This is a genomic window from Paraburkholderia sp. HC6.4b (genome assembly GCF_014200875.1).
Classification (GTDB): Bacteria; Pseudomonadota; Gammaproteobacteria; order Burkholderiales; family Burkholderiaceae; genus Paraburkholderia; species Paraburkholderia tuberum.
This window is the reverse complement of record NZ_JACHDC010000013.1, coordinates 57,672-173,014: the sequence shown is the minus strand read 5'-3', so window position 1 is coordinate 173,014 and position 115,343 is coordinate 57,672. Positions and strand designations below refer to the sequence as shown.

103 protein-coding genes and 2 pseudogenes (2 of these 105 cut by a window edge) are annotated in these 115,343 nt (G+C 61.9%); 65 read left to right on the top strand and 40 right to left on the bottom strand.

All coding sequences use genetic code 11. The annotated features are described in order from the left end of the window. A protein-coding gene (locus tag HDG34_RS20700) for an RND family transporter (protein ID WP_184061950.1) crosses the window boundary here: on the top strand, window positions 1–1,346 show its 3' portion. 1,138 nt of this gene lie to the left of the window's left edge; the window shows 1,346 of its 2,484 coding nt (coding positions 1,139–2,484); the start codon falls outside the window, past its left edge; it ends in the stop codon at window positions 1,344–1,346. A gap of 128 nt (window positions 1,347–1,474) precedes the next feature. On the opposite strand, the gene HDG34_RS20695 is transcribed toward HDG34_RS20700, so the two are convergent. After that, complete coding sequence (locus HDG34_RS20695; RefSeq protein ID WP_184061949.1) at window positions 1,475–2,257, bottom strand: glucose 1-dehydrogenase; 783 nt, start codon at window positions 2,255–2,257, stop codon at window positions 1,475–1,477. Between the two features lie 31 nt (window positions 2,258–2,288). Next, window positions 2,289–3,299 carry an NAD(P)-dependent alcohol dehydrogenase gene (locus HDG34_RS20690; protein ID WP_184061948.1) on the bottom strand — a complete coding sequence of 337 codons (1,011 nt, stop codon included), beginning with the start codon at window positions 3,297–3,299 and terminating at the stop codon, window positions 2,289–2,291. Between the two features lie 137 nt (window positions 3,300–3,436). On the opposite strand from HDG34_RS20690, the gene HDG34_RS20685 reads away from it, so the two are divergent. The 15 genes from HDG34_RS20685 to HDG34_RS20615 all read left to right on the top strand — a co-directional run bounded on the left by HDG34_RS20685 (window position 3,437) and on the right by HDG34_RS20615 (window position 18,631). Further along, window positions 3,437–4,186 carry an electron transfer flavoprotein subunit beta/FixA family protein gene (locus HDG34_RS20685; protein ID WP_018425503.1) on the top strand — a complete coding sequence of 250 codons (750 nt, stop codon included), beginning with the start codon at window positions 3,437–3,439 and terminating at the stop codon, window positions 4,184–4,186. A 2-nt stretch (window positions 4,187–4,188) separates the two neighbouring features. Further along, window positions 4,189–5,121, top strand: a complete 933-nt coding sequence (locus HDG34_RS20680) for an electron transfer flavoprotein subunit alpha/FixB family protein (protein WP_184061947.1) — start codon at window positions 4,189–4,191, stop codon at window positions 5,119–5,121. A gap of 140 nt (window positions 5,122–5,261) precedes the next feature. Then, window positions 5,262–6,620 (top strand): SRPBCC family protein, encoded by a 1,359-nt coding sequence (locus HDG34_RS20675; RefSeq protein ID WP_184061946.1) that lies wholly within the window; start codon window positions 5,262–5,264, stop codon window positions 6,618–6,620. Next, window positions 6,620–8,329: an FAD-binding protein gene (locus HDG34_RS20670; RefSeq protein WP_184061945.1), complete on the top strand. Its 1,710-nt coding sequence runs from the start codon at window positions 6,620–6,622 to the stop codon at window positions 8,327–8,329. Before HDG34_RS20675 ends, HDG34_RS20670 begins: the two co-directional genes overlap by 1 nt. Window positions 8,330–8,345: 16 nt before the next feature. After that, window positions 8,346–9,332 (top strand): thiamine pyrophosphate-dependent dehydrogenase E1 component subunit alpha, encoded by a 987-nt coding sequence (locus tag HDG34_RS20665; RefSeq protein ID WP_184061944.1) that lies wholly within the window; start codon window positions 8,346–8,348, stop codon window positions 9,330–9,332. After that, entirely contained in the window at window positions 9,329–10,321 is a 993-nt protein-coding gene (locus HDG34_RS20660) for an alpha-ketoacid dehydrogenase subunit beta (RefSeq protein ID WP_184061943.1), read from the top strand. Before HDG34_RS20665 ends, HDG34_RS20660 begins: the two co-directional genes overlap by 4 nt. A gap of 43 nt (window positions 10,322–10,364) precedes the next feature. After that, window positions 10,365–10,595: a biotin/lipoyl-containing protein gene (locus tag HDG34_RS20655; protein WP_018425497.1), complete on the top strand. Its 231-nt coding sequence runs from the start codon at window positions 10,365–10,367 to the stop codon at window positions 10,593–10,595. 51 nt (window positions 10,596–10,646) lie between these two features. Next, entirely contained in the window at window positions 10,647–11,462 is an 816-nt protein-coding gene (locus HDG34_RS20650) for a 2-oxo acid dehydrogenase subunit E2 (protein ID WP_184061942.1), read from the top strand. A 33-nt stretch (window positions 11,463–11,495) separates the two neighbouring features. After that, window positions 11,496–13,028, top strand: coding sequence for a class I adenylate-forming enzyme family protein (locus tag HDG34_RS20645; RefSeq protein WP_184061941.1), 1,533 nt, complete (start codon window positions 11,496–11,498; stop codon window positions 13,026–13,028). A 32-nt stretch (window positions 13,029–13,060) separates the two neighbouring features. Continuing rightward, window positions 13,061–13,954: a crotonase/enoyl-CoA hydratase family protein gene (locus tag HDG34_RS20640; protein ID WP_090808822.1), complete on the top strand. Its 894-nt coding sequence runs from the start codon at window positions 13,061–13,063 to the stop codon at window positions 13,952–13,954. A gap of 48 nt (window positions 13,955–14,002) precedes the next feature. Next, window positions 14,003–14,782, top strand: coding sequence for an enoyl-CoA hydratase/isomerase family protein (locus HDG34_RS20635; RefSeq protein ID WP_184061940.1), 780 nt, complete (start codon window positions 14,003–14,005; stop codon window positions 14,780–14,782). Window positions 14,783–14,859: 77 nt separating this feature from the next. Next, on the top strand, window positions 14,860–16,062 hold the full coding sequence (locus HDG34_RS20630; RefSeq protein WP_184061939.1) for an acyl-CoA dehydrogenase family protein: 1,203 nt from the start codon (window positions 14,860–14,862) through the stop codon (window positions 16,060–16,062). Between the two features lie 2 nt (window positions 16,063–16,064). Continuing rightward, on the top strand, window positions 16,065–17,207 hold the full coding sequence (locus tag HDG34_RS20625) for an acyl-CoA dehydrogenase family protein (RefSeq protein WP_184061938.1): 1,143 nt from the start codon (window positions 16,065–16,067) through the stop codon (window positions 17,205–17,207). A 15-nt stretch (window positions 17,208–17,222) separates the two neighbouring features. Further along, window positions 17,223–18,056, top strand: a complete 834-nt coding sequence (locus HDG34_RS20620) for an SDR family oxidoreductase (RefSeq protein ID WP_184061937.1) — start codon at window positions 17,223–17,225, stop codon at window positions 18,054–18,056. Beyond that, a complete protein-coding gene (locus tag HDG34_RS20615) occupies window positions 18,053–18,631 on the top strand; it encodes a nuclear transport factor 2 family protein (RefSeq protein ID WP_184061936.1) in 579 nt (192 codons plus the stop codon). The genes HDG34_RS20620 and HDG34_RS20615 overlap by 4 nt, the downstream gene beginning before the upstream one ends. Window positions 18,632–18,769: 138 nt before the next feature. Here HDG34_RS20615 and HDG34_RS20610 read toward each other — a convergent pair whose 3' ends face one another. The 3 genes from HDG34_RS20610 to HDG34_RS20600 form a co-directional block, all read right to left on the bottom strand. Beyond that, complete coding sequence (locus tag HDG34_RS20610; protein ID WP_184050275.1) at window positions 18,770–19,090, bottom strand: 2Fe-2S iron-sulfur cluster-binding protein; 321 nt, start codon at window positions 19,088–19,090, stop codon at window positions 18,770–18,772. Between the two features lie 30 nt (window positions 19,091–19,120). After that, window positions 19,121–20,374 (bottom strand): NAD(P)/FAD-dependent oxidoreductase, encoded by a 1,254-nt coding sequence (locus HDG34_RS20605; RefSeq protein WP_184061935.1) that lies wholly within the window; start codon window positions 20,372–20,374, stop codon window positions 19,121–19,123. Window positions 20,375–20,474: 100 nt separating this feature from the next. Then, window positions 20,475–21,299: a TetR/AcrR family transcriptional regulator gene (locus HDG34_RS20600; protein WP_260321265.1), complete on the bottom strand. Its 825-nt coding sequence runs from the start codon at window positions 21,297–21,299 to the stop codon at window positions 20,475–20,477. Between the two features lie 70 nt (window positions 21,300–21,369). Between HDG34_RS20600 and HDG34_RS20595 the strand changes: the two genes are divergently transcribed. The 6 genes from HDG34_RS20595 to HDG34_RS20570 all read left to right on the top strand — a co-directional run bounded on the left by HDG34_RS20595 (window position 21,370) and on the right by HDG34_RS20570 (window position 28,005). Continuing rightward, the gene (locus tag HDG34_RS20595) at window positions 21,370–22,614 is read left to right on the top strand and encodes a cytochrome P450 (RefSeq protein WP_184061934.1); all 1,245 of its coding nucleotides are present in this window, start codon (window positions 21,370–21,372) and stop codon (window positions 22,612–22,614) included. A 68-nt stretch (window positions 22,615–22,682) separates the two neighbouring features. Next, window positions 22,683–24,284, top strand: a complete 1,602-nt coding sequence (locus tag HDG34_RS20590; RefSeq protein ID WP_184061933.1) for a GMC family oxidoreductase — start codon at window positions 22,683–22,685, stop codon at window positions 24,282–24,284. Next, window positions 24,281–25,051 (top strand): enoyl-CoA hydratase/isomerase family protein, encoded by a 771-nt coding sequence (locus tag HDG34_RS20585; protein WP_184061932.1) that lies wholly within the window; start codon window positions 24,281–24,283, stop codon window positions 25,049–25,051. The genes HDG34_RS20590 and HDG34_RS20585 overlap by 4 nt, the downstream gene beginning before the upstream one ends. A 37-nt stretch (window positions 25,052–25,088) precedes the next feature. Further along, window positions 25,089–26,255 carry a serine hydrolase gene (locus HDG34_RS20580; protein ID WP_184061931.1) on the top strand — a complete coding sequence of 389 codons (1,167 nt, stop codon included), beginning with the start codon at window positions 25,089–25,091 and terminating at the stop codon, window positions 26,253–26,255. 8 nt (window positions 26,256–26,263) lie between these two features. After that, on the top strand, window positions 26,264–27,121 hold the full coding sequence (locus tag HDG34_RS20575) for a MaoC family dehydratase N-terminal domain-containing protein (RefSeq protein WP_184062009.1): 858 nt from the start codon (window positions 26,264–26,266) through the stop codon (window positions 27,119–27,121). 62 nt (window positions 27,122–27,183) lie between these two features. After that, entirely contained in the window at window positions 27,184–28,005 is an 822-nt protein-coding gene (locus HDG34_RS20570; RefSeq protein WP_184061930.1) for a CoA ester lyase, read from the top strand. A 74-nt stretch (window positions 28,006–28,079) separates the two neighbouring features. On the opposite strand, the gene HDG34_RS20565 is transcribed toward HDG34_RS20570, so the two are convergent. Further along, window positions 28,080–28,985 carry an SDR family NAD(P)-dependent oxidoreductase gene (locus tag HDG34_RS20565; RefSeq protein WP_184061929.1) on the bottom strand — a complete coding sequence of 302 codons (906 nt, stop codon included), beginning with the start codon at window positions 28,983–28,985 and terminating at the stop codon, window positions 28,080–28,082. Between the two features lie 152 nt (window positions 28,986–29,137). Here HDG34_RS20565 and HDG34_RS20560 point away from each other — a divergent pair, with 152 nt between their 5' ends. Continuing rightward, window positions 29,138–30,340 (top strand): cytochrome P450, encoded by a 1,203-nt coding sequence (locus tag HDG34_RS20560; protein ID WP_184061928.1) that lies wholly within the window; start codon window positions 29,138–29,140, stop codon window positions 30,338–30,340. A 33-nt stretch (window positions 30,341–30,373) separates the two neighbouring features. Further along, a complete protein-coding gene (locus tag HDG34_RS20555) occupies window positions 30,374–30,544 on the top strand; it encodes a rubredoxin (protein WP_090808851.1) in 171 nt (56 codons plus the stop codon). Window positions 30,545–30,593: 49 nt separating this feature from the next. On the opposite strand, the gene HDG34_RS20550 is transcribed toward HDG34_RS20555, so the two are convergent. From HDG34_RS20550 to HDG34_RS20530, 5 genes are all read right to left on the bottom strand, one after another. Then, on the bottom strand, window positions 30,594–31,790 hold the full coding sequence (locus HDG34_RS20550) for an acetyl-CoA C-acetyltransferase (protein ID WP_184061927.1): 1,197 nt from the start codon (window positions 31,788–31,790) through the stop codon (window positions 30,594–30,596). Between the two features lie 49 nt (window positions 31,791–31,839). After that, window positions 31,840–33,132, bottom strand: a complete 1,293-nt coding sequence (locus tag HDG34_RS20545; RefSeq protein ID WP_184062008.1) for an acetyl-CoA hydrolase/transferase family protein — start codon at window positions 33,130–33,132, stop codon at window positions 31,840–31,842. A gap of 13 nt (window positions 33,133–33,145) precedes the next feature. After that, window positions 33,146–34,333, bottom strand: coding sequence for a CaiB/BaiF CoA-transferase family protein (locus HDG34_RS20540; RefSeq protein ID WP_184061926.1), 1,188 nt, complete (start codon window positions 34,331–34,333; stop codon window positions 33,146–33,148). Then, complete coding sequence (locus HDG34_RS20535; protein WP_184061925.1) at window positions 34,330–35,316, bottom strand: nitronate monooxygenase family protein; 987 nt, start codon at window positions 35,314–35,316, stop codon at window positions 34,330–34,332. The genes HDG34_RS20540 and HDG34_RS20535 overlap by 4 nt, the downstream gene beginning before the upstream one ends. A gap of 106 nt (window positions 35,317–35,422) precedes the next feature. Continuing rightward, a complete protein-coding gene (locus HDG34_RS20530) occupies window positions 35,423–36,199 on the bottom strand; it encodes an enoyl-CoA hydratase (protein ID WP_184061924.1) in 777 nt (258 codons plus the stop codon). Between the two features lie 218 nt (window positions 36,200–36,417). Here HDG34_RS20530 and HDG34_RS20525 point away from each other — a divergent pair, with 218 nt between their 5' ends. Both HDG34_RS20525 and HDG34_RS20520 read left to right on the top strand, forming a co-directional pair. Beyond that, on the top strand, window positions 36,418–37,212 hold the full coding sequence (locus HDG34_RS20525) for a crotonase/enoyl-CoA hydratase family protein (RefSeq protein ID WP_184062007.1): 795 nt from the start codon (window positions 36,418–36,420) through the stop codon (window positions 37,210–37,212). Between the two features lie 48 nt (window positions 37,213–37,260). Then, entirely contained in the window at window positions 37,261–38,502 is a 1,242-nt protein-coding gene (locus tag HDG34_RS20520) for a CaiB/BaiF CoA-transferase family protein (protein ID WP_184050308.1), read from the top strand. 388 nt (window positions 38,503–38,890) lie between these two features. On the opposite strand, the gene HDG34_RS20515 is transcribed toward HDG34_RS20520, so the two are convergent. Beyond that, window positions 38,891–39,655 carry an SDR family NAD(P)-dependent oxidoreductase gene (locus HDG34_RS20515; protein WP_018425469.1) on the bottom strand — a complete coding sequence of 255 codons (765 nt, stop codon included), beginning with the start codon at window positions 39,653–39,655 and terminating at the stop codon, window positions 38,891–38,893. 248 nt (window positions 39,656–39,903) lie between these two features. Here HDG34_RS20515 and HDG34_RS20510 point away from each other — a divergent pair, with 248 nt between their 5' ends. After that, entirely contained in the window at window positions 39,904–40,698 is a 795-nt protein-coding gene (locus HDG34_RS20510; protein ID WP_184061923.1) for an IclR family transcriptional regulator, read from the top strand. Between the two features lie 109 nt (window positions 40,699–40,807). On the opposite strand, the gene HDG34_RS20505 is transcribed toward HDG34_RS20510, so the two are convergent. After that, complete coding sequence (locus HDG34_RS20505; protein ID WP_260321264.1) at window positions 40,808–42,229, bottom strand: MFS transporter; 1,422 nt, start codon at window positions 42,227–42,229, stop codon at window positions 40,808–40,810. 235 nt (window positions 42,230–42,464) lie between these two features. Between HDG34_RS20505 and HDG34_RS20500 the strand changes: the two genes are divergently transcribed. The 3 genes from HDG34_RS20500 to HDG34_RS20490 all read left to right on the top strand — a co-directional run bounded on the left by HDG34_RS20500 (window position 42,465) and on the right by HDG34_RS20490 (window position 45,290). Next, window positions 42,465–43,661, top strand: coding sequence for an amidohydrolase family protein (locus tag HDG34_RS20500; protein WP_184061922.1), 1,197 nt, complete (start codon window positions 42,465–42,467; stop codon window positions 43,659–43,661). Between the two features lie 75 nt (window positions 43,662–43,736). Continuing rightward, the gene (locus HDG34_RS20495) at window positions 43,737–44,531 is read left to right on the top strand and encodes an enoyl-CoA hydratase/isomerase family protein (protein WP_090808869.1); all 795 of its coding nucleotides are present in this window, start codon (window positions 43,737–43,739) and stop codon (window positions 44,529–44,531) included. A 63-nt stretch (window positions 44,532–44,594) separates the two neighbouring features. Continuing rightward, window positions 44,595–45,290, top strand: coding sequence for an SDR family NAD(P)-dependent oxidoreductase (locus tag HDG34_RS20490; RefSeq protein WP_184061921.1), 696 nt, complete (start codon window positions 44,595–44,597; stop codon window positions 45,288–45,290). A 62-nt stretch (window positions 45,291–45,352) separates the two neighbouring features. Here the strand turns inward: HDG34_RS20490 and HDG34_RS20485 are convergent, their stop codons facing one another. Further along, window positions 45,353–46,504, bottom strand: coding sequence for an NADH:flavin oxidoreductase (locus tag HDG34_RS20485; protein ID WP_184061920.1), 1,152 nt, complete (start codon window positions 46,502–46,504; stop codon window positions 45,353–45,355). Between HDG34_RS20485 and HDG34_RS20480 the strand changes: the two genes are divergently transcribed. Beyond that, window positions 46,504–47,079 (top strand): PaaI family thioesterase, encoded by a 576-nt coding sequence (locus HDG34_RS20480; RefSeq protein ID WP_260321263.1) that lies wholly within the window; start codon window positions 46,504–46,506, stop codon window positions 47,077–47,079. The genes HDG34_RS20485 and HDG34_RS20480 overlap by 1 nt on opposite strands. A gap of 33 nt (window positions 47,080–47,112) precedes the next feature. Here the strand turns inward: HDG34_RS20480 and HDG34_RS20475 are convergent, their stop codons facing one another. The 6 genes from HDG34_RS20475 to HDG34_RS20450 form a co-directional block, all read right to left on the bottom strand. Beyond that, window positions 47,113–47,811, bottom strand: coding sequence for a TetR/AcrR family transcriptional regulator (locus tag HDG34_RS20475; RefSeq protein ID WP_260321262.1), 699 nt, complete (start codon window positions 47,809–47,811; stop codon window positions 47,113–47,115). A gap of 113 nt (window positions 47,812–47,924) precedes the next feature. Then, complete coding sequence (locus tag HDG34_RS20470; RefSeq protein WP_184061919.1) at window positions 47,925–49,289, bottom strand: hypothetical protein; 1,365 nt, start codon at window positions 49,287–49,289, stop codon at window positions 47,925–47,927. A 30-nt stretch (window positions 49,290–49,319) separates the two neighbouring features. Then, window positions 49,320–50,171 carry an oxidoreductase gene (locus tag HDG34_RS20465; protein WP_184061918.1) on the bottom strand — a complete coding sequence of 284 codons (852 nt, stop codon included), beginning with the start codon at window positions 50,169–50,171 and terminating at the stop codon, window positions 49,320–49,322. Between the two features lie 36 nt (window positions 50,172–50,207). Further along, window positions 50,208–51,593, bottom strand: a complete 1,386-nt coding sequence (locus HDG34_RS20460; protein WP_184061917.1) for a hypothetical protein — start codon at window positions 51,591–51,593, stop codon at window positions 50,208–50,210. Continuing rightward, on the bottom strand, window positions 51,593–53,053 hold the full coding sequence (locus HDG34_RS20455) for an acyl-CoA reductase (RefSeq protein WP_184061916.1): 1,461 nt from the start codon (window positions 53,051–53,053) through the stop codon (window positions 51,593–51,595). The genes HDG34_RS20460 and HDG34_RS20455 overlap by 1 nt, the downstream gene beginning before the upstream one ends. 76 nt (window positions 53,054–53,129) lie before the next feature. Beyond that, entirely contained in the window at window positions 53,130–53,627 is a 498-nt protein-coding gene (locus tag HDG34_RS20450; protein WP_184061915.1) for a MarR family winged helix-turn-helix transcriptional regulator, read from the bottom strand. A 112-nt stretch (window positions 53,628–53,739) separates the two neighbouring features. Here HDG34_RS20450 and HDG34_RS20445 point away from each other — a divergent pair, with 112 nt between their 5' ends. The 11 genes and pseudogenes from HDG34_RS20445 to HDG34_RS39335 form a co-directional block, all read left to right on the top strand. Continuing rightward, window positions 53,740–54,879: a phosphotransferase gene (locus HDG34_RS20445; RefSeq protein ID WP_260321261.1), complete on the top strand. Its 1,140-nt coding sequence runs from the start codon at window positions 53,740–53,742 to the stop codon at window positions 54,877–54,879. Between the two features lie 22 nt (window positions 54,880–54,901). Further along, complete coding sequence (locus HDG34_RS20440; protein WP_260321260.1) at window positions 54,902–55,849, top strand: SDR family NAD(P)-dependent oxidoreductase; 948 nt, start codon at window positions 54,902–54,904, stop codon at window positions 55,847–55,849. Between the two features lie 229 nt (window positions 55,850–56,078). After that, a complete protein-coding gene (locus HDG34_RS20435; RefSeq protein ID WP_184061914.1) occupies window positions 56,079–56,888 on the top strand; it encodes an ArsR family transcriptional regulator in 810 nt (269 codons plus the stop codon). A gap of 419 nt (window positions 56,889–57,307) precedes the next feature. Next, on the top strand, window positions 57,308–58,246 hold the full coding sequence (locus tag HDG34_RS20430) for an alcohol dehydrogenase catalytic domain-containing protein (RefSeq protein ID WP_311734814.1): 939 nt from the start codon (window positions 57,308–57,310) through the stop codon (window positions 58,244–58,246). Beyond that, window positions 58,234–59,400 (top strand): DUF1214 domain-containing protein, encoded by a 1,167-nt coding sequence (locus HDG34_RS20425; protein WP_184061912.1) that lies wholly within the window; start codon window positions 58,234–58,236, stop codon window positions 59,398–59,400. The genes HDG34_RS20430 and HDG34_RS20425 overlap by 13 nt, the downstream gene beginning before the upstream one ends. Window positions 59,401–59,549: 149 nt before the next feature. Next, a complete protein-coding gene (locus HDG34_RS20420; RefSeq protein WP_260321259.1) occupies window positions 59,550–60,599 on the top strand; it encodes a sulfotransferase in 1,050 nt (349 codons plus the stop codon). Beyond that, window positions 60,599–61,108, top strand: coding sequence for a VOC family protein (locus tag HDG34_RS20415; protein WP_184061911.1), 510 nt, complete (start codon window positions 60,599–60,601; stop codon window positions 61,106–61,108). Before HDG34_RS20420 ends, HDG34_RS20415 begins: the two co-directional genes overlap by 1 nt. Further along, window positions 61,105–61,878: a 3'(2'),5'-bisphosphate nucleotidase CysQ gene (locus tag HDG34_RS20410; RefSeq protein WP_184050338.1), complete on the top strand. Its 774-nt coding sequence runs from the start codon at window positions 61,105–61,107 to the stop codon at window positions 61,876–61,878. The genes HDG34_RS20415 and HDG34_RS20410 overlap by 4 nt, the downstream gene beginning before the upstream one ends. 23 nt (window positions 61,879–61,901) lie before the next feature. Beyond that, the gene (gene cysD, locus HDG34_RS20405) at window positions 61,902–62,804 is read left to right on the top strand and encodes a sulfate adenylyltransferase subunit CysD (protein WP_184061910.1); all 903 of its coding nucleotides are present in this window, start codon (window positions 61,902–61,904) and stop codon (window positions 62,802–62,804) included. After that, on the top strand, window positions 62,804–64,729 hold the full coding sequence (gene cysN / locus HDG34_RS20400) for a sulfate adenylyltransferase subunit CysN (RefSeq protein ID WP_184061909.1): 1,926 nt from the start codon (window positions 62,804–62,806) through the stop codon (window positions 64,727–64,729). Before cysD ends, cysN begins: the two co-directional genes overlap by 1 nt. Before the next feature lie 113 nt (window positions 64,730–64,842). Continuing rightward, window positions 64,843–64,965 (top strand): annotated as a pseudogene (locus HDG34_RS39335) (pantoate--beta-alanine ligase); the annotation flags it as partial. 96 nt (window positions 64,966–65,061) lie between these two features. Here HDG34_RS39335 and HDG34_RS20395 read toward each other — a convergent pair. Beyond that, window positions 65,062–65,406 (bottom strand): BON domain-containing protein, encoded by a 345-nt coding sequence (locus HDG34_RS20395; RefSeq protein ID WP_090808886.1) that lies wholly within the window; start codon window positions 65,404–65,406, stop codon window positions 65,062–65,064. A gap of 493 nt (window positions 65,407–65,899) precedes the next feature. Between HDG34_RS20395 and HDG34_RS20390 the strand changes: the two genes are divergently transcribed. Continuing rightward, window positions 65,900–67,456 carry a methyl-accepting chemotaxis protein gene (locus tag HDG34_RS20390; RefSeq protein ID WP_184062001.1) on the top strand — a complete coding sequence of 519 codons (1,557 nt, stop codon included), beginning with the start codon at window positions 65,900–65,902 and terminating at the stop codon, window positions 67,454–67,456. Window positions 67,457–67,522: 66 nt separating this feature from the next. Beyond that, the gene (locus HDG34_RS20385; protein WP_409259458.1) at window positions 67,523–68,629 is read left to right on the top strand and encodes a lactonase family protein; all 1,107 of its coding nucleotides are present in this window, start codon (window positions 67,523–67,525) and stop codon (window positions 68,627–68,629) included. Window positions 68,630–68,985: 356 nt separating this feature from the next. On the opposite strand, the gene HDG34_RS20380 is transcribed toward HDG34_RS20385, so the two are convergent. From HDG34_RS20380 to HDG34_RS20370, 3 genes are read right to left on the bottom strand one after another with little or no spacing between them, the layout of a single operon-like run. Beyond that, window positions 68,986–70,494: an efflux transporter outer membrane subunit gene (locus HDG34_RS20380; protein ID WP_184061907.1), complete on the bottom strand. Its 1,509-nt coding sequence runs from the start codon at window positions 70,492–70,494 to the stop codon at window positions 68,986–68,988. A 29-nt stretch (window positions 70,495–70,523) separates the two neighbouring features. Then, window positions 70,524–71,663 carry an efflux RND transporter periplasmic adaptor subunit gene (locus HDG34_RS20375; protein ID WP_184061906.1) on the bottom strand — a complete coding sequence of 380 codons (1,140 nt, stop codon included), beginning with the start codon at window positions 71,661–71,663 and terminating at the stop codon, window positions 70,524–70,526. 18 nt (window positions 71,664–71,681) lie between these two features. After that, entirely contained in the window at window positions 71,682–74,831 is a 3,150-nt protein-coding gene (locus tag HDG34_RS20370) for an efflux RND transporter permease subunit (protein WP_184061905.1), read from the bottom strand. A gap of 87 nt (window positions 74,832–74,918) precedes the next feature. On the opposite strand from HDG34_RS20370, the gene HDG34_RS20365 reads away from it, so the two are divergent. From HDG34_RS20365 to HDG34_RS20340, 6 genes are all read left to right on the top strand, one after another. Continuing rightward, window positions 74,919–75,578 (top strand): TetR/AcrR family transcriptional regulator, encoded by a 660-nt coding sequence (locus HDG34_RS20365; RefSeq protein WP_311734812.1) that lies wholly within the window; start codon window positions 74,919–74,921, stop codon window positions 75,576–75,578. Between the two features lie 324 nt (window positions 75,579–75,902). Then, on the top strand, window positions 75,903–76,991 hold the full coding sequence (pdhA, locus tag HDG34_RS20360; protein ID WP_184061904.1) for a pyruvate dehydrogenase (acetyl-transferring) E1 component subunit alpha: 1,089 nt from the start codon (window positions 75,903–75,905) through the stop codon (window positions 76,989–76,991). Then, window positions 76,984–77,961, top strand: coding sequence for an alpha-ketoacid dehydrogenase subunit beta (locus HDG34_RS20355; RefSeq protein WP_184061903.1), 978 nt, complete (start codon window positions 76,984–76,986; stop codon window positions 77,959–77,961). Before pdhA ends, HDG34_RS20355 begins: the two co-directional genes overlap by 8 nt. A gap of 7 nt (window positions 77,962–77,968) precedes the next feature. Beyond that, the gene (locus HDG34_RS20350) at window positions 77,969–79,084 is read left to right on the top strand and encodes a dihydrolipoamide acetyltransferase family protein (protein WP_090808903.1); all 1,116 of its coding nucleotides are present in this window, start codon (window positions 77,969–77,971) and stop codon (window positions 79,082–79,084) included. Between the two features lie 377 nt (window positions 79,085–79,461). Continuing rightward, complete coding sequence (locus HDG34_RS20345) at window positions 79,462–79,665, top strand: cold-shock protein (protein ID WP_012428559.1); 204 nt, start codon at window positions 79,462–79,464, stop codon at window positions 79,663–79,665. 276 nt (window positions 79,666–79,941) lie between these two features. Beyond that, window positions 79,942–80,166: a hypothetical protein gene (locus tag HDG34_RS20340; RefSeq protein ID WP_184061902.1), complete on the top strand. Its 225-nt coding sequence runs from the start codon at window positions 79,942–79,944 to the stop codon at window positions 80,164–80,166. A gap of 481 nt (window positions 80,167–80,647) precedes the next feature. Here the strand turns inward: HDG34_RS20340 and HDG34_RS20335 are convergent, their stop codons facing one another. After that, entirely contained in the window at window positions 80,648–80,938 is a 291-nt protein-coding gene (locus tag HDG34_RS20335; RefSeq protein WP_184061901.1) for a hypothetical protein, read from the bottom strand. 537 nt (window positions 80,939–81,475) lie between these two features. Between HDG34_RS20335 and HDG34_RS39330 the strand changes: the two genes are divergently transcribed. The 3 genes from HDG34_RS39330 to HDG34_RS20320 all read left to right on the top strand — a co-directional run bounded on the left by HDG34_RS39330 (window position 81,476) and on the right by HDG34_RS20320 (window position 83,334). Continuing rightward, entirely contained in the window at window positions 81,476–81,763 is a 288-nt protein-coding gene (locus HDG34_RS39330) for a hypothetical protein (protein WP_260321258.1), read from the top strand. Between the two features lie 873 nt (window positions 81,764–82,636). Continuing rightward, on the top strand, window positions 82,637–83,056 hold the full coding sequence (locus HDG34_RS39325) for a hypothetical protein (RefSeq protein WP_260321257.1): 420 nt from the start codon (window positions 82,637–82,639) through the stop codon (window positions 83,054–83,056). A 62-nt stretch (window positions 83,057–83,118) separates the two neighbouring features. Next, window positions 83,119–83,334, top strand: a complete 216-nt coding sequence (locus tag HDG34_RS20320; protein ID WP_018424494.1) for a hypothetical protein — start codon at window positions 83,119–83,121, stop codon at window positions 83,332–83,334. Window positions 83,335–83,669: 335 nt separating this feature from the next. Here HDG34_RS20320 and HDG34_RS20315 read toward each other — a convergent pair. Then, window positions 83,670–83,857, bottom strand: a pseudogene (locus HDG34_RS20315) (IS3 family transposase); the annotation flags it as partial. Between the two features lie 174 nt (window positions 83,858–84,031). Between HDG34_RS20315 and HDG34_RS20310 the strand changes: the two are divergent. Beyond that, window positions 84,032–85,153 (top strand): sensor histidine kinase KdpD, encoded by a 1,122-nt coding sequence (locus HDG34_RS20310; RefSeq protein ID WP_184061898.1) that lies wholly within the window; start codon window positions 84,032–84,034, stop codon window positions 85,151–85,153. A 419-nt stretch (window positions 85,154–85,572) separates the two neighbouring features. Here the strand turns inward: HDG34_RS20310 and HDG34_RS20305 are convergent, their stop codons facing one another. Together HDG34_RS20305 and HDG34_RS20300 are read right to left on the bottom strand one after the other, a co-directional pair. After that, a complete protein-coding gene (locus tag HDG34_RS20305) occupies window positions 85,573–85,836 on the bottom strand; it encodes a hypothetical protein (RefSeq protein ID WP_184052165.1) in 264 nt (87 codons plus the stop codon). Between the two features lie 383 nt (window positions 85,837–86,219). Then, window positions 86,220–86,657 carry a response regulator gene (locus HDG34_RS20300; protein WP_184061897.1) on the bottom strand — a complete coding sequence of 146 codons (438 nt, stop codon included), beginning with the start codon at window positions 86,655–86,657 and terminating at the stop codon, window positions 86,220–86,222. A 1,294-nt stretch (window positions 86,658–87,951) separates the two neighbouring features. On the opposite strand from HDG34_RS20300, the gene HDG34_RS20295 reads away from it, so the two are divergent. Then, on the top strand, window positions 87,952–89,454 hold the full coding sequence (locus tag HDG34_RS20295; RefSeq protein WP_184061896.1) for a Na+/H+ antiporter NhaC family protein: 1,503 nt from the start codon (window positions 87,952–87,954) through the stop codon (window positions 89,452–89,454). A 130-nt stretch (window positions 89,455–89,584) separates the two neighbouring features. Then, complete coding sequence (locus tag HDG34_RS20290) at window positions 89,585–90,058, top strand: carboxypeptidase regulatory-like domain-containing protein (protein ID WP_184061895.1); 474 nt, start codon at window positions 89,585–89,587, stop codon at window positions 90,056–90,058. 111 nt (window positions 90,059–90,169) lie between these two features. On the opposite strand, the gene HDG34_RS20285 is transcribed toward HDG34_RS20290, so the two are convergent. From HDG34_RS20285 to HDG34_RS20260, 6 genes are all read right to left on the bottom strand, one after another. After that, on the bottom strand, window positions 90,170–92,470 hold the full coding sequence (locus tag HDG34_RS20285) for a molybdopterin cofactor-binding domain-containing protein (protein ID WP_184061894.1): 2,301 nt from the start codon (window positions 92,468–92,470) through the stop codon (window positions 90,170–90,172). Then, the gene (locus tag HDG34_RS20280) at window positions 92,467–92,949 is read right to left on the bottom strand and encodes a (2Fe-2S)-binding protein (protein WP_184061893.1); all 483 of its coding nucleotides are present in this window, start codon (window positions 92,947–92,949) and stop codon (window positions 92,467–92,469) included. Before HDG34_RS20280 ends, HDG34_RS20285 begins: the two co-directional genes overlap by 4 nt. Then, entirely contained in the window at window positions 92,946–94,253 is a 1,308-nt protein-coding gene (locus HDG34_RS20275; RefSeq protein ID WP_184061892.1) for a cytochrome c, read from the bottom strand. Before HDG34_RS20275 ends, HDG34_RS20280 begins: the two co-directional genes overlap by 4 nt. Before the next feature lie 188 nt (window positions 94,254–94,441). Then, entirely contained in the window at window positions 94,442–96,031 is a 1,590-nt protein-coding gene (locus HDG34_RS20270) for an aspartate:alanine exchanger family transporter (RefSeq protein WP_184061891.1), read from the bottom strand. Between the two features lie 195 nt (window positions 96,032–96,226). Then, complete coding sequence (locus HDG34_RS20265) at window positions 96,227–97,330, bottom strand: glucose PTS transporter subunit IIA (RefSeq protein WP_184061890.1); 1,104 nt, start codon at window positions 97,328–97,330, stop codon at window positions 96,227–96,229. Between the two features lie 519 nt (window positions 97,331–97,849). Then, a complete protein-coding gene (locus HDG34_RS20260; protein ID WP_184061889.1) occupies window positions 97,850–98,068 on the bottom strand; it encodes a hypothetical protein in 219 nt (72 codons plus the stop codon). A 171-nt stretch (window positions 98,069–98,239) separates the two neighbouring features. Between HDG34_RS20260 and HDG34_RS20255 the strand changes: the two genes are divergently transcribed. Next, window positions 98,240–99,478 carry an MFS transporter gene (locus HDG34_RS20255; protein WP_184061888.1) on the top strand — a complete coding sequence of 413 codons (1,239 nt, stop codon included), beginning with the start codon at window positions 98,240–98,242 and terminating at the stop codon, window positions 99,476–99,478. 77 nt (window positions 99,479–99,555) lie between these two features. On the opposite strand, the gene HDG34_RS20250 is transcribed toward HDG34_RS20255, so the two are convergent. The 3 genes from HDG34_RS20250 to HDG34_RS20240 form a co-directional block, all read right to left on the bottom strand. Next, window positions 99,556–99,894: a ribbon-helix-helix domain-containing protein gene (locus HDG34_RS20250; protein ID WP_184061887.1), complete on the bottom strand. Its 339-nt coding sequence runs from the start codon at window positions 99,892–99,894 to the stop codon at window positions 99,556–99,558. A 131-nt stretch (window positions 99,895–100,025) separates the two neighbouring features. Beyond that, window positions 100,026–100,604, bottom strand: coding sequence for a DJ-1/PfpI family protein (locus HDG34_RS20245; protein ID WP_184061886.1), 579 nt, complete (start codon window positions 100,602–100,604; stop codon window positions 100,026–100,028). A gap of 254 nt (window positions 100,605–100,858) precedes the next feature. After that, window positions 100,859–101,344 carry a MarR family winged helix-turn-helix transcriptional regulator gene (locus HDG34_RS20240; protein ID WP_090808939.1) on the bottom strand — a complete coding sequence of 162 codons (486 nt, stop codon included), beginning with the start codon at window positions 101,342–101,344 and terminating at the stop codon, window positions 100,859–100,861. Window positions 101,345–101,566: 222 nt separating this feature from the next. Here HDG34_RS20240 and mhpT point away from each other — a divergent pair, with 222 nt between their 5' ends. Next, window positions 101,567–102,796, top strand: a complete 1,230-nt coding sequence (gene mhpT / locus HDG34_RS20235; RefSeq protein WP_184061885.1) for a 3-(3-hydroxy-phenyl)propionate transporter MhpT — start codon at window positions 101,567–101,569, stop codon at window positions 102,794–102,796. A 58-nt stretch (window positions 102,797–102,854) separates the two neighbouring features. Here the strand turns inward: mhpT and HDG34_RS20230 are convergent, their stop codons facing one another. Together HDG34_RS20230 and HDG34_RS20225 are read right to left on the bottom strand one after the other, a co-directional pair. Next, window positions 102,855–103,754 carry an amidohydrolase family protein gene (locus tag HDG34_RS20230; RefSeq protein WP_184061884.1) on the bottom strand — a complete coding sequence of 300 codons (900 nt, stop codon included), beginning with the start codon at window positions 103,752–103,754 and terminating at the stop codon, window positions 102,855–102,857. A gap of 33 nt (window positions 103,755–103,787) precedes the next feature. Continuing rightward, the gene (locus HDG34_RS20225; RefSeq protein WP_311734808.1) at window positions 103,788–104,201 is read right to left on the bottom strand and encodes a MarR family transcriptional regulator; all 414 of its coding nucleotides are present in this window, start codon (window positions 104,199–104,201) and stop codon (window positions 103,788–103,790) included. 205 nt (window positions 104,202–104,406) lie between these two features. Between HDG34_RS20225 and HDG34_RS20220 the strand changes: the two genes are divergently transcribed. The 4 genes from HDG34_RS20220 to HDG34_RS20205 all read left to right on the top strand — a co-directional run bounded on the left by HDG34_RS20220 (window position 104,407) and on the right by HDG34_RS20205 (window position 110,479). Further along, entirely contained in the window at window positions 104,407–105,234 is an 828-nt protein-coding gene (locus HDG34_RS20220; RefSeq protein ID WP_090810398.1) for a p-hydroxycinnamoyl CoA hydratase/lyase, read from the top strand. Between the two features lie 38 nt (window positions 105,235–105,272). Further along, the gene (locus tag HDG34_RS20215; RefSeq protein ID WP_184061882.1) at window positions 105,273–106,724 is read left to right on the top strand and encodes an aldehyde dehydrogenase; all 1,452 of its coding nucleotides are present in this window, start codon (window positions 105,273–105,275) and stop codon (window positions 106,722–106,724) included. A 72-nt stretch (window positions 106,725–106,796) separates the two neighbouring features. Continuing rightward, window positions 106,797–108,677, top strand: a complete 1,881-nt coding sequence (locus HDG34_RS20210; RefSeq protein WP_184061881.1) for a feruloyl-CoA synthase — start codon at window positions 106,797–106,799, stop codon at window positions 108,675–108,677. A 17-nt stretch (window positions 108,678–108,694) separates the two neighbouring features. After that, window positions 108,695–110,479 carry an acyl-CoA dehydrogenase family protein gene (locus tag HDG34_RS20205; protein WP_184061880.1) on the top strand — a complete coding sequence of 595 codons (1,785 nt, stop codon included), beginning with the start codon at window positions 108,695–108,697 and terminating at the stop codon, window positions 110,477–110,479. A gap of 27 nt (window positions 110,480–110,506) precedes the next feature. On the opposite strand, the gene ppk2 is transcribed toward HDG34_RS20205, so the two are convergent. Further along, entirely contained in the window at window positions 110,507–111,322 is an 816-nt protein-coding gene (gene ppk2 / locus HDG34_RS20200) for a polyphosphate kinase 2 (RefSeq protein ID WP_184061879.1), read from the bottom strand. Window positions 111,323–111,553: 231 nt separating this feature from the next. On the opposite strand from ppk2, the gene HDG34_RS20195 reads away from it, so the two are divergent. The 3 genes from HDG34_RS20195 to HDG34_RS20185 all read left to right on the top strand — a co-directional run. Beyond that, window positions 111,554–112,234, top strand: coding sequence for a hypothetical protein (locus HDG34_RS20195; RefSeq protein WP_184052127.1), 681 nt, complete (start codon window positions 111,554–111,556; stop codon window positions 112,232–112,234). Window positions 112,235–112,517: 283 nt separating this feature from the next. After that, on the top strand, window positions 112,518–113,105 hold the full coding sequence (locus HDG34_RS20190) for a YSC84-related protein (protein ID WP_409259456.1): 588 nt from the start codon (window positions 112,518–112,520) through the stop codon (window positions 113,103–113,105). Between the two features lie 942 nt (window positions 113,106–114,047). Beyond that, window positions 114,048–115,343 carry the 5' portion of a PAS domain-containing sensor histidine kinase gene (locus tag HDG34_RS20185; RefSeq protein ID WP_184061878.1) on the top strand. The gene runs 165 nt beyond the window's last position, so 1,296 of the gene's 1,461 nt are visible here — the first part of the coding sequence; its start codon is at window positions 114,048–114,050; the stop codon falls past the right edge of the window.

Genomic DNA, 115,343 nt, shown 5'->3' with positions numbered 1-115,343 from the left:
TTGGCGTGGGCGTGCTGGTCTTCACCAACCTGCTGCTGCTGCCGGTACTACTGTCATACATTGGTGTGAGTCCGTCGGCTGCACGACGCAGCGTGCGTGGCGAGCAGAACGACGCGCGCGGCACCTCGTCGGCGGGCGCGTTGTGGAATCTGCTCGATCGCTTCACCGAGCGCCGCTGGGCTGTCGGTGCGATCGTTTGTGCGGCGGCGCTCACGGTGTTCGGCTGGTCGATCAGTCAGCACCTGCAGATCGGCGACCTCGATTCGGGCGCGCCGGAACTCAGGCCGGAGTCGCGTTATAACCTCGATAACGCGTACACCAACGCGCACTACGGTCTGTCGAGCGACCTGTTCGTCGTGATCGGCAAGTCGTCGCACGGCACCTGCGACGCCAACAACTTCCCGCTGGTGCTCGAGGCCGACCGGCTCGAAACCGCACTGCGGGGCGTGCCGGGGGTGCAGACCACCACCTCGGTCGGCGGTCTCGCGCGCTGGATGACGTCCGGGTTCTACGAGGGCTACCCGAAGTGGTACACGATCGACCGCGTGCCTTCGATCGTGAACAAGACGGTGTGGCAGATCCTGCTCGATCATCCTGATCTGCTGAGCCAGACCTGCGGCACAGCACCGGTCATCGCCTATCTGACCGATCACAAAGCGGCGACGCTGTCGCGCGTGATGGAGGCTGCAGAGGCATTCGCGAAAACCCATAGCGACGCCGATCATCAGTTCCTGATGGTCGCCGGGTCGGCGGGCATCGACGCGGTGACGAACGTCGTTGTCGCCAAGGCGAACCGCACGATGCTGTTGATGGTGTATGCAGCGGTGATCCTGCTGTGCTTCATCACGTTCCGCAGCTGGCGCGCGGTCGTGGTGGCGGTCGTGCCGCTCGGGATCACGTCGGTGCTGTGCGAGGCGCTGATGGTCAAGCTCGGCATCGGCGTGAAGGTGGCAACGCTGCCGGTGATCGCGCTGGGCGTGGGCATCGGCGTCGACTATGCGCTCTATCTGCTGAGTGTGCAGCTCGCGTATCAGCGCGCTGGGCAGCCGCTGCGTGTAGCCTATCGGCACGCGGTGCAGTTCACCGGGAAGGTCGTGGCGCTGGTCGGCGTGACGTTGGCTGCCGGCGTCATAACGTGGGCGTTCTCGCCGATCAAGTTCCAGGCCGATATGGGCATCCTGCTCACGTTCATGTTCCTGTGGAACATGATCGGCGCGCTGATCCTCATTCCGGCGCTGTCGCATTTCCTGCTGCAAGGCATTTCGCGTAAAGCAGTGGCGAAGGGCGGCGCCGCCGGTTCCACGAAGGTCGAGGCCTGTAGCGGTGAGGCAACGCTGCGGTCGTGACTGCGGAACGGGTGCCGCTCTTCGCGCGGCACCCTGGCAGGACAAAAGAATTGGCCCGCTATCTACGGAGATAGCGGGCCGGGTTGCCTGCAGGTCATGCGGCGCGTTGGGGCGAGCCACTCGTTGCGCTACACCACGGACATCGAGAAGCTCAGGATCTCCGAGACCCCGCCGTCGACCATCAGCATTTGCCCATTCATGTAGGAGCTCGCTTCGGAGGCGAGAAAAACCGCGACGCCGCCGAGTTCCTCGGGGTTCCCCCAGCGTCCCACCGAGATATGCGAACGCACGATTTCCTTCATCTGCGGGTTGGACGTGACGGGCTCGGCCATTTCGGTGAGAAAGTAGCCGGGGCAGATGCCGTTGCAACGAATGCCGTGTCGGCCCAGTTCCGCGCCGAGCGATTTCGTCAGTCCGGCAATCGCGTGCTTGCTGGCCACGTATGCCTGCAGCTTCTCGCGACCGAGCACCGACACATAAGACCCGACGTTGATGATGCGTCCGTGTCCGCGTTCGATCATCTGGCGCGCAACTTCCTGCGCGAGCACGTAGGCGGCCGTGACGTTGGTATCCATCGTTCTTTGCCACATGTCGAGGTTCGACTGCAGAAAATCACTCCACTCGCAAATGCCGGCATTGTTGAGCAGGACGTCGATGCGTCCGTGGCGTGCAAGGACGTTGCGAACGCCGTTTCTGATTGCGCCCTGATCGGTGAGGTCGAACGGTTCGATATCGACGTCGCCGCCCGCTTTACGAATCGATTCCGCAGCGGTTTCGAGGCTCGCGCGCGAACGCGCGCACAGTATCACCGTCGCACCCGCTGCCGCCAGCGCGTTAGCCATGGCGAAACCGAGGCCGCGCGACGCGCCGGTGACGAGCGCAATCTGTCCTTCCAGTGAAAAGAGTTTCATAGTCTGACTCCGTGGATCATGCGAAGGCTGGTTACCGGTGGCGAATGACGATCTTGCCGAAATGCTGCTGGCTTTCGAGGTGCCGCAGCGCATCCGGTACGCGCGCAAAGTCATAAACCGAGTCGATGACGGGCTTGAGCTTGTGCAGTCCGATCGCGCGGTTCATCGCTTCGAAATCCTGACGGGAGCCGACGCGGATCGGCGCGATCGACAGCCCGCGCGTGAAGAATCCTTCGCCGGGAGAAGGGGCGCCGGTCAGCAGTCCGACCACGCTGATGCGCCCGCTGTCGCGAGTGGCGGCAATGGACTTGCCGAAGGTTTGGGCGCCGCCCACCTCGACGACCAGATCGACCCCAAAGCCATCGGTCAGGCGCAGCACGGCGTCATCCCAATTCGGCGTGTCGCGGTAGTTGATCGTGGCGTCGGCGCCGAGTTCGGCAAGCCGTTTGAGCTTCGCTTCGCTCGACGAAGTCGCGATCACGCGCGCGCCGAACAGACGGGCGAGCTGCAGAGCGAACAGCGATACCCCGCCAGAGCCCTGTACGAGCACGGTTTGGCCCGGCAGCAGCGGCGCATGCTGGCACAGCGCGTTCCATGCGGTGAGCGCGGCGCAAGGCAGCGTTGCGGCCTCCTCGTCGGAAAGATGATCCGGAACGCTAACCAGTTCTTCCTCGCTCAGCACCGCCTTGTCGCGCAGCATGCCTTCGACGATAGCGCCGCGGCCCAGCGTATCCGCGTGTTGCGGGCGGGTGCCGCCGTGCCAGTTCTGCGCGAAATTGGCCATCACCCGGTCGCCGGGTCGGAAGCGCCGCACGCCTGGGCCGACGGCAAGCACGACGCCCGCGCCGTCCGAGGCCGGAATGAAGTTGGGCGCCATCCAGTCGCGATACGCACCGTTGATCAGCAGCAACTCGCGGAAATTCAACGAACTCGCATTGACCTGTACCAGGACCTGATGAGCGCCGGGCGGCGCCGGATCGGGTTCCTCGCGTAGTGCCAGACCCGCAATACCTTCAAACCGTTCACATCGATAGAGCTTCATTGGTCGTCTCCATGGTGTCGAACGAGGGCGTCGAATTGAGCGACAAGCGACGTTCTCCTCATTCTTCTCGTTGACAGCTACAAAAAGATGAGTTCAGAATATAGAACATTGTTCAACAAAGCGTTCGGAGCGTCAAATTGAAAATACTGGTCGCGGTGAAGCGCGTGATCGACTACAACGTGAAACCTCGGGTGAAGTCCGATGGTTCGGGCGTCGATCTGGCCAACGTGAAAATGGCCATGAACCCGTTCGATGAGATCGCGGTGGAGGAGGCGGTGCGCCTCAAGGAAGCGGGCGTGGCGAGTGAAGTCGTCGTGGTGTCGGCGGGAACCACGCAATCGCAGGAGGTACTGCGCACGGCGCTCGCGATGGGGGCTGATCGCGCAGTGCTGGTGGAAAGCGACGCGGATCTGCAGCCGCTCGCGGTCGCCAAGCTGCTGGCCGCCGTGGCCGCGCGGGAAACTCCGCAACTGGTGCTGCTCGGCAAGCAGGCCATCGACAACGACGCGGGACAAACCGGCCAGAAGCTCGCCGCGTTGCTCGGTTGGCCGCAAGCCACGTTCGCGTTCAAGACGGAAGTGGACGGTCAACAACTACTCGTCACGCGTGAGATCGATGGCGGACTCGAACGTGTCGCGCTCGATCTGCCGGCGGTGGTCACGACGGACTTGCGTCTGAACAGTCCGCGCTACGTGACGCTGCCCAACATCATGAAAGCGAAGAAGAAGCCGCTGGAGACGCTGAGCCCCGACGCGCTGGGGGTCGACGTTGCACCTCGTCTGAAGGTTCTCGAAGTGACCGAGCCGCCGGCGCGTAAGGGCGGCGTGATGGTTCCCGATGTTGCAGCGCTGATTGAAAAGCTTCGTAACGAAGCGAAGGTGATCTGATCATGACTATTCTCGTTATCGCCGAACACGACAACGCAAGCCTCAAGCGCGCCACGCTCAACGCCGTCACGGCGGCGGGCGCTGCGGGCGGCGAGATTCATGTACTGGTCGCAGGCCACGGCGCGTCGGCGGTGGTAGAGCAGGCCGCGAACGTTGCCGGCGTCGCCGAAGTGCTCGTCGCGGATGCACCCGAATACGCGCATGGGCTGCCGGAAAATCTGGCCGCACTCGTCGTTTCGCTGGCTAGCGGTTATACGCACGTGATCGCGGCCTCCACGGCCGTGGGCAAGAACTTCATGCCGCGGGTAGCCGCGCTGCTCGACAGCGCGCAGATTTCCGACGTGATCGCTTTCAAGGCCCCCGATGTGTTCGTGCGTCCGATCTACGCCGGCAATGCACTCGCCACGGTCCAATCGTCCGACGCAATCAAGGTCGTCACGATTCGTCCGACCGCCTTCGATGCGGCCGCTACCGGTTCGGCCGCCGCGCCGTCGCGCGCAGTCGCATCCGCAGCGGCTTTCGACAAGGCACGTTTCGTCGGCCAGGAACTGACGAAATCGAGCCGGCCGGAGCTTGCGGCAGCCAACATCGTGGTGTCGGGCGGCCGAGGCATGCAGAACGGCGACAACTTCAAACTGCTCGACGCGCTCGCGGACAAGCTTGGCGCCGCGGTCGGCGCGTCGCGCGCCGCGGTCGACGCCGGCTTCGTGCCGAACGACTATCAGGTCGGCCAGACCGGCAAGATCGTCGCGCCTCAGTTGTATATCGCGGTGGGTATCTCGGGCGCGATTCAGCACCTCGCCGGTATGAAGGACTCGAAAGTCATCGTCGCGATCAACAAGGACAGCGAGGCGCCGATCTTTCAGGTGGCCGACTACGGTCTGAGCGCCGACCTCTTCGACGCTGTCCCGGCAATGACCGCGGCGCTCGATTGACGTTCGCCCGGATTGACACCGACCAGAACGCTGTTCAAGATAATTGAACAGCTAGTTGCAATATGGCAGTCGACTGCGCGGCCGCCACATAAAAAGCCGGAACCGGTGCCTACGCCGGCCATATGACGAAGGAGATAACAATGGGTAACACCAGTCCCGATTCGTGTGAGCACACTGTCCGCCTCGATTTTGTCCCGAAGGACAGTTACCTGTCGAAGCAGTTTCTCGAGCGCGAGAACGAGCGCCTCTGGCCGCGAATCTGGCAGGTCGCCTGCCGTCTGGAAGAGATTCCCAACGTGGGCGACTTTGTGACCTTCGACGTGGCCGGCGAATCGATCATCGTGGTACGAACCGCGGGAGATCAGATCAAGGCCTTCTTCAACGTCTGCCAGCACCGTGGCCGGCGCCTGACTAATGGCTGTGGCAAGGCCGCGAAATTTCACTGCGCCTATCACGGCTGGCAGTGGAATCTGGATGGCAGTCTTGCGCGTGTGCTCGACAGGCAAGATTGGGAAGGTTGCCCGGACATGGCTGACGGGGACCTTCGTCTCACGGACGTGCTGGTCGATACGTGGGGCGGGTTCGTGTTCATCAATATGGATCCGGACGCAGAGCCGCTCGCGAAATTTCTCGACCCGGTGCCGGAGATCACGAACTGCTTCGAGTTCGAAAAGATGCGCTACCGCTGGTACAAGTCGATTCGTCTGCCGTGCAACTGGAAGGTTGCACTCGAAGCGTTCAACGAGGGTTATCACGTAGCGGCAACCCATCCGCAACTGCTCGACGTCGCCGGCGATGACGTGACGCGCAGTTTCTCCTATGGCCGCCATGGGATGTTTGGTTATTCGACGGCTACGCGGTTGATCGGCGCGCCCTCGCCGCGAACCGGCAAGCCGATGCCGGAAGACGTACGCCAGGGGCTCGTGAACTTTTTCCGGGTAATGGAAGAGACTCTGAAGGCGATCAATACCGCGCGCGATTACGAAGCCGCGAAGCGCCTGATGACCGAAATGTCGCCGTCGGGTAACCAGTTCGAAGTCCTTGGGAAGGCGATGGAATTTCAGCGCGAGGCGGCCATCGCCGAGGGTGCGGGCTGGCCCGAGATCTCTTTCGAGCAACTGGGTCGCGCGGGAGCGGACTGGCACGTCTTTCCGAATCTGGTGTTCCTGCCGTACCCGGACGGCGCGTTGTTCTATCGCGCGCGGCCGGATGGCGACAATCCGGATTCGTGTATCTACGACATCTGGTCGCTGCAGCGCTTCGCGCCTGGGGCGGAGCCGCCGTTGAAGCGCGAGTTCTATTACGGCGTGGACGACTGGAAGGAGAACGCGCAGGAGAACTTCGGCCTGATCCTGTGGCAGGACTTCCAGAACATGACCAACGTTCAGCAGGGCATGAAGTCGCGCGGCTTCAAGGGTTTGCGCACCAATCCGCTGCAGGAATCGTCGGTTTCGAACTTCCATCGCGCGCTGCGCGAATTCATCGCGCGGGATGAGTGATGTCGACGAACTGGGACGCAACCTACGACTTCGTGGTGGTCGGCAGCGGCGGGGGTTCGATGTGTGCGGCGCTTGCCTGCAAGTCGGTCGGCAAAGAAGCACTGATCATCGAGAAGCAGGCGAAGGTCGGCGGCTCGACCGGATATTCGGGCGGGGTCTGGTGGCTTCCGAACAATCATGTGATGAAGCGTCACGGCGTCAGCGATTCCTATGAACGCGCGCGCCAGTACTTCGATGCGGCGGTTACTTATCAAGGGCCGGGGACTTCTGACGCGCGACGCGAGGCTTACTTGCGCACCGGCCCGAAGATGGCCGAGTTTCTCGAGCAGCAGGGGATGCAGTTCGTGTACGCGGACGGCTGGTCCGATTACTACGACACGCTGCCCGGCGGCGAGCCGCGTGGCCGGTCGCTGCTGGCCAGGTTGTTCGACGTGAAGGAACTGGGCGAATGGGCGCCGCGTCTGTCGCGCTACAAGGGCCCGTCGATGCCGGCCAACTCGGACGAGTATCCGCAACTGTTTCTGATGAAGCGGACGTGGGGCGGCAAGCGCAAGGCGATGCAACTGGGTGGCCGGATGCTCTATCAGAAGATTACCGGCAAGGAGCTCGTGGCCAACGGCGCGGCGATTCAGGGGCGCATGCTGCAGATGGCGCTGCGCGCGAACGTGCCGATCTGGACGGACACGCCGGTGCGCGAGTTCATCGTCGAGGATGGACGCGTGACCGGCATCGTCGCGGTACGCAGCGGCCGCGAGTTGCGCGTGCGCGCTCGCGAAGGCGTCCTGCTGAATACCGGCGGCTTTTCACACAATGCAGAAATGCGCCGCAGGTACCAGCCGCAGCCGTCGTCCGCGGACTGGACCAATGCGAATCCGGGCGATACCGGTGAAATCCTGCAAGCCGCGATTGCGCTCGGCGGCGCAGTGGACTGCATGGAGGAAGCGTGGTGGGTCGTGACGTCGCTCGGTCCCAACGAGGAACTGCCCGAAGGTGCACGCGCACCGGATGGCTCGCCGCTGCCGTTCATGCATCACCTCGACCTGTCGCTGCCGTTTTCGATCATGGTCGATCGGGACGGCGAGCGCTTTTGCGACGAAGCGGGAGCGTACATGGAAATCGGTCAACGCATGTACCAGCGCCACAAGCAGACGGGTAAGGCCGTTCCCGCATGGGTCGTCATGGACAGCCGGCAGCGTAAGTACTACCCGTGGGGCACGGCGATGCCGGGCCAGATTCCGCAGAAGTGGCTCGACAGTGGATACATGATCAAGGCTGACACGCTCGAAGAACTGGCCGCGAAATGCAGCATCGACCGTGCTGGGCTGCTCGGGACCGTCAAGCGCTTCAACGGCTTCTGCGAAACGGGCGTCGACGAAGATTACGGTCGCGGCTCGCGCGCATTCGATCGCTGTCATGGAGACCCGACCATCAAACCGAACCCCAATCTCGGGCCGATCGAGGACGGGCCGTTCTACGCCGTGCGCATGTATCCAGGGGATGTGGGCACGGCAGGCGGTCTCGTGACCGACGAATACGGGCGCGTGCTGAAGGACGATGGTTCGCAAATCCCTGGGCTGTACGCCACCGGCAACTGCACGGCATCCGTGGTTGGCCGGTGTTATCCGGGCGCCGGCAGCAGCATCGGCGCATCGTTCGTGTTCGGTTACATCGCGGCGCTGCATGCGAGCGGCGCGCAAAAGATCTGGTGACACAGGAGAGTGACGAATGAATGCCTATCAGCCGCCCAGCAGCGAAGTCCTGGTCGACATCTACAGGCGCATGGCTCTCATCAAGCAGAACGATGAGCGCTTTCGTGCCGTTATCAAGGCCGGCAAGCTGGTGATGCCGTACTACTCGCCGCGCGGCCAGGAAGTGATTCCGTCGGCGATGTCGGTGTGTCTCAGCGACGACGACTACATCTGCACGATCTACCGCGGCGTCCACGACATGATCGCCAAAGGTGTGCCGCTCAAGGAACTCTGGGCCGAGCTCGGAGGGCGAGTGACGGGGACCTGCAAAGGCAAGGGCGGCCCGATGCACGTCACGCATCCCGCGTCGGGCGTCATGGTGACGACCGGCATTGTCGGCAGTTCGATGCCGATCGCAAATGGGCTTGCGCTCGCCGCGCAGATTCGTGGTGAATCGCGCGTGGCCGTGGCCTACTTCGGTGACGGCGCATCAAACATTGGCGCCTTCCACGAGTCGCTGAACATGGCGTCCGTGTGGAAGTTGCCGGTGATTTTCGTCTGCCAGAACAACGGCTATGCCGAGCACACCAAATACGCGTATGGCACGTCCGCGCCGAACATCGCCCAGCGCGCCGTCGCGTACCAGATGCCGGGCATCACGGTGAACGGCAACGATCCGATTCAGATGCACAAGGCGGCGCACGAAGCGGTCGAACGCGCGCGCAACGGCGGCGGCCCGACGCTGATCGAAGCGAACACGTTCCGCTTTCAGGGGCACGTGTTCGGCGACCCCGACGCCTATATGGACAAGCACGAAAAGGCCGCCTGGCTCGCGAAGGATCCGGTGCCGCTGTTCCGTCAGTGGCTCATCGATGCGAAGCATGCGACCGAGGAGCAACTGGTTGCGATGGAAGCCGAACACGAGGCGCAGATCGACGCTGCGGTCGAATTCACGCTGTCGAGCGAATATCCCGATGTCGCGGAGCTTCGGCGCGACATCTTCAAGGACGAGGTGCTTGCATGAGCCAGCAGCCAACCAACATCAACACCATCCAGGCGGTCAACTTCGCGCTCGACGACGCGATGGCCGCCGACGCCAACGTAATCGTGCTGGGTGAAGACGTTGCCGACGGCCAGGAGGGCGGCATTGTCGGCGTAACGAAGGGACTGTCGTCGAAATACGGCACGTCGCGGGTGCGTTCGACGCCGATTTCGGAGCAGGCCATCATCGGTGCGGCAATCGGCGCTTCGATGGTCGGGATGCGTCCTGTGGCGGAAATCATGCTGATGAACTTCACGACCGTCGCGATGGACATGATCGTGAATCACGCCGCGAAGCTGCGGTTCATGTCGGGCGGACAGACCCATGTGCCGATCGTCATCCGCACCATGACGGGTGCGGGCTTCGGCACGGGTGGTCAGCACGCCGACTACCTCGAGGCCTGGTTTGCGCACGTTGCCGGCATCAAGGTCGTCACACCGTCGAATCCTGCCGATGCGTATGGCCTGATGCTGTCCTGCATCCGCGATGACGACCCTTGCCTTTTCATCGAGAACATGCCGACCTACTGGAATCCGGGCAGTGCGCCGGAGCGCGGCGTGGCGATTCCGCTTGGCAAAGCCAACGTGATTCGCGCGGGTACCGACGTGACGGTGATCAGCTACAGCCGCCGCGTGCAGGAAGCCATGGCTGCAGCCGAAGCGCTGGCGAAAGATGGTGTCGCCTGCGAAGTGATCGATTTGCGCACTGTCTCTCCGTTGGATACCGAAACTATCCTGACTTCGGTTGCAAAAACCGGGCGCGCCGTTGTCGTGCACGAAGCCGTCAAACCGTTCGGCGTGGGTGCGGAAATCGCATCCCGTATCTACGAAGCCCTCTTTCGCGAGCTCAAGGCGCCCGTGCAGCGCGTAGGCGCGCAATTCTGCCCCGTGCCGTTCTCGAAGCCGCTCGAAGACGCGTTCGTACCGGGCGTGGCCGAAATCGAATCGGCGGTTCGCGCGACGCTGAAATGACCAGCACGAACACCCGGAATTCCATCATCAATAGAGCAAGGTCATGACCACACAAGTGCTGCTTCCCAAACTGGGCTTTTCCATGAACGAAGGCACGCTAGCCGAATGGCTGGCGGACGACGGCGCAACCGTGAGCGAAGGGCAGATTCTCTATGCGCTCGAAAGCGACAAATCGATTCAGGAGGTCGAGTCGCCCGCGTCGGGCACGCTGCGCATCGTTGCCCAGGTTGGCGAAGTGTATCCCGTCGGCACGGTGCTGGCGGAAATCGTCTGATTGGCCGTAGGCCGTCACGCTGTCCAACAGTCGTTCGAAGAGGCATCCGCGATGAGTGTCGAATCCGTTGCTACGCGACCGCAGTCCGATGTGAATACCGGCCCCGGCGAGGCTGCAGTCCCCGCTTTCGGCGCGAATCTGCCGCCTTGGCCGCAGGTCGATTTCGCCGAATTCGGCGAGGTGGAAGTCAAGCCGGTGTCGCGCATCCAGAAGCTCACAGGAGCCTTCCTGTCGCGCAACTGGCTGACGATCCCGCATGTGACCCACCACGACGACGCTGATATTACGTCGCTCGAAAGTTATCGCAAGGCCCGTAACGAGGCGGGCACGGCGGTTAAGCTGACGCCGCTCGTCTTCCTTATCAAAGCCGTGGTGCGGGCTTTGCAGGAGTTCCCGCAATTCAACGCGTCGCTCGACGGTGACGGCAAAAACATCGTTCTGAAGAAGTACTTCCACATCGGGGTCGCCGTGGACACGCGCTTCGGATTGCTGGTGCCGGTGCTGCGCGATTGCGACAGGAAGAGCGTCGAAGAACTCTCGGCGGAACTTGCGGCAATTTCGCAGAAGGCGCGCGAAAAGGGTTTGTCGATGGCAGAGATGTCGGGCGGTTGCTTTTCGATCAGTTCGCTCGGCGGCTTTGGCGGTACTGGTTTTACGCCTATCGTCAATGCGCCGGAGGTGGCGATTCTCGGCGTGACTAAAACCCGGCTGGTAGCCGCGCCGGCGGACGACGGCGGCGTCAGCTGGCGCAAGATGCTGCCCCTGTCGCTCAGCTACGACCATCGAGTGATCAACGGAGCCGACGCGGCGCGGTTCGCCGCATTCATTGGAACCGTGTTGGCCGATCCGCAGACGCTCGCTGGCTAACAGTCGATCTGACAAAACAACGACAGGATTGAGATGAGAACCCTTGGCGAGATGATCGAGCGAAACGCTCGCTTGCATGCCGACCACACGGCGCTCGTGTACGCCGACCGACGTCTGACGCACAGTCAGTTGGCGGAGCGTGCACGCCGCTTGTCGGGAGCGCTATATGAGCGCGGCCTGCGGCGTCAGGACCGGGTTGCGATCCTCGCGATGAATTGCGCGGAGTACTACGAGAGCTACCGTGCATGCGAGTGGGCCGGCTTCATTCTGGCAACCGTCAATTTCAGGCTGGCCCCCGCGGAGATTCTTTATATTCTTAAGGACGCGGCCCCTAAGGCGCTCGTATTCGAGGCTCAGTATGCCGATGTCGTGAACGGACTGCGTTCGCAACTGCCCGAAATCGAGCAGTACATCTGCATTGGCGACGCGCCGGAATGGGCCGTTTCATTCGAGGCGGTGATGGAAGCCGGCCCAGTGGAAGGGCCGCCGATCCGTTCGAAACCGGAAGACTACGCGTACCTGATGTACACGAGCGGCACCACGGGGCGTCCCAAGGGCGTCGTGCGCACGCACCATGCCATGTGCGTCACCGCCGAAAGCTGCGCGCTGGTGACGGAGTTTTCGGGCAATACCCGCGTGCTACAGACGACGCCGGCGTTCCACGTCGGTGGAATTGGCTTCGTTAATTCGGTGGCCTGGATGGGCGGCACGACGGTCGTGCATCGCGTCTTCGAGCCGAAGCAAATGCTCGAGACGATCGCCGAAGAACGCATCACCTTCACGTTCATGGTTGCCGCGATGCTTCAGGCGGTCCTCGATGTGCCCGAACTGTCGAGCTATGACGTGTCCAGCATCGAAAACATCGTCACGGCGGCAGCCCCGGTGCCTGCACCGCTGCTGTCGCGCGGCATTCAGGTGCTCGGCCCGGTGTTTTCGGTCCAGTACGGCATGACCGAGAGCAACGCCTGCTGGTTGCCTGCGCACGAGGTCAAGCCCAAAGGGTCCCCTGAACAGGTACGGCGTCTCGCATCGGTAGGGCGCCCGTGCCCCGGCATCGACCTGCGCATCGTCGACGATCAAGGCAACGATCTGCCGCAAGGCCAGACCGGCGAGGTCTGGCTGCGCTCGCAGACGCAGTTGAGTGGCTACTGGAACAACAGCGTGGCGACGGTGGAAGCACTGCGCGATGGCTGGTATCGCTCGGGCGACATGGGCTACCAGGACGAGGACGGCTACATTTTCCTCGTCGACCGCAAGAAGGACATGATCATTTCCGGCGGCGAGAACATCTACAGCCGTGAAGTCGAAGATGCGCTGCTCCAGCATCCGGCAGTCATCGACGTGGCGGTGATCGGCGCGCCGCACGAGAAGTGGGGAGAGTGCGTCAAGGCGATCGTCGTGTTGCGCCGTGGCGAGCAAGCGGGCGAAGCCGAATTGATCGAGTTCTGTCGCGGCTTGATCGCGAGCTACAAATGTCCGAAAGCCATTGCATTCGTCGACGAATTGCCGAGGCTGCCGACGGGCAAGATCAGCAAGGTCAGTCTGCGCGCGCAGTTTGCCCGGTGAACGGCAATCGCCTCAATTGGAGGGAATCGACCATGGCCAAATGGCTGAAAACATCGGAGTGCGTGAAGTTTGAAGTGGCGCAACGCGTTGCGCGCATCACGCTGAGTCGTCCGGACAAGCGCAACGCCATCAACAATCCGCTTCTGCAGGAACTCAAGGCGGCGTTGCTCGAAGCCGACGACCTCAAATCGGTGAACGTGATCGTGCTGTCGGGAGCTGGCCGCGACTTCTGCGCAGGCTACGATCTGGTGACGACGTATTCGGATCGGGCCGCGGACGCCGCTGATCCGGGTGACTATCGTGGAACGATTCGCAGCTTCGACGACGACTGCTGGTCGATGGAGCGGCAGTCGGAGACGGTCAATCTGATGGCCGATATCCACAAGCCGATCATCGCGCAGGTGCATGGCAACTGTCTTGCGGGCGGCACGGATCTCGCGCTGGCGTGCGACATGGTGATCGCCGCCGACAACGCAAGGATCGGCTTTCCCGCCACGCGCGCGAACGGCTCGCCGCCTGCGCATATGTGGTTCTATCACGTCGGCCCGCAGTGGGCGAAGCGTCTGCTGCTGTCTGGCGACTCGCTGACGGGCCGCGATGCCGCGAAGATCGGGCTCGTGATGGATGCGGTGCCGGCAGAGCAGCTCGAAGCGGAGGTGGGCGAGTTGGCACGCCGTCTGTCGTTTGTCGATGCCGATCTGCTTGCGGCCAACAAGCGCATTGTCAACATCGGGCTGGAGCTGGCCGGTTCGCGCACGCTTCAGCGGCTCGCGGTGGAAAACGACTCACGGGCTCACCAGAGCCTGGGGCCGCGCCGCGCGCAGTTCAAGGCGGACATGGAAGCGGTTGGCCTGAAGGAAGCGCTCAAGCGCCGCGACGAGCCGTTCGGCGACGGGATGATCCGCCTGCATGCTCGCGGCAGTTGACCAGACCGTCGAACGGACGAACCAAACTCAGACGAAGATCCGACCATCATGGATGTTGAACTCACTTTGAACGGCGCGGTTGCGACGCTGTGTCTGAACCGCCCCGAGAAGCTCAACGCGCTGACGCCGGAAATGCTTGATCTGATTCTCGGCCACCTCGATCGCATCGACAAGGATCCGGAGATTCGCGCGGTGATTCTCACTGGCGCAGGCCGCGCATTTTGCGCCGGTGCCGACATCAAGGGCAGCGGCGCCGCGCCACCGCAGATGAGCGTGGCGCACGCGCGCGCATCGATGGCGGTGTATCAGAAGATCGCGCTTCGGTTGTACAACCTGAACAAGCCAGTGGTCGCGGCGGTACGCGGGGTTGCCGTGGGAATTGCCTGGAGCTTTGCGCTGTGCGCGGACCAGCTCATCGTTTCCGATACGGCGCAGTTCATTCCCGCTTTCCTGATGCGCGCCACCTTACCTGAAGGCGGCATGGTGTATCTGCTTGCGCGTCATTGCGGCGAGTTTCGCGCCAAGGAAATCATGTATCTGAATCGCCGGCTGAGCGGCAAGGAAGCACTCGATATGGGTCTTGCCAGCCATCTCGTCGAGGACGGCGAGCTCGACCCGGCCGCCGAAAAGCTGGCTGGCGAGCTGGCGGCTGGCCCGACTTTCTCGCTCGGGCTGACCAAGCAGTTGTTCAGGTTGAACCCCGGTGGCATGGAAGAGTTTCTTGCGCAGGAACTGAACGCGGTGGCGCTCGCGGTGAACTCCGAGGACGCCGCGGAGGGCCGGCTCGCCGCGAGAGAAAAACGCGCCCCGGCTTTCAGAGGCCGCTAGGCGGAGCACCCGCACAAGCGCGGCGCAGTGGCGCGACAGAGCAGACAACGAGGGCGCAAGAGATTCAGGAGTCAGGCATGCATTTCGGTTATAGCGAGGAAGACGAAACATTTCGTCGGGAAGTCAGAACGTTTTTCAGTGAGCATGCGCCGGCCGACATTTCACGCCGCTGGCGTGTCGGCGTGCATCCGCCTGCGCGCGATGACATCCGCAGATGGCAGCGCATTCTGTACGAGCGCGGCTGGGGTGCGCCCCATTGGCCCGTCGAACATGGCGGCACCGGCTGGAGCGCGCTTCGCAAGCATATCTTCATGGAAGAGCTGTACAACGCCGATGCCATGGACTATGGGTGGCAGTCGACGCAGATGGTGGCGCCCGTCATCATCGCGTTCGGTTCGGACTGGCAGAGGGAGCGTTTTCTCGGGCCTATTCTGCGCGGCGACGAGTTCTGGTGCCAGGGCTTTTCGGAGCCGAACGCGGGCTCGGATCTGGCTGGACTGAAGACCACGGCCGTGCTCGACGGTGACGAGTACGTGATCAACGGCCAGAAGATCTGGACCAGCGACGCGACGATTGCCGATTGGGGCTTCTTCCTCGTCAAGACCGATACGAGCGTCAAGCCGCAACGAGGCATTTCCTTCCTGCTGGTCAACATGGACACACCAGGCATCACCGTGCGTCCGATCGTTTCGATCGAGGGCGGCAAGGGCCTGAATGAAGTGTTCCTCGAAAACGTGCGTGTGCCGAAGTCGCATCTCGTGGGCGAGGCCGGCATGGGATGGACCTATGCGAAGTACCTCCTCGAGAAGGAGCGCACGGCGAGCGCGTTCCTGTACTTCAATAAACGCGAGCTGCAACGCGCGAAAGACATCGCGGGGCAGGAGCGGGAGGACGGCGTGCGGCTCATCGATACACCCGGGTTCGCGCGCAAGGTCGCGGAGGTCGAAGCTGACCTCATGGCGCTCGAATGGTCGGTGCTCCGCATCCTTGCGGAAGAGAAGAGCGAGCGCAATCTCGATGCGGTCGTCTCTGCGCTGAAGATCAGCGGGTCGGAGATGCAACAGCGCGTGACGCAACTGCAAATGGACGCACTCGGTCCCCGCGCGATGCGTTTCGACGACCACGGCGAGCCGCAGGGTGATCTGGCGGTCGACGAAAATTGGCCGGATTACATGGGCGGCCGCACGTCGGGCTATCTGATCGCGCGCGCCTCCACGATCTATGGCGGCGCGCGCGAAGTGCAGAAGAACATCATTGCCAAGCTGGCTTTTGGACTGTAGCCATGGACTTCAACTTCTCCGAAGAACAATTGATGCTGAAGGACGGCGCAGAGCGCTACGTTCAGCAGGAGTATGGATTCGAGGCGCGCACGCGCATTGCATCGGGGCAAGAGGGTTTCAGCCGCGAACATTGGCGCGCCTATGCCGAACTTGGCTGGCTCGGGCTGACGATGCCGGAAGACGTCGGCGGTCTCGGGTGCTCGTTCGTTGAAACGGCGATCGTGATGGAGGCGCTCGGCCGCGGTATGGCGCTCGAGCCGGTCGTGCAGACGGCGCTGCTTTGCGCCACGATCATCGAACGAGGCGATGCGCGGCGCCGGCGTGAGACGCTGCTGCCCGCCGTCATCGACGGCACGCTGCTGCTGTCGCTCGCGGACAGCGAAGCGGGAAGCCGGTACAAGCTGGGATGCCACGCGCAAACGCACGCGCTCAAGAGCGCCTCGGGTTACCTGATCAGCGGCGCGAAGACGCTGGTGATCGCCGGCGCGTCGGCGGACCAGCTGCTCGTGACCGCGCGAGTCGAAGGCGCGTCGCAAGGCGTGGGCGTTTTTCTTGTCGATCGCCGGGCCGCGGGCGTAACGTGCCGGTCGTACCGCTTGCTCGATGGATCGCGTGCCGCGGATATCGATCTGCACAACGTCGAGCTCAGTGAAGCTGCATTGATCGTCGGACCTGAACACTCGCTGCAGGTGCTCACGCAGGCAACGGAACTCGCCAGTCTCGCGAGCGTGGCCGAGAGCCTTGGCATGATGGAAGCCGTGATGGCGATCACCTCGGAGTACATCAAGGGACGCTCGCAGTTCGGCCAGCCGATCGGCAAGTTCCAGGCGTTGCAGCATCGCATGGCTGAGATGTTCGTCGCCACGCAGGAAGCGCGCTCGATGCTGTACTGCGGGATCGCGCACCTGAACGGCCCGGCGGCCGAACGCAGCCGCGTCATCTCGGCGGCCAAAGCCGTTGCCGCGCGCGCCAATCGCTTCGTTTGCGCGCAGGGCATCCAGTTGCACGGAGGCATGGGGCTCACCGAGGAATATCCGGTAGGGCACTACTTCCGCAAGATGACGATGATGGAGAAGATGTTCGGCGATATCGACTTTCATCTCGACCGCGTTGCAGCAGGCGGCCGGACACCGGTAACGGCCTGAGACAGGGAGCAGATCATGCAACGCGTGAAGCAAAAGATTGCCATCGTGACCGGGGCCGCATCCGGTATCGGCGCTGCCTGTGCCGCCAGGCTCGCGCAGGAGGGCGCCTTGGTCGTCGTGGCGGACCTGAATCTCGAAGGCGCGCAGGAACAGGTTCGTCGTATTAACGAAGCGGGGGGCCACGCGGTCCCGGCGCAGGTCGATATCGGCGACGAAAGTTCGATCGATGCATTGTTCGATCTGACGCTCGAGACTTGGGGCGGGCTCGATATCCTGCATAACAACGCCGCGGCCACATCGCTTTCCAGTACGGTCGATGCGGCAGTCGAGGCACTCGACGTCGGCGTCTGGGACGACACGATGCGCATCAATCTTCGCGGCACCATGCTGGCCTCGCGGTGCGCGCTGCCGCTGATGCGCGCACGAGGCGGCGGTTCGATTATCAATACCTCTTCCGGTGCCGCTCAGGCGGGCGCGCTGGGGTACAGCGCGTACGGTGTCTGCAAGGCCGGTATCGAGGCGCTGACGCGCTACGTCGCCGCGCAGCACGGCAAGGAGGGGATACGCTGCAACGCGATCGCTCCCGGCCTGATCGTCACACCGGTGACCCAGGCGTACTACGCGGGGGAGACCGGAGAGATGATGCTGAGCCACCATCTCACGCCTCGCCTCGGGCAGCCCGAAGACATTGCACACGCGGTGGTGTACCTCGCTTCGGATGAGGCGGCGTTCGTCACGGGCCAGGTGTTCAACGTCGATGGCGGACTTCTTTCACACCAGCCTTACTATGCCGACGAAATCCGCGCGCGCCCGGCCGCCATGGCCAACGCTACGAAGGGGAAGGCATGACGACGGATTCAGCGCTGCTCGCGCGTATCGACCGCATTGAGGCCCAGCTCGCCATCCAGCAATTGCCCGTCCGATACGCGCTCGCGGTCGATGCGCGCGATCTGGACAGCCTGGTGCAACTGTTCGCCGAAGACGTCGATTGCGGCCGATGGGGCGTAGGGCGCGGGGCATTGAAGACGTTCTACGGGTCCGAGCATATTCTGCGCGGCTTTTATCGCAGCATTCACCAGATCTGCGGCCACGTCGTCGATTTCATCGATGCCGACCATGCGACGGGAAGCGTCTATTGTCGCGCGGAGCACGAGGACAACGGAGCGTGGGTGGTGATGGCGATCTGCTACTTCGATCACTATGTGCGGCGCGACGGGCAATGGTGCTTCGAGCGTCGCGACGAACAGCATTGGTATTCGACGGACTGGCTCGCTCGGCCCGGTGCGCCGCGCTTGCAGAACTGGCCCGGCAAGTATGAAGGCGATAGGTATCAGCCGCGTCTTCCGCAAGGATTTCCGACGTGGGCGGCGTTCTGGAGCAACAGCGAACAACACGCGATCGACGCGTTGACGAAAGCGCCGTAAGCGCGGTCTCGTCTTCGGCTCCTGGCCCCGCCACGTAGCCATTCGTGGGACGGTCGAGGAATGCAAGGAGTGAGGTCCGCGCAAACTTTCGCATCGTGGTAATCAGCGTCGTGCGGCAGGCCTCTGTGCCCATTGCGCTTACGCCGTCAGATCGGGCAGACGCACCACCAGCCCGTCCAGTTCCGGCGTCATGAAGATCTGGCATGTCAGACGGCTGTTTTCGCGCACGTCCATCGCGCAGGTGAGCATGTCGACTTCATAGGATTCCGCCGCTGGCATGTGGCTGCTCCAGGCGTCGTCGACATACGCGTGACAGGTTGCGCAGCTGCAGCTGCCGCCGCAATCGCCGAGAATGCCTGGGATCTGATTGTTCACCGCTGTTTGCATGACTGAATCGCCAACGTTGGCGCTTACGGCGGCCTCGCTGCCGTCCGGCTGGATGAATCGAATGAGCGGCATGGCTTCTGAACCTCTGAAAAATGAATTGGACTAGGGAAGCAGACTTTTCAACGGGATCGATTCGTTGGCGAGATCGGCGGCGCGGACCGGAATTTTCTCGGCAACGAAACGCTTGGCCAGCACGAATTCGGGTATACGGCTGACCGTATCGGCCGCGAGCATGACGCCGTCCTTGAGATAAAACGCCGAGAAAGAGCGGGCTTTGGGATCGCCGCGCAGGACAAACTCGTCGTAGCCGAGCGACAAGCCGACCATCTTGAGCTTCAGATCGTATTGGTCGGACCAGAACCACGGCACGCTGTTGTAGACACGCTCCTTGCCGCACAACGACGCAGCGGCGGTGCGGGCCTGCTCCAGCGCGTTAGGGACCGACTCGAGACGCAGGCGGCGTCCAAGGGAAGGGTTGGGGTGGTTGGTGCAATCCCCGACCGCAAAAATGTCGGGGTCGGACGTGCGCGTGTGTTCGTCGACCATGATGCCGTTGTCGACAGCAAGGCCGGCCGCTTGCGCGAGTTCGGTGGCGGGCTCCAGTCCCACGCCGACGATGACGAGATCCGCGGCGACGCGCGTGCCGTCCGCGCAGCACACGGCGGCAACGGCGTCGCCGGATGCGTCGAGTTCGAACCCACTCACGATCGCGTTGGTACGGATGTCGACTCCGGCTTCGCGGTGAACTTCCTCGTAGAACCTGGAAAGCTCGGGAGCCGTGACGCGCGCGAGGACGCGCGGCAACGCTTCGAGCACGGTGACGCGCAAGCCGCGCTTCACGGCTACCGCGGCCACTTCCAGCCCGATATATCCACCGCCGATGATCACGAGGCGCGAGCCGGCATGAAACTGGTTTCGAATCCGCGCGACGTGATCGAGCGTGCGAAGGTAGTGAAAATTCTGCAGCTTCTCGGTCGCTTCGATACCCGGCAACGCGAGGCGCCGCGCGCGGCCGCCGGTGGCCAGAACCAGTTTCGTATAGCTGATTTCGCTGCCGTTGGACAGCGTGACCCGTTTCGCGTCACGGTCGATGTGCTGCGCGCGCGTGTTCGGGATGAACTCGACACGCGCTTTGTCGTACGTCGACAGCGGTTTCAGGTACAACTGCTCGGCGGTCGATTCGCCCGACAGGAATGCCTTGGAGAGCGGCGGCCGTTGGTAGGGCAAATGCGGTTCCTCTCCCACCATCACGATGCGTCCCGTCCATCCCTGTTCGCGGATCGCGGTCGCGCATTCTCCTGCTGCATGACCCGCCCCGACGATCAGTGCGATGTTCTCTGCGTCTCCAGCTGTCATGAGGCTAACTCCATCTCGCACGGCCGCAGGCTCGCTGCGGCCACAGTAAGTCTGAATAATGTTCTAAATTGTGAACGACGGTCGCTGCGACTGTCAATGCTCATGAACGCCGTTGGGCCGAGGCGGAGCTGACCATCGCCTCGATGCCGCCAACCGCGAAACGAATCAGATAGGTGCGCATGCGCTCGATATGTGCTGTCGTAAGTGCCTTGGCTCCGGAGCGCGCTTCCTGCGCGTAAAGCTCGTTGAGCACGAGATGAAACACGGACTCGACGAAATGCTGCACCAGTTCGACGGTCTCCCGCGTGACGCGGGGAAGTGCCTTGGCGAAGGCGTCGCGGTAGCGCGCGGCCGCAGGCGCGTATTGGTCATAAAACGGCGCCGTGAGATCGGGGCGCTCCAGAAGACAGCCAATCTGGGTTAGCAGGCGCAAGTAATTTCGCCACCCCGGATCGCCGCTCTTCAGATGCGCGAAGGCCGGTGCGGAAAGTGCGGTCACGATTGCTTCCACGTCGGGACGCTGGCCTTGCAGCGGTGCCAGTTCGGCCTCGAGCGATTCGATGACCTGCCGGCTGATCACCGCGGCGCGACGGCCGATCGCCTGCTGAAACAGCGCGTCTTTGCTGCCGAAGTGGTACCGCGCGAGGCTCAGCTCCATGCCACAGCTCTGCATGATGTCGCGAATCGACGTGCCGAAGTAGCCGTGCATCGCGAACAGCCGCTCGGCCGTATCGAGAATGCGCTCTGGCGTCGTGCTGCGCGCCGTGGCACGCGGCTCATTGTTGGTAGTCGCCCCTCTGCTGGCGGCGTGCGTGGTGCTGGACGGCATGGTTTCCCTTTGATGGCGGGCGCGAGCCAGAAAGCGCGCAACGTCCCCATCCGCGAATGATAAATCGATCTTGCACACTTGTGCAAAATAGAACATAGTTCAACTATTGGTACCTCACGCGAAAGCAGAGGTGCCTGCAAACAAACGATTAACGGAGACAGGAACCATGGCCGGCGCGCTGCGACTTGAGGACTTCGACGATCCTAAGTTCAACCCCTTTTTCGAGGATTCACTCGCTTACGGTGCCGATGCGGACCCTTATCCACGCATTGCGGAACTGCGGGAAAAGGCTGCGGTTCAGGAAGGCGACTACCGTGTGCTGATGGGCGGCGCGGCGGACCTGACCATGTCCGATGTCGCGCACTATTCCGTATTCGGATACGACGAAGTCTCGAAGGTGCTTGGCGACCCGGCAACGTTTTCAAACAAATCTTACGAGCGCAATCTCGGCATCAGCTTCGGGCGCAGTATCTCGACGATGGATGCGCCCGAGCACCCGCGCTACCGCCGCATCTTCCAGAAGGCCTTTTTGCCGCACACCGTCGCGGCATGGGGCGATACGCTGGTCGACCCAGTGGTGAGCGAGCTGATGTCGAAGTTCATGGATCGCGGACAGGCGGATCTCGTCAACGAGTTCACGCTTCACTACCCGTTCAACATCATCTATCGGCAACTGGCATTGCCGCCGGAAGACGTAAAGATCTTTCACAAGCTCGCCATCGCACAGACGCTGGTTTCGATCGATGTCGAGCATGGCGTGGAGGCATCGACGAAGCTGGGCACCTATTTCGCGCGGCTCGTCGACGAGCGCCGCAGTAATCCCGGCGACGATCTGGTGAGCTCGCTGGCCACCGCGGAGGTGGACGGCGAGCGGCTACCGGACGAGGTTGTCATTTCGTTTCTTCGCCAGCTGGTGAATGCGGGCGGCGACACGACCTATCGCGCGACCAGCGTACTGTTGCTTGCGTTGCTGCGCGATCCGGTACAGCTCGAAGCGGTGCGCCAGGATCGCACGCTGGTCGCGGCGGCGATCGAAGAGGCTCTGCGCTGGGACGGCCCCGTGCTGATGCAGTCGCGTATGGCGACGTGTGATGTCACGCTCGGCGGTGTCGAGATTCCTGCCGGCGCATTTCTCGACGTGGTGGCGGGCAGCGCCAATCGCGACCCCAGCCGTTTCGCCGATCCGGACAGGTTCGACATCTATCGCAAGGCGGCTCACCGGCACTTTGCATTCGCCTATGGCCCGCACGTGTGCATCGGCCAGCACCTGGCGCGCGTGGAAATGACGCGCGCGCTCAACGCGATTCTCGATCGCCTGCCCAATCTTCGGCTCGATCCGGCCGCGCCAGCTCCACCGATCAACGGGATCATGATGCGCGTTCCGCATTCGATTCCCGTCATCTTCGGCTAACAGGAACAACGCCGGCCTCGCGTGCTATGGGGCTGGCCGACAAGGCACGGACGGTGGAGAACGCATAGATGACCGAGTTTGACTTTATCGTGATTGGCGCGGGTGCGGCGGGTTGCGTGCTAGCCAATCGTCTTTCGGAGAGCGGGCACCATACCGTGCTACTCATCGAGGCAGGTCCGGAAGATCGCAATCCGTTGATCCGGATGCCAAAGGGCTTTGGCAAGCTGCTGGGCGACCCAGCTCACGCCTGGTTCATTCCGGTGCAGCCCGATCACGGCAACGGGCATCGCAACGAAATCTGGCTTCGCGGCAAGATGCTCGGCGGTTCCAGCAGCATCAACGGCATGGTGTATATGCGAGGTCATCCCGAGGACTACGACGGATGGGCCGAACTGGGTGTCGAGGGCTGGAGCTGGCAGAACCTGGCGCCTTGCTTCCGGCGTATCGAAGATCACGCGCTCGGCGCCGATGAGCTGCGCGGAGAGGGCGGCCCGCTGAAACTGTCACCGTACGCGCAGCGCAATCGAATTGGCGAGGCCGTACTCGAAGCGTGCCGGTCGCTCGGCGTGCGGCGCTTGGAAGATATCAACAGGCTCGATCATGAGGGCGTGGCCTATCTGATCTATACGATACGCAACGGTCGTCGGCAAAGCTCGGCCGAAGCCTTTCTGAAGCCTGCGAGGGCGCGCAAGAACCTAACAGTCGCTACCGGCACGCAAGCCGCGCGAATCGTGTTTGACGGCACGCGCGCCGTCGGCGTGCAGGGCGAAAGCGCGGGGCAGCAGATCGCTTACCGTGCGCGTCGCGAGGTCGTGCTCTCGGCGGGCGCGATCGAGTCGCCGCGACTTTTGCAGTTGTCGGGCGTTGGCGATCCCGGCCATCTGCAATCGCTTGGCATTCCTGTCGTGGCGGCGAGTCCGGGGGTCGGACGGAACCTGCGCGAGCACTATCTATATATGCTGCAGGCCCGTTTGCGGCACTGGCGTGATTCGCAGAACCGGCAGTTCAGCGGCATGCGCTTATGGCGCAACGCGATGCAGTATCTGCTGTTTCGCCGTGGCGTGATGTCGCTCGGCTCGTACCAGGTGGGCGGCTTCGTCAAGACCGCGGCTGATGCGATGCGTCCCGACGTTCAACTGATGATGGCGCCGTACTCGATGGATTTCGGCGCGGCCGGTTACGCGTTCGAGTCGTTCCCAGGCATGCAGCTCTTCAGCTACCCGCTGCGCCCGCGCAGCGAAGGGCACGTCAGGATCCAGTCCGCGGACCCCCGCGTGCCGCCCGAAGTCGTCGCGAACTACCTTGCCGATCCGTACGACCGGCAGATGGCTGTCAACGCATTCCGGTTCATGCGCAGCGTGCTGGCCGCCGAGCCGCTTGCCAGCCTGCTGGCAGGAGAGACACGCCCAGGTCCCGCCGTCCAGACCGATGACGAGATTCTCGACCTCTACCGGCGTGAAGGCCAATCCGGCTATCACGCTTGCGGCACCTGCAAGATGGGATCGGACACGCTTGCCGTGCTCGATTCGCGGCTGCGCGTGCGCGGTGTCGAACGCCTGCGCGTGATGGATCTCTCCATAACACCCACGATGATCTCCGGCAACACGAATGGCCCCATGATGGCGATGGCATGGCGCGCCGCCGGCCTGATCCTGGAGGACGCGCGATGAGCCGCCTTGAAGACTACAGCGGGCGCTTTACGAACATCGACTTCGAGCGACGCGACGGTGTTTTGCAAGTGCGCCTGCATACCGATGGCGGCCCGCTCAAGTGGGGCGCGCTCGATCGCAGCATTCACAGCCAGCTAGGCGAGGCGTTCTACCAGATCGCACGCGACCTCGATAATCGCGTAGTCATCCTGACCGGCACCGGCGATTCGTTCTGCGACGCGATGAATGACGCCGAGTTGCCGGCGGAGCCGCTTGTGCAAGTCTGGCCGCGCCTGCAGCGCGAGGGGCAGGACCTGCTGATGCAACTGCTGGACATTCCGGTTCCGGTTATCGGCGCGATCAACGGGCCGGCACTCATTCATGCCGAGTTGCTCGTGCTGTCGGATATCGTGCTGGCCTCCAGTCGCGCCGAAATCTCGGACCAGGCGCACTTCGTTCACGGCGTCGTGCCGGCGGACGGCGTGCAGATCGTCTGGCCGATGCTGATTGGCCACAACCGCGCCCGCTACTTTCTTCTCAGCGGCGAGCGCATCACGGCGCAGCGCGCGTGGGAGCTTGGCGTCGTCGGCGAAGTCGTCGCGCACGACACCTTGCTCGAACGTGCGTGGCAAATGGCGCACGAACTCGCGGCGAAGCCGATCGAAACGCTGCGATACACGCGCGCGGTCTTCACGCAGCCGTTCAAGCGCCGCATGGTCGACGAACTGGGCTACGGGCTCGCGCTAGAAGGACTGGCCGGCATTACCGCGCAGTCCGGCAAGAGGTAGCCCGTCAACGCGAATGTTCACGAATGGGAGACACGATATGACCTTGGTAGTGCAAGCATCAACGGAGCGCAACGCGATCGTTCAGCAGGCGCTCGACCGCGCCACGCGGGAAGGCGGTGAGATCGGCGTGCAGGTGGCGGCCTATCTGAACGGCAAGCTGATGATCGACGCATGGAGCGGCGTGGCCGATCCGTCCACCGGCCGTCTGGTCGACGGCGAAACGCTGTTCAATGTGTATTCGGTGACGAAGGCGGTTGCAGCAACCGCGTTGCATATCCTGGCCGACCGCGGGCTCATCGAATACGACGCGCCGGTGACACGCTACTGGCCGGAGTACGGTGCCCACGGCAAGCAGAAAACGACAGTGCGCGATGTGCTGACTCATCGCGCGTGTGTGCCGCAAATGCCCGAAGGCGTCACGCCGGAGCTGATGTGTGACTGGCAGTGGATGACCAGCGCCATTGCCAACCTTGAGCCGCTTGCGGAGCCGGGGACGAAGACGCTGTACCTCTCGATGACGTTCGGCTGGATCGTTGGCGAACTGGTGCGGCGCGCCGATCCGAAGAAGCGCTCGCTGGGCCGTTTTGTCCGGGAGGAGATTGCGATGCCACTCGGCATCGACGATCTGTGGATCGGCATTCCCGAAGAAGTCGAACCGCGCATCGCACGTCTCACCGATGCAATGGTGCCGGTTCCCGCGGAATACCTGCCGCCGCTGTTCCTGCGCTCGATGCCGCAACAGGTCGCATTGGCGCCGCCAGTGTTCGAGCGCCCGGACGTGCGGCGCGCGGAAGTGGCGGGCGTTGGCGGGATCTTCAACGCGCGCAGCGAGGCGCGCTTCTGGGCAATGCTGGCATGCGGCGGCGAGTTGGACGGCGTGAGGATACTCTCGAAGGAGCTCGTCGCCACGCTGAACACGCCACGCGCCAATAGCGAGGAGCCCGACCCGGTGATGTTCGGCTTTCCGATTCCAATCACGATCGGTGGCTTCTGGTTCGGCGGCAACCATCCGCCGGTGACGGCGGCACGTTCACCGCGCGCTTTGTGCCATCCGGGGCAGGGCAATTCGATCGGCTGGGCGGACCCGGATACCGGGCTCGCCGTCGCGATCTGCCATAACAAGCTGTTCAACCCAACCACGCCGGAAGAAGATCCGCTGCTTCCGATCGCTGCGGCGATTCGCGACGCACTGGATCTGAAGTGATTGGCACGATGCGTATGGATATCGAGTATTTGCAGCAATGGACTGGGCGCACTGAGGAAGTGCGGGACCAGGTCACCTCCACGCCGATGGCGGCCCTCAGCGCCATGCTTGACCACGATGACGCGCTTTCAGCACGTGGCGATGACTTGCCGCCGTTGTGGCACTGGCTTTATTTTCTGCCGGTTCATCGCCAGTCGATGGTGGGGGCGGACGGTCATCCGAAACGCGGCGGCTTTCTGCCGCCGGTCGATTTGCCTCGCCGCATGTGGGCGGGCAGTCAACTCGAGTTTCTACGGCCGCTGAAAGCGGGTAGCGCGATCACGCGTCTTTCATGCATCGAGAGTGTTGCGCACAAGCATGGACGTACCGGCGATCTCGTGTTCGTGAAGGTCAAGCACGAGGTCAGCGACGCTGCTGGCCTTGCCATCGTCGAACGCCAGGATATCGTGTATCGCGATCATCCGGCTGCCAGCGAAAAGCCTGCAGCATTACAGGCCGCGCCCATCGGCGCTCAATGGGCACGCGAGATCAATCCCGATCCTGTGCTGCTGTTTCGCTACTCGGCGCTTACGTTGAATGGTCATCGCATTCACTACGATCGGCCTTACGCGATCGGCGCAGAGGGATACGAGGGACTCGTCGTGCATGGCCCGCTGCTCGCTACGCTACTGATGGACTCGCTCGGATCGGAGTTGCCGGGCGCGCGCGTCGGAGCGTTTTCGTTCCGCGCGATCAAACCGGTGGTGGACACTTCGCCTTTCTATGTTTGCGGAAAGCAACACGAATCGGACCAAAGCAAGGTGAGCTTGTGGATCGCCGGCAGCGACGGATCGTTGCGCATGGAAGCCACGGCTATTCTGGTCTGATCGTCGAGCCGGTCCGCTGGCGGGGTCGCCATAGCCGGACCGGACGCTGAATGGGAGACTTTATGCGTTCGTTTCTTTTTGTGCCGGGCAGCAAGCCCGAACGATTCGCCAAGGCGCTCGCGGCAGGCGCCGATGCGGTGATCGTGGACCTCGAGGACGCTGTTGCAGATGCGGACAAAACGTCGGCGCGTGCACGTGTTGCCGGTGCGGTACGAACATTTTCGGCATCGGCGGTTCGCGTACTGTTGCGCATCAATGGAGCGGGTACGCAGTGGTTCCAGCAGGACCTCTCGCTCGCAGCGTTCGATGGTATCGATGGCGTGGTGTTGCCAAAGGCTGAGAATCCGGCTGCTTTGACCGCTGTCGCGGCGGCAACGGCGAAACCCATATTGCCGATCATCGAATCTGCCGAGGGCGTCTGGAACGCACTGGACGTGGCGCGCACGCCCGGCGTCGAGCGACTCATATTCGGCTCGGTTGACTTCGAACTCGATCTGGATTGTGACGGTTCATGGGACGCGCTGCTGCTCGCGCGTTCGCGTATCGTGCTGGCCTCCCGCGTAGCGGGCATTCAGTCTCCCGTGGATGGCGTTAGCGTGGCAATCGATGACGAACGACAACTCGCGCACGACTCGTCGAAGGCGCGATCGCTGGGCTTTGGCGGGAAGCTGTGCATTCATCCGCGCCAGGTTGCAGCGGTCAATGCGGCGTTCGGCCCGAGTGCGAATGAAATTGCCAAGGCGCGGCGAATCGTCGACGCGTATGAGCGGGCAGAAGGCGGGGCGGTGTCAGTAGATGGACGGATGGTGGACTTGCCGGTATTGCTCAAGGCAAGACGCATCGTCGGCTTGTCGGAAAGCGTGCGAGGTTCAGAGGAAGGGTGAGTGGTGTGACGGGTGAGCGCCGCACCGCCCGCGCCACCACCGCATCATGTGGCACGGGCGTGACACGGTATCGCTTACACCGGATCCCAGGGCGTGAGCGCCATGGACGGCACGTTCGGGAAGAAGCTCGATTCGAACGCCGGCATGACCTGCTCGGCAATCGCTTCAGGCGTCCAGCCGCCGTCGCGATGCAGCGAGCGGATCATGCGGATCTGGTTGAAGAAGTAGATCTCGTTGGCGCGCACGCCGAAGATCTGACCCGAAACCTTTGCGGCCTGGTCGGACGCAAGGTAGACCGCGAGCGGCGCGATCTTGCGCGATTCCATGCGCTTGAGAATTTCGACGCGTGCTTTTTGCTCAGTCGTCTCCGAGGGGATCGAGGCCGTCATTGCGGTCCATGCCCACGGCGCGATGCAGTTCGAGCGCACGTTGAATTTCGCCATGTCGAGGGCAATCGACTTCGACAGACCGACGACCCCCATTTTGGCGGCGGAGTAGTTGGCCTGTCCGATGTTGCCGATCAGACCCGAGGTGGAGGTCATGTGAACGAAGCTGCCGCCGTTTTGTGCCTTGAAATGCGGAGCCGCCGCGCGTGCCACGAAAAACGACCCGTTCAGATGCACGTCGACTACGGCCTTCCACTCGTCGAGGCTCATGTTGAAGAACATGCGGTCACGCACGATGCCGGCGTTGTTGACCACACAGTCGATGCGGCCGAACGTGTCCAGCGCGGCCTGCACGATCTTCTGCGCGGAATCCCATTCGGCGACGCTATCCGTCGAGGCAAGCGCTTGCCCGCCGGCCTCCTTGATTTCTTCGACGACGCGCTCTGCGGCGAACTGGCCGGATTCGGCGTTGCGACCCAGGTCGTTGACGATGACCTTTGCGCCGTTCGCCGCGAATTGCAACGCAAAATCGCGCCCGATGCCGGCACCCGCACCCGTTACCACTACCACCTTGTCCTTGACGAAATCGCTCACTCTTGTCTCCGTTCGATAGGCGTTGATGTAAAAAAGCTCGCTTCGGTATAATATCAAAACTGAACGGCGTTGCATAATATGAACGCTGGCACGTTGATGCAAAGTGTGACGACTCATCCATTCGAAGACGACCAAATGATAGGAGACGCGAGATGAACCCTACGAAAGACTGGACCGTGCCGGACCATGTTCCGCGAGAACTCGTGGTCGATTTCGACTATATGAATCCGCCAGGCGTGCAAGACGATGTTCATATGGCGTGGAAGACGCTGCACACCGGGCCCGATATCGTCTGGTCCCCGTACCATGGCGGCCACTGGATCGCCACGCGCGGCGAAGACATCGAGGCGATGCAGAAGGACCACACCCATTTTTCGCATCGCAGTGTCAACATCCCGCCGCTCAACGAAACGCAGCTCGTGCCGCTCGAGCTTGACCCGCCCGAACATACCGCGTACCGCAACCTGATCACGCCCGCTTTCCTGCCGCAAGCTATCTCCTCGCTGGAAAGCGACGTGCGCAGCCTCGCAATCGAGCTGATGGAAGAAATCGCTCCACGCGGCGAATGCGAGTTCGTCTCGGAGTTCGCGAAGATCCTGCCGATCGTGATTTTCCTGCGTCTTGCCGATCTTCCGTTGAGCGATCGAGGACAATTGCTCGAATGGGCGGAATGGGCCGTGCGCGGCAACTTCGAGCAGCGCAACGAATCCCAGCACCGGCTGATTGGCTATATCTCCACCTGGGTGGAGAAGCGCAAGGCAGAGGCGGGCGGCGATCTCGTCAGCCTCATCGCCAACGCGCAGATCGACGGCAAGCCGATCAGCCCCGAGCGGATGTTCGGGATGTTTATCGTCGTGCTGTTTGGCGGCCTCGATACCGTCGCGTCGATGATGGGTTTCATCGCGCGCTTTCTGGCGGAGAATCCGGCGCACCGGAGGCAACTGATCGAGAATCCCGATCTGATGGTGTCGTCGGTCGATGAGATGATTCGTCGCTTTGGCGTGGCGAACACCGCGCGGCTCATCACGCAGGACATGGAATACAAGGGCATCCAGTTCAGGAAGGGTGACCAGATTCAATTGCCGAACTCCCTGTTTGGCCTCGACGAGCGCAAGTTCAGCGATCCGCTCGCCGTCGATCTGACGCGCAAGCCGGTGCTGCACGCCGCGTTCGGCAACGGCCCGCATCGCTGCCCGGGGTCGTTCCTTGCGCGTACGGAGATCAAGGTTTTTCTCCAGGAGTGGCTCAAACGCATTCCCGATTTTCGCATTCGCGAGGGCGACAAGCCGCGATGCGGCTCGGGCTCCGTCAACGGCATGCTCTATCTGCCGCTCGTCTGGGACGTAGCGCCCTGAAGTATCCCCACCCTCAACGACTCATCGACGATCATGAAAAAGTGGCAATGCATTTTTTGCGGTTTTTACTACGACGAAGCAGCGGGACTTCCCGCGGAGGGCATCGCGCCTGGCACTCGCTGGGAAGACATCCCGGATGACTGGGCATGCCCCGAGTGCGGTGCGACCAAGGCCGACTTCGTGATGTTCGAAGTGGAGGCCTGAGCGTGCGGGCGCGCGCACGGCGCAAGGCCGTGCGCTTCATCGCTCAGGATCAGGCGCGCTCGAACACGGCGGCAATACCCTGGCCACCGCCGATGCACATGGTCTCGAGTGCATAACGTCCTTTCCGGCGCGTCAACTCGTGCAACAGCGTTGTCATGATGCGCACGCCCGTTGCGCCAATCGGATGGCCCAGCGATATGCCAGAGCCGTTCACGTTGAGCCGGTCGGTATCGTGCCAATTCCAGCCTTTGAGGACTGCCAGCACCTGACACGCGAATGCTTCGTTTACTTCGACAAGATCCATCTGCTCGAGCGTAAGCCCGATGCGCGTCATCAGCTTCTGCACTGCGGGCACGGGCCCAATGCCCATGCGTGATGGCTCGCATCCGGCCGCGGCCCAGCCGGTCAGCCAGGCCATGGGTTCGAGTCCGAGCGCTTCGAGGCGGTCTTCCGCGACGACGAGGCAAGCGGCAGCGGCATCGTTTTGCTGGCTGGAGTTGCCTGCGGTGACTGTGCCGCCCGGCATCAACGCGCGAAGCTTGCCGAGGCTTTCCATGCTGGCGTCGGCGCGGAATCCTTCATCTTTGGAAAACAGAAGCGGCTGGCCTTTTTTCTGAGGAACGCTGACCGCCACGACCTCTTCGGCCATATGGCCGGACTCCCATGCGGCGGCCGCGCGCTGATGGCTGCGCAGCGCGAACTCGTCGGCGGCCTCGCGGCTGATGCCATAGTCGGTGGCCAGATTTTCCGCGGTCTCGATCATGCCGCAGATAAAGCCGAAGCGCGATTCCGGCTGTGAGCGCTCGCGGCCCCGCGCGAGCCGGTCGTGAAACTGGACGGAGCCCGACCGTGCGCCCCAGCGCATGTCCGTGCTGTAGTACTCGATATTGCTCATGCTTTCCACGCCGCCGGCCAACACCACGTCGGCGGCGCCGGTCTGCACCATCATCGCGGCGGTGACGAGCGCCTGCAGGCCGCCGCCGCAACGTCGATCAAGCTGCATGCCCGGCACCTCCACGGGCAGGCCCGCCTGCAGCGCAATCCAGCGGCCCACGCAAGGTGTTTCGCTGTTCGCGTACGCTTGCGCGAAGACGACGTCGTCAATGCGAGCGGGTTCGAGTCCTGCGCGCCGGATCGTTTCATTCGCGACGAGCGCGCCGAGATCTTCGACGCAAACGCCGCGCAGGCTACCGCCAAAGGTGCCGACGGGCGTTCGTACAGGGGAGACAATTGCCGCGCGTTTCATCGGACGTTTCCTCGCAAGGTTTGAAGTTCTGATTCGGGTGCGGTTGCAATCAGCCGACGAGCGTCGCGCTTCCTAAGCGATTGGAAGGCGGGACGCCCGCCATCTGATCGAGCGCGCTGCGATGGTCCGGATGGGCGATTGCCAGCATGCGTTCGCGCCTTTGGCGCAGCGTCAGGCCGCGCAGATCGGCCACGCCGTATTCGGTCACCACGATGGCGGCGTCGCTGCGCGGCGTGCTGACCGGTCCGTTCAACGACGCGACGATGCGGGTCGCGCCCTTGCCCGCTGTGGAAGGCAATGCGATGACAGGAACGCCGCCACGCGAGCGCCGCGCGCCGCGCAGGAAATCCAGTGCGCCGCCCACCGCGCCCACATACACGCCACCGGCAATTTCGGCGTTGATCTGGCCACTCAGATCGACCTCGACCGCCGAGTTGATGGCGACGAACCGGTCGATGCTTGCGAGCACGTTCGGATCGTGCGTGTAGCGGGTCGAACGAAACTGCACGGCGTCGTTTCGATGCGCGAACTCGTGTATGCGGCGCCCCCCCATCATCACGCCAGCAATGGTCTGGCCCGTGTCGATGGTCTTGCGCGCATTGTTGATCACGCCGCTTTCCATCAGATCGGCGACTTTGTCCCCGATCGTGCCGGAATGGATGCCAAGGTCTCGCCGATCGCCGAGGCAAGCGAGGATCGCTTCTGGAATCGCGCCGAGGCCGAGTTGAATGGTGGCGCCGTCTTCGATCAAACCGGCCGTGTGCCGTGCAATCGCCAGATCCGTCGGGCTGACGGCGCTGGACGAACTGTCGGGCAAAGCGCGCGACGTCGGGACCATGAAGTCGAGGTCGTCGTCGCGAAGATATCGCTCGCCGTAAGTCCAGGGTGCCTGTTCGTTGACTTCCGCAATGATGACGCGCGCGCGCTCGAGCGCCGGGATCAGATACTCATGCGCGACGGACAAGCTGTAGCGGCCGTGCGCGTCGGGTGGCGCCAACTGCAGTAGCAGGACGTCGATCGATAGCTGACCCGACTCCATCATCTCTGGCAACTGCGAATAATGGCAGGGCAGGATATCAAGCGCGCCAGCCTTGGCCAGTGCGCGGTTGGAGCCGCTCCCGCAGTACGAAACGAAATCGATGCAGTCCGCGTGCTCAGGCCGGCACGTGTCGTAGTTGCCGGCGCCGAGAAAGACCCGGAACGCGCCGATGCTGTGCCGCTGCTGAAGTAGAGTGCGCGTGAGCGCAAGGGGCTCTGCGTTCGATTGGCCCCATGCGACGGTATCGCCGGGGCGGATGATGGACGCGAAATCGACGGCGTCCGCCTCTAGCTGTAAGGGCATGGTGTTGTTTGCGTCAGGTGGTGGGTTGCGCAAGGGCCTGGGCTTCATCGTGCTGCCCACGTACTGCGCCTGTCGCGACGAGTTCTGCAATCCTTTCTTCGCTGTAGCCGATGCTCCGCAGCACGAGTTCTGTGTGCTCGCCAAGGTGTGGAACGGCGAGCGGTGGCGACCCAGGCTCCAAACGGAAGTGAATCGGGTTTGCAACGTGGTTGCGTCCGGACGGATCCCTCTGGACCATCCCGCGCTCGTGCGCATGCGGATGGTCGAGCGCTTCGGCGAGCGAGAGCACCGGCGCCACACTGAGGTTTCGGCCTTCGAACCAGCAGAGCCATTCATCGAGTGTGCGAGTCAGGAAGATTTGCATCAGGAACGCCCGGACGCGTATCTGGCCTTCACCGGCTGGGCCGATCGCGTCGGCGACGAGATCCGGACGGCCGAGTGGTGTCAGCAGGTTGGTTGCAAAGCTGTGTTCCCGGCCGCCAAGGCAGAGCCACTTCGAATCGGCGGTCTCATAGGTGTCGAGCAACGCGAGCCCGCTGTCGCCTTCAGTCGGCCCTCGCAATTGGCTGTCCGGCGCGTTGAGCAAGCGGCCGCTCAGATACGGCTGCGAGGTGAGCGCCGCATCGAAAAGCGCCATGTCGATGTAGTCGCCGCGCCCCGTTTCCCGCGCGCGCAGCAGCGCCATCAACACGGCGGACAACGCCGTCAATGAACCGGCCAGCGCAGCGAGCGACGGCCCCGTGGCAATTGGGATTCCCCGGCCATCGCGCGGCAGCGTGCCTGCAAGCGATTGAACTACCGGATCGTGTGCGGGCAATTGAGAGAGCGGGCCGGTTTGGCCGAATGCGGTAATCGCACAATAAACGATTCCCGGGTTCGTCCGGCTGATCGTGTCGTAGTCGATGCCAAGCCGAGCGGCCACGCCCGGCCTCGACGATTCGATCACGACGTCGGCCTCGTTCATCAGCTTGAGCGCGACCTCGCGTGCGTCCGGATGTTTCAGATCGAGCGCGATACTGCGCTTGCCGCGGTTGATCGCGGCGAAGAACGCGCCGTCGGCGCCGGGTGCGCCGCGGGTGGGGTCGCCGGTGACCGGTTCGATCTTGACGACGTGCGCGCCGTGATCGGCGAGGTTGGCGGCGAGGAACGGACCCGGCATGAATTGCGACAGGTCCACGACGCGAAGGCCGGTCAGTTTCATGCCAGAGCAGCGGCGAAGCCGAGCTGGCGTTGCGCAATCGCGGCGGCTTCCTTCACGATGCGACCGATCAATTCCGCACAGGTCGGCAAGTCGTGAATGAGGCCGGTCACGATACCGGCGGGGAAGGCGCCGCCTTCCACTTCTCCTGTCACGAATGCGTCCATCCAGCGCTGTGCTCCGGTCAGCGCGTAGAGGTCCGAGCGCGTCACGTTGCCGGCGCGCTCGAGTTCGAGCGCGGCGAGACTCACGCTGTTCCTGACCACCCGGCTTGAATCGCCGATCGAGCGGCCAACCAGCACCGTATCGCGCTCGCTCGCTTCCAGCAGCCGTTGCTTGATCGCAGGGTGGACGGGGGACTCCTGCGTAAGCATGAATCGGGTTCCCATGTTGATGCCGTCCGCGCCGAGCGCGAGAGCCGCCATCAGCCCGCGCCCATCGGCAAAGCCGCCGGACGCGAGAATTGGCACCTTCAGCTTGTCGGCGGCAGCGGGAATCAGGATCAGTCCAGGGATGTCGTCTTCGCCAGGGTGCCCCGCGCATTCGAACCCGTCGATGCTGACGGCGTCAGCGCCGAGCGATTCGGCCTTCACCGCGTGGCGAACCGTCACGCACTTGTGCACGACCTTGACGCCGTGCGCCTTGAACTCGGCGATGTATTTCGCCGGATTGCTGCCTGCTGTCTCGACGACCTGGACGCCTTGAGACACGATCGTGCGCACATACGCGTCATAGTCGAGACCGACATTGGCGCCGAGAACGGTCAGGTTGACTCCAAAGGGCTTGTCGGTGAGCGAACGCACCCTGTCGATTTCGCGCGCGAGTGCATCGGCGCTTGCATGGGTGTGCGCGGAGATGAAGCCGAGACCGCCCGCATTGGCCACGGCCGCCGCCAGTTCGGCTCGCGCCACCCAGCGCATGCCGCCTTGAATGATGGGATATTGAATGCCGAGTAATTCAGTAATGCGATTGACATACGGTTTCATCGCGCGCCTGTAGCCTGGATAGGAAGTATGGGTGCCAGAGAATGCGCGTGACGCGCGTAACCTGGCGGGCTTTGTTCGCCACGACAGCGTGGCGCTTTTTAGCCATTCAACAATCGCGAAACTGGGGTTTGCGCTTTTCGGCGAAGGCTGTCATGCCTTCCTTTCGATCTTCTGTGGCGAAGGTCGAATACGCCATACGCCGCTCGAACAGGATGCCTTCTGCCAGGCTCGATTCGTAGGCGCGGTTGACGCACTCCTTGGCCATCGCTACGACGGGTTGCGAGTATCGCGCGATCTCGTCGGCCGTTTTCAGCGCTTCCTCGACGAGCGTGTCGGCGGGCACGATGCGGCTCACGAGGCCGCATCGTTCGGCTTCAATGGCGTCCATCCTGCGGCCGGTGAGGATCATTTCCATCGCCTTCGATTTGCCGAGCGCGCGCGTAAGGCGCTGCGTGCCGCCAGCGCCGGGAATGGTCGCGAGCGTGATTTCGGGCAGGGCGAAACGGGCGTTGTCGGCGGCGAGAATGAAGTCGCACATCATGGCCAGTTCGCAGCCTCCGCCTAACGCAAGACCCGCGACCGCGGCGATGACCGGCTTGCGGCAACGCGACGTGCGTTCCCAGTTCGACGTGATGAACTGATTCTTGTACACGTCCATGTACGTCCATTCGTTCATCATCTTGATGTCGGCGCCGGCGGCGAACGCCTTTTCGCTACCGGTCATCACGATGGCGCCGATGGCGGGGTCGGTTTCGAGGTCGTCGAGTGCCGCCGTCAGCTCGTCCATCAGCTGGTTGTTCAGTGCGTTGTAGGCTTGCGGACGGTGCAGCTTGATCAAGCCGGATTTCCCGTGCGTTTCGACGATGATCGTCTCGTAGGCCATGGTTCTTCCTTGAACGAATGAGGGTGAACACCTAGACCCGGATGGGGCCTGCTCGCCGATGATTTGCGTGTCTGTGGTGCGCCGCACGGCAGCGTCGGAGCGTATCGTGCGTTGCCAATTTTGTGAACGACGTTTATGATTCTGAATGTGTGACCCAGCTTTGTCAATTGAGCGCGAGGTCAGAATTGCTAACGGAAAACACCGCGAGGAGACACTGCATGACCACTCGTCACGAGGACGGACAGATTCGCGTTGAGCAGCGTGGGAACCTGCTCTTGATGGGCATTGACCGGCCGGAAAAGCGCAATGGTTTCACGCCGAAAATGTTCACCGAGCTTGCGATGGCTTACACGCAGCTCGAGAAGAGCGGCGATATTTTTTGCGGGCTGGTATACGCCGAAGGCGATCACTTTACGGCAGGGCTCGACATGCCAAAGGTCGCGCCGTTGCGCCGCGAAGGGAAACCGCTGCTTCCTGAAGGCGAGGTCGATCCGTTCAACTTGCGCGCGCCGCTGCGTACCAAGCCGGTCGTCATTGCGCTGAAGGGAATCTGCTTCACGGTCGCGGTCGAATTGATGCTCGCATCGGAAGTGGCTGTTGCGGCCGACAACTGCCGTTTCTCCCAGCTTGAAGTCAAGCGGGGGATCATGGCAGGTTGTGGTGCGACGTTTCGCATGGTGCAGCGAGCCGGCTGGGGCAACGCAATGAAGGTACTGCTTACCGGCGACGAATTCACCGCAGACGAGGCACGGCACATGAACTTCGTGCAGGATGTCGTGCCTGCGGGGCAGGAGTTCGACCGGGCGCTCGGGATCGCCGAGCGAATCGCGGCGCAGGCACCGCTAGCCGTGCAGGCCACGATGCAGAACGCGCGCGTTTCGCTGGGACAAGGCTGGCAGGATGCTTACGCGACGATTCAGTCGACCCAGCAGTTTCTCTACAACACTGAAGACGCGAAGGAAGGCGTTCAGTCCTTCATCGAAAAACGTACGGCGAAGTTCGTCGGACGCTGATGCAAGGCTTCCGGCGCAGCCGGTGTGAATTCAAGGGGACCGTTTGCTATGACAAAAGGCGCATTGGCGGGTGTTCGCGTACTCGACCTGAGCCGCATTCTCGCGGGGCCTTGGGGGGCTCAGATGCTGGCGGATCTCGGCGCGGAGGTCATCAAGGTCGAGCGTCCGGGCAAGGGCGACGATTCGCGGCAATTCGGCCCCCCGTTCCTGATGGATCGGGAGGGAAAGGTCACGCGCGAGTCGACGTTTTTTATCAGCGCGAACCGAGGCAAGAAGTCGATCACGTGCGATATCTCCACGGCCGAAGGCCAGGCGCTGATCCGCTCGTTGGCGGCGCACTGCGACGTGTTGATCGAGAACTATAAGGTTGGCGACCTCAAGCGTTACGGGCTCGACTACGACAGCCTCAAGCTGGTCAATCCGCGCCTGATCTACTGTTCGATAACCGGGTTCGGCCAGACCGGACCGTATAGCCCGCGCCCCGGCTACGACTCGATTTTCCAGGCGATGGGTGGCCTGATGAGCGTGACCGGAAACGGCGACGACGTGCCGGGCGGCGGGCCAATGAAAACCGGGCCCAGTCTTGCGGACATCCTGTGTGGTCAGTACGCCGCTTCGGCGATCATCGCAGCGCTTTATCATCGCGACGCGGCGCAAGGCGGTACCGGGCAGGGGCAGTACATCGACCTGGCGTTGCTGGACGCGATGATTGCTGCCACATCGCACTATGCAAGCCAGTATCTCGTTTCAGGCCAGATTCCCATCCGGCGCGGTACCGAGGGCAACGGCGGTATGCCGTCCCGCATGTTCCGCTGCGCCGATCGCGACATCATGATCGTGGCGGGCAACAACGAGCAATACGCGCGGATGTGTAACGTTCTGGGGCACCCCGAGCTAGTCAGCGATCCACGATTCAGCGAGATTGCGCTGCGCGTGAAGAATCGTCGCGCGCTGGGCGAAGTGTTCGAGCCGCTGATCCTTCAATGGCAGAGCGATGAACTGCTCGCAGCGCTCGACGCCGCCGGGGTGCCGGCCGGACCGATCAACAATCTGGAGCAGGTGTTCGCAGATCCGCATGTGCAGGCACGCGCGATGTGCGTCGAAGTTGCGCACCCGCTCACGGATAAGGCGGTTCGGATGGTCGCCAACCCGGTCAAGATGTCGGGCACGCCTATCGATTCGTACGGGGCGCCGCCGATGCTCGGACAACATACGGACGACGTGCTGCGTGATGTGCTGAGTATGTCGCAGTCGGATATCGATATCCTGCGCGAAAAGAAAATTCTATAGAAAGGACATCAACGGCGAGTTCGGCAAGATCAACGTGGTGCTCGTGTTCGGCCGACGCGAAGAAGGTGATCGAGGAGATGGTGAAAAGTTGCAGCTAAGGGGGAGTCGTGACGACTGAGAGAAGCAACAGCCGTATCGTATGTACAGACCACGTAGAAGTCGGGGACGCGATCGAGTCCCAAAGGTAACGGCGAAAAAACGCCTTGGCTCGGTGTCCCGCAGCCAAGGCCAAACTCCACACGCTCTCGCGAAGTGTGTGAGAGGAGAAACACCTGATCGCTCTTCAAGCTTCGTGGTACGCGCCCGGCGGGAAGCTCACTGCTCGGATCGAGGCTCGCGATAATGCAACTGGACGTTTCATATATTGCACCGTGTTCAAAAAGACGCACTAGAGCATTGACTGTCCGCCGTCCACACTGATAGTCTGCCCGGTTATGAAATTAGCGTCGTCACTACATAGAAATGCAACTGTTCGTCCAATATCGCGCTGAGGATCGCCGAAGCGGCCAAGCGCAATTTCAGAGAGATAGCGAGTGCGTTCCTGAGGATTGGCTTCGAGGTAGGCTTCGGCGGCAGGCGTGAGCGCTGCCGGGCAAATGACGTTGACGGTAATGCCGTAGACGCCCCATTCGCGCGCGGCAACACGCGAGAGCCCACGAATGCCCTCCTTGGTTGCGGCGTACGCGCCGAATCCCTTGAGGCCTTCGATACCGGTACGCGAGCCGAAGTTGATGATGGCGCCGCGGCCCTGCGACTTCATCCGCGGCAATGCGGCCTGCATGAAGTACAGCGTGCCGTACAAGCCCGATTCGAGCGTGTTGCTCCAGTCATCGTCGGTAACGGACTCGAGCGGCACCCCCGGGCTGCTGCTTTGGGCATTGTTGATGAGTGCGTCCACACGTCCGAATCGCTCGACGGCAAGTTCGACCGTCCGCACGGCGTCGGCGCGATTGCGCGTATCGCCGGGCACGACCAGCACTTGCGAACCGAGGGCGCTCAATTCCTCAGCAGCCCGCGTGAGTTTGGCCTCCGTGCGACCAGTGAGGACCAGACTCGCCCCCTCGGTGGCAAGCGCAAGGGCGATGCCGAGTCCAACGCCTTGGCCGCCTCCGGTCACGATGGCGACCTTTTCTGCCAGTTTTTTCGTGTACATGAGTGAATCCAGAAGTGAAGGGTGATGTTGCTGTTCGACGCCCGAGCGTATTGCGTAAATGGTCTGGAAGATGATGCTTCCACATTTCAGTTTTTCGAACGATGTTCAAATATATCTCAAGCGGTGTGAGGGAGCGCCCTGGCGTATTCCCGAATTCGGGTGATGTAAAAGTGTGCCAGATTGTGATCGATGTAAAACTATGTGAATAGTTCCCGTATAATCTATACAGTCAATTCATGGGGAAAATCATGTTGAAAGAGACCTCAGCGCCGGCGGACCGGGACGTCAGCGGGCCGCGCTCGCTGACCCGACTCCTCGGAATTTTCGATGTGCTGGCGAAGTCTCCGGACGGGATGTCGCTAGCTGAACTGAATGTCGCTCTCGAGTCACCTAAGAGCAGCCTGCTCAACCTGCTGAGACCTCTGGTGGCGGAAGGGTACTTGATGCACGACGTAGGCCGCTATCGCCTGGGACCGTCGATCTTCCGGTTGTCGGCAGGCGTGATGGCCGCGTGGAATTTTTCGAAGATACTGCGCCCGTTCCTGGTGGATCTCTCGAAGAGCACCAATGAAACCGTGTATGTCGGTGTCCTTGACGTCGAACACAAAGAGATCACCTATGTCGACGTGATCGAGAGCGAGCAATCGGTGCGCTATTCAATGCACATCGGTTTGCGTCGCCCGCTCTATTGCACGGCTGCGGGCCGCGTGCTGCTCGCCCATGCACCGGACGCTTTCCTTAACGACTACATGAAGACGGTCAAATTCGAGCGCCGCACCCCGCAAACGATCGCAACGAAGAAGGCGTTGCGTGACGAACTCGACCACATCCTCGAAAGCGGCCTGTCGGTGAGTCGCGGTGAACTACTGCCGGATTCGGCCGGCGTGTCGTCGCCGATCTTCGGACCGAATGGCAATGTCATCGCGGCGATGGCAATTGGTGCGCCGCTCGAACGCTTCGACCGCGAACGTCACCGGCTCGAAGAGAACATGATCAGAGTCGCCCAGCGGGCGTCTGCGTTGGGTGAGGCAGAAGAGGAGTGACTCGCCAGTCGATCGGCGGCGCAGTGAAGCGGGTGCTTCAATGCGCCGCGGTCGCGGTGCGGTCGAAGAAGCGTCGTACCCGCGCGCAACGGATCGGTCGCAACGACCGTCAGTGTGTACGACGCTTCGGCAGCATGGAGGCGACCAGCAGTCCGGCGATCGAACTGCAGGCGATGTAGACGAATACCGAAACATAGCCACTATCGGCCGGAAACGATGCACCGTCGTGTCCCGCCGTCGCGCTGCGCAGCAGCGCAAATACCGCCTGGGCACCTACCGCGAAGAAACACGAGAAGAAAACGTAGAGCATGCCCGTTGCCTCGCCTGTCTGATGTGCAGGCGTCGCTTCCACGATCTGGTTGTACAGCGCCGTGCTTGCGAAGGCGAGGCCGAACGAGCACAGCACCGCACCCGGAACGAAGAGCAGCAGGCTGCGATGAAGCACGATCAGCGAGGCCCAGCCCAAGGCCAGTATGAGCATGCCAATCAAGGCAGCGGGCCGGGCCTTGTAGCGGGCCGCAACCCGGCCGCTCCATGGGCTCGCGACCAGCGCGACGATGTTGACGCTGAACATCAGTAATCCGGCCGCCGTCGCGCTCAACCCAAATCCGGAGTGCGTGCCGGCAGGTTGCTGGGCGAGCAGCGAGAAGACCTGTCCTAGTTGCATGGCGCCTGCCGCGAGGAATGCCATGCATGCATTGGCCAACATGACTTCGCGCCTCTTCAGCAGACGCACATTGATGAGCGGATGACGCGCCCCGTGTTGATGGCGTGCCCAGAGTCCGAGCACGATCATCCCGCCAGCGATCAAGCCCCACAGCCGCGGATCGCCGAGCCCCCACGTGCGGATTTGCTGCACCGCGAAGAGGATGGCGCAAAGCGCCGGAGCGAACGCGAGACCTCGAACGTAGTCGATCCGTACGCCGGGATTCGGTGGCGACGGCGGTGCCCACGCGCGTACCGCCGCGACGGCCACGACGCAAAGCGCGACTTTGAACCAGAAGCCGCCCTGCCACGAGTAGTGATCCACGACAACGCCCGCGCAGATGTAGATCAGCCCCGCCGACACCATGCCTGCCGCGCTGATCAACCCCACCGCGGCAGGCAGCCTGGCGGGTGGCAGATTCTCACGAACCAGACCGATGGAGAGTGGCGTAATGCCTGCCGCGATTGATTGCATCGCACACCCCGCGACGAGCATGCCGACATCGGTCGCGCATGCGGCCACGACTGCGCCCGCCGCAGCGATCGATATCACCACGAGCAGGATGCGGCGGTAGCCCAACAGGTCGCCGAGTCGCCCGCTCACCGCGGCAAAGACGGCCGAGCCGAGCCAGTACGCGGTGACGGTCCAGCTCACGGTGTTCGACGCAGGAAAAGCCTTGTAGAGCGTGACCAGCACGGTGTAGATGACGGTGATGCCGGACGAGGCCGCTACCGCGGCAAGCAGGATCGCCATCGTGAACCCGCGCGGTGGACCCACCACGGGTTGCGCTCGGTGTGCCGGCTGGGAGAGTACTTCGGCTTGCATAAACGTCTCCGGTTGTGTGTCTTCGTTTCGATTATACTTATATACGAACGGCGTTCGTATTGATGTTTTTGGAGAGTTCGATGCCGACCGCAAGGATCGCGAGGCCACCGCCCGATATCAAATCGATATCGACGTTTTCGAGTTCGATATGAGAGTTTTTAGGTCCATGGCTTGACCCGATACTTCTCTCAAGGGCGCACGTTCTGAAGCGCTCCCCACAATCAGGAGCGAGACCATGCAAACGTATCAAGGGAAGATCTACGACGCCGACACGCACTTCTACGAAGTCGAGGACGCATTCAACCGTCATTTGCCCGAGAAGTTCAGGAAGGACTGGTCGTTTACCAGCCGTGTCACGGCAGACGGCAACCGCTGCATGTATGTGGGCGACCGGAAGGTGGAAATCAGCGAGGGCTACACATCGGCCGAGGGGCACGTTCCGCCGCCGGGCAAGCTGCATGAATGGCTGCGCGCGATGAAGGATGGCAAGGATAACGTCGATATGCGGGTTTCGCCGACGCCGGACATGTTCAACCGCGACGCGCGCCTGAAGAAGATGGACGAATTCGGTGTTGAAGCCTGCACGATGTACATCGGCGAAATGGTCGCGTGTATTTCCTACCTCAACGAGCCCGTTGCGGCAAATGCGGTGTTGCATGCGTATAACCAGTGGATGCTCGACGACTGGGGCTTCAACTACAAAGACCGCATCTACACGACGCCGGTCGTCACGCTCGACGATCTCGATGCGGCTGTCGCCGAGGCCAGGTGGCTGGTTGCGAACGGTGTGCGGGTGATCCTGATGCCGATGGGGCCGTTCAATGGCCGTGCACCTGCCGATCCGTACTTCGATCCGTTCTGGTCGGTCCTCAACGAAGCGGGCGTGCGCGTCACCTTCCATGTGTCGGAAGCGATCTACATGAAGGATCATATGGCGGTGTGGGGCGAGCCCGTGCAGCAGTCGCGCCAGCGTCAGACCGCCTTTGTCTGGATGCACGGTTACGGCGAGCGGCCGGTCATGGAAACGCTGTCGTCGTTCATCTTCTACAACTTCTTCGAGCGTTTCCCGCGGGTCAAGCTGTGCAGCGCCGAAAACGGTGCCGAATGGGTGCCTTCGCTGCTCGTCAAAATGGACAAGTGCCGGGGGATGGCGAAGAATGGCTACTGGCCGTGCGGTCAGCTGAAGAAACGCCCGAGCCAGATCTTCAAGGAAAATGTCTTCGTGGTCGCGTATCCGGAGGACGACATCGCCCAGATCATCGCTCAAACGGGATCGTCGGACTTCCTGTTGATGGGCTCCGACTATCCGCACGCGGAAGGCGTGCCCGAACCGAAGGACTTCGCGTCGGAAGCATGCAATGAGCTCTCGGAAGAAGACACGCGCAAGATCATGTACGACAACGGCCGCCGGTTCATTCCGCTGCACGTGTGATCGGCCTTGCACCGGTCGACGGCGGCAGACGGTCTGTCCGTCCCGCGCGATTTCTTCATTACGAACAGGTGAGCCATGAATATTTCGGACTATCAGGCGCTATTGCTCGAACGCGAAGGCGGCGTCTTGACCGTTACGCTCAACCGCCCGGAAACGTTGAACGCGTTCGACGAGCAAATGGACATTGAGATGTCGCGGCTTTTTCTCGATGTCGCCGAGGATGTTGAGACCCGTGTCGTGGTGTTGACGGGCGCAGGGCGGGCATTTAGCGCAGGCGGCGATATCGAGCATATGCAGCAGGTCATCGACAACCCCACGCTGTTCCTCGAAGGCATGCAGCGTGCAAAGAAAATTGTCTTCTCGATGCTGGATTGTCCGAAGCCGGTCATCGCCAAGATCAACGGTCATGCAATTGGTCTCGGCGCGACGATCGCGCTGTTCTCGGATCTGAGCTACGCGGCCAATCATGCAAAGATTGGCGATCCGCACGTGAAAGTCGGCTTCGTGGCGGGCGATGGCGGCGCGGTGATCTGGCCGCAGCTCGTGGGCTATGCGAAGGCCAAGGAATACCTGTTGACGGGGGATCTCGTCACCGCGGAAGAGGCGGCACGACTGGGTCTCATCAATCATGCCGTACCGGCCGACCAGCTGGATGCCGTGGTCGACGCGATGGCGAAGCGTCTCGCAAACGGCGCTTCGCGCGCCATCCAGTGGACCAAGGCGTCGATCAACATCGGCCTGAAGCAACTTGCGCATGCCATTCTCGACGCGTCGATTGCATACGAGGCGCTGTCGAACCTGACGGAAGACCATCAAGAGGCGGTCAACGCGTTTCGCGAGAAACGCGAGCCGGTGTTCAAGGGACGTTGAGCTTTTACAGTGTCCGACGCCAGCGGTACAGGCGGCGCCGGGCGCGGCGAGGGAGAGATGCACATGCAACGGGTAGTGGCGATAACGGGTGGATTCGGCACGCTTGGGCGCACGGTTGGTCGCGTGTTTGCCGAGAATGGCTGGAAGGTCGCGCTGATCGACAAGGCGCTCGTGCCGGAGAACGCGAGCGCGGAGCAGCTGCACGCTTCCTGGTGGCGAGGAGGCGTCGAGCTGACTGATCTCGATGCGGCGCGCTCAGCGCTCTCCGCGGTCGTCGAGCAGCTTGGCAGGCTCGATGCAATCGTCAATGTAGCGGGAGGCTTTCGCTGGGAAACGCTGGCGGACGGCAGTCTCGACACCTGGGATCTGATGTACCGGACGAACGTGCGCACGGCGGCGACTGCGTCGAAAGCGGCACTCGACCATATTGCCGACAGCGCGGAGGGCGGACGCATCATCAATATTGGAGCCGGCGCTGCGCTGAAGGCAGGCGCGGGCATGGGAGCGTATGCGGCCTCGAAGTCGGGGGTGATGCGTTTGACCGAGGCGCTGGCCGAAGAACTCAAAGGCCGTTCCATTACCGTCAACGCTATCTTGCCAGGCATCATCGATACGCCACAGAACCGCAAGGATATGCCCGACGCTGACTTTTCCCGCTGGGTACGGCCTGAAGAAATTGCCGAGGTGATTCTCTTTCTCGCGTCTGGCGCCGCGTCGGGGGTGACCGGTGCGTTGATTCCTGTCACCGGGCGTACGTAAAGATCCCGAACCGGAAATAGCAGTTGACGCCGGAGTCAACGGCGCCGACTGCAAATCGCGCTTCAGGTGAGGTGTGCGAGCGAGTCGTTGCTGAACCCGAGGAACGGCTCGCCAAGCCGTACGCGCCGCGCCCAGTTCGGATCATGCAGAAGCGAGCGTCCCACGCCAACAAGATCGAACTCGCCGCGTGAGAAACGATCGAGCAGGGCAGTGAGGTCGGGCTGCGCCGCTGTCGCGGCCCCGGCCATTGAATCGTAGTAGCCCTTGTTAATGCCGATCCCACCAACAGTCATCGAAAGCTTGCCGGTTACCTTCTTTACCCAACCGGCGAGATTCATCTCTGAGCCCGCGAATTCCGCCCGGTTGAAATAGCGCGTGCTCGCCTCGAAGATGTCGACGCCAGCATCCGCGAGCGGCGCGAGAATGTGCTCGAGTTCGTGCGGGTCGTTGGCGAGACGCGCGCGGAAATCCTGCTGCTTCCACTGGGAGAAGCGGAACGTGATCGGCATCGTCGCGCCGATCGCTTCGCGGATGGCACGGACAACTTCGGCGGCAAAGCGGCTGCGCGCCGTGAGATCCTTGCCCCATCGATCCGTGCGTTGATTGGTTTCCGCCCACAGAAAAGCGTCGATCAGATAGCCGTGAGCTCCGTGAATCGCGATGCCGTCGAAGCCGGCGGCCGTCGCATAGCGCGCGCTTCGACCATAGGCTGCAATGACGTCCGCGATCTCGGCATCGGTCATCGGGCGAGTTGGCGGCATGACGCGCTCCATGTAACCTGCGTTGAGCGATGTCATTCGTCCTTCCGGTCCCCACAGTCCCGATGGGCGCAGTGGCGAGGCGGCCGGGAAGGGGCCCGTATTCGCCTCTTTCATGGGTCCCATATGCCACAACTGAGGAAAGATGATTCCGCCGCTAGCGTGAACTTCGTCCGTCACGCGTCGCCACGCGGCAACTGATTCCTCTCCGGCGAGCACGGGAATCGAATTTTCTCCGAGTCCGGCTTCGCCGAGCGCCGCGGGGTGATCGACGCCGACGCCTTCCGTGATGATCAGGCCTGTCTCGCCCTGCGCACGCCGCTTGTAGTAGGCGGCGACGTCACTACCGGGCAATCCGTTCGGCGAAAAGCCGCGAGTCATGGGTGACATGACGATACGGTTGGCAAGCGTGACCCCGCGCACAGTGAGAGGCGAAAAGAGCGAAGTGGTATTCATTGGTAATTCACATAGTTGACTTGCGTGCGGATAATGATACGCTATGTTCTATCGATGAAAAAGCAGATATTGGCGCCGTCTCGCCGGCGGCGTTGAACAGGAGGATTGCATTGGAGCAAGCAGACTCATTGGCGGCAGACGCGCTCGAAGAGAGCGGCGCAAAGCTCATCCCGGAGGGCTTTGCGTTGATGCCGGAGTTCGGTCCCTTCCATCGGATGTTCGGACCTACCTACTTTCGCAAGAGCGAACGCGGACACGTCGTCGGCATGTACGTTCGCGAAGCGCATCGCAACCTTGGCCAGATGATGCACGGGGGCGCTGTTTGCATGCTGGCAGACACCGCCATCACGTGGGCGAGCAAGTATTCGCGTCAACCGGCCGTCAGGGTGTTGACGACGGGCTTGACGGTCAATTTCATGGGGAACGCGGAGCCGGGCGACTGGGTGGAAGCACACGTCGACGTTCTACGTTCGGGAAAGCGCGTGATTTTCTCCGACTGCCGGATCTGGGCGAATGCGAAATGCATCGCCCAGGTGTCGGGGCAATTCCAGGTGATGGGTGAAATTGACAGCTAGTGCGTCGGCGAGACCTGGATGGCCGCGCGAACGTTACGGCATTGACCGGGCTCGAACCTTATCCAGTGCCGCACGGTACCTCCACGCGGTCAACAGAAGCCGATGAATCCGCTCAGCCCGGCGTTTCCGTTCGGAACGAGTGGTCTGAACCGCGAGGTGCACTTCGGGCGCGCCTGTGACCAGTGTGAGAAGATCGCGCGCCGCGTTCGAGGGATCGTCGATGGCGATCACGCCGCTGAGCGCGGCGGCTTCCAGAACGCCGGTTAGCGGCTCCAGCATCGTCACCACGAACTGCAGAAACTGCTTTGCGACATCGGGAAAGCGAATCGCCTCGCCAATGACCATGCGTGAAGTGTGCATGCTGTCCGGTATTGCCATGTGTTCGACGAGCGCATCGATAAGGGATGCCATGTTCGTCGAAAAATCGCGGCCCGGTTCCAGGTGCTCCGAGATCTTGCCGCGCAGATCGGCCATCCCGCGCCAGACGATGGAGCGAAAAAGCTCTTCCTTCGTGCCGAACTGGCGATACACGGTCGTTTTGCTGACGCCAGCCAGCGATGCGATTTCCTCGACCCTGGCGGCGCCGAAACCTTCTCTGATGAACACGGATTTGGCGGCGTCGAGCAGCCGCTCGCGCAACTGAACCGCATCGTCGTGGGTGGGCCGGCCAGCCGTTCGAGGTTTGTCCGCCGCAGCGAGCCGCGAGGCTCCGTTGGGAGCCTGAACTGACATAGGTTTGTACATCGGGGAGTGTTTGATGTCGGAATCAGGACATCAGTATACTCATGAGCCCAAGGGGGCGCCAGTAATGGCGCCCCTGGGGCTCGGACCGCGCGCAGCAGGGCTCAAACGTTGATCATGCCACGTACATACGACTCCATCGTGCCTGCGCACGAGAGCTTGTCTTCGCCTTCCTCGAGATCGGCGTAGCGGCCGACTTGACGGACCAGCGGCCCTTGCAGGCCGTCGGTGTTCCCCGCCGGTGAAAAGTCGACCACGACCTTGTCGCCAGTGATGAAACCACCCCAGTATCCTTCGGCCAGCAGGTCGAAAAACGCGAAGCGCCCCTCAACGACGCCCAGTCCATCCGAAGGATTCAGCAGTTGCTCTCCCGCCTTGTCGAGAACGAACGGGACGATCCACGGGCAGATTGCATAACCCTGCGCAACTTCCGACCAGGGGCCGGTTCCGATCATCTCGGACATGCCATAACTGTTCTGGACGTTCTCGGCACGAATACCGTAGAAGCGGATGATTTGCTCCCGATAGTCGGCGGGGGCCGAGGTGCCCTTCAAGCCGCCGCCGGTGGTGATTACCGTATCCGGATGGCAGATGCCATCGGCGCTGCCGCGCTGACGGGCGCGCTCGACGAGCGTCCAGTGCAACGACCAGTTGCCCTGGACCAGCACCGGAACTTCGCGCTGCGCGGTGAGCTTGTCGAGAAACCGGTCGATCATCTTGCCGGTATGACGTTGGCGCGCCACCGCCTGCTCCTGAAACGCCGCGACCTCGCTCGGTTTCGCGGAGCCGTCGGCGATTGCGCGGCGCATGCGGCCCATCGAAATCGTTGCGGATGCGAGCACCGGTTCGTCGAACATCAGCGTGGTTTCCGCGCCGAGCCGTTGCGCTGCGTTCAGTACCGGTTCGATATGCCGATGCGCGCCGGCAGGCGGCATCATGAGGAAAGCCGGGCGCTTGCCGAAATCTCTTCGGATCATTGCGTTGCCGTAGACGCCCAGCTTCACGCACGACTCGGTGACATTGTCGAGATCGGCTTGCGTCTGACTGATGAAGCTACACTTGCCGGATGTGCCGCTCGAGCTGAAAACATGGTGTCCCGCTGTGCGCAGACGGTCCATCCATGCGTCGACGTTGTCCAAGCCGTCCAGATCGACTTCGGCCACCCGTTTGCTCGATAGCGTTTGCAGCCATGCCGAAAGATGCTTCCAGCGGCCGTTGTCGATGAATGACTCGGGGTAGCTCTTGTAGATCTGATGCGCGAACAGCAGGGGCACCATATCTTCATGGCGGGTCACCTCGTTGACGCCGACATCTTCCGCTCTGCGACGCAGTAGCCTGATCTGTTCGCGGCGCTCGGCGAAGCGCTCTTTCATGGCAGCGAGCTGCAGCTCGCGAAGGTTCTCGGGGTGCTTGCGAAACGGGTCGCTTTCACCGCGCAGCATTGCATAGAACGGGTCCAAAGCGGACATGTCGTCTCCAGGGCTATGAGTTGCCAGGCGTCAGTGGTCGAAGTCGGTGGAACTCGACACGTCGAGCCAGGCTTCGAGGTCGTGTTGCACGGACGAAAGTTTCTTCCGAACGAGGTCGACGGCGTCCGGACCTAGCGGTAGCCGCAGCGGTGGGACGTCTGCGGAAACCGCGCGCACGATGGCGTCGGCAGCCTTCGCCGGATCGCCCGTTTGCGTGCCGTGGTAGCTGCTCATGTAACGACGCATCTTGCCCACGGTCTCCGTATAGACGGGTGATTCGACCTCGCTCCACTTCAGCGATCCGCCCGCGAAATTGGTGCGGAAGCCACCCGGCTCGACCACGGTCACACGAATCCCGAACGGGCTCAGTTCACGAGCGAGCGATTCCGAAAGCCCTTCGATTGCATGCTTCGAAGCGCAATAGAAACTGCAGCCCGCAATGCCGATCACCCCGGCAACCGACGAGAAGTTCACGATATGACCGCGGCCGCGCTCGCGAAAATGAGGCAGTACGGCACGTATCACGTTGACCGTTCCAAACACGTTGGTGTCGAACAGCTGACGTGCTTCCGCGTCGGAGACCTCTTCAAATGCGCCGAAGAGACCGTAGCCCGCATTGTTGACGAGTACGTCGATCGGTCCCGCGCGCTCGATGGCCTGCTCGACGCCGCGACGCACCGCCGCCGCGTCGGTCACGTCAAGCAGCACACCGTGCGCGCGTCCGGGTGCGAGATTTTCGAACGGCGTGATCTGTGCGTCATTCCGAACGGTCCCGACCACTTTGTCGCCACGGGCGAGGACCGCCTGCGCAAGCGAACGGCCGAAGCCGGACGAAACGCCGGTAATGAACCACACGGCTGGGCTTGTCTGTGTTTCAGTCATTGTCGATTGGCCTTCAGATGAGTAGGAAATATCGATTTAGTTGGCGGTGCGGGCCTCGGTCATGTCGGCGATCTCTCCGCGGACGTAGGCGTCGATCGTTCCCGCGCAGGACAGCTTGTCGTCGCCGCCGGGCAAATCCTTGTAGCGCACCACGTCGCGAATGATGGGCGTGCGCACGCCGTCGATGCCGTGACCGAACTCCACGGTGACCTTGTCGCCGCTGATCAGGCCGCCCCAGCGCCCATCCGCGAGCAGGTCGATCATGGCGAGCCGTCCCTCGACGATGCCTTTCCCGTCCGCAGGATTGAGCAGTTCTTCGCCGGTCGAGTCGAGCACCAGCGGGACGAGCCAGGGCGGGACCGTCCACGCCTTCGCTTCGTGAAACCACGGGCAAAAGCCCGATACTTCGCCCATGCCGTAGCCGTCGTTGAAGTTGGTCGCGTTGAAGTTGAAGAAGCGCTCGCACTGTTGCTGGAAGTCTTCTGGCAGGTTCGCACCTTTCTTGCCGCCGCCGATACTAATGATCGTGTCGGGGTGAAAGTCGGCGTCGGGAATGCCACGCTGGCGCGCCGTGGCGACGATCTGATAGAGCATGCCCATCATGCCCATGATGAACATGGGCTCGTGACGCCGTTCGAGAAGTTGGTCGATGAACTGCCGGAAATCGGCTTGTACGCGTTCGCTGCGTTCTCGACTTTCGTTCTGGAAGGCTTCGATTTCACTGGGGAGCACGGTGCCGTCCGCGATGGCCCGCCGCATGCGCGCCATGCGCGTGGTGTGCGCGGCGCTTTGCGGCACATGCGACATGTAATGAAGGTCGCCCGGCATCGCAATCGATTCGGCGAATTTCGCCATGCGCTCCGTTCCGGTGTAAGAGCCGGAGGAGGGCGTCAGAAGGAACACGGGATAGCGACGCGACGGATCGCGCATGCCGCTCGCCGCCCAGCGAATGCCTTGGGAGAGAAGGCGCCAGCCGAGATCGCGGTCGGCTTCGCTCTGGTAAATGAAGGACTGCTTGCCCGAGGTCCCGCTCGAGCTCATTACATAGTGGCCGTTTCGACGCAGCGCATGGATCCAGCCGTCGAGATCGGCGATCGTGCCGTAGTCGAGTCCGTCGATCTTGCGGGTTGTGAGCGTTTGAAGCCACGCCGTGAGGTGGCGCCATTTCCCCTGCTCGATGAACGAATCGGGATAGCTCTTGTAGACGGAGTCGGCAAAAAGCAATGGCACGGCGTCGCTCATGCTCTTCACTTCCGTCACTCCGGCCTCGCTTGCTCGCTTGTCGAGAATGCGAATCTGCTGCCGGCGCTGCACGAAGCGCTCGCGCACGGCTTGCAGTTGCGCGGCATGGAGGCTTTCCGGCGCGTTGCGGAAGGGGTCTTGAAGATCCGTGAGTTGAAGCAGCGTGGAAAGGGCTTGCATTATTGGGTCTCCCCCGGATTCGGGCCCGATTCCTCCGAGACCCATTTCATGAATCGATGGATCGGGAACATGCCGTCATGCGGATAGCCGCCAACCCCATCTGAAATAGACTCGCCCAGCGCCACGATGCGTTGCACGCCAGCGCACGCGAGCGCGTCGCGCACCTCTGTGACCCGGTGCGGCGGATAGATGCCGACCGTTTGCGTGGCGACGGTCGCATAGCGCGCACCGTCGCGCAGGCTTGCCACGGGAACGACGTTGACGGTTTTGCAAATGGGATGAAAATCGACCATTTCTTCCGAGCGAATGACGAGCCCCTTGCCGTCGTATCCGCCGAACACCCGGTAGAGCGGCTCCATCTCACGCAGCACATCAACCGCTTCGCGAATGTCGCTGGGCACCAGCGGGCCCTGGCCGTCGCCATAGCGAAAGTCCTGGCCGAGTGCCAGCGCCAGTTGCTCGGCATAGCGGTCGGCGTCGTCTTCGTCGCCTTCGATGAATTGATACCGGCTCGCGTTGCACGCGTCCTGGTTGAACGACAGCACATCGGCTGCGCCGGCACGCGCGACGTCGCGCAGCACCTCGTCGGATGCAAAGGCTTCACGGCCGACCAGCGAGATAGATACCTTCGGATCGAACGCGACCAGCTCGAGCCCGGGGCCAGCGTAGCGCATCACGTGCCGAACCGCGCTGTCGCCGCCCCATACGACAATCTTGTCGAAGTACTGCGGACGATAAAGAATCGACTCGACATTTTCGTCTCCACCGCGCCAATACGCAGCCGAAAACGACTGGGTGACGGGATGATCCGGGTCGATGTCGGCCATCGTGCGCAGAATTGCAGTGGCCGTGAAAAGGTCGTTCGAAGGCAGCTTGAGCAGGTGGACGCCTTTCGTCAGCGCCGCGCGCATGACCGTCATGGCTGCCACCATCGGCGAGTTGCCTGCGAGCACATGTACGAGGCGCGGTGCAAACGCGCGCAGACGACTCGGGCGCCCGCGCAGCGTGCGTGCCACCCAACCGTCGACGAGGCGCGCGTCGCCAAGACTAACGCGCAACTCGTCCTCGATCACCTCGCGTGCGAAAAGGTTGGGAATGTCGCGATAACAGTTTTCAAGAATCCGTCGCCCGAGCGGACTCACTTTGATCATTGACTCGAGCGCGGCCTGCATCAGCGGATTGACGTCCAGATGCAAACGCGGCCCCAGCTCGACAAGAAAGTCGATAACCTTCGCAATCGGCATATCGAAGGCGGGACCTGACTCAGCTCGCGGCCACACGAGGTCGTCAAGGTCGATCCTGGGCGTGCAGAAACCTTGGCCAAGATCACGCGACACGTGCTTGATGGCGCTTCCGGTGACAGTGCGACCGCGGTATACGTGAGGAACCGGCAGCGGCACGAGGCTGGGCTCCTGCGCCGGGTTCCCGCGTTGCCTTTCCGTTGTTTCGGGGTGCTCCATAAAAGCTCCTTTCAAATATCGATACGCGTTGACTTGGGGCGCAGACGCTGGTCCATTCCGAGCTTGCTATCGCTAGTCAGCTCAGATTGACGATCATCCGATCGAGTAAATGTTTGACGGTTCGGACTTCTTCGACCGTGAAGCCGCGAAGCTGCCGATTGCTTGCATCGACGATGTGCGGCAGGGTTCCGCGCAACAACTGGCGGCCGTTTTCAGTCAGTGTGAGCTCGACACAGCGTCGGTCCGAAGTGCTGCGAATTCGTTCGATCAATCCTCTTTTTTCAAGCGAATCGAGCTTGCGGGTCATGATGCTGCTGTCAGCGAGCAGCACCCGGCACAAGGCGGTAGGTGTGCGAGCACGTCCGTCGTACAGTGCTTTCAGGATTCCCCACTGTATTGCTGAAAGCTCGCTCGCAGCGAGCTTTGCGTCGATTTCCGCGCCAAGCAGAAGATGAACCAGGTTCATCTTGAACGCGACACTATCTTCAGTACGGTATTCCTCTGGCGCAATTCTCTGTGCGAGTTCGGCGCCAGCCGGTTCTCGCTCGAGCGTGACGGAGTCGGATAGATTCATCGATTTCCTGCCAAAAAAGTAGCTGCATTTGCAAGCAACTATATGCACGGCATTCAAAATATGCAACGATAGGCGAGGTGTGGTTTTCCCCATGTTGCGACGGGGAGCAGGTATGCGCGACGATGCGCACGCGTCTTTTTGTTTGCAATCTTCGGGAGGAACCTTGTCGGAATCTGGTGTGGTAAGTGACATGGCGTTGCCTGTCGCTGTTGAGGAAGTGACCGCAAAGTGGCTAAGCTCCGCGATCGCGTTCCGCTTTCCCGGCGCCGAAGTAACTTCGTGCCGGCACGTGGAGGTATTGCCGGGTACGTCGACCAAGGTACGCGTCGCACTCGAGTACAACGACGCGGGACAGGCAATGGCGCTGCCGGCGCGCATGATCGTAAAGGGCGGTTTCGAGGATCACAGTCCTTCGATGAGAGACATGTATCGCAACGAAATGCGTTTTTATCGCGACGTTCTACCGTTCATCAACATGAACGCGCCTAGATGCTTTTTTGCAGGCACGGATCCTGACGCCTGGCAATCGGTCGTCGTGATGGAGGACCTGAGCGAGCGTAACGTTCAGTTTTGCCGTGCCCAGCAATCGCAGGGCTACGAACAAGTCGCCCTACGGTTGAGTGCGATGGCACGCTATCACGCGCAAACATGGAACAGCCGGGAGTTCGACAAGGGCGGTCGGCTCGAATGGGTGGGGGAGCGCTTTTCGGACTGGTCGCTGGAATACCAGAACCGATACCTCGAACCGGACGTCTGGGCCCACTACATCTCGCTGCCGAGAGGAGCGGCAGTAAGCCGGTATCTGCACGATCGGGACTGGATGATGGCATCTCTCGCGCGCATTGCGCGCGAACATAAGAGCAAACCGGTATGCCTTATTCACGGCGATACGCATCTGGGAAATCTGTACGTCGAAGCTGACGGGACGCCAGGTTTTTTCGATGCCCAGGTCAGTCGGGCGCCTTGGAGCCTCGAGGTTGCCTATCACATAGGGTGCGCACTCGATATCGAGGACCGTCGCTCATGGGAGCGGTCGCTGCTCGAACACTATCTTTCGCAACTGGCGATTGGCGGGGTCGAGGCGCCCGATTTCGACGAAGCGTGGAACGACTATCGACGCGATCTCGCGTATGGATACTTCATCTTTGCGATTAACGAAACCCGCTTCCAGACCGAAGCAGTGAACACAGCGTATGCGGCACGCTTTGGCGCGGCATTGTTGGATCACGGCACGGTGCGCGAATCGACATGATCCAGGCCAATAATGCAACCGTATGTTGCATTATTGGCCTGGCGAGACTAAGCTCGACCATCGGCAGCCTCCTGGCGAGTTATGGCTTGAACGTGCAAGTGCTCGCTCGAACGTTCAAGATGACAATCGACTTTCATCGACCGATTACAGCATGCCTGTTCCGAAAATCTTTCATCAACGTTTAAGCGGCAAGATCGCGATCGTGACCGGCGCAGGATCGCTCGGTCGGGGTTTTGGCACGGGTAAGGCCATTGCCTGCCTTTTTGCGGCGGAGGGCGCGTCCGTCTGTCTCGTCGATCAGCAGTACGAGCGGGCGGCGGAAACGCTCGCGCTGATCACGGAAGCGGGCGGCCGAGCGTTCGTATCGACCGGCGATGTCACGGACGGCGCTGTCTGTGCGCGCATTGTCGAAGAGACCGTTCAGCGGTATGGAGGTCTGGACATTCTCATCAACAACGTCGGTATCTCAGGCGCGCCGGGGAGATTGCAGGACGTCGACGAAGCGTCCTGGGACCGTGTGATCGACGTCAATCTGAAAAGTGCATTCTTGATGAGCCGAAGTGCGGTGCCGAAGATCGTGGCGCGCGGGGGCGGGGCCATCGTCAACATCGGTTCGGTCGCAGGCATCCGCAGCCACGGGTCGGCCGCGTATGGCTCGTCAAAGGCGGGAATGGTCGGCTTTACGCGTGAACTCGCGGTGATGTACGGCCGCGATCAGGTTCGTGCCAACGCGATTGCTCCGGGGCATATTTTTACGCCAATGGTGGAAAGCATGCTTGACGATAAGGCTCGCGAACGTCGCCGCAAGATCGCGCCCCTCCCATTGGAGGGAGATGCATGGGACGTCGCGGCCGCCGCGCTGTTTCTCGCCAGCGACGAATCGCGATTCATTACCGGCACGTGCTTACCCGTGGACGGTGGCGTGACGCAGATTGCGGCGCTTGCGGCGTACGATCTGGTCCAGCAATAGCCACCGTATCGGGCGGGGTACGTCGGGCAGCAAAGCGTCACTTTCCGCTGTGCTTTTCTGGCCAAATTTTCTGGTAACTTAGCGGGGCCGAATTTGACCCGCGTTACAGGAAACGGCACCTGTCTGGCATTGGCATGGCCGTCGAATTGCGGTTCATGCCAATCGCCCCTTTGCTCGGCACGCGTTTTTGCGATCCGAGAGGCGAGGGTCTCCACCGATCGATGATGGCATGACTGCTCGCAAGGCCGCAGATTCGCTTTTTGCCGCATTAGCGGACGCTTCCAGACGACAACTGTTGGCGCTGCTGAGCAAGGGGGCGCAAAGCGCAGCCGCATTGGCGCGTGAACTGAACATGTCACGTGTGGGGGTGACGCGTCACCTGAATGCGCTTGACGAGGCCGGCTGGATCGACGTTGCTGTCGATAACAATGGCGAGGCGTTCTATTCGAGACGTTCTCAGGCTGAAGCACAATTCCTGACGGAATGCGTAGCGTTGCAGAAGTCAGCATGGCCCGAAGATGGCGATGCGTTGGACCAACAGGCCGCAGTGTGGGCGCGCGAGTGGCCAGCGGAGGATGCGAACATCTATCTGATCGGGCAACGACTTCTACGGCTATCTGCGCACATCGACCGGGCGCTCAAGGAAGCCGCTGCGAGTCAAGGCCTGCTGGCAGCCGAACTATTGCTATTGGACGCGCTGCTGGTTTCAGGGCCGCCTTATACCCAGTCTCCAACGCAGCTGCAAAAACCGCTGGCGATGACGCTCGGCGGCATCACCAAGTGCGTCAGCAGACTTGAGCAGATCGGCTTGGTGGAGCGCTTGCCGGATCCGGCGGATGGGCGTGGAATTCTCGTGCGAATGAAGTCACGGGCGCGCAAGGTTTTAACGAACATTCTCCATGAGGGGACGTATGGCACCGACTGGGTGGCATCCAGTCATATGACGCCTGAGCGGCGAGCGGCACTGTCGATTTTGTTGCGGGAACTGCATCTGTTCGCGGACGCAGAGGCCGCACGTCGGAGTGCCGAGCGCGCCTGACATAGTTGCGGTGCTCACCGTCTCGATAGCAACGCCTAACTCATCGCCATCTCGGCTGGCAACAAGCGCGCAAGACGCAAGACCAGTCACAGGCCCGCGTTCTTAGCGGGCCTTCTCCTCCGTCTTTTGTTGCCTCCGACGCATCCGGTGGCAATCGACCACTTCCCCACAACGATACCTTGCCGAGCGATAGCTCCGCGGCAACGCATTGGAGCGCTGTCTTCTCGTGCTCGCTCGGTACAAACACCAGGATTAACCGAGATACTTTCCCAGTAAAGTAGATTTACAGATGTTGGTGACGAGCAGGACATTCACGCCAAACGGAGATCCGAGCGATGAGGGCCGCGTATTTCACGAGGGTAGGTTTGCCGCTGGAAGTTAGGAGTGTTGCCGATCCCAGTCCAGCAGCCGGAGAAGTCGTGCTAAAGATTCACCGCTGCGGTATTTGCGGATCGGATCTTCACATGACGGATGGGCACGCTCCGCATTTCACGCTTCCAGAAAATTCAACACTTGGACACGAATTCGCTGGCGAGGTGATTGCCCTGGGAAAGGGTGTAGAGAAGCTGAAGGTTGGCGACCCAGTTACCGCACTGCCGTTTGTAGGATGCGGTCACTGTGCGACTTGTCTATCCGGCAAGCCCAACTTTTGCGCGCATTTCAAGGGCGCCGCCGCCGGGTTCGCTCAGTATGCAGTCGTGACCGAGCGCGTAACGACCAGGCTCCCGAAGACGCTGAGCATGGAGGACGGCGCACTGATCGAACCAATGGCGGTTGGCTTGCACGGCGTTGCGTTGGCAAAACTCACGCCGGGTGCGAAAGCGCTCGTGATTGGCGCGGGTCCCGTCGGGCTCGCGGCGACGTTCTGGGCCCGCCGCCTCGGCGCCGGACGCATCGTCGTCACCGCTTCCTCACTGCGCCGCGAAGCGCTTGCGCGGCACATGGGTGCGGACGAGTTCGTAGTTCCGGAGGAGGGGCAGGATCTGGCGGCGCTGGCTGGCGAAGCTCTTAAGGGTTCACCAGACGTCGTTTTCGAATGCGCAGGGCAAAAGGATCTGATTGCGAAGGCGATTCATTGCGTCAAGCCGCGGGGTGACGTCGTAGTGCTCGGCTTCTGCACGGTGCCAGATCAATTTATCCCGGCAGTAGCGGTGTGGAAGGAAGTGCGAATTCAGTTCGCTGTCACCTACAGTATGCAAGAGTTCACTCTTGTCGCTAACGTGTTCGACGCGGGCTGTGTCGAACCGCGCGCGATGATCACGGATCGCGTCTCTCTCGACGCGTTACCCGAGATGTTTGAGGCTTTGCGCAATCGCTCGACGCACTGCAAGGTAATGGTGAATCCATGGCTGAGCTGAAATCCTGGCGCGACTATCTCTCCCAGTTGGCAACCGCGGACAGTCTGCTCGAATTGACTGAAACACCCAGCGATCCTCAAACGCGCGCGGAGCTGTATCGGCAGTTTCAGATGAATCTTTCGCTGGCCTACTTCATCTACTTCCAATCCGATCCGTTTCATCCTGACTGGCTGCCCTTCCTTAACTCAGTCTTCATGCTGCAGCCGAATCCCGACGATACCTATTTCGTCGCACCGTTGCGAGGAGACCTGCGATACCGGATAGTCGGAGAACGCGGCAGCGTGCATTTGCTGACGCTCGACCTCGGCCGCGGGATCATGGGCACTACCGATGAAGCCCATCCGCCGCTCGGTCAGTTCGACCTCGACGACGTAGAAATTGGCGATGACGGCAGCTTCGAAATTTTGTTGAGCGCGCAGCGTCCTGCCGGGTACGACGGCAACTGGATCGAGCTGCATCGCGAGGCTGACTTCGCCATGCTGCGCCAGCGCTCGTATGCATGGGGAAGGGAACGCGACGCGCGAATCGCTATCGAGTGCCTCGATGCCCCGCTGTTGAAGCCGTCGATGGGCCACGAGGAGATCGCGAGGCGTACCGGCGAGTTGATGGGCTACGCGGAGCGTTTGTCACGTCGCTGGCTCACCCATATGCAGCAACTGCGCACGCGAATCAAGGTGAACGAGTTCGAGTTTTTCGCTTTCGGCGGTGGGCTCGCGAAGCAGGCGTACTGGCAGGCCATTTTCGATTTCGGTGATGACGAAGCGCTCATTCTCGAAACCGCGCTGCCGCAGACGCGCCGCTACTGGAACGTGCAATTGAACGACACACTGTTCAACGCGCTTGACTATATCGATCACCAAAGCAGCCTCAATGGGCATCAGGCACACGTCGACGACGACGGCCATTTTCGCGCGGTGATTGCTCATCGCGATCCCGGTGTCCTGAACTGGCTGGATACATGCGGCGTCAATCGTGGGACTGCGATAGGCAGATGGTATGGGTGCAGCTCGGAACCAGTTCCGACACTCAAACGTGTGCGGCTTTGTGAGTTGCGCAATCACTTGCCGGCAGGAACTCGCTTCGTAGACGCGAGCGAGCGCGGCAGACTTCTGCGCGAGAGACGCATAGGTGCGCAGTTGAGACGGCGGTGGTAGCGACAAGAATGGATTTCGGGAGACTACAGATGTCAGTATCGAAACGATTCACGGGTGCGGAGGACGAACTTCACGCGAGCGCGAGTGCTGCCGCTGGCCTGACGGATTTCGGCTCCAGCGCTGAGTACAGGCCGGGCCTGACACAGCTTTTGAACGCGCTCGACGAAGATGGTCCGCGCTTCGCGCCGGGTGGACGGGAATTTGCGTGGAACGCTGTTGTCGGTGCTTTGGTTTCGCGCCTGACGCTGGTAGAGGGGCTGCGCAAGCATGCCGATGTGTTGTCGCGGACGCCGCGGCGCCCACTCGTCATCACCGGCATACCGAGAACCGGTACGACCGCGCTGCACAAGCTGCTTTCGGTTGATCCACAATTTCAGGGTTTGGAAAAATGGCTGACGGTCTTTCCGCAGCCGCGGCCTCCGCGCGATACGTGGACCAGCCATGTTCAGTTCCAGGCGACCGCGGCCGGGCTCGAGGCCTTTTTCAGGTCAGCGCCAGAGATGCGCGCGGCACACAATATCGTGGCTGACGAGGTAGATGAATGCCTCGAAATACTCAAGCAGGGCTTTTGCAGCAATCTGTGGGGCTCGTCGTTCCGTGTACCTCAATACGATCGCTGGTGGCGTGAACAGAGCGAATTGCCTGCATATCGTTACCTGGCAAAGACGATCAGTCTCATCGGTGCGCGCGACAGCGAAAAGACGTGGCTCCTGAAGAATCCCGGACACCTGATGCAGTTACCCGCGCTGTTCGAGGTCTTTCCCGATGCATGCGTGGTACAGACACATCGAGATCCGGTGGCGGCGCTGCCTTCGCTCGCGAGCGTGCTGGCGATGGCGCGTCGGATTTCTGAGGGCGAGCAGGTCGACAGGCACGAGATCGGCAGGCGCGAACTGGATAACTGGGCGCGCGCCAGCGAAGCGGCAATTGCGGCGCGCGCGTCCTTGCCGAACCGGCAGTTCCTCGATATCAGGCAGGCCGACTTCCACGCCGATCCGATTGGCACCATGACGCGTATCTACGGCCACTTCGGCTTCGGACTGACCGCCGAAACGATGGAAGCGATGCGCCGACGCGTCAAGCAGAGTCCCGAACGCGCTTATGGCGCGCATCGATATACGCAGGACGAATTCGGCCTTGCACCGGCAGCGATCAGGGAGCGCTTCTCCCGCTATATGACCACCTATGGACTGCACTGATGAAAACGCCGTCGCTTTCCCCGTTTTCCGGCTTTCTGCAGATCGCGTACGTCACCACCGATGTGGACGAGGCAATTGAGCGCTTTCGCAGAGAACAGAAGGTGCCGACGTGGGCGCGCTTGCCGGGTATTGAAATAGAGTCCATCGCGGGACGTCGCTGCAAGCTGAACATCGCGCTCGCGTTCGTCGGGTCGCTTCAGCTGGAACTGATCGAGCCGCTGTGCGGCGACGACCGCGTCTATCGCGATGCCCTGCCTCGAGACGGCTTCGCGATTCGCCATCATCACATAGCGCAGCTGATCGAGAGCGAAGCGGCGTTCGAAACACAGCGTGAGGAAATGGCTGCCGCGGGCGTGCCCATCGTCATCGACGGCCAGTCGCGTGGTTCCGCCCGGTACTTCTATACGGATCACCGGGGGACGCTCGGACACTATATCGAGCATATCTGGTACACCCCTGCCGGTCTCGCTGCGATGGAACAGGTGCCTCGCAATGGAGTGGTCCAATGAACGCTGTCAGCACGGCGCTTCCGGTTGACGATGATCACTGTCTCGCAGTGCACATCGCTACGGCGGCCGGCGGCGCCTTGAACGCGATGCGCGCGTCGGCCGTGCTTGCGGGCAAACCGTTGGGCGCAGTCGGCGATGCCAAGGCGAACGAGCTGATTGCAGACATTCTCGCTCGCACCCGACCAGATGACGGCTTTCTGTCGGAAGAATCCGCGCCGGATCCAAAGCGGCTAGCTCTCGATCGTGTATGGATCATCGACCCGCTCGATGGCACGCGCGAGTATGGCGAACGACTCGAGGGGCGCGAGGACTGGGCGGTCCATGTGGCACTGACGGTTTGCGGCGAACCCCGCGCTTGCGCTGTGGCGCTTCCGGCCTGTGGGGTCACATTCGGAACGTTATCGCCGCCGGAGTTGCCGCCAGCGCCCGAAGGGCGCCTGAAAATTCTGGTGAGCCGTTCCCGCGCTCCGGAACTGGCGCTGAGGGTCGCCCAGCGACTGAATGCTGAACTTGTCCCCATGGGCTCGGCAGGCGCAAAGGCAATGGCGGTACTGCGTGGCGAGGCTCACGCGTATCTGCACGCAGGCGGTCAATACGAGTGGGATTCGTGCGCTCCAGTAGGCGTCGCGCTCGCGGCTGGCCTTCACGCCAGCCGCATAGACGGGAACCCGTGCATCTATAACGGAGTAGACGTCTGGATGCCCGATTTACTCATATGTCGACGTGAGATCGCCGAATCGATGCTGGCCGCCATCGCGGCCGCGCTGTGACTCTGCTTTGTAAAGGATGTGCCATGCCGACGTTGACTCATTTGCGGCGACTTGAAGCCGAGAGCATTCATATCATGCGGGAAATCGTCGCTGAGGCAAATCGCCCAGTGATGCTTTACTCGATCGGCAAGGACAGCGCCTGCATGCTCCACCTGGCAAAAAAGGCCTTTTACCCGGCGCCCCCTCCGTTTCCGCTTCTGCATGTGGATACCACCTGGAAGTTCCGCGACATGTACGCGATGCGGGACCGGATGGCTCGCGAGACCGGAATGGAGCTGATCGTTCACCAGAATCCGGAAGCGAAAGAACTGGGCATCAACCCGTTCGATCATGGTTCGCAGGTTCACACCGACATGTGGAAGACCCAGGGCTTGAAGCAGGCGCTCGACAAGTACGGCTTCGATGCCGCTTTCGGGGGCGCTCGCAGAGACGAAGAGAAATCGCGTGCGAAAGAGCGAGTCTTTTCATTCCGTACGGCAACCCACCAGTGGGACCCCAAAAATCAGCGACCCGAACTGTGGCGCCTATATAGCGCGCGAAAGAACAACGGCGAGTCGATCCGCGTGTTTCCCCTCTCTAACTGGACCGAGCTGGACATCTGGCAGTACATCTACCTCGAGAATATCTCCATCGTGCCACTCTATTTCGCGGCGAGGCGGCCCGTGGTGAATCGGGACGGCATCCTGGTGATGGTGGATGACGAGCGCATGCCACTCAAGCCGCACGAGAAAGTAGAGGAGAAAATGGTGCGCTTTCGCACGCTTGGTTGCTATCCGCTTACCGGTGCAGTCGAGTCGAACGCAACGACATTGCCGCAAATCATCCAGGAAATGCTCTTGACGACGACCTCCGAGCGGCAGGGGCGCGTGATCGATCATGACGGCGCCGCGTCCATGGAGAGGAAGAAACAGGAGGGGTACTTCTGATGGCACACGTCTCTGAGCTGATCGGGACCGATATTGAACGGTACCTGAAGCAGCACGAAAGAAAGAGTCTTCTGCGTTTCATCACATGCGGGAGCGTGGATGACGGCAAAAGCACGTTGATCGGCCGATTACTCTACGAATCCAGAATGCTGTTCGAGGACCAGCTTGCCGCGCTCGAAGCCGATTCGAAAAAGGTCGGTACGCGTGGCGGGGAAATAGACTACGCGCTGCTGCTGGACGGTCTCGCTGCGGAGCGCGAGCAGGGCATCACCATCGACGTCGCCTACCGGTTTTTCTCGACCGACCGGCGCAAGTTCATCGTTGCTGATACGCCCGGGCATGAGCAATACACCCGCAACATGATAACGGGTGCTTCTACGGCCGATCTTGCCATCATTCTGGTCGATGCTCGCAAGGGCATTTTGCAGCAAACGCGGCGGCACAGCTATCTGGTGTCGTTGATCGGCATTCGCAACGTTGTTCTCGCGGTCAATAAGATGGATCTGGTCGAGTACTCGCGTGAACGATTCGACGAAATTTCTCGTGAGTATTGCGAATTCGCCAGAAAGATTGGCATCCCTGGTGTGACTGCAATGCCGATTTCGGGCGTAAATGGCGACAACGTTGTTGAAAGGAGCACGAAGACGTCGTGGTACGAAGGGCCGTCCTTGATGCGTCACCTCGAGACTGTCGAGATCGACGAAACGCATTTGCAGGCGCAGCCGTTCCGTTTCCCAGTGCAGTGGGTCAACCGCCCCAATCTTGATTTCCGTGGGTTTGCAGGCACTATTGCGTCCGGTGTGGTGCGTGTCGGGCAGCGTATACAGGTACAGCCATCAGGACGGGAAAGCACTGTCGCAAGAATCGTGACGGCGGACGGCGATCTTGACGAGGCCTTCGCGGAACAGTCCGTGACGCTGCTGCTCGCCGACGAAGTGGACGTCTGTCGTGGAGATCTGATTTCAACGGCCGATTCGCCCGCGCAGGTTGCCGACCAGTTCGAAGCAACGCTCGTGTGGATGAGCGACCAACCCATGCTCCGGGGGCGCAGTTACTTGCTGAAAATTGGCACCCGGACCGTCACGGCAACGATATTACCGCTCAAATACAAGCTGAATGTCGATACGCTTGACCGCGTGGCGAGTGAGACTCTCGCCTTGAACGAGATCGGTGTCGCGGAACTGGAGTTTGATCGCGCGATTGCTTTCGATCCATACGAGCAAAACCACGAGACGGGCGGTTTCATAGTCATTGACCGCATGACCAACAGCACGGTCGGTGCCGGTATGCTGCGCTTCGCATTGCGCCGTGCGAACAATATTCGCTGGCAGACGCTGGAGGTAGACAAACGCGCGCGGCGGGTGCTGAACGGGCACCAGAGCGGCGTTGTATGGCTGACAGGGCTTTCAGGTGCGGGAAAATCGACAATTGCAAATCTGCTCGAGAAGCGTTTGCACGCGATGGGCAAGCGAACCTATCTGCTCGACGGGGACAATGTTCGTCACGGGTTGAACAAGGATCTCGGATTCACGGCCGAAGACCGGGTGGAAAATATCCGACGCATTGCCGAGGTGGCGAAATTGATGGCAGATGCGGGCGTGATCGTCATTACCGCATTCATTTCGCCGTTTCGCGCGGAGCGCGCCCTGGCACGCGAACTGATGGAGGAGGGTGAATTTATCGAGGTCTTCATCGACACGCCACTCGAAGTGGCCGAGGAGCGCGATCCGAAAGGACTTTACAAGAAAGCGCGTAGCGGCGAGTTGAAGAACTTCACAGGCATCGATTCGCCCTACGAGATGCCGCAGAATCCTGAGATCCACATCAACACTCTGACCGTTTCTCCCGAAATGGCCGTAGAGGTGATCTTCGAGAAACTCCAGACCGCGGGATTTCTTGACGTGTCGAGGGGAGCGCCGCTCTGAGACGAGGCGGGGCGGGCGCTTCGCCCGTAGGCGCCGTGCCATTGTTGGTCCCTGTGCGTTCATATTGGTATACAACATTCATTTATGTATACTCCCCGCTGTCGGCTACGGGAGCGGTGCGCAAGCAGGTCAACTTGCGGTCTCCAGCCGCACAGGAGGTGGATGCGGGCAAGCTCGTTGTCGTCGCGGCTGCGCGCCTCGGAAACACGCGACTGATCGATAACCTGGAAGTTTGAGCTTTCCTGGATAAATATCGCGCTCGATCCGAACGATCTGTCGATGTTCGTCCAGGTCGTCCGCGCCTGGTTCATCTGTTTTCCGGCAAACGCGCGTCATTGCGGCCTGAGGTGCAGATCGTTGCTCACGGATTGCACCCCCGGCACGCCGCGCGTCACAGCAAGCGCTTTCTGAATCTGTGCCTCCGAATCCACGTATCCTGACAACTGCACGACGCCTCGATACGTCGCGACGCTCATCGGCAAGGATCTCAGTTCCGGGTTCGCGACGAGCGCCTGCTTCACCCGGGCGGCGAGCGCAGCGTCGTCAGCGGCGATCTTCCCCGGCGCTGTCAAGGGCGGCGTCACCGTGGACTTACAGCCGCTGGTGAACACGAACGCTGGCAATGCGAACGCCGCGACGATCAGCAATCGGCTTTTGATGTATGGCGCGTTTCGCATGTCGGCTATGAAATCCTGATTCGATAAGCGCTAAATGGTGGGCTGAAAAGCGCGCCGAGTGGCGAAGGGATACGGCGCATCTCGGCTTACGAGCTACCTGTATCGGCAGGGCAACCCTTCGCGTCGATTTGGCGAGGCGAATCAGGCGTAGCAATTGCGCAGGTACGAGAGAACGAGTATCTGACTGTCGCCATTGCAGTTTCCCACGAACTGCATACGTTAGCCGAAGACGGTATCTGAAGAAGTTTTCCCATCTCTGAGCCTGTCAATCCTCCCAATACCCGGGCGAGCGGGTTTCAAGGTGTCACGCGGAGGGTCGCACTGTCATCGGTCCGCTGGTCAAAGCGCCGCACGGGGGCAACGAAGACCATTGAAGCGCCCCACCAGAAGTCTGATGTCCCGGCACAAAGCCTATCTGCATGCCCATTCTCTAAAGAGATCGCGGAATCTGCCGATAAAGAGGTCATCGTACAACACCGGGTTGAAAAGTAGCATGAGAAACGTATCGGTTCGAAATAGTCTCCTGACTGTCTTCCTGATCTTTGCGGCGATGATTTTGCTGGGCGGCGTGATCGGTGTCGCCACGCTCAGCCGCGCGAATGCCAATCTCAACCGCATCCATCAGATTGCGACGCAGGAAATTCTCGTCAACGACGCATACAAGGACTCCACACGCACTCGAGCCGCGTTGACACGAGCCTACTCAGCTCTAAAGGAGCGCAACGACGAGACGACGCGAGACTCGGCATTGAAGAGCGCCGAAACGACGATGAACCGGGCGGATGCGGAAACCGAGTCGTTTCGAAGCGCCGCCGTTTTTCGTGGCCAGGACGACGGGTTGAAGCAGCAGTTGATCGAATCGTCAGTCAACCTCGCCGCGATTCTGAAGAAAGCCTCCGATGCTCTGCGTGCCGGCGATACGAACGCCTACGCCGCTATCAACGATCACGACATTACGTCAACCGGTGTGGCGTATTCGGTGAATGTCGAGAAATTCCAGAGCATCGCTAACACGTTGTCGAACGATGCCATCGCGCAGCTCGATCGCGAATATACGTGGGTCGTCAGCCTGGTCATTTTCGGAGTGAGCGCGGCGCTGGTCCTGATCGTCGCTGCGCATTTCGCGCTGCGGCGCATCGTGACGACTCCGCTGAACGACGCCGCCAATCTGCTCGATCGAATCGCGGCGAATGATCTGACAGCGCGCATCCCCGAGGCGAGCGGCAACGAGATCGGTCAGCTATTCGCGGCGATGCAGCGGATGCAGCGTGGTTTGGCTCAGACAGTGGCAAACGTGCGCAACAGTTGCGAGGCCATTTACGGCGGCGCGCGCGAGATTGCCGCGGGCAATGTGGATCTGTCGAGCCGCACAGAGCAGCAATCAGCGGCACTGGAAGAAACCGCGGCCAGCATGGAGCAATTGACGTCCACCGTCAAACAGAACGCGGATAACGCGCAGCAGGCAAGTGCACAGGCTTCGAGCGCAGCCGATGTCGCCGAGCAGGGCGGCGAAGTGGTCGAGCGCGCCATCGAGACAATGAATTCAATCAGCCAGAGTTCGCGTAGGATCGCCGAGATCACCGGGATGATCGACAGCATCGCATTTCAGACCAATATCCTTGCGCTGAATGCGGCGGTCGAATCGGCACGGGCCGGTGAGCAGGGACGCGGCTTCGCCGTCGTCGCAAGCGAAGTTCGCAGTCTAGCTCTGCGCAGCGCGGACGCCGCCCGAGAGATCAAGGCCTTGATCGGCGCCTCGGTCGAGGACGTAGCTAACGGCAATAGCCTGGTCGCGCAGGCGGGTCAGTCGATGAAGCAGATTGTTAGCGCCGTGCGCGGCGTGGCCACCATCATGAATGAAATCAAGGCAGCAACGATCGAGCAGAGCACGGGCATCGAACAGGTCGGCCAGGCGGTTACGCAGATGGACCAGGTGACTCAACAGAATGCGGCACTCGTCGAAGAAGCCGCCGCTGCCGCGAGCGCGCTCGAACAGCAGGCGCAGTCAATGACGAATGCAGTCTCGGCATTCCGCCTCGCCGCGCAATAGAAGCTCCGATTGACCGACGCAAAGCGCTGGTCGATTCAGACAATCTAAATCATTTCTAACTGGGGTATGAATATGAACGTTAAAGGCGTGCTGGGCGCCACCGCAATTCTGATTGCCGGTGCTTCCCTCTCCTGCGTGTCACAGGCCGCGACGTACGCATATGTATCGAATGCAGATAGTCAGGATATCTCGGTTTTCAGTCTCGACAAGTCGAACGGCTCGCTTGCGCCCGTGGAGACTGTGTCTGTCGGTGCAACGGTGATGCCGATGGCGTTTTCGCCGGATCACCTCCGGCTCTACGCAGGACTGCGCTCGAAGCCTTATCGCGTGGTGAGCTTTGCGGTCAATCCGCTCGATGGCCGGCTGATCGAACTCGGCAGGGCGCCGCTTGCGGATAGCATGGCGTATATCTCGACGGACGCAAACGGCCGTTACCTCTTTTCCGCGTCATATGGCGGCAACCTTCTGGCGGTGAACCAGATCGGCGCGGATGGTGTGGTCGGCAACGTACAGCAGACCGTCAAGACCGGCCCGATGGCTCATGCGATCCGCAATGCTCCGGACAACCGTTTCGTATTCGCGTCGGTTCTCGGCGCGGATGCCTGGCTTCGTCTCAAGTTCGACGCCTCGAATGGGCAGTTGACCGAGGACACCGCGCCCGCCTATTCGTTGCCGCCGAAATCGGGACCACGTCACTTCGTATTCTCGCCGGATCATCGCTTCACGTACCTGATCGATGAACTCGACGGCAAGCTGCACGTACTCGCCTTCGATAGCACCCGCGACACCGTCAAGCCGGTCGAAACGGTCTCGATCCTGCCGCCCGATTTCTCCGGCGACAAGCCATGGGGGGCCGATCTGCACCTGACCCCGGACGGGCGATTCCTGTTTGCATCGGAGCGCACATCGAGCACGCTCGCGGCGTACAAGGTGAATGCTGCCTCTGGCAAGCTCACGCGTATCGGTACATACCAGACGGAAAAGCAACCGCGTGGATTCAATATCGATCCGTCCGGCAAGTACTTGCTGGCTGTCGGGCAATTATCGACGAGCCTTAGCGTTTACAACATCGATCGTAAGACTGGCAAGCTGAGTGCGATCGGACAGTATCCGGTCGGCAAGGGCGCGAACTGGGTTGAACTCGTGGAGTTTGATGGCACAAACGCCGATTGAGGCTTGATTCCCGGATCGCCGTGCGGTGAGCATGGCGTTCCTGCTTCGGCTTTCACTGGGCGCCACAATTTGCGTTTTGTCGGCGGTGATGCGTCCAGTCTTCCGAGAGGTGGCGCTGCCTTGGAACGCACCCGGCGCCCCGTTGCAGAACGTCAGGCTTTCGTGGCAGCGAACGGCCGCTATAGAGAAGGTCGACCCGCCACTTACGGCCACGCTGAACCACTCGAACCAGATTTGCCACGGTCTCATTGCGGGCCGACAGGATGTCAATCCGAGCGGTCCGGAATGGCTTGCCAGGACCATGACTGTGCCGCATGGTTCCGGGCGACGGGAGGGCATGCCCGCGATGAGGATCATTAGCCGCGCTCACGCACCACATCGCTGCGGTTCCACCATCCGCCGCCGACAGCCTGAAAGAGTGCGACGGTATCGGAATACCGGGTGGCCTGAGTCTGGACGAGGCTGATGCGGGCCTGCTGGTACGTCCGCTGCGCGTCGAGCAGCGCAAGATAGCTGATCGCGCCAACGTGGAACTCGCGCTGGGACACAGCGAGGCTGTCCGCCGCCGCCCGCTCGGCTGCTGCCTCGGCCACCACTGCGTCCGCATCTGATTGCAGCGCTCGCAACGCATCAGCCACGTTCTGAAACGCCGAGATGACGGTGTTGCGATACTGCGCCGCTGCTGCATCGAAAGCGTCAATTGCGGCGCGGCGCCGGTGCAGCAACGTTCCACCTTCGAAGAGGGGCTGCGTGAGTCCCGCTCCCAGGTTCCAGATCGCGCTTCCCGGCGAAAACAGCGCATCGTTGGTCTCACTGCCATAGGCGGCGCTGAGCGTGAGTTGCGGCAACATATTGGCGGTGGCGACGCCGATCTCTGCGCTTGCGGCGTGCAGTTGCGCTTTCGACGCGCGAATGTCCGGACGCTGCTCGACGAGTGTCGACGGCAGGCTGACCGGCAACGTGTCGGGCAACTGCAGCGACGCGAGATCGAACGTCTCGACCAGCTCGTCACTCGGGAAGCGGCCAAGATAGGCCGTGAGCTGATTGCGGGTCAGCGCCAGTTGCTTTTGCAGCGGCGGCAACTGCGCGCGTGTTTGCGCCAGCGTGGCCGCCTGCGCGAGTACCGCCGCATTGGCGACGGCGCCGATCGCGAATTGCCGTTTCAATCCCGCGAGTTGCTGCGTCTCGATGGCGACGATCTCCTCTGTGGCTGCAATCTGCGCCCGCAACGAAGCCTCCTGTACGGCGGCCGTGGCGACGTTCGACGTCAAGCTCAGATAGCTCGCCTCGAGTTCGAAGCGTTCGTACTCGGCTTGCGCGGCGAGCGATTCGATCTGCCGGCGCGTACCGCCCCAGATGTCGAGCAGGTAGGTGACGCTCACCGAGGCGTTGTTGAGCCTGAAGACCGGCACCGCGGTCGAGATCCCGAACGGCGAGCCCGAAATCTTCTCGCGAGCAGTCGAGATGTCCGCACTCACCGTCGGGAACAGCGCCCCTTGTGCTGCGTAAAGCGCTTCGTTGGCCTCGCGAAGGGTGGCCTGCGCCGCCTGCAGGCTCGGGTTGGCCTCAAGCGCACGTTCTACGAGTGCGTTCAGCGCAGCCGAGTGGAATAGCGTCCACCATTGCCCCGGAATGTCGAGAGCTTGCACGAAGCGCTGCGCCTCGCCGCCGTGGACGTCCGACGCGACGGTTCGCTCCGGCAGCGGCTCCCGCGTATAGCCGCTGACCTGCGGCGGCCCGGGTGGCGCGAAGTCAGGTCCGACTTCGCAGCCGCCAAGCAGCGTCGCCGCCGAAAGCGCCGCGCAGGCGGCGCTGCGGCAACATGCTGCCCGGGGGTGACGCGCAAAGCCGGGGTTCGATGTCATTGCTGCGCGCTCCTCATGTTACGGGCCGTTTACGAAGACTTCGCCGCAACCGGTTTCACGGCCATGCCGGGGCTGAGCTTGAGGAGATTGCCGACCACGACCGAATCGTCCCGAACGACGCCCTTCCTGACCACGACAAGTGGCCCGTAGTCCGAGCCGAGGGTCACGTAGCGCTGCTCGACCCGCTTGTCTGCGCCGACGACGTAGACGTATTTGCCAAGCTGGTTGGAGCCGACGGCCACTTGTGGCACCAGCAGCGTGTTGGGTGCGTCCGCGACGTGCAGGCGCACGCGGACGAATTGCCCCGGCAGCAACGTGTGATCCGGGTTCTCGACGGTCGCGCGCGCGGTGATGGTGCCGCTGCTGCGCCCCACGTTGTTGTCGAGAAACGTGAGCCTGCCACGGTACTGCGGGCTCGCGCCCTGACCGACGATGACCTCGGCCGCGATGGTCCCCTTCGCCTGATCCTGCTGGATAGTGGCGAGATCGGTGTCCGGCGGATTGAAGGTGGCATAGATCGGGTCGAGCTGCACGAGGGTGTTGAGCTGGGTCCCCGTGCTGCTGATGAGCGCACCTTCATGCACCTGACTCAGGCTGAGACGCCCGGAGAACGGCGCGCGGATCTTCGTAAAGTCGAGATTGAGCAGCGCCGTCTCGATCAGCGCACGATCCGCCGCGAGCGCGGCCAGGTCTTGATGCTCGGTGCTCGCGGACTGCTGCAGCGTATCGATCGACACGTCGCCCGTCTCGCTCATCAGCGTATTGCGGCGATGGCTGGCGATGGCATATTCGAGCGCCGCCGCATCTTTTGCCGCCTGCGCCCTCGCCTGATCGAGCGCCGCCTGATAACTGCGCGGATCGATCTCATACAGGAGTGTGCCCTTGCTCACGTCCGAGCCATCGGACACCCCCTGCTTCGCCAGGTAGCCGGTCACCTGTGCCTGAAGCGTGACGGTGCGGATCGCGTCCGTGGTGCCGACATATTCGAGGTAAACCGGCACGGTCTGCTCGACCACCTGGGTTACGGGCACCTCGGTGGGGGCGGCTGGGTCCGGCGCGGGCGGGCTGCCGGTAGCCTGTCGCGCTCCTCCACCTGTGAACGACAGGACGCAGACGACTACGGCGATCGCCAGGCCTGTGGCTACAACGCGAAGTTTGCCGACTCTCATTGCGCCGTTGCTCCCCGATCAATCCCCGGACGCCGCCTCGCCGCCATCGCGAGGCGCGCGACCGATACGTTTGAGCACGGCCTCACGCAAGTGCTCGATCACCGTGTAGAAGATCGGCACGAATCCGAGGCTGAGCAGGGTGGCGGCGAGCATGCCGCCTACCACCGTCGTCCCGATCGACCGGCGGCTCGCGGCGCCCGCGCCGGAGGCGATCATCAATGGGACGGCGCCAAAGATGAACGCGAACGCGGTCATGAGGATCGGGCGCAGACGCAGGCGGGCCGCCTCGGTCACCGCCGCGACGATATCGAGGCCGGCTTCGCGGCGCCGCTTGGCAAATTCGACGATCAGGATCGCGTTCTTCGCCGCCAGCCCGATCAGCAGGACGAAACCAATCTGCGCATAGATGTCGACCTGCATGTGGCGCAGCCATAGCAGCCCCAGCGCGCCGAACAGGGCTAGCGGCACCGTGAGGATGATGGTGAACGGCAACGTCCAGCTCTCGTATTGCGCGGCGAGGAACAGGAACACGAAGGACAGCGCGAGCGCGAAGACCAGGCCCGCGACCGAGCCGGCCTGCAGCTCCTGATAGGTAATGCCCGTCCAGTCATAGCCGAAATCCGCCGGCAAAACGCGCGCCGCGCGCTCCATCGCCGCGATCGCCTGGCCCGAACTGTAGCCCGGCGCCGCACTGCCGGTGATCTCCGCGGCACCGTAGAGGTTGTAATGAGGCACCGTGTCCGGCCCCACCGTCGGTTCGAGCCGGCCGAGCGTGCCCAGCGGCACCATGCTTCCCGCGGCGTTGCGCACGTAGAGCCGCGACAGGTCGCTGCGGTTCCCGCGGGCGTTGTCGTCGGCCTCGAGCAACACCTCGAAGGTGCGGCCGAACAGCGTCACATTGTTCACGTACAGCGAGCCGAGATAGATCTGCATCGTATTGAACACATCGCTCAGGTTGAGCCCGAGCAGCTTCGCCTTCACGCGGTCGAGATTGAAATCGTATTGCGGCGTCGACGTGTTGTAGCTGGTGAGCAGGGTGCGCCGCTCGAGTTCAGGCTGTTGCTGCGCCTGGGCGAGAAAGGCCTGGGTCGCCTCGCCGAGTGCGGCACTGCCCCGGCCGCTCAGATCCTCGATTTCGAAATCGAAGCCGCCGAAGGTGCCGAGGCCGGCAATAGTCGGTGGAATCAGTGCAAGCGCCACCGCCTCCGGAATCTGATTGAGCTTCGGCTGTACCGTGGCGATGAGGTTGGCGACGCTCTGCTTCGCACCTCGCTCGTCCCACGGCTTCAGGATCACAAACTGGGCCGCACTGTTCGACGTCGTGCTGCGAGTGATGAAATTCAGACCGCTGATGGACAGCACGTTCGCCACGCCGGGCGTCGCCCTCAGGATCGCGCGGGTCTGCTCCATTACGGCCTCGGTGCGTTGCAGCGAAGCGCCATACGGGAGTCGCGTAATCACATAGAAATAGCCGGGATCTTCAACCGGCAAAAAGGCGGAAGGGATCGTCGAATGGAGCAGCCAGGTCACACCCAGGCCACACGCGAAGACCGCCAGCGCGAGCCAGCGCAGCCGGATCAAGCCGCGCAGCGAATTCGCGTAGTGGCTGCGCGCCCAGTTAAAGCCTTGATTGAACTTGCGAAACAGGATGAACCGTGGCGGCCTGTCCCGTCGCAACAGCAACGCGCAGAGCGCCGGACTGAGCGTCAGGGAATTGAACGCCGAGAGCGCCACCGAAATGGCGATGGTCAACGCAAACTGATTGTAGAGACGGCCCGTCACGCCCGGCAGGAAGGCGATCGGCACGAACACGGCGCCGAGCACTGCCGAGGTGGCAACGATCGGCCCCGTCACTTCCCGCATCGCCGCCTTCGCCGCAGCCATGGGCGTAAGCCCGCTCTCGAGTTGGCGTTCGACATTCTCGACCACGACGATCGCATCGTCGACGACGAGGCCGATAGCGAGGACCATGCCGAGCAGGCTGACCGTGTTCAGCGAAAAGCCGAGCACCAGCATGATCGCGAGGGTGCCGATGAGCGCCACTGGAATGGCGATCATCGGAATGAACGTGGTCCGCCAGCTCTGCAGGAACAGGAACACGACGCCCAGCACCAGCAGCAGCGCAAAGGTCAGCGTCTTCATCACCTCGACCATCGAGGCGGACACGAACATGGTGGTGTCGTAGGTGATGCCCCACGCCATCCCTTTCGGGAAGCGCTTTGCAAGCGTCTGCATCGTGGCCTTGACACGCTGGTCGAGGTCGAGCGCATTGGCGCTCGGCAACTGGAAGACGGCGAGCAGCGCCGCCGGGTGTTCGTTCACGGAGGCGCTAGAGGTGTACTGAAGTGCGCCCAGATCGATGCGCGCCACGTCGCGCAGATACACGGTTGCGTCGCTCGCCGTGCCGGCGCGCAGCACGATATTGCCGAATTGCTGCGCGTCCGCCAACTGGCCGTGGGTGTTGATCTGGTATTGAAACGTCGTGCCCGCCGGCGCCGGCGCCTCGCCGAACTTGCCTGCGGCGACCTGCACATTCTGTTCGGCGATCGCATGCTGGACATCGCTGGCGGTCATGCCGAGCGCGGCGAGCTTGTTGGGGTCGAGCCAGATGCGCATCGAGTAGCGGCGTTCGCCGAAGATCGTGACATCGCTCACGCCGGGCAGGCGCTTGAGCGAGTCGACGAGTTGGAGATAAGCGTAGTTGCTGAGGGTGACAGGATCGATCGAGCCGTCTGGCGAATAGAGATTCACCGCCAGAACAAAGTTCGGGTTCTGCTTCTGGATGGTGATGCCGGCCTGATTGACGATGCTGGGAAGCTGCGCCGTCGCCTGCGAGATGCGGTTCTGCACGTCGACCGCGCCGATGTCGATGTTGTAGCCGACGTTGAACGTGACGGTGATCGTGGACGTGCCATCGTTGGCACTCACCGACGACAGGTAGCTCATACCCGGCACGCCGTTGATCTGCTCTTCGAGCGGCGCGGTGACGGTGTCCGCCACGACCTGCGCGCTCGCACCCGTATAGGTCGACTTGACCAGAACCTGTGGCGGCGTGATCTGCGGAAACCGCTCCACCGGCAGGTTGAACCAGGCAATGAGCCCCGCGAGCACCATGATGGTGGCGATCGACGATGCGAAGATCGGACGCTCGATAAAGAAATCGACCATTGACCTCGCCCCGAGTCCCAGGTAGCTTGACGGAAACGCGCCGGTATAGTTTCCGCCGTCGGTAGACATTGTCAATAGGCCTGGATCGTGACGCGCGAAACACAGACTCAACCTATCCGATCAGGCGGGCGTCCTACGCTGCGAGAGTCCGAAATTCGTCTGCAGCGCCTGCTCGATGTTGCGCAGCGCCATTTTCTTGCCGCTGGATATCGCGAGACCAGCCTTGAAGGCATCGCGCGAGAGGCGGGTATTGCAAAAAAAACGCTGTACGATCGATTCGGCAGCAAGGCGGGCCTGTTCAGCGCAATCGTCGAGATGCTGCGTCGTTCATGGATCACGCAGCTCGGCGATATCGTGCTCGATGCGCGCCGTCCGGAAAATGTCCTCGAGAAGGTCGCGCTCCATCTGCTGGATGTGTGCACGCGGCCTGACATGATCGCATTGCATCGCCTGCTTCTGACCGAGGCCTATCGTTTTCCCGAACTCATCAGCGGGTATTACAACAAGGCGGGTGAACTACGCGGCATGGAGCCGCTTTCGGACTATCTTCGTTCGGCAGTCGCCGATGGCGCATTGCAACTCGATGACGTTGCGCTGGCTACCGAGCAGTTTCTACACCTGGTACTCGGCGGGGTCCGCGCGCGGCTGCTGCTTGGCGCCACCAGGAGGCGCCCCGGCGCATCGGAGCGCAACAGAATCGCGCGTGAGGCGGTCCGCATCTTCCTCGCTGGATGCAAGGTGCTCTGAGCGAGCGCGTTCCGGTCTTCGACCGATTCTGCCCGGCCGATATTCGCCTGGAGCGGCCGCGGCCGGCGGGATGCCGGCGCAATTCCCGTCTGCTTCCGGGGCCGCGCAACCGGCCACCCGCTGCTGCATTGCGACAATCGGGCGTCCGTATTCCTGGTTGCCGTGCCGCGTGTGGTTGAGGCGGCGAGGAATTGGCCCCCTGTACGTGTTTCCCTTGCCTAAACTCAAGTTGGTACGCGCCGAACTCTGACGGCACGAGCGCGGTAGCGCTCGCGCGCGAACTCCGGCACGTATTTGAAATCTGAAAGAACATGGGGGGCGGACATGACGACGGCTGTCAGCTTTCATATCGGCTATACGCAATACCTTGGCCTCGATGGCGAGCCTGTCCAGTCATTGCCAGCCTTCGCACGTGACCCGGCGGCGCTGATTGCGCTCTATCGCGCGATGGTGCTGACACGGGCGTTCGACACGAAGGCGGTCGCGCTGCAGCGTACCGGCAAGCTCGGCACCTTTGCGTCGTCGGTCGGCCAGGAGGCGATCGGTGTCGGTGTCGCCAGCGCGATGCAGCCCGACGACGTGCTGTTCCCTTCGTATCGCGATCACGCCGCGCAATTGCTGCGCGGCGTCACGATGACGGAAAGTCTCCTGTATTGGGGCGGCGACGAGCGCGGCAGCGATTTCAGCGTGCCCCGTAACGATTTTCCGAACTGTGTGCCGATCGGCACACAGGTGTGCCATGCGGCCGGCGCAGCCTACGCGTTCCTGCTGCGTCACGAGCCGCGCGTTGCGGTGGCGATCTTCGGCGACGGCGGCACATCCAAGGGCGATTTCTACGAGGCGATGAACATGGCCGGTGTCTGGCAGGCGCCGCTTGTGCTCGTCGTCAATAACAACCAGTGGGCGATTTCGGTACCACGCAGCCACCAGAGCGCTGCGCAAACGCTCGCGCAAAAAGCGATCGCTGCAGGAATAGAGGGGCTGCAGGTCGACGGCAACGACGTGATCGCCGTGCATCAGGTTGTCCACGCGGCGCTCGCCAAGGCTCGCCGCGGCGATGGCCCGACGCTGATCGAGGCGCTCAGCTATCGCCTTGGTGATCACACGACGGCCGATGACGCGACGCGCTATCGCGACGCCGAGGTCATCGGCAAGCAATGGGAATACGAACCGCTGCTTCGTTTGCGCACCTACCTGATGCACGTGAACGTCTGGACCAAGGCGCAGGACGAGGAACTCGGTAAGGCGTGCCGTGCGCAGGTCGAGCAGGCCGTCGACGCGTACCTGGCGATACCGCCTGCGGGCCCATCCGCGATGTTCGATCACCTGTATGAGGCGTTGCCCGCAGCGATGCGTGAGCAACTGGCGATGGCGCAACGTTTCGCGCCGGCTAAGGGGCACGGCGATGGCTGACCTCAACATGGTCGAGGCCCTCAATCAGGCGCTCGCATATGAACTGGCGCACGACCCTACCGTTGTGCTGCTCGGAGAGGACATTGGCGTGAACGGCGGCGTATTTCGCGCGACCGTCGGGTTGCAGACGCGCTTTGGCGCTCAGCGGGTGATCGACACGCCGCTGGCCGAAACCGCCCTCGCCGGCTGCGCGATCGGCATGGCGGCGATGGGCGTTAAGCCCGTTGTGGAGATCCAGTTCGCCGGGTTTGTCTACCCGACCATCGATCACATCCTGAATCATGCGTCGCGTCTGCGGCATCGAACGCGCGGACGACTGACGTGTCCGCTTGTGATCCGTGCGCCATGCGGCGCAGGCATTCACGCACCAGAGCACCATTCCGAAAGCCCTGAAGCGCTGTTCACCCACATACCCGGGCTGCGCGTCGTGACGCCGTCGTCGCCAGCACGCGCGTACGGCTTGCTGCTGGCGGCGATCCGGGACCCGGACCCGGTGATCTTCTTCGAGCCGACGCGGCTGTACCGGCTCTTCAGGCAGCCAGTGGAGGATGACGGCGAAGCGCTGCCACTCGACAGTTGCTTTACGTTGCGCGATGGGGCAGACGTCACACTGGTGAGTTGGGGCGGGGCGTTACAAGACGTGCAGGCCGCGGCCGATCTGCTCGCGCAGGAAGGCGTAATGGCCGAGGTGATCGACGTGGCGACGCTCAAGCCGCTCGACATGAACACCATTCTCGCGTCGGTGGCGAAAACCGGACGCTGCGTGATCGTGCACGAGGGCTCGCATGCCGGAGGGGTCGGCGCGGAGATCGCCGCCAACATCGCCGAGCGCGGACTGTACTCGCTGCTCGCACCGGTGCAGCGCGTCACCGGTTATGACGTGGTGGTGCCGCTGTACAGACTCGAGAATCAATACATGCCAGACACTGAGCGCATCGTTGGCGCGGTCAGGCAGGCGCTGGAAGCGTAGGGATGCCATGAAAATCTTCAAACTGCCTGATCTCGGCGAAGGTTTGCAGGAAGCGGAGATCGTCGAGTGGCACGTCAGGAGCGGCGAAGACATTCGCGCGGATCAACGGCTGCTGTCGGTGGAAACGGCGAAGGCGATCGTCGATATTCCGTCGCCTCAATCCGGCCGAGTCGCGAAGCTGTTCGGCCAGCCCGGCGATATCGTGCATCTGGGGGCGCCGCTCGTCGCATTCGAAGGAGCGGCCGACGAAGCCGATGCCGGTACCGTGGTCGGTCATATGGAGGTCGGCCAGCATGTGGTGCACGAAGCGCCGGCGGCGCTCGGCGGCAGCCCGGGCACGGGTGTCGGCACAATCAAGGCGATCCCGGCGGTGCGGGCGCTCGCGCGCAAGCTTGATGTCGATCTTGCGATGGTGACACCGTCGGGGGCGGAGGGTGTCATCACGGCGGCTGACGTGCAGCGCGTCGCGAAGATACTCGCTCAGCTCGGTCCGCCCGAAGTGCTGCGCGGCGTGCGGCGCGCGATGGCGCAGAACATGGCGCGCGCGCAGAGCGAAGTGGCGGCCGCGACCGTCATCGACGACGCCGACATTCACGAGTGGCCGCCACATACCGATGTGACGATCCGCCTGATCCGTGCGCTGGTAGCAGGATGCAGCGCCGAACCCGGGCTCAACGCATGGTTCGACGGACATGCGGGACGGCGCCACGTACTGGAAAAGATCGACCTCGGCATCGCCGTCGATCTACCGGATGGCCTCTTTGTACCGGTATTGCGCGACGTTGCGCACCGCAACGCAGCGGATCTGCGCGGCGGCCTCGACCGGATGCGTGTCGACATCCGGGCACGCAAGATTCCACCGGAGGAACTGCGCGGCAATACGATCACGTTGTCGAACTTCGGCATGATCGCCGGCAAATACGCAGCTCCCGTGGTCGTGCCGCCCACTGTCGCAATCCTCGGAGCGGGGCGCATTCACGAGCAGGTCGTGGCGGTAAGTGGCGTTCCGGCCGTGCATCGGATCTTGCCGCTTAGTCTGACGTTCGACCATCGGGTCGTCACGGGCGGCGAAGCAGCACGGTTTCTCGCCGCGGCGATCGTGGATCTGCAGATGGCGCAGTAGCAGCTGTGACTGCGCGAATTCAAAAATTCAGAAGGTGTATGCGTTGTGTCCAGCTTGAGACGTTCGCAGATTTAGGCACAGCGAAATCGTATGCCAATCCGTAAATCGATCGAGGCGTGCCGGTTCGCAGCTTCGTGCAGCGCACCCGGTCTTTGGATCGCTTCGTCTGCAAAACGGCCCCGCCCCGTGAAACAGTTACAAGATAAGTATTGACGCTGGTACCACTCGGCGGTTAAGGTGCCGCATGAAGTTCAAGAAGTTCGATTGCTGTTCATCAATTGCTCGCTCCTCAGCGGTATTCGTTGTCCTCTCCCTCCTTGACGCTTCATACGCTCTTCAACGGAGCACATTTTCCCGTTTTTTCTCAAGGATTCTTCATGGATACCGGTACCGTTAAGTGGTTCAACGATAGCAAAGGTTTTGGCTTCATCACCCCGGACAAGGGCGGTGACGACCTTTTCGCTCACTTCTCCGAAATCAGCGGCGACGGCTTCAAGACGCTGGCTGAAAATCAGAAGGTGAGCTTCGAAACGAAGCAAGGCCCGAAGGGTCTGCAGGCAGCTAACATCAAGCCGCTGTAAAGTTTGAAGAGCCCGGCGTTCCGCGACGGACGCCGGGTTGCAGGGACATCCTTACGGAGCGTTGTTTCCTGAAGTGGCGCGTTCGCTCCTGGCTGCATCGGTTTCGCCGGCAGCTTGCCAAGCGCCATACGTCTCATTGCGCTCATTTTCCCCTCTGGCATTAGCGCCACGTCTTCGCTTTCCGACTGCTTCAGATTCGGCCTGAGATGCCTTTGAATCGGCGTACCTGTGCACATTTCGCAAGGCACGCGCGCACTCGACATTATTAAAACTAAAATGCAGAACAAACAAACTCAACAATACAACGGCTATGCCGTACAGCCCTCGGCGCATCGTTTGCCCGACGGCAGTTTTTCCTCCAACCTGCTGCTCGAACGCGCCGATAGCGGGCGCGCGGACGGCCGCTACCAGTTCTATTCGCTCGATTACTTCACGAGTGAGGAGCAGGCGTTGCAGCACTCGACACGCTGGGCACGCAACTGGGTCGACACGCGCGGTTAACGGCGATGCCCCAGATCTGCACGCTCAACGCATCTCAGGCATCAGGACGCATGCAATAAGGCGCGCGCGATCGATCGGTTACCTTTCGGTTTGAGCCGCGCTCAGTGCGAACTTCTGGATTTTCTCTATCGACGTCTTCGGCATTCTACACACGGCATGGAAGTCGACGACGCTCTTGAGCTTTCAGAATGGGTCGAAGTGTGAACGCAGACGCGGGCGGACGGCAATCGCCCATCGGTCACTATGCGGCCGAGATGGAATGGACATGGCTTCCCTTCGGGCATGAAGGTATCTACTTCGTGGTCGACGCCTGAGGAGGCGATGACCGGAACTGGCAGCAATGCGGTCGCACTGGCATAGCCTGCCGAGCATGTGGCGACTGACGATCAGAAGGTCAACTTCTTTATCACACACATTGTTGATGGCGTGCCGCTGGCGCGCGCGAACACGGGTACCTTCTGCATAGACTCGGGTTCTGGCTCTAGCGCTCAGGGGATTCCAGAATGGTGCAATCAAAGCCGTCAGTATCAATCAGCATTTCGGCGTAGGCCACCGACGCTCGCCTTGCGTCGCCGGCATTCACGAAGGGCCTCTTGCCGGGCACACGGAATAAGCGACTTCGCGGGTTGTCCGTCATGGAATCCGGGTCGCTGATGCGAATCGACGCATCGAATCCTTCCTCGTAATTGTGACCATATCCTGGTTGAGTCGTGCGATGCGGATACACGAGTAGGGAAATATCGAGACCGCGATAATGGCGAATGGTTGTCATCAGGTCACTCCTTTTGGCCGCAGCAAGCAGCACGTTTTTGATCGTTGTGCAGGTTTGGCCGAAGGAGATACGCCCCCCAAGCCACACCGACGAGGCGACCGGAACGAAGTTTCCTGGCTAGCTGTCCGGTACGCGGATACCCGAGCTTCGTGCTTAACATCCGCAAGCGTTCCCTCACCCGGCATTCCGCTCACGTTTGTCCGATCGGGCACCACACTGTCCCGAACTCACGAAGTGGGTCGCTCCCGTATCCTTGGCCAGCCTCATCGCGCGTGGCAAGCAGACGCTGTTGATCGTGGTGTTCTTGAAGAGTTTGCAACGTAAGCGCAGAGGTGGAACCAGGCAGACAGCCGTCGCCGGCCATCTAAGCCAACGCTATGACAATCCGGGCAGTGCCCCGCTTTGCCGACCCCACGTTTCAAGGTACGCGCGACAGTACTATCGGTCAATACAATTCTGGTAACAGTCTCAGCGTCTGCGCCGCCCGATGTAACCCGTTCCAGCGTATAGTGAGCCATACCCTGTGGAGTGACCAACATGTCGACACACCCGATTCTTCTCTACAAGGGGTACGAACTTCATCCCCTTGTCTTTCCCCGCACATTCAGTCGCTTTGACGGACATTCCCGTTACGCGGAAGGTTACGAAATTGCAGTACGGATATGTCGTCCGGCGGCGACAGCAATTCCCTCCGCAAGCCGGGTCTTCAGGCTGAACCAAACGCATACATTCTCTGACTTCGGTACGGCAAGGCGAGCCGCCCGGCAGCAGGGAAAGGACATCGTCGACGGAAAGGTGAGCGGCGCTTCGGTCGTCGACATATGAAAACGCTGCTGACGGACAGCATCCGTCGATGTGCTCGATCGTGCGACGAATTGCTGTGTGCCTGATGGCCGATCTGATCGTCGCTCCCACATAAAAGGCGGCTGCCGCAATAGCGGGACAGGGCTGCGATCGACGTGCTGCTCGGGACGCTCGCCGGCGATCATCCTCCCGAACGATTCGCGATTTTGCCTTCCCCGAAGATTCGATGTGGCCGGCTGCAAAAACCTACCGCAGACCTGCAAGTCGAGCAGCAATTGGCGTCGCTGGCTCACGCCGTCTCGTCGCCCAATCGGGCCACGCGTTCCCAGCTGTTCCGCGACGAACACGTACCCCCGAAATGAAGCCGGTCCGGATAGCCGTTGCATGTCACGCTCGGCAATCGCGTGGTCGCGCATGCGTCCGCGTCGTGCCAGAGGCGCAAACACCGCATTGGTCTCCTCGCAGGCGGTCGGGTAACGCTGGAACTCCTTATTACCTGACGAAAGGGTGAATCGATTTCCGCCAAAAAGGGCGAACGGGGCTGCAATGCAGTTTCGCGCGCTCCGTTTCACCGTGGTTGAATTGTTGACGTCGAGACTGCTTGCCGCGCATGTCAGAGGCGCATTTTGCGTCGCCACATGATGAGCCTGAGAAGAGAGGCAGCCCGATGTGGATCTTCGGATCGCCGCCCCCTACCGGCGCTGCGGTACGTAAGTGCCGGGTTGACTTGCATGTTCCCTGTGCTTCTCTGACGGCGCCTGGAGCACGGGTTTTTGTGTACAAATCCATCAATGGGCGTAGCATGAAATCGTCACTCGACCTGCGACCGGGCCTCGCGTCGCCAAGCTGCTTACCCGACGGAACCGGAGATCCGCTTTCACCCAAAACCGAAACGTGGCCGACCTCCTGAACGGCAGCGGACGCAGTGGCCACGTCGCTACGCTCCGTCTTTTCCGCTACACGATGAGACGGCCTCAAAGCTACCGATCACAACCGGTTCTCCGTCTCTACCGCGGGCTCGAACTTCATCCGCTGGTGGTTGACTCAGAGCCGTTGCAATCATTGGAGTTTGGTATGGAAAGAAACGACCTGCTGAAATGGATTCGGTGCGATGGTGGTGACATCGTCGATCGGTTTCTGCCGCCCGGCGCGCAGGGCGAACTGGATAGCCTCATCCATGACCGCCGTCACGAGATCGATGCGGGCGCGTTTCTGATGTTCATGTCGATTCGTGCGCTTCTATGCGAACGCGGCATGGAAAGCTGCGATTCGGATCGCGAGGCCGGACAAATCATGGCCATGCTGAGCACCTAGATCGCGCTTTTCGACGCCCCTCTGCGACAGTCGCAATCGAGCGATAACCCCAAAGGAATACCATGCGCTTCAATTCCACCCTGATCGTTATCGACCCCACCCCCCGGCGGGCCGACGGCGAGTACATGGCCCACGCACGCATCAGCGGCAGCCGTGCCGACGGCACCGGGTACGAGATTCATTCGAGTGGCGATCTGGCAGGCTTCGACGCACGCGAGGACGCGATCGCCTATGCGAAGAACTGGGCGCAAGACTGGCTGCACGCGCGCTTCGGGTGACAGACGTCTCACCTACGGACGCAACGAGAGAGGGATTGGCGTGCAGGCCGGCCATTCGCCATCAGAGGAAGATGCAGCGGGATGTTGGTCACGCGTTTTGATCCAATCGCTTGCCCATCGGTTCTGGTAAACCGGTGCCTCCGCTTGACGGCCACAGTACCCTAGAGAGTAGAACTCGAAAAGCAGGGGCCGTACGGACATCGGATCACCTAAGCGTCAGGTCTAAAGAGAAAGAGCCGTCGGAGACTGCGTGGGCAGCATTGTCGGGCGAGCACCCTTTGCGCGACATCGACCGAATCAGCTTCGCGTCGCGCATACGTGAGAGCCACCCCGGCCAGCGACGCCTTCTCCCGGTCGGTCAGGAGCTGCAGGTTGACGCCCAGGTCTCTTTTAGCAATTGACTGGTCTTCTCCAGGATGTCGTGTTCAAGCTGCAATCGGCGGATATCGCGTCGAAGCGATTCGACCTGCCGCTCCAGTTCTCCCCGCTCAGGGGCGTGCGGCGAATCGTTGTGGCGTTTCATGAAGGGCCCGACACGAACGCTCACCACTGTCCAGAAAATCCAGGCGGTTCATTACAAGTACATGGACTACCTCCAGGTAGTCCAAGAAGGTGTAAACCCGATGGATCCCGCGACGAACTGACGCGTAATATCGGTTCGGCTAAAAATCTCCTCAATTTCTTCGCCGGAGTAGGCATGCGACTGTCCGATTTTATCGTGCAGGAAATGGAGCCCATTCTGGCGCAGTGGGAGGCGTTTGCCGCCACGCTGCTGCCAGCCGCTGGCAACATGGGCACCCTCGCGTTGCGCGACCACGCGCAGCAGATTCTGGAAGCAGTAGCGAGGGATTTGCAGACTTCGCAGACCAGGGAAGCGCAGCACGAAAAATCCTTGGGGAGGGCACCCCGGCTGACGGATGCGCCGGAGACAGCTGCGCAATCCCATGCGGTCCTGCGCGCTCGAGGCGGTTTCAACATCAACCAGCTGGCCGCGGAATACCGCGCTTTGCGTGCAAGCGTGCTGCGTTTGTGGATGGATGAGTGTCAGCCCGATGCGCCTCATCTGGATGACATCATCCGCTTCAACGAGGCCATCGATCAGGCGCTGGCCGAATCACTCAGTTTTTTCAGCACACAAGTCGATCAGGCTCGCAATCTATTGCTTGGGATGCTCGGACACGACATGCGGAGCCCGCTGCAGACGATCCAGGTGACAGCTTCCTATCTGTCCGCGCTCAATGCGGGGCAGCGTGTTTCAGAAGCTGCAGCCCGTCTGGTGCGCAGCGGCGCCCGGATGCAGGCACTTCTGGATGATCTGTGCGATTTCAACCGAACAAGGCTCGGGCTAGGTATTAACGTCATACCTGCTGCCGTTGATCTGACGAACGTGTTCACTGATGAGCTGGACCAGTTGCGCGCAGTCCATCCAGACCGGCAGATCGAGCTCGAGGTGCACGGTGATGTTCAGGGTGTCTGGGACGGTCCGCGTCTGCAGCAACTGCTCGGCAATCTCGTTCTGAATGCGCTCAGATATGGCGCGCGAGACGCGCCCGTGCGCGTCGTGGTGACTGGCGAGGAGGCCGAGGTGCGCTTCGAAGTCTGCAATAGCGGACCAGCCATCGAGGGACTGTTGCTGGAGCGCATCTTTGATCCTCTTCAGCGAGGTCCCGAGCGAAAAATCAACGAGGACGCGCAAGGCAGCCTTGGGCTCGGGCTGTATATCGCGAGCGAAATCGCCAAGGCGCATCACGGCGCGATCGAGGCGCGCTCAGATAAAGAAGAGACCGCATTCGCCGTACGTCTGCCGCGCCGGGCGTAGCAGGCGAGCCAGGCTTGGTAACGGGCATGCCACGAATTATGTGGGCGGGGATCTGCTGGTGGTTTTACACCTGCCGAGACGCGCCTATTCCATCGCCGGTCCTCACAGACCGACCACGACTGCATGAAGCAAATCCGCGGCATCGTGGCAATAGGAAGGGTGCGCGCCCCGATTTCCTATTCGGTTCGTGCTGCTCCATGCGCGCGATCAGCCTCGATCATTAGAACCCGGTCAGATCTCATCGAGAAAACGCGCGCGTGCACGCTTCGCCGTCATATCAGACCAGGATGGAGTTGCGCGGACGAACTCCGGCTCACGGCATTCGGCCTGGAAGTGCCCGACCGCGCAGCAAGGATCGCAACGGCTGAAGCGGGAAGAACCAAGGTGACAGTCGCCGCCATGGGGGACTCGCGTCGCCATTATTGTTTCATCGCGCCAGTTGCGTTCGAGTTTGACGCGCCTTGAGGCGACATCGCCTGCTCACGCTTCTGCATCAATGTGCCACTGGCGGGCTTGCTGTTGCCGGCGTCCGCAGCACGGCCCATGCTCTGGCCAGCGGCACCCGGCTGCGCGTTTTGAGTATCACGGTGTGCTGGCGCAGCGTTGCCGGTGTTGGTCTGCGCAAATGCGCAAGCGCTAGCGATGATGGAAATTGCGCTGATTCCTGCCATTATCAACTTCATGATCGTCTCCCGTTCGGACCTGCTTTTCCATCTCTGACCTGCGTGCAGCATGAGGCATGCCCGGAGGAAGTCGCGAACAATAAGCGTGCGCTGTTGCCGCGCGCGAGAAGGGGATCGAAATCTCTTGCCATCTTTTACCTTGTGTCAGCGTGTAGGCGCTGCTCTGTAGCGACGGTTCCTGTACGGGCTCATTGCTGACGATGTGATGGGTCACGACCGTTGCATCATTCCAGTCAAATCTGAAAACCCTGGTGGATGGCTCAACCCGGGTTTCAGCAATCTCGCCGCTTTGCAGGCCATCCGCTAAGAACGGGACCGGCCGTACAGCAAACACCGCCTGGCTGCGTGTGTAACGTGTGGCTTGGCATGCCGACAGCTTGGGCTTAGGGCCAGCATCGCGAATCGATGGCTCGCCAGCGCGCCGCGGCGAGGTACTCGGAGTCGCGTGGCGCCCGCGCATAGGTCAGGCGCGCTGCAATGAACCTGTCGACGGTGTCAAGCAACGCCGCTATCGAGGCCGGCTTTCGCAGGAACGCTGTCCAGCAGCGAGTCTCTTCCGTAGGTTCCGCCATAGCCGACAGCAGCACCACCGGTAAGCCGGAAAACACCGCCTGACACTTCAGACGCCGGCAAAGCTCCTTGCCGTCCATTTCCGGCACCTCCAAATCGGTGATAACGAGTTCCGGAAAATCCGTGTGGGCCTTCTGCAGTGCGTCCCATCCGTTCTCCGCGAGCACAACACGGTGTCCGCGACTCTCCAATGCCAGTTGCAGCGCGCATCGGTTTTCAAGGTCATCGTCGATGAGCAGTACGGTGGACATGACACGACATGGTGGAAGGATCCTACTGGGTCTCGCAAGCGGCATACCTAGCAGCGCTCGCTGCCTGTTCGACTACAGTCTCCGTCCAACACGTGGGCGGTCGGGCGACATGGTTGCGGCATTGCGCTCGCCCGCTTTGCTCTTACCAAAGCAGTAGCGCAAGTCCGCCGCACCCCGTTGACTATATTGGATACGTCGACCGGTGAGAGTCATCGACTTGAACCGGATAATCATAAAACTTCCGTCTGAAAGTTAATCGATTTGGTGTTTTGGTGACGGCTTGGGTCATGTCAGCGATCACAGGAGTTCCTCGCTGCGAACGCGGATGCGCCGCCGACAAAATTCGCGGGACGGCCGATTAACCCGATCAGGCCGCTTTATGCCAAATGAATCGTGCCATTGAAACCGGCCAGTTGTTACTGGTCGGAACGATTGGCGAGTTCGAGTTTTTCTGCCGCCGCGGATCATTGAAAATGGGATTTCACTGACCTAGAATTTTGCGGTTACCCGATGGATATTCACTTCTGCCTGATGAAAAAACGGTCGTTTTTTCTCGAATTAGTGTCGGATTCTTCCGTCGTTGTTCTGTCTACGCGGGGTAGACCCACATAATCAGCGCACAGTTAATTAACGAAAAACCATAATCCTTGCAAGGCATGAATAACCACGATCGGTTATGAAAAGTTGAAACCTCGGCTGGGTTGTGTAGCGGCGGCAAGCCTTGGACTTGCAGTCGGAAGGGAGTCCGCAATACCGTTTATGTCTGCGGCCGGTCACGACTCTGCGGCAAAAGAATTCGCTCCGGCCTTGCACGTAAATGCAGGGAACTACGTTTGTACAGTATCGCGTGATCGGTTCGATATTCGATCTGAATGAGATCGCAGTGCCGGATTGAAATTTTCGACCTGGAATACGAGGCTATTCACCCTTGGTTGCGCAAACGAAATATGGGTGTCCCATGAGGTCTTGTCCATTCTGTCCGAAACACACTGCATTGACAGTTTCGTTGCTTGCCAGCGCCGCGACGCTGGCTCCCGGCACGGGCTTCGCTCAACTGGGATGTTCGGCACGAATTCTGCGATTCTTCACGCGGCAACGATTCTTTCCTATGATTTAAGCAACGGCGAGCCCGCCGGAGCTGCCATTGCCGAGTCGCAGGACCGGGGGCCGCACGTCTGCGCCGTGACATCGAATCAACAAAGCAGCCGTTCGCGCATGTTTCGATGATTCACCGGCTACCGGGCGGTCTGGATGGCAACGTTTGGGCTACCCGGCAAACGAACGGAGCGTGGCGATGAAGCGGAGCGAGTCACCCCAGCCGGTCACGATGCTCGAAGCACTGATACCGATCGCTGGCCTCGTCTTTCTCGTCAGTCTGTCCTTCTACCTGTTCGGCGATGGTGGTGCGAACGGGCCGAACCAGGTGGCACTCGTCGTGGCGACCATGCTGGCCGTATTTGTCGGTTGGCGTCGCGGTCATTCGCTCGCTTCGCTGGGCGAGGCCGCGAATGCCAGTGTCAGTTCCGGTATCGGCGCGATTCTCATCCTGTTCGCAGTCGGCGCGCTGATCGGCACGTGGGCGCTCAGCGGCACGATCGTCGCCATGGTCTATTACGGGCTGAAATTGCTGAGCCCGGACTACTTTTACGTCACGGCGGCTGGAATCTGCGCGGTGATCTCGTTCGCCATTGGGACCTCGTGGACTGTCGCGGGTACGATCGGAATCGGCCTGATGGGCATTGCGCACAGCATGGGCCTGAGCCCCGCCATAACGGCCGGTGCGGTGATTTCCGGCGCTTATTTCGGCGACAAGTCTTCGCCGCTCTCGGACACCGCGAATCTTGCGGCCGCTGCCGCGGGTGCCAATCTGTATCAACACGTGCGCGAGACGCTGCTGACATCGCTCGTCGCGATTGTCATCACGCTGGCCGTGTTTTATCTGCTTCGCCGCCCGGGCGCCTTCGATGCGAGCGCGGAGGTTGCTGCAATGCAGAGCGCATTCTACATATCGCCCGTGCTGTTCCTGCCGCTCATTCTTGTCGTCGTGCTGACGCTGTTCCGGCTTCCGCCATTTACCACCATCTTTCTTGGCGCATTGGCGGGTGGCGTGGTTGCCGTTTTCGTCGAGCCAGCGCGAGTCCTCGCATTTGCCGCCGCGCGAGAGGGCGTGCCGATCCCGATTGCGATGCTCAAAGGCGTATGGCTTGCGCTTGGGAGCGGCTACAGGTCCACGACTGGAAATCCAGTGCTTGATACGCTCCTCACTCGCGGCGGTATGGACAGCATGTTGAATACTATCTGGCTGATCATCACGGCGCTGGCATTCGGAGGGGTGGTCGAGAAGTGCGGTGCGATAGAACGCCTCATTGCCCCGGTAGTCGATTGGGCCAGGAGCGGTGGGGCGCTGGTCGGCTCCCTGGTCCTGGCGACCATCGCGACGAACATCGTTACGGCGGACCAGTTCATCGCAGCCGTGCTGCCGGCCCGGATGTTCAGAAATGCATTCGCGGCACGCGGCTACGCGCCCATCGTGTTATCGCGTTCCGTTGGTGATTCGGCCACGACCACAGGCGCGCTGATCCCCTGGAACAGTTGCGGCGCGTTTATGGCAGTGACCCTTGGCGTGCCGACGCTCAGCTATGCGCCCTATGCCGTATTTTGCATGGTAAGTCCGCTGCTGACGGTGGCGATCGCCTACGCGGGTATCCGCATGCCACGCGTCCCTCCAGCCCAAGCCGGGACCTCAACGGCAGGCGGCCCCCCAACTCCGGTCCATGAAGACGCCAAACAGAATTGACGGGTATTCTTACTCGAGTCGTCAGGCACCCTCGCTCGTGGCCGATACCCGGCGCGCGATGTGTTTCCAACCTATTGCAAGCGTTCTTCCGTCCGACGAACCGTCGGCAATACTGTAAGGAGCAGTCAAGATGAAAATGCAACGAAACGCTCCCCGGATCGCGTCCATGATGCTCGCCGCGGCGTTCACACTGGCTCAGGCAGGCGTCGCGGTGTCGCAGACGGCTGCTCCGCAGAGCGCCAGCGAGATGCATAGGACCGGCATGCCCGAGACGCAGCAGCAGGGCGACATATCGTTCGTGACCGGCGGAGTCGGTCGCGACGAGTCGACTGCGCTGCGGCAGGCACGAAGGCAGTGGCCGTTGTCTCTGCAGTTCACCGGTCCCGGGGCGAGCTATGTGGCCGACGTCCAGGTGAAGATTGCCAAGGCTGGCGGCGCGACCGTGTTCGAGGCCACGTCGAAGGGGCCGTACATGCTCGTGCGGCTGCCTCAAGGGCGCTATACGGTCAACGCCACTTACGGCAGCGTGACCAGAAGGGAGACCGTGAACGTCCGCGGCAATGGCAGCGCGCGTGCGACGTTCGCGTTTCCGTCCACCCACTGAGCGCGGTCCCGACGCCGCGCCGAAGGTCGCGCGCGTCGCGTTCGTTCGACCCAGCCATAGCCTTGTTTGGCTTTTACACGCCAGTATCTGTACTTTTGCGGAACGAAAGCCTCATGCCTTGAGCACGTTCTTCCCCTTCGTCCCGAGCAACGGCAAGTCGCGGATCCGCACACCGGTCGCGTCGTCGATCGCATTCGCGAGCGCCGCGGCGGCCGGGCCTTGCGCCGCTTCTCCGACCCCGAGGAATGGCAGGCCCGGCCGGTCGATCAACAGCACGTCCACGCGTTTGGGTACGGACGAGAAACGCATGATCGGATAAGTGCTCCAGTCATAGCTCGTGATGCGTTGCGGGTCGAAATGCGTTTCTTCATAGAGCGTCCAACTCGTGGTTTGCAAAATGCCGCCTTCAATCTGATTGCGCACGCCGTCCGGATTGACGATCTGTCCGCAATCGACGGCTGCTACGACGCGCTCGATGCTGAGCTCGCCGGTATCGCGCATGACCGTCACGTCCATCGCGACGGCAAGGTAGGCCATCAGGTTCTTGTATTGGGCAAACGCAAAGCCGGTACCGTGCGAGCGCGGGCTCGAGTCGCCCGTTCGCGCGCTGCGGGCTCGCCAGCCTAATTGATCGACTACGGCGCTAATGACGCCATGCGCGCGCGGATCATCGAGATGTTTGAGGCGAAACGCCACGGGGTCGGCGTGCGCGGCTCTGGCGAGCTCGTCGATGAAGCTCTCGATCGCGAACACGTTCATGTGCGCGCCGAGCGAGCGCATGGCAGAGACACGTATCGGCATCGTCGGCACGAAATGATGCTGCACGTGCAGGCTGGGCACGCGGTATAGCGGAACGCTGTTGCGGTCGCCTCCGCCTTCCGGCATCGGAATCGGCTTCGGCGGCGCGGGGGTGAACGGTTGCGCAAGGAGCTGCGCGGGCAACAGGCGGCCCGCATTCTCGATGCGGTTGTTATGCGTGTTGCTCCATAGCTCGTAACGCCAGTCGGCAAGCGTGCCTGCCGAATCGAGCGTTGCATTCGCCTCGACTGTCATGGCCGGGCCGAACGGCTCCCACATGTGTTCCTGTTCGCGCATCAATTGCACGCGCACCGGGCGGCCAGGCAGCTCGCGTGCAACGAGGGCGGCGTCGGCCGCGACATCGTCCGCGCCGTTGTGTCCGTAGCAGCCCGAACCTTCCACATGGACGCAGCGCACCTTGTCGGGTGGCATCGCGAGCATTTCGGCGATGCCCGCACGCAGCGGATAGACGCCTTGCGTGTGCGTCCACACGGTCATCACATCGTTGTCGAGCTGCGCGACAGCGCACGATGGCCCAATCGAGCCATGCGTCAGATACGGCCTCGAATAGCGCGCCCGCAGCGTCGCCACAGGCGCGGCCGCGCCCGTCGCTGCGCCCTGATCGGCCACCGCGATTTCCTGTGAAGGCAGACTCATCAGCAAGGCGTGAACGTTCGCCGGATCGGGCAGCGGCGGCCCGGCCTGCCATTGCGCGGCAAGCGCAAGCTCACGCATCGCGAGGATCGCGCGCCATTCGTCGTCGGCGACCACCGCGAGGTAGTTGCCGTTGCGCACGACCTTGATGACGCCGGGCAGCGCTTCGACGCGCCCGCTATCGACTGCGACGAGGCTCGCGCCATAAGACGGCGGCCGCACGACGCGGGCATGCAGCATGCCGTGCGGCCGCAGGTCCTGGACGTAGCTCGCGCCGCCCGTCACCTTGCCCGGGATATCCACGCGCGGCAGCATATGGCCAATCAGCGCGTAGGCCGATGGCGGCTTTTTCGGCGCGTCGGGCTGCGCGTTCTGATGGAGATCCGCGTATTGCACGGCTTCGCCGTAGCTCATGCGTCTTCCGTCGGCGGCAATGACGGCGCCGTCGCGCGTCGTCAGGACCGCTGCGTCGACGCCCAACTGCGACGCCGCGCTCGCGACCAGCAGCGCGCGTACCTGAGCGGCGGCGTTGAGGATCGCGGTGCCGCTGTCCGCCATCGTGTGACTGCCTGCGGTGTAGCCTTCGTTCGGCGTTGCGGCGGTGTCGGCGGTGATCAGCTCGATCGCATGAGGCGCGAGATCCAGCTCTTCCGCGGCGACCTGCAGCAGCGCGGTGCGAATGCCCGTGCCAAGCTCCGCCTTGCCCGTGAATACGCTCACGTGGCCGTCAGGGGCGACCTTGATCCACGCATCGAGCAACGGCGTGCTCTTGAGACTGCCCGGCAGTTTCGGGGCGCTCGCGTTGAAGGTGCCCGCTTCGGTGGTGGTTTGCGCAAGCGCGGCCATGCCGGGCACGATCGCGAAGCTCACCATCAGCGAGCCGCCAACGAGGAAGCGGCGCCGCGCGGGGTCATCGGGGCCGCTGCCGTGAGCGACGGAGGACGGGCGGCCGTCGCTCACGACTGCGCTCCCTCGTCCGTTCGCGGCGAACCCGTGGCGACTTGCCGGATCGCCGCGAGAATGCGCATGTGCGTGCCGCAGCGGCACAGGTTCGGCTGCATGTAGCGGCGGATCTGTTCATCGCCTGGGTGCGGGATTCGCTCCAGCAGCGTGTGCGCGCGCATGATCATACCGGCGATGCAATAGCCGCATTGCGCGGCTTGCTCGTCAATGAAGGCTTGCTGAAGTGGTCCCGGATGTTCCGCGCTGCCAAGTCCTTCGACGGTTCGCACTGGCCGGTCGCCAACGGCCACGACCGGCATGAGGCACGAGAACACCGGTTCGCCGCCGACGCTGACCGTGCATGCGCCGCATTGACCGAGACCGCAGCCGAACTTCGCGCCATCGAGCTGCAACTGGTTGCGCAGCACGTAGAGCAGCGGCGTTGACGGGTCGACATCGACCGTATGACTGACTCCGTTGACGTTGAGCGTGATCATCGTGGCAGGCCGTCCTTGCGAAAATGCGCGACCGCGCCGGCGTCGAGCGAGGGCCACGCGTCGCGTGCGGTGAAGCGTTCGCGCGTGTAGTTGGCGAGCTCCGCTATCTGGGCATCCGTGAATGTGTTGGCAAATGATGGCATGAAGGGCGCGCTATCGCTTTCGTGCCAGTCGATTCCATCGAGGATGATACGGACCATGTTGCGTGGGCTGTCGGCGTTGACGGCCGTGGAAAGGGACAGCGACGGTCGAGCGCCCCCGCTCGACATCGGCGCGCCTTCGGCATGGCACGATGCGCAGGCCGCGGAGAATAGATTCGCGCCGCCGCCGGGCGCGGTGGACACGGGCGCGGCGGAAGCGGAGGGCGAGGCGACCGGATGCTCCGGCATGCCTGGGCCCCCGGACGGCAACGCCAGCAGATACGCGGCAATCGCCTCTACGTCGGAGGCGGACGCGTCGGCGAGCATGCGCGTGACGGGGCGCATCGGACCCGCCGCCGCCCCATGGGCGCTCGCGAGGCCCGTGCGCAGATAGCTGACGAGCTGTGCCTGCGTCCAGGGCGTGGGGCGTGAAGCGAGGTCCGTCAGCGCGGGTGCATCCCATCCGTCGATCGTGCCGCCTTGCAGCGCGCGGTCGCGGCGCTCGGCACCGAGGCGGTCGAGCGGCGTGTGGCACGCACCGCAATGACCGAGGCTTTCGACCAGGTATCGTCCGCGTGCGACGTCCGGCGCTTCGGGCGGGGCCGGCGCTGCTTCGGTACCGGTATGCAGGTAAAAAAGATTCCACACGGCAATGAGGGGCCTGAAGCCGAGCGGGAAGATCAGCTCGTTGTGCGGTGCAGGCGCCTTGACGGGAGCGCGGCTCATCAGCCACGCATACAGCGAGCCCATATCGGCATCGCTGATGTGCGTGAAGTGCGGATAGGGGAACGCGGGATAGAGCAGATGGCCGTCGCTGGACACGCCGCGCCGCATCGCGCGCGCGAACGCGTCGAGCGACCAGCCCCCGATACCCGTCTCGTTGTCCGGGGTGATGTTGGTCGAGTAAATGATGCCGAAGGGTGTTTGCAGTCGCAGTCCGCCCGCGAGCGGCAGGCCGCCCGTCGCGGTGTGGCACGCGACGCAATTGCCAACGGCCGCGAGCTTCGCGCCGCGCGCCGCGGCCGCGGTATCGCTGCCGGCCGCGATGGGCGCGGTGACAGCATTCGGCGCGGGCTCCCCAGCATGCGCGGTGGGTCCGCCATATGCGGCCATGAGGGCAACCAGAACAACGGCCACGCCTGCACTCGCCACCCGTCCTTTCATCTAGCCTCCATCGCCGAGCCGTCCGCGCATCATGGTTCCATGACTACGTCGCGCGGCTCCAGGTGGCGCAAGCGGCGTTCCTGATATTCGCGGAAGTCTGCGGCTGTCCGCCGCTCCGCGGTTGGCCGCTGTCTACGAGGACGGAAGCTCTAGGTGCGAACAGCGGCAGGTCGCGATAACGGTCTCGCCTAGCCGGCTGCGATCGCGATGGCGATCTGCACGAAAAGCACCTTGACGATGGTCATCGACGGAAAAATCATCGCGTACATGACGTCGGGCTGATCCGTCGGCGCGATGCGGTTGGCGAAGGCGAGAATCGCGGGATTGCCGGTGGCCCCGCAGATCACGCCGACCGATGTATCGAAAGACAGTCTGAAGACCCACAGGCAGCACACAGCCGTGACGCCGACCAGCACCAGCAGCGTGATCACGCCATAAAGCAGCAGCAGCGGTCCGGCAGTGCCGACGGTCGCGACGAACTTCGGTCCGCAAGACAGGCCCACCTGCGCGAGAAAAATCGTCAGCCCGAGATTGCGCAGCACGAGATTTGCAGAGAGCGGCATCACCCACACGAACGGTCCGCTGCGGCGCGCCTTGCCGAGGCACAGCGCGACCAGTAGCAACGCCGCGAGACCCAGGCTGAACACGCCGAGACCGGGCGCGCGCAGCGGGATCGCGCCGACCAGCAGCCCCGCTGCCGCGCCGATGCCCAGACAGATGAAACTGAGGTCGGCCGTGCCCTTGATCGAATCGCCGAAAAACGCGCGGACCCTCGCGCGATGCGCGCTACTGACGAGCAGGCCGACGCGGTCGCCTGCTTCGAGAATGAGCTCTGGCGTCGACAGTAGATCGGCGTCGCCGCGCCGCACGTGCGCGACCGCGCAGTTCACGCCATCCGGAAAGCGCAGATTGCCGAGCGCCGTGCCGACGACTGACGGACTCGACGCGAACACGCGCATATAGTCCAGGTCTTCCCGATGACTCGAGATACGCCCGGGCTGTAGCTCGCCGCAGAGCGCCGTTGCTTCGTCGAGCGGGCGGCGCTCGGTGGCGGTGGCAAGGAGGACGTCGTCGGCGCGCAGCGTGAAGTCGTCGCTGGGCAGCTGATTGTGATGCGCGCGCCGCACGGCCGCGATCACTACGCCGGCAGGCAGGCGAGTCGAGAGCTCCGACAGCTTGAGACCGAACAGACTGGCATTGCGCAGCGCGATTTCCGCGGTCTCCAGCACCTTCGCGGGCGGTTTCGGTATTTTGGCTTTCAGGACCGAGTTCAGCACATAGAGGAATAGGATCGGCCCGGCCACGCCGAACGGATAGGTGACGCTATAAGCCACGGCGGCATCGCTGCTTTTCATCGATGCGATGGCAACCTGCAGGCTCGCCGTGCTGGTGCCGCTGCCGGCGAACATGCCGAGCGCATCGGCGAGCGTGATGCCGAAATGGATGAAGGCGCACGCCACCAGACCCGAAACGATCACGCCCAGACATGCGGCCGCGTTGGCCTTCACGCCTTCCCGGCTCGTGAGTCCGCGGAAGAACTGCGCGCCGTACTGAATGCCGATGCCATACAGAAACAGCAGCAGACCGAGCGTGCCCAGCAACGCCGGCGGCGCGGATTTCGGCGCGAACGCGCCGAGCGCCAGTCCAACGAACAGCACGGCCCCCGAGCCTAGAGCCACGCCCTTGATAGTGATTTCGCCGACCAGGTAGCCAAGCGCGATGGTCAGAAAAAGCGCGAACAGCGGCTGAGTTTCGAGGAAAGTTCTGGCTGCTTCCATGCCGCCTCCTATAGGTGGACAAAGCAACGCGACTGAGCGCTTCCACCGGCTGGCCTCGCGTTCGACGCGCGGCAGTTGCTGACGATACTCGTTGCTGCTATCGCATTGCGCCTGCGAGGTTGCCCGAGCCGAGGCCCACGATCAGATCGAGTGCGCCGTTCTTCAACGCTTGCGTCGCGACCACGCCCGCTGCTTTCAATGCGGCCGCGTCGATGCGCGACGCGTCCGATAGCTCGACACGCAACCGCCGCAAATGCCGACCCATTTGCCATGCTTGTGCGCACCGTCGACCGTCATGCCGATCAGACGCAACACCGCCGGGTGCAGCGCGTCGGCCTGCTTCGCGAGTTGCGGATGGCCGCGGTCCATCGCGAGCGTGTATTGCGTGAGATCGTTCGTGCCGATCGAGAAGAAGTCGACTTCGCGTGCGAGCGGCTCGGCGATCAGCGCGGCCGCGGGGACTTCGATCATGACGCCGACTTTCACAGCCGCCGCGGGTGCGGGCGCATCGCCGGGCTTTTCGCCCGATCCCTCGCCAAGCAGACGCGCGACGGTACTGGCCGCCTCCGCCGCGTCGGGACCGCGGGCCTCGACGCGCAGCTTGTCGCCGAACTTCGTTGCGAGCCCCATGATCGCGACGACGGACTTGGCATTTGCGCTGGCATCGCCGCGCAGCAGCCGGATCTCGGACTTGAATTTCTTCGCCTCGACCGCGACGACCGCGGCGGGCCGTGCATGCAGGCCCGCTGGATTCGGCAGCGTGATCTCGTCGGAGAAGATCGCGCCGGTGGCGCTGGCCGTGTCCTTGTCCTCCATGCTGCCGACCAGCTCGACGTACAGCGCGACGTCGGTGCCGGCGACGACGAGCCCTTTCGCGGCAACGTAGCGCGTGACGAGATCGCCATTGGCGATCACCATTTGCGTGAGGAGGCTGGTTGCTGTTGCGCCGACCGCGATTGGGTCGAAGCGGATCAGCGGCGTGCCCGTCGCGACGGCGTCGCCTTCCTTGACCAACGGCATGAAGCCCTCGCCGCGCAGCAACACGGTGTCGAGCCCGATGTGCAGCAGCACTTGCAGACCGTTGTCGGCGGTGATCGTCGTGGCGTGGCCAGAGCTATGGAGTTGCGTGACCTTGCCGGTAAGCGGCGACAGCAGTTCATCCGAGGTCGGATCGATCGACACGCCATCGCCGACCATCTTCTGGGCGAAGACCGGATCGGGCACGCTCTCGAGAGGAACCAGTACGCCCGACAGTGGCGCCATCAACCCGATGCGCTGAGGACGCTGAGGAGCTTTCATCGCCAGGACTCCTTGTACATTGACGCTCGCCTCGGGTGGCTCGACTCGAGCCGCATGGGCGCGACATTCACACGTGCGGTCGGCACCATTGCCGCTCACGCCGCTCACCCACTTGTGAGCGGCGCACGTTACAAAAGCGTCGGTGACAAAAACTCGGGAAACCCAACAAGGTCGCGCACGTCGCCCGTGTGCGCCCGCGCAGCCTCGACCGGGATGAATGGAGAAACGTCAGGCGCGCTCCGACGGCACTGTTTGCGTTTGCCGGGCCGCCTCGCACCCGTGCGCAACCCTTCGTACCGTGGTCCCGGAAAAAGGACCCGGAAAGCGCTCTGAAAAAGAGCATATGTTACTGAGCGCAGATTGCAAGACAAGACGATTTCGGACGGGAACGCCTGAAATTTGCAATTTCCTGGCGGGAGATGAGCGGTCTTTATTAATTGGCGTGTGACGCGTTCATTAATCTGTGTTTTATCCGTTTAGCGAAAGGCGGCGGCCCGACAAGACGCTCACCCTTGCTGTTCAGAGTAGATCCGTGACGACATCCACCGTATCGAACTCGATGAGCAATTCCGCGCCCAACGAGGCGCCTACGGATGCAATCGGCATATTGGGGCGGTTCTCTTTTCCGAAATATGATTTTTCTAGCGCATGGAGGGCGCGCTGATAATCAGGGGACTGGAAGTCGATGGTTTGGCCAATGCGCATCAGGTTGCTGATGGCGAACGCTTCCGTGCCCACGCATATGGAAGAGCCGTACGCGGTCGTTTCACGGGACTAGCTGACTCATAGCGAGATATCGCCGCAGAGGCATTGTTCAGCCACACCTTCTAGTCTTTTCATCGGACGACTCTTTTTCCCACACGAGGCCCAGCCTAAAGTACGAGACTTCAATCTGGCATCAAGGTCGTCATGCAAATCGATACACCTGCAATCCCGGCGTCGTTGGAAGGACATTCAACCTCCGCGGGTCAATGGCTCTCCGTCATAGCGGTGGCGGTAAGCGCATTCGCCTTCGTCACGGCCGAGTTTTTGCCTGTCGGGCTGCTGCCGCAAATCGCACACGACCTCGGCGTGTCGACCGGTGTCGCTGGCCTCATGGTCACCACGCCCGGCGTGATGGCCGCGATATCGGCGCCTACGCTGATAGTCAGCGCGGGCCGCATGGACCGCCGGTACGTTTTCCTGCTCCTCACTGCGGTACTGTTGATCGCGAACGTCGTGTGTGCCATCGCACCGAACCTCGCGATCATGCTCGTAGGACGGGCTCTGCTTGGCGGCGCGCTGGGTGGCTTCTGGACTCTGGCGACGGCGGCGGCTCCTCGACTCGTGCAAGCAAAGGATGCCGCCAAAGCGACCGCGACCATTCTGACCGGCGTGACCTGCGCAACCGTGATCGGCGTGCCGCTCGGGACGTTCATCGCATCGTTTGCATCGTGGCGCATGGCGTTTGCCGCCACCGCGGGCCTCGTGTCGCTCGCCTTACTGGCGCAGGCGTTCCTCGTGCCTTCGTTGCCGTCGGCATCGGCGTTGCGGATCGCAGATTTCAAAACCCTGCTTGGCCGGCCTCATACGAGGTTGAGCATGGTGATGGTCGCGCTCGTCTTCGGCGCGCATTTCTCGACCTACACGTATATTGCGCCGCTGCTCGAACACGACTTCTCGTTGAGCGCCATCACGCTGTTGCTGTTCGGATTCGGTCTGATCGGCTTCTTCTCCAATGCGTTGACATCGATGGTGATTTCGGACCATCTAAAGAAATCCGTCGCCGCGATGGTTCTGCTGCTATTGGGCGCGTTGTCGTCGATGTTGCTGCTCGAACATTCGCCGATCGGCGAGACCGCGGGGATGCTGCTGTGGGGAATCGCGTTCGGAGCGCTTCCGCTTTGCTTCAGCGTGTGGATTCAGCGCGGCACGACAGACCTGCCCGAAGCGGGGTCGGCCATGTTCGTTAGCATCATCCAGGTGGCGATTGCGGTGGGCTCGGCAGTGGGGGGCACCATTGTCGACCGTGCGGGCGTTCACGCTGACTTCACGCTGGGACTTGGACTCGCGCTACTGGGCCTCGTGGCACTGCAACGGCTTGCTGTACTGGAACGACCGGCCACGGCGGCTTCCCTTGATTGCGCCTGCGATGCGTCGGTTGACTGACGCGTCGAGACAGTACGTCGCGTGACTGGACCGCACCGCGCTAGCCAACTGTGGCGACCGCCAGGCGACCGAATCCGTCAAACAGCCGTCTTCACGACTCTGGGTTGAAACGGGGCGTTGAGCGACACGTCGCCAGCGGCCTCGTTGCGGGCGGCGCTCGTCGATAGATAGCGCAAACAGCACACGCGCAAAAAAGACGCGAAATTCAACGGCTCTTCGCCGCGCAAGGCGACCAGTTCGTCGTGAAGCTTCACGACGAACTGGGTCGTCGTCACGTTCTCGCGGTTGGCGATTTCCCGAAGCACGTCCCAGAAGAGATTTTCGAGCCTCAGCGTGGTCACGACGCCATGAATGCGCAGCGCGCGCGTACGCGACTCGTAGAGGATCGGATCAGCGTTGACATAGACGTTGCACATATGTTCAGCCTTTCTCGCGAATGATGACGTCGCAGGACGCGAAGCGCGCGGCGCGGGCGCTCATGCCGTCGCGATCGAGCGTAACACGGTTGGTCGCCCGCGATGCCGCGTCTCGGTCGAGGCGCGCTCCTTCAATGCGCGATGCGCGTGCCCAGCAGCGCAAGGAACTGCGCAAGCCAGTTCACGTGCGAGGTCCATGCGGGCGCGGTGACGAAGTTCTCGTCCGTGATCGCATCAGGCCAGTCGAGCGCCACGTACTGCGCGCCCGCGAGCTTCACTTCGGGCGCGCAGGCCGGATACGCCGAGATGCGCCGGCCTTCGATCACACCTGCCGCAGCCAGCAGTTGCGCGCCGTGGCAGACCGCGGCAATCGGCTTCTTCGCTTCGGCGAATTGGCGCACCCAGCCGATCACCTCGTCGTTGAGCCGCAGATATTCGGGGGCGCGGCCGCCTGGCACGAGCAGCGCGTCATATTGTGCGGGGTTCACCGACTCGAAATCGGCGTTCAGCGTGAAGTTATGGCCACGCTTTTCGGTGTAGGTCTGATCGCCTTCGAAGTCGTGGATTGCGGTGCGAATCGCGTCGCCCGCGCGCTTGTCGGGCGCGACGACGTCCACCGAATGCCCGACTGCCGCCAGTGCCTGAAACGGCACCATCAGCTCATAATCTTCGACGAAATCGCCGGCGATGATAAGAATTCGCTTTGACATGCTTCGTCTCCTCTCGAATGGGGTGGGAAATGGCGAGGCGGACGCGCTATCGCGGTGTGAAGGCGGCGGCCGTTGAGAAGCAATATAGCGATCGACGCAGTGGGCCAGGTAATACGCGGCTAAATGCCGACCAGGGATTTCACTGAGCTGAACGGAATTCAGCCCGAATGCGGCAGACGATCGCGGTAGGTGGAGCAAAGAAAAAGAGTCGCGCTCCATTCGAGTGCGACTCTTTTATCATTGGGAACGTCCATTCAACCGCGCAGATTCGACACACATCGCTGCAGCACCTTGCGCAGCGTATCGACCGGGATTTCCGTTACTCCGTCCAGCATGGACGCTTCGAGCGCGTCGATCGCCGAATCGCATTCCTGCAGTACCCGACGCCCTTCGTCGGTCAGAAACAGATGAATCAGTCGACCGTGGGTAGGATGCCCCACGCGTCCGACCCAACCGTTGGCTTCCATCGTCTTGACAACTTCGTTGGCCGACTGCGGCGTGATGAACGAGCGTTCGGCGAGTTTCGCATTGGTCATCGCGCCGCTGGCGCTGATCACGGAGAGCGCGGTGAACTGAGGCAAGGTCAGCCCGAATTCACCCAGTACATCGATCAAACTGCGTTTGAGCAGGCGGTCGAGTTGGCCGACCACATAGGAAACGCGGGAAGGTGGCGCACCGGTTTTCGTTGAACCGGCCTGTTTGGCAAGGGGCGTTCGCCGCTTCTCCATTGTCTTGATCATTATCAGGTTGCCTTAGGTGTTTCTACCAGGCATATCATATTCTACTTTCAATATCAGGTCTCCTGAGACTAGACTCATCATCAATTCCGGGGACGCTGTGGGAAGGATTCTGATAAGTGGCGCGAGATCATTGTCAGAAATCTTCTCCTTCCCATGGCCGCTTCGTCGAAGAACGAAGCGTGGCTCGTCTCTGGCAATTCAATCAAAGATGAAGGAGACGTCATGTCAAGTGTTGCTAATCGGTCGAGTGCGGTGGGCTCCAGTACTGCACTAACGTTGGCATTGTGCTTTCTCGTCGCGGTGTTGGAGGGTATCGACCTGCAGTCCACTGGCGTTGCGGCGCCTCGAATGGCGCACGAGTTCGGCTTGTCGGTCAGCCAGTTGGGGCTCGCTTTTAGCGCCGGCATGTTGGGGCTTTTGCCGGGCGCGATGATCGGCGGCAGACTCGCCGACCGGATCGGCCGCAAGCGCGTTCTGATGATCTCGATGGCGATATTTGGCATCTTCTCGATTGCGACCGCGCAAGTCTGGAGTTTCGAAAGTCTGCTGATTGCTCGCGTGCTGACGGGCATCGGGCTCGGCGGCGCGATGCCGAACCTGATCGCGTTGTCGTCCGAGGCGGTCGATGCGCGTCACCGCAACACCGCGGTTAGCGTCATGTATTGCGGTATGCCGCTCGGCGGCGCGCTTGCCGCATTGATCGCCGTACTGAGCGCGGGTGCTACTGCGTGGCGTCATATCTTCTACGTGGGCGGAGTCGGACCGCTGATCATCATTCCGCTGCTGATGGCATTGCTGCCTGAGTCGCGCGAATTCGCCACCGAATCGCGGGAATTCACGACGGCGGACAAGCCGCTCCTTTCGACGCGTGAAGTCCTGTTCGGCGAGGGGCGTGCCGCCGCGACGATCGGTATCTGGATCAGCTTCTTCTGCACGCTGATCGTTCTTTACTTCCTGCTGAACTGGCTGCCTTCGTTGACCGTGGGGCGCGGCATGAGCCGTTCGCAGGCCGGGATTGCCCAGATCTTTTTCAACGTCGGCAGTGTGATCGGCGTACTCGGCATCGGTCTGCTGATGGACCGCTTCAGACAAGGCCTGTCAGTCACGGCAATCTACGCGTGCATCGTCGGTGCATTGGTCGCGCTTTCGCAAGTCGCCAGCATCGAGACACTGTCCGTCGCCGTGCTGTTTGCCGGAATGGGCGTCGTCGGTGCGCAGTCGATGCTGTATTCGCTGTCCGCCGCCAGCTATCCGACCAGCGTGCGGGGTACGGGAGTCGGCGCCGCGGTGGCGGTGGGACGCGTCGGCTCGATTGTCGGCCCCGTAGCCGCCGGGCAATTGCTTGCGATGGGAAAGAGCTCAGCGCTCGTCATCGGCGCGAGCGTGCCGGTGACGATCATCGCGGCGATTACGGCATTGCTCGTCATTCGCTCCAACGCCGCGAAACGCTAACTCTTCGTTGATGGACCCAGCTGGCCCGGCGTTTTCGCGCCGGGCCATTTTTCATGTGTCATTCGTGATTCGTCGTGCCTCGGGCCCGCAGATCAAGCAACCGGACGGCGTTCTCCTTCAGAACGAGCGGCTTTACTTCGGGCTTGATGTCGAGCGTATCGAAGTCTTCGAGCCAGCGGTCCGGGCGGATCAGTGGGAAGTCGGACGCGAACAGCACCTTGTTGCGCAACAGCGTGTTCGCATACTTGACCAGCTCGGGCGAAAAGTACTTCGGCGACCAGCCCGACAGATCGATATACACGTTCGGCTTGTGCAGCGCGATCGACAGCGCCTGCTCCTGCCATGGCCAGGAGGGATGCGCGATCACGATCTTCATGTCGGGGAAGTCGGCGGCGACATCGTCGAGGTAGATCGGCTCCGAATACTTGAGGCGCAAACCGCCGCCGCCGCGCATGCCCGAGCCCATGCCCGAGTGCCCACTGTGAAATACCGCCGGCAGCCGGTACTCGGCAATCACTTCGTAGAGCGGGTATGCCATGCGGTCGTTGGCGAAAAAACCCTGCATCGTGGGGTGAAACTTGAAACCGCGCACGCCGTGCTCCTCGATGAGCCGCCGCGCTTCGCGCGCGCCGAACTTGCCTTTGTGCGGATCGATGCTGGCGAACGCGATCATGATGTCGCGGTTGTTCTGCGCGAACTCCGCGACCTCTTCGTTCGAAATGCGACGGCGCCCGATGTTCGCTTCGCAGTCGACGGTAAACATCACGAAGCCGATATTGCGCTCCCGATAGTGCTCGATCGTTTCGGGAATGGTCGGGCGGCGCCCTTGTTTGAGCACGGTGCCGAAGTATTTGTCGGCGGCTTCGTCGAATTCTTTTGCAAACAGGTCCGGTGGTTGGCAGCACGACACCTCGGCATGCACGTGGGTGTCGATGGCCTTCAGTTGATCGATGTTCAATGGGGTCTCCTATGTGTAATCAAAGCTGATGCGTCAGGCTGCGCGAAGATTGCGCACGCACGTCGACAGCAGGTTTTTCAGCATCTGTGAATCGTGTTCATCGATTTCGCCGAGCATCGATTGCTCGACCCTGTCAGCGGCACCGTCGCACTGAGACAGCAATGTTTCGCCGGCCTTCGTCAGCGACAGCAGCCCGACGCGACGGTTGAGCGGACCGGCCACGCGCGTCACCCATCCATTCGCTTCCATCGATTTGACGACCGCGCTGGCCGCTTGCGGCGTGATCAACGAGCGCTGCGCGAGCTGTGCGTTCGACGAACGTGCGCGAGCCCGCAGCACCGACAGCGCGGTGTATTGCGGCAACGTCAGACCATGCGAGGCAAGCGCTTCGGAAAGCTGCCGCGTGAGAATCTTGTCGAGCTGCCCGGCCAGGTAGCTGAGACGCACCGGAGCGGCAGCGTGCCTTCGATCGCGCAGGTTGCGCCGCGCCGTGGCGCGCGCTGTCGATTCAGACCCTGACGGCTTTCTCGTGATCGTCGGCATAGGCGGTTAGGGGTTTGTACCAAGACTTCGATATTGTACTTTACTTATCAGGTCGCCTGATATTAAATTGAGTTCAGGCCGCGAGGGCGGCATTGATACGGAGAAGCAGATGAGTTACGAAGGACGCTGGAAAACGGTCAAGGTCGCGGTGGAAGGCGGAATCGCCTGGGTCACGTTCAATCGTCCGGATAAGCGCAACGCGATGAGCCCGACGCTGAACAAGGAAATGATCGACGTTCTCGAGACGCTCGAACTCGACGCCGAAGCCCAGGTTCTCGTGTTGACCGGCGAAGGCAGTGCATGGACGGCCGGCATGGACCTGAAGGAATATTTCCGCGAAGTGGACGCGGGCCCGGACGTGCTGCAGGAGCGGATTCGCCGCGACGCGAGCCGCTGGCAATGGCAATTGCTGCGCATGTACTCGAAGCCGACGATCGCCATGGTCAACGGCTGGTGCTTCGGCGGCGGCTTCTCTCCGCTCGTCGCCTGCGATCTCGCGATCGCCGCGGACGAAGCCGTGTTCGGCCTGTCCGAAATCAACTGGGGTATCCCGCCGGGCAACCTCGTGAGCAAGGCGATGGCAGATACCGTCGGTCATCGTGAAGCGCTGTACTACATCATGACCGGCGACACCTTCACGGGTCCGCAAGCCGCGAAGATGGGTCTGGTGAACAAAAGCGTGCCGCTCGCGCAACTGCGCGACGAAACGATCGCTCTCGCGGCGAAGCTGCTGAACAAGAACCCGGTCGTGCTGCGCAACGCGAAGCATGGCTTCAAGCGTTCGCGCGAACTCACGTGGGAGCAGAACGAAGACTACCTGTACGCGAAGCTCGACCAGGCGAACTATCGCGATCCGGAAGGCGGCCGCGAACAGGGCCTCAAGCAGTTCCTCGACGACAAGAGCATCAAGCCGGGCTTGCAGACCTACAAGCGCTAAGCGGCGCACTTCAGCAGGACGACCGAGGAGACGAACACATGCATCAAACGAACCTGTTGATTGGCGGCGCGAAATGTGCCGCGTCGAACGGCAAGACCTTCGAGCGCATCAATCCCGCGACGGGGGCGGTTGCCACCCGCGCCGCGGCGGCCACCGTCGAGGATGCCGATGCGGCCGTCGCCGCGGCGGCGCGCGCGTTCCCGGCATGGGCGGCGCTCACGCCTACCGAGCGACGCAGACTCCTGCTCGCCGCCGCCGAGCGCATGGACGCGCGCACAGCCGAGTTCATCGAGATCGGCGCGGCCGAAACGGGTGCGATGGCGAACTGGTACGGCTTTAACGTCATGCTCGCGGCCAACATGCTGCGCGAAGCCGCGGCGATGACGACGCAGATCGACGGCGCGGTGATTCCGTCCGACGTGCCGGGCAGCCTCGCAATGGCCGTGCGCCAGCCGTGCGGCGTCGTGCTTGGCATGGCGCCGTGGAACGCGCCCGTGATCCTCGCGACGCGCGCGCTCGCCATGCCGCTCGCGTGCGGCAACACGGTCGTGCTGAAGGCATCGGAAGGTTGTCCCGGTGTGCATGCGCTGATCGGCGAAGCGCTGAACGACGCGGGTCTCGGCGAAGGCGTCGTCAACGTGCTCACGCATGCGCCGGAAGACGCGCCCGCGATCGTCGAGCGTCTGGTCGCGAATCCTGCCGTGAAGCGTGTGAATTTCACCGGTTCGACGCGTGTCGGCCGCATCGTCGCCGAGCTGTCCGCGCGCCATCTGAAACCCGCGCTGCTCGAACTGGGCGGCAAGGCGCCGGTGCTCGTGCTCGACGACGCGGACCTCGACGCTGCCGTCGAGGGCATCGCGTTCGGCGCGTTCTTCAATCAAGGGCAGATCTGCATGTCGACAGAACGCGTGATCGTCGATCGCAAGGTTGCCGATGCGTTCGTCGAAAAGCTCGTCGCGAAAGCGCGCACGCTGAAGGCAGGCGATCCGACACAGCCGGGCTCGATCCTCGGCACGCTCGAGAGCGAAGCCGCTGCGCGGCGCATTCGCGCGCTGGTCGAAGACGCTCGCGAAAAGGGTGCGAAGTTGCCGCTCGGTTGCGAGGTGAAAGGCGCGATCATGCAGCCGGTGATCGTCGAGAACGTGACGCGCGAGATGAAGCTTTATGCCGATGAATCGTTCGGCCCCGTGGTGACGGTGCAGCGCGTGGACGGCGACGAAGAGGCGCTGACGGTCGCCAACGATAGCGAGTACGGCTTATCGGCCGCCGTGTTCAGCCGCGATATCGCGCGCGCGATGAACGTCGCGAAACGCATCGAGTCGGGCATCTGCCACATCAACGGCCCGACCGTGCACGACGAGGCGCAGATGCCGTTCGGCGGCGTGAAGGCGAGTGGTTATGGGCGCTTCGGCAGCAAGGCGTCGATTCCCGAGTTCACCGAGTTGCGCTGGATCACGGTGCAGACGAGTCCGCGTCATTATCCGATCTAGACGTCGACTCCCGGCCGCAACGATTGCGGCCGCCCCATCCTTGCATCAAATGGCACAACTAGGAGACAGGTTTTGGAATCGGAGCACAGCCACGCAAGCTCTCTGGCGACCGGATACCGGAGCGTCGCCATCGGAGCGCCTTCAGCGCGGATCGAGAAACGCGGCGACTGCTGGTACCTCGAGACACTTGAACCTCTGGGTCCGTTTCCGGAGCGCTTTACGGACCGCCTGCTGAGCGGCGCACGCGCGCATCCCGACCGGCTGCTCGTCGCACGACGCGATGCCGGTGGCGCGTGGCAGGGCATCACGTATGCGCAGATGCTCGAGCGCGCGCGTGCGATCGGGCAGGCGCTGCTCGATCGCGATCTCAGCGCGGAACGCCCGTTGGTGATCCTTTCGGGCAACAGCGTCGAACATATGCAACTCGCGCTCGGCGCGATGTGGGCGGGTATCGCTTATGCACCCGTTTCGCCGGCCTATTCGTTGATGTCGGGCGATTACGGAAAGCTGCGCCATGTCCTCGAACTGCTCAAACCGGGTCTGGTCTACGCGGACGATATCGGTGCATACACAGCGGCGCTCGATGCCGCGCTGGGAAGCGACGTCGAACGTGTCAGCGCGGTGCCCGCGCCAAACGCGTCGAGAGTGACGCGCTTCGACGCATTGCTCGACACGGCCCCGCGCGACGTCGACGCTGCCAACGCGCGCGTGAACGGCGACACGATCGCGAAGTTCCTGTTCACGTCCGGCTCGACGAACCTGCCGAAAGCCGTGCCGACGACGCATCGCATGCTGGGCGCAAACCAGCAGATGCTGCTCGAAACCTTTCCGCAGTTCGGCATCGAGCCGCCGGTCCTCGTCGACTGGCTGCCGTGGAATCACACGTTCGGCGGCAGCCACAACGTCGGCATCGTGCTGTACAACGGCGGCACGCTCTATATCGACGACGGCAAACCCGTGGCCGGCAAATTCGACGAGACGCTGCGCAATCTGCGTGAGGTCGCGCCGACCATCTACTTCAACGTGCCGAAGGGTTGGGAAGAACTGACCATCGCGCTGGAAAAGGATGCGGCGCTGCGCGAGCGGTTTTTCTCGCGCGTGAAGATGTATTTCTTCGCGGGCGCCGGTCTGTCGCAGGCGGCGTGGGAGCGTCTCGAGCGCGTAACGCTCGAACATTGCGGAGAACGCATCCGCATCATGGCCGGGCTCGGCATGACCGAGACCGCACCGTCGTGCCTGTTCACGACGGGACCGGTATCGTGCGCCGGCTATATCGGCTTGCCGCCGCCCGGGTGCCAGGCCAAGCTCGCGCCCGTCGATGGCAAATTCGAAGCGCGCTTTCGCGGCCCTCACGTGATGGGCGGTTACTGGCGAGCATCGCCGGCGCTTCAGAGCAGCGTGTTCGACGATGAAGGCTACTACCGCACAGGAGACGCCGTGCGTTTCGTCGACCCGCAACGTCCCGAACTGGGCCTGATGTTCGATGGCCGCATTGCGGAGGACTTCAAGCTTGCGTCGGGAACCTTCGTCAGCGTCGGGCCGATGCGCGCGCGCATCATCAGCGAAGGGGCGCCCTACGTTCAGGATGCCGTCATCACGGGGATGAATCGCGACGAAGTGGGCGCGATGATTTTTCCGCGCCTCGACGCGTGTCGCTCGTTGGCGGGTTCGCCCGCGGCTGCGAGCGCCGAGGACGTGCTTAACACGGCCGCCGTGCGCGACTTCTTCAGCGAGCTCGTCGCGCGGCTGAATCGGAGTGCGACAGGCAGTGCCTCGTTCATTGCCCGCATGCACCTGCTGAGCGTGCCGCCGTCGCTCGACCTCGGCGAGATCACCGACAAAGGCTCGATCAATCAGCGCGCCGTGCTCCAGCACCGGGCCGCGCTCGTGGAAGCAATGCACGAAGCCGACGCCGCCGACGCGACCGTGATCCATGCGCGCAGAGGCAGCTAGTCCAGGGACAGGAACAAATGACGTTGACTTATAAGGCGCCGCTACGCGACATGCGCTTCGTGATGGACGAGTGGCTCGACGCCGCTTCGTGGTGGCGCGACGTGCCCGACTGGCAAGACCTCGACTCGCAGACCGCGCAGCAGGTGCTCGAGGAAGCGGCGCGTTTCGTCGAGGAGCGCATCGCGCCGCTCAACGCGAGCGCCGATCTCGAAGGATGTCGTTTCGACGCGGGCAAGGTGACGACGCCCGCGGGCTTTCGCGAGTCCTACGCGGAATTCGTCGAAGCGGGTTGGCCGACATTATCGCTCGACACCGGGCACGGCGGACAGGGCCTGCCGCAGCTTCTCGACGTCGCACTTCAGGAAATGCTCGCGGGCGCCAACCATGCATGGTTGATGTCGCCCGGGCTCACGCACGGCGCGACGGCATGCTTGCAGACGTATGGCAGCGAACGCGTGAAAAAGGCATTGCTGCCGAAAGTCGCGAGTGGTGAGTGGCTGACGACAATGTGTCTGACCGAGCCCCAGGCCGGCAGCGATGTCGGCCTGATCCGTTCGCGCGCGACTGAAGCACCGGGCACCGACGGGTATTTCATCGACGGCAACAAGATCTTTATCAGCGGCGGCGCGCACGATCTGACGGAGAACATCGTTCATCTGGTGCTCGCTCGAGTACCCGATGCGCCGCCCGGCACGAAAGGGTTGTCGCTGTTCGTCGTGCCGGAATGGCTGGAAGACGGCGACGGTGGGCGCTCGTGCAATGGTGTCTATTGCGAAGGCATCGAAAAGAAAATGGGCCTGAAAGGCAGCCCGACCTGCACGATGCGCTTCGAACGCGCATTCGGTTGGCTCGTCGGTGAAGCGCATCGCGGTCTCGCGTGCCTGTTCGTGATGATGAACGCGGCGCGGCTGCAGGTTGCGATGCAGGGCCTCGGGCATGCGCACACCGCGTGGCAACGCGCGCACGCTTACGCGCAGGAACGCGCGCAGATGCGTGCAGTGAGCGTGCCGCCCGGTGCGAACGTCGCACCGGGGAAGGCTGCGCCGATTGCGTTTCATCCGGCCATGCGGCGGATTCTGATGGAGCTGCGCGCGATCGTCGAAGGCGAGCGCGCGATCGGTTACTGGACCGCGCATTGGCTCGACATCGCCGCACGTCATGCCGATGCCGCCGAACGGGAACAGGCGGCGCAGCTCGCATCGCTGTTGACTCCGATTGCAAAGGCGTTTTTTACGGCCAACGGTTTTGGCGCTGCATCGAACGCGCTGCAGGTGTTCGGCGGCTACGGCTACATCCACGAGTACGGCATTGAACAGACGTTGCGCGATAGTCGCGTGTCGATGTTGTACGAAGGCACCAACGAAATTCAGGCGATCGATCTGCTGATTCGGAAGGTGCTGCCCGATGGGGCGGTGGCGTTCGATGTGCTGCTTCGCCAGGTGCGCGCGGAAGCGCGGCTGTGCCAGGAGTCCGATCCGCCGGTTCGTGCCGCCGGCGTGAAGCTCGCAGAGCTCGCACAGACAGTGGAGAGCACGACACGGTCGATCAAGGCACGCCACGCGCAAGACCCGGAGACGGCATACCGGGTCGCGGACGACTATCTCGCGATGCTTGGCTGGATGCTGCTGGCGTTCGCATGGGCGCGCACGCTGCGAATTGCGACGCCGCAATGCGAGGCGGAAACGTTCTATGTGGAGAAGCGGGAGACGGGCCGCTTCTTCTTCGACTACCCGCTCGCGGCCTTCGCTTATCGCCGCAGCCTCGTTGAAGCCGGGTGCGAGGCAACGCTGCCGTACGTTTGAAAGTCAGCTTGAGCAACAACTGCCTGATCAATACCGCTCGGCCACGTATTTAAACGGATAGTCTGGTTCCTTGTATCCGTCGGGCTTTTGCCGTTTCGGCAGCGAGACCTTCTTGCGGGCAGGCTGCTTGTACGGAATCCTCTGAAGCATGTCGCTGATGATGTTCAGTCGCGCGCGCCGCTTGTCGTTTGAATTCGCTATGAACCACGAAGCATAGTCGGTGTCCGACGCCGCGAGCATCTCATCGCGGGCACGCGAGTAGTCATACCATCGGCTATAGGATTTCAGGTCCATCTCGGTCAGTTTCCAGATCTTGCGACCGTCGTGGATGCGTGCCTCGAGACGTCGGGTCTGTTCCTCGGGGCTGACCTCGAGCCAGTACTTGAGGAGGATGACCCCGGATTCGACGATCGCCCGCTCGACGAGCGGCACGGCCTTGAAGAACTTCTGCACTTCCTCCTCGGAGCAGAAACCCATCACGCGCTCGACGCCCGCGCGGTTGTACCAGCTGCGGTCGAAAATGACGATCTCGCCCGCGGCCGGCAAGTACGGCACGTAGCGCTGCACATACATCTGGCTTTTTTCACGTTCGCTAGGCGCGGGCAATGCAACGACGCGGAAGACGCGCGGACTGACGCGCTCGGTCATCGCCTTGATCGTGCCGCCTTTGCCCGCGCCGTCACGTCCCTCGAAGACGATACAGACCTTGCTTCCCGTTTGCACGACCCATTCCTGCAGCTTGACGAGCTCCACATGCAGATCGAAAAGCGCCTTGCGATATTCCTTGTACGACAGCGCCCGGTCTTGCTCGGGCTGCTCGTTTTCCGACTTCGTTTTGGCCATTCTCTTCTCCCCAGCGCGGACGGTTCCAGCGTACTACGCAATGATCCATTCCCACGGTAGAGCGCGACGCGAAGCAGGGCCATACGACCTTGGTCCAATATCGCCGGTACAGGGCGCGCAGTATGATGCGGGCGTCTGCTCGCGCCTGCCCGATCCGACTGTCCTCGTCGCACCTCATCCGTATGCCAGCAAAGGGCGGGCTCGGTTCACGTCATCGCCACGGGAGGCCTCATGGATGCCACGGGTCACACGGAGCAGGAAAACGTCGGCGATAGGGAGCCGGTTCTCGATGTCGTCGATCGGGTGTGCGAGTCATGTTTCGGCCTCTTCATGGCGCTGACGTTCGTCGGCACCGTCTCGGCCGTCGGCGCGGGTGCCGACGCGGGGCACAAGATGTTCTACACCGCGCTCGGCTGCAATCTCGCATGGGGCCTCGCGGACGCGGTGATGTTCCTCGTGCGTACGCTGGTGGCTCGCGGCAGGCGTGTGACGCTTGCGCATTCCGTGCGAGGCCAGCCCAATGCGGCCGCGGGCGTTCGGACGCTTCGCGACGCAATGGCCGCGTGGCTCAGACCGTTGATCGGCGATACGGAGCTCGAGTCCATTCGCAGGCGTCTTGGGGCGCGGCCGGATCTGCCGCAGCGGGCAGTATTCGTGCGCGACGATTTCACCGCCGCCGCGGCTATCTTTGTGCTCGTAGTAGCCGCAACATTCCCGGTCGCGTTGCCCTTCGTGCTGTTCGCGAACGTCCCGACGGCGCTGATCGTCTCCCGTGTCTTGACCATCGCGATGTTATTCGGCAGCGGCATGGCGCTGGGGCATTACGCGGGATTTCGCGGCTGGCAGGCCGGCCTTGCGATGGCGGCGGTCGGCGTCCTGCTCACCGTGGCGATCATCGCGCTCGGCGGATGATCGAGGTCGGCCCCGCCAATCAGCTTCGCTGGCTTCGCGTTTCATTCATCATCGACACCGCGCTTCCTGTAAGACCAAGGTCCGATTCCGCAGCGGTTTCAGCGTGACATCATGTATCTGCAAGCGTTGTAGTCGTCGCATCCGGATACCGAAGAAAATCGACGCGCGGCGATGGCATTGATGGTTCCTTGGGCGGCTATGCCGCTTCACGGCGGAGAAAAAAGATCGAGGCTTCCAGCCATCAGGACTGGCGACTCGGATCGTAACCAGAACGGAGTCGATAGTGAACAGACGGAACTTTGTGCACACGCTCGCGCTTACATCCATGGCCGCGAGTCTGGCTTTGGCGGGTTGCACGACGACCGGAGGCAGTGGCCAGAGCGCCACTACCGACGCCGCCAAACGGCAGGAGATCGACGCGGCCGTGAACGGTGCGCTGTCGAAATTGTTCGATACGGTGCAAGGCTCGCACGAGCTCGTATCGAAGGCGCAGGGCGTGCTGGTGTTTCCTTCGGTGAGGAAGGCGGCGTTCATCGTCGGTGGCGAGTACGGCGAAGGGGCATTGCGCGTCGGGGGAGCGACGGTGGGCTATTACAGTACCACCGCGGCATCGTTCGGATTGCAGGCCGGCGCGCAGTCGACCGCCGTGTTCTTCCTGTTCATGACGAAAGATTCGCTCGAGAAGTTCCGCAACGCGAAGGGCTGGTCGGCGGGCGTCGATGCTTCGGTTTCACTGCTGAAAGTCGGCGCTACCGGCGCGATCGATACCACGTCGGCGACCGCCGAGGTCGTCGCGATGGTCTTGACCAATACGGGCTTGATGGCCGACCTGTCGCTGGCCGGCACCAAGGTTACGCGCATGAATCTGTAACAGGGCGCGGCAAGCTGCGGCATTCGATCGAATCGTCATGGCGCTGTCACACGGTGGCGCGTCTATCGCGTCTATCGCGTGTTGCGCGGTTTCGTTACAGCGAGGCCGCGCAACACGCTACGCGCGCCTTGGCACGGCGACGCGCAGCGGATAGTTTTTGGCGGACTCACCCCACTTAGCCTCCCTATCATCCCTCCCGTTGTTCCCACGAAATGCTGCGAGCCAGATGCGCTCGCGACTCGCAGCGACGCTGCCTGTAATCTGCACTCACCTTCCTGATTATTCAATACCGGTAGAAAAGACGAAGCCGAAACACGCGTTCTCGCCGCGGTGCTGCGTTTAGTCATCTGCCGGGCATAATTTTATTTTTTTGTGATCGATGAATGCAAATGATTCGCACTGGAATAGCGGGCGATAAAAGCGTTGACTTGCGTCAAGAAATATCGCGGGCAAATTAATTAAATTGGAGAATTAGCGTTGGCTATACCCGCTGACTCTGTGATTCGCGATGCATGAAAGCTTTACGGTTGGAAGTTTCCATCTGAAAGCGCTATCTCGCCGGGCTTCACGGGCTAGTGCAAATCCGTCACGGCGCAGGGGAACATTGCGGCTCTACGGCGACGTTGCCAGTTTGCTAACTTTCCTGTGCTTGCAAACGGACGGCGCGGACACTGCCCCACCCGGCAATAATTAACTGCCTAACAAACTCTGTCGCCATTTTCCCATTGATGGCGGACAACGCAGAACACTATTGAGTAGTTTCCCGAGTAAGCGGCATAAATTAAGGTAACTCTTCGGTAAGTGATTCTGGATAGCCTATACTGACTTCCAGCCACCAGGCGTGCGAAGTACCGATTGTGAAGTCAATTATGCGGTTCGAAGCCCAAAGATAAAGACGTCGCAGTTGTACGGAATCCGTTCGCACTGGACCCGGAGGTGCCAATGATTAATCTGATCGTGTACGGCAGACACCTGGCGATCGGGGTAGCGGGAATTCTCACGGCGCTGCACGCGCAACCGCGCCACATGGGTCAATGCGGCCCGTCACAGATCGACAATGCGCGCAACGACGGTCCTCCACTATCCGGGCACGACCGTTCCAGACAGTTTTCACCCAGGCATCACCGGTTTCAGCACGCTCGCAATATCCCCGGCGTGTCGAGCCGACAGAGTACCCGCGATACCCACGAGCCGCCGTACGCGTTGCCGGCATGGCGGCGCTGTGTCGCCGCTTGCGCGTCGTGGCTGCGAGGCGAAGGCGATAGCAGCACGCGGCGCATCCTCGACGCGAGCATGCCGCTGTGCGAGACGCTCGAAATGTTGCCGGTTCCGATCGTCACGGTCGACCAGCGGGACCAGATCATCTTCGCGAACGCGCGGGCGGCGCAACTGTTCGGCTACACGAGGGAAGAGCTGATCGGCGCGCCGACCGCCAAGCTGTTTCCGATCGACGGCATCAATGCCGATCGGTCGGGCCCAGGCAATCGTGGCGCGAAGATACAAATCCCCGGCGTCACGACCACGCAGATTCTGATCGCGCGGCGGCGCGATGGCGGCGGCTTTCACGCGGAGGCGGAAACCACGCGATGCCGCGTGCACAATCAGGACTTGCGGATCACCGCGATATCGGATTGCAGTGCGTGCGGCGAAGTCGATGGAAATACGAGGGATCTCGCGCATCTCGCGCGCGTTTCTTCATTGGGCGAACTCGCCGGATCGCTCGCGCACGAGTTGAAGCAGCCGCTTACCGCGATCCTGTTCAACGCGCAAGCCGCACGCAAATTCATGGATGCGGAGACGACCAACGTAGTGGAGCTGCGCGAAGCGCTCGAAGACATCGTGGCCGACAATTGCCGCGCGAACGAGGTGCTGCAAAGGATTCGCGCATTGGTGCGCAAAGGCGATGTCGAGTTGCAGTTGCTGGACGTCGGCAACGTCGTGCGCGACATCGCGACGCTCGTGCACAGCGATGCGTTGACGCGCAGCGTGCGCACGAGCTTCGACATTCCGAACAATCTGGCGCTGATTTGCGGCGACAAGGTTCAGCTTCAGCAGGTGATCCTGAACCTGCTGCTCAACGCTTTCGACGCGGTCAAGGATTGCCCTGCCGCGGACCGCCTCGTCGAAACGACAGCGCGTGAGGAAGCGGACGGACTGATACGGATAACGGTAAAAGATCGCGGCCAGGGCCTCGACGTCGACAGCATGGAAAGGATTTTCCGGCCATTTTTCACCACC

Coding starts and splice junctions, on each gene's coding strand:
- mhpT (WP_184061885.1), top strand. CDS start 101,567: ATGTCAAGTGTTGCTAATCGGTCGAGTGCGGTGGGCTCCAGTACTGCA.
- HDG34_RS20655 (WP_018425497.1), top strand. CDS start 10,365: ATGACCACACAAGTGCTGCTTCCCAAACTGGGCTTTTCCATGAACGAA.
- HDG34_RS20350 (WP_090808903.1), top strand. CDS start 77,969: ATGAAAATCTTCAAACTGCCTGATCTCGGCGAAGGTTTGCAGGAAGCG.
- HDG34_RS20440 (WP_260321260.1), top strand. CDS start 54,902: ATGTTGCATTATTGGCCTGGCGAGACTAAGCTCGACCATCGGCAGCCT.
- HDG34_RS20435 (WP_184061914.1), top strand. CDS start 56,079: ATGACTGCTCGCAAGGCCGCAGATTCGCTTTTTGCCGCATTAGCGGAC.
- HDG34_RS20620 (WP_184061937.1), top strand. CDS start 17,223: ATGCAACGCGTGAAGCAAAAGATTGCCATCGTGACCGGGGCCGCATCC.
- HDG34_RS20450 (WP_184061915.1), bottom strand. CDS start 53,627: ATGAATCTATCCGACTCCGTCACGCTCGAGCGAGAACCGGCTGGCGCC.
- HDG34_RS20535 (WP_184061925.1), bottom strand. CDS start 35,316: ATGAAACCGTATGTCAATCGCATTACTGAATTACTCGGCATTCAATAT.
- HDG34_RS20485 (WP_184061920.1), bottom strand. CDS start 46,504: ATGAATACCACTTCGCTCTTTTCGCCTCTCACTGTGCGCGGGGTCACG.
- HDG34_RS20575 (WP_184062009.1), top strand. CDS start 26,264: ATGCGTATGGATATCGAGTATTTGCAGCAATGGACTGGGCGCACTGAG.
- HDG34_RS20615 (WP_184061936.1), top strand. CDS start 18,053: ATGACGACGGATTCAGCGCTGCTCGCGCGTATCGACCGCATTGAGGCC.
- HDG34_RS20490 (WP_184061921.1), top strand. CDS start 44,595: ATGCAACGGGTAGTGGCGATAACGGGTGGATTCGGCACGCTTGGGCGC.
- HDG34_RS20195 (WP_184052127.1), top strand. CDS start 111,554: ATGGATGCCACGGGTCACACGGAGCAGGAAAACGTCGGCGATAGGGAG.
- HDG34_RS20385 (WP_409259458.1), top strand. CDS start 67,523: ATGAATATGAACGTTAAAGGCGTGCTGGGCGCCACCGCAATTCTGATT.
- HDG34_RS20455 (WP_184061916.1), bottom strand. CDS start 53,053: ATGGAGCACCCCGAAACAACGGAAAGGCAACGCGGGAACCCGGCGCAG.
- HDG34_RS20550 (WP_184061927.1), bottom strand. CDS start 31,790: ATGAAACGCGCGGCAATTGTCTCCCCTGTACGAACGCCCGTCGGCACC.
- HDG34_RS20610 (WP_184050275.1), bottom strand. CDS start 19,090: ATGCCGCTCATTCGATTCATCCAGCCGGACGGCAGCGAGGCCGCCGTA.
- HDG34_RS20520 (WP_184050308.1), top strand. CDS start 37,261: ATGACAAAAGGCGCATTGGCGGGTGTTCGCGTACTCGACCTGAGCCGC.
- HDG34_RS20525 (WP_184062007.1), top strand. CDS start 36,418: ATGACCACTCGTCACGAGGACGGACAGATTCGCGTTGAGCAGCGTGGG.
- HDG34_RS20215 (WP_184061882.1), top strand. CDS start 105,273: ATGCATCAAACGAACCTGTTGATTGGCGGCGCGAAATGTGCCGCGTCG.
- HDG34_RS20295 (WP_184061896.1), top strand. CDS start 87,952: ATGAAGCGGAGCGAGTCACCCCAGCCGGTCACGATGCTCGAAGCACTG.
- HDG34_RS20635 (WP_184061940.1), top strand. CDS start 14,003: ATGGATGTTGAACTCACTTTGAACGGCGCGGTTGCGACGCTGTGTCTG.
- HDG34_RS20460 (WP_184061917.1), bottom strand. CDS start 51,593: ATGCAAGCCCTTTCCACGCTGCTTCAACTCACGGATCTTCAAGACCCC.
- HDG34_RS20580 (WP_184061931.1), top strand. CDS start 25,089: ATGACCTTGGTAGTGCAAGCATCAACGGAGCGCAACGCGATCGTTCAG.
- HDG34_RS20530 (WP_184061924.1), bottom strand. CDS start 36,199: ATGGCCTACGAGACGATCATCGTCGAAACGCACGGGAAATCCGGCTTG.
- HDG34_RS20555 (WP_090808851.1), top strand. CDS start 30,374: ATGAAAAAGTGGCAATGCATTTTTTGCGGTTTTTACTACGACGAAGCA.
- HDG34_RS20245 (WP_184061886.1), bottom strand. CDS start 100,604: ATGTCAAAGCGAATTCTTATCATCGCCGGCGATTTCGTCGAAGATTAT.
- HDG34_RS20205 (WP_184061880.1), top strand. CDS start 108,695: ATGACGTTGACTTATAAGGCGCCGCTACGCGACATGCGCTTCGTGATG.
- HDG34_RS20625 (WP_184061938.1), top strand. CDS start 16,065: ATGGACTTCAACTTCTCCGAAGAACAATTGATGCTGAAGGACGGCGCA.
- HDG34_RS20465 (WP_184061918.1), bottom strand. CDS start 50,171: ATGACTGAAACACAGACAAGCCCAGCCGTGTGGTTCATTACCGGCGTT.
- HDG34_RS20305 (WP_184052165.1), bottom strand. CDS start 85,836: ATGAAGTTGATAATGGCAGGAATCAGCGCAATTTCCATCATCGCTAGC.
- HDG34_RS20515 (WP_018425469.1), bottom strand. CDS start 39,655: ATGTACACGAAAAAACTGGCAGAAAAGGTCGCCATCGTGACCGGAGGC.
- HDG34_RS20600 (WP_260321265.1), bottom strand. CDS start 21,299: ATGTTCTATTTTGCACAAGTGTGCAAGATCGATTTATCATTCGCGGAT.
- HDG34_RS20240 (WP_090808939.1), bottom strand. CDS start 101,344: ATGATCAAGACAATGGAGAAGCGGCGAACGCCCCTTGCCAAACAGGCC.
- HDG34_RS20605 (WP_184061935.1), bottom strand. CDS start 20,374: ATGACAGCTGGAGACGCAGAGAACATCGCACTGATCGTCGGGGCGGGT.
- HDG34_RS20250 (WP_184061887.1), bottom strand. CDS start 99,894: ATGTGCAACGTCTATGTCAACGCTGATCCGATCCTCTACGAGTCGCGT.
- HDG34_RS20475 (WP_260321262.1), bottom strand. CDS start 47,811: ATGTCAGTTCAGGCTCCCAACGGAGCCTCGCGGCTCGCTGCGGCGGAC.
- ppk2 (WP_184061879.1), bottom strand. CDS start 111,322: ATGGCCAAAACGAAGTCGGAAAACGAGCAGCCCGAGCAAGACCGGGCG.
- HDG34_RS20300 (WP_184061897.1), bottom strand. CDS start 86,657: ATGTCCACCGTACTGCTCATCGACGATGACCTTGAAAACCGATGCGCG.
- HDG34_RS20290 (WP_184061895.1), top strand. CDS start 89,585: ATGAAAATGCAACGAAACGCTCCCCGGATCGCGTCCATGATGCTCGCC.
- HDG34_RS20275 (WP_184061892.1), bottom strand. CDS start 94,253: ATGAAAGGACGGGTGGCGAGTGCAGGCGTGGCCGTTGTTCTGGTTGCC.
- HDG34_RS20355 (WP_184061903.1), top strand. CDS start 76,984: ATGGCTGACCTCAACATGGTCGAGGCCCTCAATCAGGCGCTCGCATAT.
- HDG34_RS20570 (WP_184061930.1), top strand. CDS start 27,184: ATGCGTTCGTTTCTTTTTGTGCCGGGCAGCAAGCCCGAACGATTCGCC.
- HDG34_RS20510 (WP_184061923.1), top strand. CDS start 39,904: ATGTTGAAAGAGACCTCAGCGCCGGCGGACCGGGACGTCAGCGGGCCG.
- HDG34_RS20680 (WP_184061947.1), top strand. CDS start 4,189: ATGACTATTCTCGTTATCGCCGAACACGACAACGCAAGCCTCAAGCGC.
- HDG34_RS20545 (WP_184062008.1), bottom strand. CDS start 33,132: ATGCCCTTACAGCTAGAGGCGGACGCCGTCGATTTCGCGTCCATCATC.
- HDG34_RS20270 (WP_184061891.1), bottom strand. CDS start 96,031: ATGGAAGCAGCCAGAACTTTCCTCGAAACTCAGCCGCTGTTCGCGCTT.
- cysD (WP_184061910.1), top strand. CDS start 61,902: ATGCCGACGTTGACTCATTTGCGGCGACTTGAAGCCGAGAGCATTCAT.
- HDG34_RS20310 (WP_184061898.1), top strand. CDS start 84,032: ATGCGACTGTCCGATTTTATCGTGCAGGAAATGGAGCCCATTCTGGCG.
- HDG34_RS20280 (WP_184061893.1), bottom strand. CDS start 92,949: ATGATCACGCTCAACGTCAACGGAGTCAGTCATACGGTCGATGTCGAC.
- HDG34_RS20370 (WP_184061905.1), bottom strand. CDS start 74,831: ATGGTCGATTTCTTTATCGAGCGTCCGATCTTCGCATCGTCGATCGCC.
- HDG34_RS20650 (WP_184061942.1), top strand. CDS start 10,647: ATGAGTGTCGAATCCGTTGCTACGCGACCGCAGTCCGATGTGAATACC.
- HDG34_RS20500 (WP_184061922.1), top strand. CDS start 42,465: ATGCAAACGTATCAAGGGAAGATCTACGACGCCGACACGCACTTCTAC.
- HDG34_RS39330 (WP_260321258.1), top strand. CDS start 81,476: ATGTCGACACACCCGATTCTTCTCTACAAGGGGTACGAACTTCATCCC.
- HDG34_RS20445 (WP_260321261.1), top strand. CDS start 53,740: ATGCGCGACGATGCGCACGCGTCTTTTTGTTTGCAATCTTCGGGAGGA.
- HDG34_RS20630 (WP_184061939.1), top strand. CDS start 14,860: ATGCATTTCGGTTATAGCGAGGAAGACGAAACATTTCGTCGGGAAGTC.
- HDG34_RS20375 (WP_184061906.1), bottom strand. CDS start 71,663: ATGAGAGTCGGCAAACTTCGCGTTGTAGCCACAGGCCTGGCGATCGCC.
- HDG34_RS20560 (WP_184061928.1), top strand. CDS start 29,138: ATGAACCCTACGAAAGACTGGACCGTGCCGGACCATGTTCCGCGAGAA.
- HDG34_RS20645 (WP_184061941.1), top strand. CDS start 11,496: ATGAGAACCCTTGGCGAGATGATCGAGCGAAACGCTCGCTTGCATGCC.
- HDG34_RS20395 (WP_090808886.1), bottom strand. CDS start 65,406: ATGCGAAACGCGCCATACATCAAAAGCCGATTGCTGATCGTCGCGGCG.
- HDG34_RS20390 (WP_184062001.1), top strand. CDS start 65,900: ATGAGAAACGTATCGGTTCGAAATAGTCTCCTGACTGTCTTCCTGATC.
- HDG34_RS20585 (WP_184061932.1), top strand. CDS start 24,281: ATGAGCCGCCTTGAAGACTACAGCGGGCGCTTTACGAACATCGACTTC.
- HDG34_RS20505 (WP_260321264.1), bottom strand. CDS start 42,229: ATGCAAGCCGAAGTACTCTCCCAGCCGGCACACCGAGCGCAACCCGTG.
- HDG34_RS20690 (WP_184061948.1), bottom strand. CDS start 3,299: ATGAAGCTCTATCGATGTGAACGGTTTGAAGGTATTGCGGGTCTGGCA.
- HDG34_RS20670 (WP_184061945.1), top strand. CDS start 6,620: ATGTCGACGAACTGGGACGCAACCTACGACTTCGTGGTGGTCGGCAGC.
- HDG34_RS20340 (WP_184061902.1), top strand. CDS start 79,942: ATGCAGAACAAACAAACTCAACAATACAACGGCTATGCCGTACAGCCC.
- HDG34_RS20590 (WP_184061933.1), top strand. CDS start 22,683: ATGACCGAGTTTGACTTTATCGTGATTGGCGCGGGTGCGGCGGGTTGC.
- HDG34_RS20265 (WP_184061890.1), bottom strand. CDS start 97,330: ATGAAAGCTCCTCAGCGTCCTCAGCGCATCGGGTTGATGGCGCCACTG.
- HDG34_RS20470 (WP_184061919.1), bottom strand. CDS start 49,289: ATGTCCGCTTTGGACCCGTTCTATGCAATGCTGCGCGGTGAAAGCGAC.
- HDG34_RS20695 (WP_184061949.1), bottom strand. CDS start 2,257: ATGAAACTCTTTTCACTGGAAGGACAGATTGCGCTCGTCACCGGCGCG.
- HDG34_RS20640 (WP_090808822.1), top strand. CDS start 13,061: ATGGCCAAATGGCTGAAAACATCGGAGTGCGTGAAGTTTGAAGTGGCG.
- HDG34_RS20665 (WP_184061944.1), top strand. CDS start 8,346: ATGAATGCCTATCAGCCGCCCAGCAGCGAAGTCCTGGTCGACATCTAC.
- HDG34_RS20660 (WP_184061943.1), top strand. CDS start 9,329: ATGAGCCAGCAGCCAACCAACATCAACACCATCCAGGCGGTCAACTTC.
- HDG34_RS20495 (WP_090808869.1), top strand. CDS start 43,737: ATGAATATTTCGGACTATCAGGCGCTATTGCTCGAACGCGAAGGCGGC.
- HDG34_RS20595 (WP_184061934.1), top strand. CDS start 21,370: ATGGCCGGCGCGCTGCGACTTGAGGACTTCGACGATCCTAAGTTCAAC.
- pdhA (WP_184061904.1), top strand. CDS start 75,903: ATGACGACGGCTGTCAGCTTTCATATCGGCTATACGCAATACCTTGGC.
- HDG34_RS20675 (WP_184061946.1), top strand. CDS start 5,262: ATGGGTAACACCAGTCCCGATTCGTGTGAGCACACTGTCCGCCTCGAT.
- HDG34_RS20380 (WP_184061907.1), bottom strand. CDS start 70,494: ATGACATCGAACCCCGGCTTTGCGCGTCACCCCCGGGCAGCATGTTGC.
- HDG34_RS20335 (WP_184061901.1), bottom strand. CDS start 80,938: ATGACAACCATTCGCCATTATCGCGGTCTCGATATTTCCCTACTCGTG.
- HDG34_RS20425 (WP_184061912.1), top strand. CDS start 58,234: ATGGCTGAGCTGAAATCCTGGCGCGACTATCTCTCCCAGTTGGCAACC.
- HDG34_RS20540 (WP_184061926.1), bottom strand. CDS start 34,333: ATGAAACTGACCGGCCTTCGCGTCGTGGACCTGTCGCAATTCATGCCG.
- HDG34_RS20345 (WP_012428559.1), top strand. CDS start 79,462: ATGGATACCGGTACCGTTAAGTGGTTCAACGATAGCAAAGGTTTTGGC.
- cysN (WP_184061909.1), top strand. CDS start 62,804: ATGGCACACGTCTCTGAGCTGATCGGGACCGATATTGAACGGTACCTG.
- HDG34_RS20220 (WP_090810398.1), top strand. CDS start 104,407: ATGAGTTACGAAGGACGCTGGAAAACGGTCAAGGTCGCGGTGGAAGGC.
- HDG34_RS20320 (WP_018424494.1), top strand. CDS start 83,119: ATGCGCTTCAATTCCACCCTGATCGTTATCGACCCCACCCCCCGGCGG.
- HDG34_RS20415 (WP_184061911.1), top strand. CDS start 60,599: ATGAAAACGCCGTCGCTTTCCCCGTTTTCCGGCTTTCTGCAGATCGCG.
- HDG34_RS20410 (WP_184050338.1), top strand. CDS start 61,105: ATGAACGCTGTCAGCACGGCGCTTCCGGTTGACGATGATCACTGTCTC.
- HDG34_RS20255 (WP_184061888.1), top strand. CDS start 98,240: ATGCAAATCGATACACCTGCAATCCCGGCGTCGTTGGAAGGACATTCA.